This window comes from Filomicrobium sp., assembly GCF_025698805.1.
Taxonomy (GTDB): domain Bacteria; phylum Pseudomonadota; class Alphaproteobacteria; order Rhizobiales; family Hyphomicrobiaceae; genus Filomicrobium; species Filomicrobium insigne.
On record NZ_JAILWT010000004.1, the window covers coordinates 345,884 to 461,226 of the forward strand.

The 115,343-nt window shown below is 57.1% G+C and carries 106 protein-coding genes, 1 tRNA gene, 1 other RNA gene and 1 riboswitch (2 of these 109 running past the window's edge); of the genes, 40 read left to right on the top strand and 68 right to left on the bottom strand.

All coding sequences use genetic code 11. The features are described from left to right. A protein-coding gene (locus K5845_RS12610; protein WP_287959129.1) for a TadG family pilus assembly protein crosses the window boundary here: on the top strand, positions 1-31 show its final stretch. It extends 1,619 nt beyond the left edge of the window; only the last 31 of its 1,650 coding nucleotides appear in the window; its start codon lies beyond the left edge, outside the window; its stop codon occupies positions 29-31. Positions 32-127: 96 nt separating this feature from the next. On the opposite strand, the gene K5845_RS12615 is transcribed toward K5845_RS12610, so the two are convergent. The 5 genes from K5845_RS12615 to K5845_RS12635 all read right to left on the bottom strand — a co-directional run bounded on the left by K5845_RS12615 (position 128) and on the right by K5845_RS12635 (position 4,154). Continuing rightward, a tRNA-Thr gene (locus K5845_RS12615) sits at positions 128-202 on the bottom strand. Positions 203-447: 245 nt separating this feature from the next. Further along, positions 448-909, bottom strand: coding sequence for a hypothetical protein (locus K5845_RS12620; protein ID WP_287959130.1), 462 nt, complete (start codon positions 907-909; stop codon positions 448-450). After that, entirely contained in the window at positions 842-2,089 is a 1,248-nt protein-coding gene (locus K5845_RS12625; RefSeq protein WP_046478061.1) for a ParA family protein, read from the bottom strand. The genes K5845_RS12620 and K5845_RS12625 overlap by 68 nt, the downstream gene beginning before the upstream one ends. 164 nt (positions 2,090-2,253) lie before the next feature. Further along, positions 2,254-2,688, bottom strand: a complete 435-nt coding sequence (locus K5845_RS12630; protein WP_046478060.1) for a hypothetical protein — start codon at positions 2,686-2,688, stop codon at positions 2,254-2,256. Positions 2,689-2,810: 122 nt separating this feature from the next. After that, positions 2,811-4,154: an O-antigen ligase family protein gene (locus K5845_RS12635; RefSeq protein ID WP_287959131.1), complete on the bottom strand. Its 1,344-nt coding sequence runs from the start codon at positions 4,152-4,154 to the stop codon at positions 2,811-2,813. Positions 4,155-4,401: 247 nt separating this feature from the next. Here K5845_RS12635 and folE point away from each other — a divergent pair, with 247 nt between their 5' ends. After that, a complete protein-coding gene (gene folE, locus K5845_RS12640; protein ID WP_046478059.1) occupies positions 4,402-5,007 on the top strand; it encodes a GTP cyclohydrolase I FolE in 606 nt (201 codons plus the stop codon). Here folE and truA read toward each other — a convergent pair. From truA to K5845_RS12705, 13 genes are all read right to left on the bottom strand, one after another. Then, positions 4,993-5,766 (bottom strand): tRNA pseudouridine(38-40) synthase TruA, encoded by a 774-nt coding sequence (truA, locus tag K5845_RS12645; protein ID WP_046478058.1) that lies wholly within the window; start codon positions 5,764-5,766, stop codon positions 4,993-4,995. The two genes, folE and truA, sit on opposite strands and share 15 nt — an antisense overlap. A gap of 87 nt (positions 5,767-5,853) precedes the next feature. Further along, positions 5,854-6,138, bottom strand: coding sequence for a hypothetical protein (locus K5845_RS12650; protein ID WP_287959132.1), 285 nt, complete (start codon positions 6,136-6,138; stop codon positions 5,854-5,856). Positions 6,139-6,230: 92 nt separating this feature from the next. Then, the gene (fmt, locus tag K5845_RS12655; protein ID WP_502814137.1) at positions 6,231-7,157 is read right to left on the bottom strand and encodes a methionyl-tRNA formyltransferase; all 927 of its coding nucleotides are present in this window, start codon (positions 7,155-7,157) and stop codon (positions 6,231-6,233) included. A gap of 68 nt (positions 7,158-7,225) precedes the next feature. Continuing rightward, positions 7,226-7,741, bottom strand: a complete 516-nt coding sequence (def, locus tag K5845_RS12660) for a peptide deformylase (protein WP_046478056.1) — start codon at positions 7,739-7,741, stop codon at positions 7,226-7,228. 101 nt (positions 7,742-7,842) lie between these two features. After that, positions 7,843-8,565 (bottom strand): glycosyltransferase family 2 protein, encoded by a 723-nt coding sequence (locus K5845_RS12665; protein ID WP_287959133.1) that lies wholly within the window; start codon positions 8,563-8,565, stop codon positions 7,843-7,845. A gap of 133 nt (positions 8,566-8,698) precedes the next feature. Then, positions 8,699-9,652: an NAD-dependent epimerase/dehydratase family protein gene (locus tag K5845_RS12670; protein ID WP_244466797.1), complete on the bottom strand. Its 954-nt coding sequence runs from the start codon at positions 9,650-9,652 to the stop codon at positions 8,699-8,701. Positions 9,653-9,694: 42 nt separating this feature from the next. Next, entirely contained in the window at positions 9,695-11,698 is a 2,004-nt protein-coding gene (locus K5845_RS12675) for a polysaccharide biosynthesis protein (protein ID WP_287959134.1), read from the bottom strand. A gap of 230 nt (positions 11,699-11,928) precedes the next feature. Next, positions 11,929-13,527 carry an MATE family efflux transporter gene (locus K5845_RS12680; protein ID WP_287959135.1) on the bottom strand — a complete coding sequence of 533 codons (1,599 nt, stop codon included), beginning with the start codon at positions 13,525-13,527 and terminating at the stop codon, positions 11,929-11,931. After that, entirely contained in the window at positions 13,481-14,086 is a 606-nt protein-coding gene (gene recR, locus K5845_RS12685; RefSeq protein WP_287959136.1) for a recombination mediator RecR, read from the bottom strand. The genes K5845_RS12680 and recR overlap by 47 nt, the downstream gene beginning before the upstream one ends. Before the next feature lie 188 nt (positions 14,087-14,274). Next, on the bottom strand, positions 14,275-15,165 hold the full coding sequence (locus K5845_RS12690; RefSeq protein WP_046478053.1) for an MBL fold metallo-hydrolase: 891 nt from the start codon (positions 15,163-15,165) through the stop codon (positions 14,275-14,277). Positions 15,166-15,285: 120 nt separating this feature from the next. Continuing rightward, positions 15,286-15,717 carry a DUF6691 family protein gene (locus K5845_RS12695; protein WP_090226102.1) on the bottom strand — a complete coding sequence of 144 codons (432 nt, stop codon included), beginning with the start codon at positions 15,715-15,717 and terminating at the stop codon, positions 15,286-15,288. A 3-nt stretch (positions 15,718-15,720) separates the two neighbouring features. Continuing rightward, positions 15,721-16,149, bottom strand: a complete 429-nt coding sequence (locus tag K5845_RS12700) for a YeeE/YedE family protein (RefSeq protein ID WP_090226105.1) — start codon at positions 16,147-16,149, stop codon at positions 15,721-15,723. 210 nt (positions 16,150-16,359) lie between these two features. After that, entirely contained in the window at positions 16,360-17,823 is a 1,464-nt protein-coding gene (locus K5845_RS12705; protein WP_287959137.1) for an undecaprenyl-phosphate glucose phosphotransferase, read from the bottom strand. 349 nt (positions 17,824-18,172) lie between these two features. Here K5845_RS12705 and K5845_RS12710 point away from each other — a divergent pair, with 349 nt between their 5' ends. Together K5845_RS12710 and K5845_RS12715 are read left to right on the top strand one after the other, a co-directional pair. Next, positions 18,173-20,437: a GumC family protein gene (locus K5845_RS12710; RefSeq protein ID WP_287959138.1), complete on the top strand. Its 2,265-nt coding sequence runs from the start codon at positions 18,173-18,175 to the stop codon at positions 20,435-20,437. Positions 20,438-20,473: 36 nt separating this feature from the next. Further along, positions 20,474-21,616: a hypothetical protein gene (locus K5845_RS12715; protein WP_287959139.1), complete on the top strand. Its 1,143-nt coding sequence runs from the start codon at positions 20,474-20,476 to the stop codon at positions 21,614-21,616. Between the two features lie 9 nt (positions 21,617-21,625). Here K5845_RS12715 and K5845_RS12720 read toward each other — a convergent pair whose 3' ends face one another. Further along, positions 21,626-22,429: a WecB/TagA/CpsF family glycosyltransferase gene (locus tag K5845_RS12720; RefSeq protein ID WP_287959140.1), complete on the bottom strand. Its 804-nt coding sequence runs from the start codon at positions 22,427-22,429 to the stop codon at positions 21,626-21,628. Positions 22,430-22,640: 211 nt separating this feature from the next. On the opposite strand from K5845_RS12720, the gene K5845_RS12725 reads away from it, so the two are divergent. The 4 genes from K5845_RS12725 to K5845_RS12740 all read left to right on the top strand — a co-directional run bounded on the left by K5845_RS12725 (position 22,641) and on the right by K5845_RS12740 (position 27,500). Next, positions 22,641-23,921, top strand: coding sequence for a lipopolysaccharide biosynthesis protein (locus K5845_RS12725; RefSeq protein ID WP_046478048.1), 1,281 nt, complete (start codon positions 22,641-22,643; stop codon positions 23,919-23,921). Between the two features lie 344 nt (positions 23,922-24,265). Then, positions 24,266-25,327, top strand: coding sequence for a lipid II:glycine glycyltransferase FemX (locus K5845_RS12730; protein WP_287959141.1), 1,062 nt, complete (start codon positions 24,266-24,268; stop codon positions 25,325-25,327). Positions 25,328-25,344: 17 nt separating this feature from the next. Next, the gene (locus K5845_RS12735; RefSeq protein ID WP_046478046.1) at positions 25,345-26,535 is read left to right on the top strand and encodes a glycosyltransferase; all 1,191 of its coding nucleotides are present in this window, start codon (positions 25,345-25,347) and stop codon (positions 26,533-26,535) included. Continuing rightward, positions 26,532-27,500 carry a polysaccharide deacetylase family protein gene (locus K5845_RS12740; RefSeq protein ID WP_090226120.1) on the top strand — a complete coding sequence of 323 codons (969 nt, stop codon included), beginning with the start codon at positions 26,532-26,534 and terminating at the stop codon, positions 27,498-27,500. Before K5845_RS12735 ends, K5845_RS12740 begins: the two co-directional genes overlap by 4 nt. Here the strand turns inward: K5845_RS12740 and K5845_RS12745 are convergent. From K5845_RS12745 to ffs, 5 genes are all read right to left on the bottom strand, one after another. After that, a complete protein-coding gene (locus K5845_RS12745; RefSeq protein WP_046478044.1) occupies positions 27,433-28,563 on the bottom strand; it encodes a glycosyltransferase family 4 protein in 1,131 nt (376 codons plus the stop codon). The genes K5845_RS12740 and K5845_RS12745 overlap by 68 nt on opposite strands. A 141-nt stretch (positions 28,564-28,704) precedes the next feature. After that, positions 28,705-30,831, bottom strand: coding sequence for a right-handed parallel beta-helix repeat-containing protein (locus K5845_RS12750; RefSeq protein WP_287959142.1), 2,127 nt, complete (start codon positions 30,829-30,831; stop codon positions 28,705-28,707). Positions 30,832-30,887: 56 nt separating this feature from the next. Then, the gene (locus K5845_RS12755) at positions 30,888-31,208 is read right to left on the bottom strand and encodes a YbaB/EbfC family nucleoid-associated protein (RefSeq protein WP_046478043.1); all 321 of its coding nucleotides are present in this window, start codon (positions 31,206-31,208) and stop codon (positions 30,888-30,890) included. Between the two features lie 25 nt (positions 31,209-31,233). Further along, positions 31,234-33,132: a DNA polymerase III subunit gamma/tau gene (locus K5845_RS12760; protein ID WP_046478042.1), complete on the bottom strand. Its 1,899-nt coding sequence runs from the start codon at positions 33,130-33,132 to the stop codon at positions 31,234-31,236. A gap of 106 nt (positions 33,133-33,238) precedes the next feature. Then, an RNA gene (gene ffs / locus K5845_RS12765) (signal recognition particle sRNA small type) lies at positions 33,239-33,334 on the bottom strand. 238 nt (positions 33,335-33,572) lie between these two features. Between ffs and nudC the strand changes: the two genes are divergently transcribed. Next, positions 33,573-34,511 carry an NAD(+) diphosphatase gene (nudC, locus tag K5845_RS12770; RefSeq protein ID WP_046478041.1) on the top strand — a complete coding sequence of 313 codons (939 nt, stop codon included), beginning with the start codon at positions 33,573-33,575 and terminating at the stop codon, positions 34,509-34,511. 55 nt (positions 34,512-34,566) lie between these two features. Next, positions 34,567-35,193 (top strand): SCO family protein, encoded by a 627-nt coding sequence (locus K5845_RS12775; protein WP_046478040.1) that lies wholly within the window; start codon positions 34,567-34,569, stop codon positions 35,191-35,193. 143 nt (positions 35,194-35,336) lie between these two features. Here K5845_RS12775 and K5845_RS12780 read toward each other — a convergent pair whose 3' ends face one another. The 3 genes from K5845_RS12780 to K5845_RS12790 are packed head-to-tail and all read right to left on the bottom strand — an operon-like array spanning position 35,337 to position 37,886. Continuing rightward, on the bottom strand, positions 35,337-36,089 hold the full coding sequence (locus K5845_RS12780; protein WP_046478039.1) for an SDR family oxidoreductase: 753 nt from the start codon (positions 36,087-36,089) through the stop codon (positions 35,337-35,339). 39 nt (positions 36,090-36,128) lie between these two features. Beyond that, on the bottom strand, positions 36,129-37,061 hold the full coding sequence (locus tag K5845_RS12785; protein WP_287959143.1) for a prephenate dehydratase: 933 nt from the start codon (positions 37,059-37,061) through the stop codon (positions 36,129-36,131). 57 nt (positions 37,062-37,118) lie between these two features. Continuing rightward, positions 37,119-37,886 (bottom strand): 3-deoxy-manno-octulosonate cytidylyltransferase, encoded by a 768-nt coding sequence (locus K5845_RS12790; RefSeq protein ID WP_046478037.1) that lies wholly within the window; start codon positions 37,884-37,886, stop codon positions 37,119-37,121. A gap of 193 nt (positions 37,887-38,079) precedes the next feature. On the opposite strand from K5845_RS12790, the gene K5845_RS12795 reads away from it, so the two are divergent. From K5845_RS12795 to K5845_RS12825, 7 genes are all read left to right on the top strand, one after another. After that, positions 38,080-38,619, top strand: coding sequence for a c-type cytochrome (locus K5845_RS12795; RefSeq protein WP_046478036.1), 540 nt, complete (start codon positions 38,080-38,082; stop codon positions 38,617-38,619). 282 nt (positions 38,620-38,901) lie between these two features. Beyond that, the gene (locus tag K5845_RS12800) at positions 38,902-40,773 is read left to right on the top strand and encodes an extracellular solute-binding protein (protein WP_244466796.1); all 1,872 of its coding nucleotides are present in this window, start codon (positions 38,902-38,904) and stop codon (positions 40,771-40,773) included. Between the two features lie 48 nt (positions 40,774-40,821). After that, the gene (locus tag K5845_RS12805) at positions 40,822-42,678 is read left to right on the top strand and encodes an extracellular solute-binding protein (protein WP_287959144.1); all 1,857 of its coding nucleotides are present in this window, start codon (positions 40,822-40,824) and stop codon (positions 42,676-42,678) included. 35 nt (positions 42,679-42,713) lie between these two features. Beyond that, positions 42,714-43,832: a microcin C ABC transporter permease YejB gene (locus K5845_RS12810; protein WP_046478035.1), complete on the top strand. Its 1,119-nt coding sequence runs from the start codon at positions 42,714-42,716 to the stop codon at positions 43,830-43,832. 69 nt (positions 43,833-43,901) lie between these two features. After that, positions 43,902-45,041, top strand: a complete 1,140-nt coding sequence (locus K5845_RS12815) for an ABC transporter permease (RefSeq protein WP_046480177.1) — start codon at positions 43,902-43,904, stop codon at positions 45,039-45,041. Positions 45,042-45,052: 11 nt separating this feature from the next. Further along, on the top strand, positions 45,053-46,690 hold the full coding sequence (locus K5845_RS12820) for an ABC transporter ATP-binding protein (protein ID WP_287959145.1): 1,638 nt from the start codon (positions 45,053-45,055) through the stop codon (positions 46,688-46,690). Positions 46,691-46,732: 42 nt separating this feature from the next. Further along, positions 46,733-47,371 (top strand): glutathione S-transferase family protein, encoded by a 639-nt coding sequence (locus tag K5845_RS12825; RefSeq protein WP_287959146.1) that lies wholly within the window; start codon positions 46,733-46,735, stop codon positions 47,369-47,371. Between the two features lie 4 nt (positions 47,372-47,375). Here K5845_RS12825 and K5845_RS12830 read toward each other — a convergent pair whose 3' ends face one another. Beyond that, positions 47,376-48,302: a C40 family peptidase gene (locus K5845_RS12830; RefSeq protein WP_342027528.1), complete on the bottom strand. Its 927-nt coding sequence runs from the start codon at positions 48,300-48,302 to the stop codon at positions 47,376-47,378. After that, on the bottom strand, positions 48,299-49,756 hold the full coding sequence (locus tag K5845_RS12835; protein WP_287959147.1) for a leucyl aminopeptidase family protein: 1,458 nt from the start codon (positions 49,754-49,756) through the stop codon (positions 48,299-48,301). Before K5845_RS12835 ends, K5845_RS12830 begins: the two co-directional genes overlap by 4 nt. Before the next feature lie 346 nt (positions 49,757-50,102). On the opposite strand from K5845_RS12835, the gene K5845_RS12840 reads away from it, so the two are divergent. Then, positions 50,103-50,921: a tetratricopeptide repeat protein gene (locus K5845_RS12840; protein WP_052743804.1), complete on the top strand. Its 819-nt coding sequence runs from the start codon at positions 50,103-50,105 to the stop codon at positions 50,919-50,921. A gap of 123 nt (positions 50,922-51,044) precedes the next feature. Here the strand turns inward: K5845_RS12840 and K5845_RS12845 are convergent, their stop codons facing one another. The 10 genes from K5845_RS12845 to K5845_RS12890 all read right to left on the bottom strand — a co-directional run bounded on the left by K5845_RS12845 (position 51,045) and on the right by K5845_RS12890 (position 60,306). After that, the gene (locus K5845_RS12845) at positions 51,045-52,022 is read right to left on the bottom strand and encodes a type II secretion system F family protein (RefSeq protein WP_046478033.1); all 978 of its coding nucleotides are present in this window, start codon (positions 52,020-52,022) and stop codon (positions 51,045-51,047) included. 45 nt (positions 52,023-52,067) lie between these two features. Continuing rightward, positions 52,068-53,063 (bottom strand): type II secretion system F family protein, encoded by a 996-nt coding sequence (locus K5845_RS12850; RefSeq protein WP_090226144.1) that lies wholly within the window; start codon positions 53,061-53,063, stop codon positions 52,068-52,070. After that, positions 53,056-54,549, bottom strand: coding sequence for a TadA family conjugal transfer-associated ATPase (locus K5845_RS12855; protein ID WP_046478031.1), 1,494 nt, complete (start codon positions 54,547-54,549; stop codon positions 53,056-53,058). The genes K5845_RS12850 and K5845_RS12855 overlap by 8 nt, the downstream gene beginning before the upstream one ends. Before the next feature lie 40 nt (positions 54,550-54,589). Further along, positions 54,590-55,897 carry a CpaE/TadZ family protein gene (locus K5845_RS12860; protein ID WP_052743803.1) on the bottom strand — a complete coding sequence of 436 codons (1,308 nt, stop codon included), beginning with the start codon at positions 55,895-55,897 and terminating at the stop codon, positions 54,590-54,592. Between the two features lie 12 nt (positions 55,898-55,909). After that, positions 55,910-56,632, bottom strand: coding sequence for a CpaD family pilus assembly protein (locus tag K5845_RS12865; protein WP_046478030.1), 723 nt, complete (start codon positions 56,630-56,632; stop codon positions 55,910-55,912). A 22-nt stretch (positions 56,633-56,654) separates the two neighbouring features. Then, on the bottom strand, positions 56,655-58,289 hold the full coding sequence (locus tag K5845_RS12870) for a type II and III secretion system protein family protein (protein ID WP_046478029.1): 1,635 nt from the start codon (positions 58,287-58,289) through the stop codon (positions 56,655-56,657). Positions 58,290-58,329: 40 nt separating this feature from the next. Continuing rightward, positions 58,330-59,133, bottom strand: coding sequence for a Flp pilus assembly protein CpaB (gene cpaB, locus K5845_RS12875; protein WP_046478028.1), 804 nt, complete (start codon positions 59,131-59,133; stop codon positions 58,330-58,332). 155 nt (positions 59,134-59,288) lie between these two features. Then, positions 59,289-59,798: an A24 family peptidase gene (locus K5845_RS12880; RefSeq protein WP_287959148.1), complete on the bottom strand. Its 510-nt coding sequence runs from the start codon at positions 59,796-59,798 to the stop codon at positions 59,289-59,291. A 57-nt stretch (positions 59,799-59,855) separates the two neighbouring features. Further along, positions 59,856-60,026 carry a Flp family type IVb pilin gene (locus K5845_RS12885; protein ID WP_082101079.1) on the bottom strand — a complete coding sequence of 57 codons (171 nt, stop codon included), beginning with the start codon at positions 60,024-60,026 and terminating at the stop codon, positions 59,856-59,858. A gap of 106 nt (positions 60,027-60,132) precedes the next feature. Further along, entirely contained in the window at positions 60,133-60,306 is a 174-nt protein-coding gene (locus tag K5845_RS12890; RefSeq protein ID WP_076605303.1) for a Flp family type IVb pilin, read from the bottom strand. A 564-nt stretch (positions 60,307-60,870) separates the two neighbouring features. Here K5845_RS12890 and K5845_RS12895 point away from each other — a divergent pair. From K5845_RS12895 to K5845_RS12905, 3 genes are all read left to right on the top strand, one after another. Further along, entirely contained in the window at positions 60,871-61,377 is a 507-nt protein-coding gene (locus tag K5845_RS12895) for a pilus assembly protein N-terminal domain-containing protein (protein WP_046478026.1), read from the top strand. Between the two features lie 191 nt (positions 61,378-61,568). Then, positions 61,569-62,144 carry a TadE/TadG family type IV pilus assembly protein gene (locus K5845_RS12900; protein WP_287959149.1) on the top strand — a complete coding sequence of 192 codons (576 nt, stop codon included), beginning with the start codon at positions 61,569-61,571 and terminating at the stop codon, positions 62,142-62,144. Further along, entirely contained in the window at positions 62,141-62,800 is a 660-nt protein-coding gene (locus tag K5845_RS12905; protein WP_287959150.1) for a TadE/TadG family type IV pilus assembly protein, read from the top strand. The genes K5845_RS12900 and K5845_RS12905 overlap by 4 nt, the downstream gene beginning before the upstream one ends. Positions 62,801-62,817: 17 nt before the next feature. Here K5845_RS12905 and K5845_RS12910 read toward each other — a convergent pair whose 3' ends face one another. Further along, entirely contained in the window at positions 62,818-63,678 is an 861-nt protein-coding gene (locus K5845_RS12910) for a metal-dependent hydrolase (RefSeq protein WP_076605302.1), read from the bottom strand. Between the two features lie 232 nt (positions 63,679-63,910). On the opposite strand from K5845_RS12910, the gene K5845_RS12915 reads away from it, so the two are divergent. After that, on the top strand, positions 63,911-64,261 hold the full coding sequence (locus K5845_RS12915) for a hypothetical protein (protein WP_287959151.1): 351 nt from the start codon (positions 63,911-63,913) through the stop codon (positions 64,259-64,261). A 20-nt stretch (positions 64,262-64,281) separates the two neighbouring features. Here K5845_RS12915 and K5845_RS12920 read toward each other — a convergent pair whose 3' ends face one another. The 4 genes from K5845_RS12920 to rimO form a co-directional block, all read right to left on the bottom strand. Further along, entirely contained in the window at positions 64,282-65,226 is a 945-nt protein-coding gene (locus tag K5845_RS12920; RefSeq protein ID WP_090226159.1) for a dynamin family protein, read from the bottom strand. 6 nt (positions 65,227-65,232) lie between these two features. Next, positions 65,233-67,503: a dynamin family protein gene (locus K5845_RS12925; RefSeq protein ID WP_287959152.1), complete on the bottom strand. Its 2,271-nt coding sequence runs from the start codon at positions 67,501-67,503 to the stop codon at positions 65,233-65,235. A gap of 459 nt (positions 67,504-67,962) precedes the next feature. Next, positions 67,963-69,471 carry an SEL1-like repeat protein gene (locus K5845_RS12930; RefSeq protein WP_287959153.1) on the bottom strand — a complete coding sequence of 503 codons (1,509 nt, stop codon included), beginning with the start codon at positions 69,469-69,471 and terminating at the stop codon, positions 67,963-67,965. Positions 69,472-69,790: 319 nt separating this feature from the next. After that, positions 69,791-71,119 carry a 30S ribosomal protein S12 methylthiotransferase RimO gene (gene rimO, locus K5845_RS12935; protein ID WP_046480167.1) on the bottom strand — a complete coding sequence of 443 codons (1,329 nt, stop codon included), beginning with the start codon at positions 71,117-71,119 and terminating at the stop codon, positions 69,791-69,793. Between the two features lie 339 nt (positions 71,120-71,458). On the opposite strand from rimO, the gene K5845_RS12940 reads away from it, so the two are divergent. The 4 genes from K5845_RS12940 to K5845_RS12955 all read left to right on the top strand — a co-directional run bounded on the left by K5845_RS12940 (position 71,459) and on the right by K5845_RS12955 (position 73,950). Then, complete coding sequence (locus K5845_RS12940) at positions 71,459-72,067, top strand: YceI family protein (protein WP_046478022.1); 609 nt, start codon at positions 71,459-71,461, stop codon at positions 72,065-72,067. A 13-nt stretch (positions 72,068-72,080) separates the two neighbouring features. Then, on the top strand, positions 72,081-72,701 hold the full coding sequence (locus K5845_RS12945; protein ID WP_046478021.1) for a cytochrome b: 621 nt from the start codon (positions 72,081-72,083) through the stop codon (positions 72,699-72,701). Beyond that, the gene (locus K5845_RS12950) at positions 72,698-73,291 is read left to right on the top strand and encodes a YceI family protein (protein WP_046478020.1); all 594 of its coding nucleotides are present in this window, start codon (positions 72,698-72,700) and stop codon (positions 73,289-73,291) included. The genes K5845_RS12945 and K5845_RS12950 overlap by 4 nt, the downstream gene beginning before the upstream one ends. 146 nt (positions 73,292-73,437) lie before the next feature. After that, a complete protein-coding gene (locus tag K5845_RS12955; protein WP_052743799.1) occupies positions 73,438-73,950 on the top strand; it encodes a DUF992 domain-containing protein in 513 nt (170 codons plus the stop codon). A 5-nt stretch (positions 73,951-73,955) separates the two neighbouring features. On the opposite strand, the gene K5845_RS12960 is transcribed toward K5845_RS12955, so the two are convergent. The 11 genes from K5845_RS12960 to K5845_RS13010 all read right to left on the bottom strand — a co-directional run bounded on the left by K5845_RS12960 (position 73,956) and on the right by K5845_RS13010 (position 87,212). After that, positions 73,956-74,642 carry a zinc metallopeptidase gene (locus K5845_RS12960; RefSeq protein ID WP_287959154.1) on the bottom strand — a complete coding sequence of 229 codons (687 nt, stop codon included), beginning with the start codon at positions 74,640-74,642 and terminating at the stop codon, positions 73,956-73,958. A gap of 296 nt (positions 74,643-74,938) precedes the next feature. Further along, positions 74,939-75,535 (bottom strand): hypothetical protein, encoded by a 597-nt coding sequence (locus K5845_RS12965; RefSeq protein WP_046478018.1) that lies wholly within the window; start codon positions 75,533-75,535, stop codon positions 74,939-74,941. Positions 75,536-75,555: 20 nt separating this feature from the next. Beyond that, positions 75,556-77,748 carry a xanthine dehydrogenase family protein molybdopterin-binding subunit gene (locus K5845_RS12970; protein ID WP_046478017.1) on the bottom strand — a complete coding sequence of 731 codons (2,193 nt, stop codon included), beginning with the start codon at positions 77,746-77,748 and terminating at the stop codon, positions 75,556-75,558. 14 nt (positions 77,749-77,762) lie between these two features. After that, a complete protein-coding gene (locus K5845_RS12975; RefSeq protein WP_046478016.1) occupies positions 77,763-78,224 on the bottom strand; it encodes a (2Fe-2S)-binding protein in 462 nt (153 codons plus the stop codon). A 153-nt stretch (positions 78,225-78,377) separates the two neighbouring features. Continuing rightward, entirely contained in the window at positions 78,378-79,160 is a 783-nt protein-coding gene (locus tag K5845_RS12980) for an ABC transporter ATP-binding protein (protein WP_287959155.1), read from the bottom strand. Further along, positions 79,157-80,161 (bottom strand): FecCD family ABC transporter permease, encoded by a 1,005-nt coding sequence (locus K5845_RS12985; protein WP_046478014.1) that lies wholly within the window; start codon positions 80,159-80,161, stop codon positions 79,157-79,159. The genes K5845_RS12980 and K5845_RS12985 overlap by 4 nt, the downstream gene beginning before the upstream one ends. After that, a complete protein-coding gene (locus K5845_RS12990) occupies positions 80,158-81,060 on the bottom strand; it encodes an ABC transporter substrate-binding protein (RefSeq protein WP_046480165.1) in 903 nt (300 codons plus the stop codon). Before K5845_RS12990 ends, K5845_RS12985 begins: the two co-directional genes overlap by 4 nt. Positions 81,061-81,076: 16 nt before the next feature. Then, positions 81,077-82,849 (bottom strand): TonB-dependent receptor plug domain-containing protein, encoded by a 1,773-nt coding sequence (locus K5845_RS12995; protein ID WP_287959156.1) that lies wholly within the window; start codon positions 82,847-82,849, stop codon positions 81,077-81,079. Positions 82,850-83,258: 409 nt separating this feature from the next. Then, a riboswitch (cobalamin riboswitch) is annotated at positions 83,259-83,483 on the bottom strand. 177 nt (positions 83,484-83,660) lie between these two features. Beyond that, complete coding sequence (locus K5845_RS13000; protein ID WP_090226182.1) at positions 83,661-85,349, bottom strand: methyl-accepting chemotaxis protein; 1,689 nt, start codon at positions 85,347-85,349, stop codon at positions 83,661-83,663. A gap of 11 nt (positions 85,350-85,360) precedes the next feature. Beyond that, positions 85,361-85,966, bottom strand: a complete 606-nt coding sequence (locus tag K5845_RS13005) for a hypothetical protein (protein WP_076605301.1) — start codon at positions 85,964-85,966, stop codon at positions 85,361-85,363. Between the two features lie 472 nt (positions 85,967-86,438). Then, positions 86,439-87,212, bottom strand: coding sequence for a GntR family transcriptional regulator (locus tag K5845_RS13010; protein ID WP_046478012.1), 774 nt, complete (start codon positions 87,210-87,212; stop codon positions 86,439-86,441). Positions 87,213-87,281: 69 nt separating this feature from the next. On the opposite strand from K5845_RS13010, the gene K5845_RS13015 reads away from it, so the two are divergent. The 8 genes from K5845_RS13015 (at position 87,282) to K5845_RS13050 (ending at position 95,062) form a co-directional block, all read left to right on the top strand. After that, entirely contained in the window at positions 87,282-87,572 is a 291-nt protein-coding gene (locus K5845_RS13015; RefSeq protein WP_046478011.1) for a UxaA family hydrolase, read from the top strand. Between the two features lie 11 nt (positions 87,573-87,583). After that, positions 87,584-88,765, top strand: a complete 1,182-nt coding sequence (locus tag K5845_RS13020; RefSeq protein ID WP_046478010.1) for a UxaA family hydrolase — start codon at positions 87,584-87,586, stop codon at positions 88,763-88,765. A 180-nt stretch (positions 88,766-88,945) separates the two neighbouring features. After that, on the top strand, positions 88,946-89,914 hold the full coding sequence (locus K5845_RS13025) for a tripartite tricarboxylate transporter substrate binding protein (RefSeq protein WP_287959157.1): 969 nt from the start codon (positions 88,946-88,948) through the stop codon (positions 89,912-89,914). Positions 89,915-89,954: 40 nt separating this feature from the next. Then, complete coding sequence (locus K5845_RS13030) at positions 89,955-91,463, top strand: tripartite tricarboxylate transporter permease (RefSeq protein ID WP_046478008.1); 1,509 nt, start codon at positions 89,955-89,957, stop codon at positions 91,461-91,463. Continuing rightward, positions 91,453-91,929 carry a tripartite tricarboxylate transporter TctB family protein gene (locus K5845_RS13035; RefSeq protein WP_046478007.1) on the top strand — a complete coding sequence of 159 codons (477 nt, stop codon included), beginning with the start codon at positions 91,453-91,455 and terminating at the stop codon, positions 91,927-91,929. Before K5845_RS13030 ends, K5845_RS13035 begins: the two co-directional genes overlap by 11 nt. Before the next feature lie 5 nt (positions 91,930-91,934). Next, positions 91,935-93,104, top strand: a complete 1,170-nt coding sequence (locus K5845_RS13040; protein WP_090226187.1) for a mandelate racemase/muconate lactonizing enzyme family protein — start codon at positions 91,935-91,937, stop codon at positions 93,102-93,104. Positions 93,105-93,107: 3 nt separating this feature from the next. Beyond that, complete coding sequence (locus tag K5845_RS13045; RefSeq protein ID WP_287959158.1) at positions 93,108-94,052, top strand: hydroxyacid dehydrogenase; 945 nt, start codon at positions 93,108-93,110, stop codon at positions 94,050-94,052. Continuing rightward, a complete protein-coding gene (locus tag K5845_RS13050; protein ID WP_287959159.1) occupies positions 94,049-95,062 on the top strand; it encodes an Ldh family oxidoreductase in 1,014 nt (337 codons plus the stop codon). Before K5845_RS13045 ends, K5845_RS13050 begins: the two co-directional genes overlap by 4 nt. Positions 95,063-95,114: 52 nt before the next feature. Here the strand turns inward: K5845_RS13050 and K5845_RS13055 are convergent, their stop codons facing one another. Next, entirely contained in the window at positions 95,115-96,776 is a 1,662-nt protein-coding gene (locus K5845_RS13055; protein ID WP_046478003.1) for a formylmethanofuran dehydrogenase subunit A, read from the bottom strand. 18 nt (positions 96,777-96,794) lie between these two features. Then, positions 96,795-98,072 (bottom strand): formylmethanofuran dehydrogenase, encoded by a 1,278-nt coding sequence (locus K5845_RS13060; RefSeq protein WP_090226197.1) that lies wholly within the window; start codon positions 98,070-98,072, stop codon positions 96,795-96,797. A gap of 1,126 nt (positions 98,073-99,198) precedes the next feature. On the opposite strand from K5845_RS13060, the gene mdoH reads away from it, so the two are divergent. Continuing rightward, positions 99,199-100,995: a glucans biosynthesis glucosyltransferase MdoH gene (gene mdoH, locus K5845_RS13065; protein ID WP_287959160.1), complete on the top strand. Its 1,797-nt coding sequence runs from the start codon at positions 99,199-99,201 to the stop codon at positions 100,993-100,995. 106 nt (positions 100,996-101,101) lie between these two features. On the opposite strand, the gene K5845_RS13070 is transcribed toward mdoH, so the two are convergent. The 7 genes from K5845_RS13070 to K5845_RS13100 all read right to left on the bottom strand — a co-directional run bounded on the left by K5845_RS13070 (position 101,102) and on the right by K5845_RS13100 (position 105,395). Further along, a complete protein-coding gene (locus K5845_RS13070) occupies positions 101,102-101,377 on the bottom strand; it encodes a hypothetical protein (protein WP_046478001.1) in 276 nt (91 codons plus the stop codon). Further along, positions 101,374-101,754, bottom strand: a complete 381-nt coding sequence (locus K5845_RS13075; RefSeq protein WP_287959161.1) for a hypothetical protein — start codon at positions 101,752-101,754, stop codon at positions 101,374-101,376. The genes K5845_RS13070 and K5845_RS13075 overlap by 4 nt, the downstream gene beginning before the upstream one ends. Positions 101,755-101,898: 144 nt before the next feature. Beyond that, a complete protein-coding gene (locus K5845_RS13080) occupies positions 101,899-102,273 on the bottom strand; it encodes a hypothetical protein (protein WP_139165278.1) in 375 nt (124 codons plus the stop codon). Between the two features lie 108 nt (positions 102,274-102,381). Continuing rightward, positions 102,382-102,729, bottom strand: a complete 348-nt coding sequence (locus tag K5845_RS13085) for a hypothetical protein (RefSeq protein WP_046477998.1) — start codon at positions 102,727-102,729, stop codon at positions 102,382-102,384. A gap of 5 nt (positions 102,730-102,734) precedes the next feature. Continuing rightward, complete coding sequence (locus K5845_RS13090; protein ID WP_046477997.1) at positions 102,735-103,046, bottom strand: hypothetical protein; 312 nt, start codon at positions 103,044-103,046, stop codon at positions 102,735-102,737. Positions 103,047-103,140: 94 nt separating this feature from the next. Beyond that, complete coding sequence (locus K5845_RS13095) at positions 103,141-105,132, bottom strand: sodium:solute symporter family protein (RefSeq protein WP_046477996.1); 1,992 nt, start codon at positions 105,130-105,132, stop codon at positions 103,141-103,143. A gap of 11 nt (positions 105,133-105,143) precedes the next feature. Continuing rightward, entirely contained in the window at positions 105,144-105,395 is a 252-nt protein-coding gene (locus tag K5845_RS13100) for a DUF4212 domain-containing protein (protein WP_046477995.1), read from the bottom strand. Positions 105,396-105,741: 346 nt separating this feature from the next. Between K5845_RS13100 and K5845_RS13105 the strand changes: the two genes are divergently transcribed. The 5 genes from K5845_RS13105 to K5845_RS13120 all read left to right on the top strand — a co-directional run bounded on the left by K5845_RS13105 (position 105,742) and on the right by K5845_RS13120 (position 109,740). Continuing rightward, the gene (locus K5845_RS13105) at positions 105,742-107,874 is read left to right on the top strand and encodes a DUF294 nucleotidyltransferase-like domain-containing protein (protein ID WP_287959162.1); all 2,133 of its coding nucleotides are present in this window, start codon (positions 105,742-105,744) and stop codon (positions 107,872-107,874) included. 111 nt (positions 107,875-107,985) lie between these two features. Next, complete coding sequence (locus tag K5845_RS21230; RefSeq protein ID WP_353736545.1) at positions 107,986-108,309, top strand: DUF6455 family protein; 324 nt, start codon at positions 107,986-107,988, stop codon at positions 108,307-108,309. A gap of 108 nt (positions 108,310-108,417) precedes the next feature. After that, complete coding sequence (locus K5845_RS13110) at positions 108,418-108,849, top strand: host attachment protein (protein ID WP_046477992.1); 432 nt, start codon at positions 108,418-108,420, stop codon at positions 108,847-108,849. A gap of 68 nt (positions 108,850-108,917) precedes the next feature. Then, positions 108,918-109,289, top strand: a complete 372-nt coding sequence (locus K5845_RS13115) for a hypothetical protein (RefSeq protein WP_046477991.1) — start codon at positions 108,918-108,920, stop codon at positions 109,287-109,289. Positions 109,290-109,320: 31 nt separating this feature from the next. Next, positions 109,321-109,740, top strand: coding sequence for a c-type cytochrome (locus K5845_RS13120; protein ID WP_170832387.1), 420 nt, complete (start codon positions 109,321-109,323; stop codon positions 109,738-109,740). Positions 109,741-109,769: 29 nt separating this feature from the next. Here K5845_RS13120 and K5845_RS13125 read toward each other — a convergent pair whose 3' ends face one another. The 4 genes from K5845_RS13125 to K5845_RS13140 all read right to left on the bottom strand — a co-directional run. Continuing rightward, complete coding sequence (locus K5845_RS13125) at positions 109,770-111,641, bottom strand: PHA/PHB synthase family protein (RefSeq protein ID WP_244465045.1); 1,872 nt, start codon at positions 111,639-111,641, stop codon at positions 109,770-109,772. 61 nt (positions 111,642-111,702) lie between these two features. Further along, positions 111,703-112,062, bottom strand: coding sequence for a phasin family protein (locus K5845_RS13130; protein ID WP_046480159.1), 360 nt, complete (start codon positions 112,060-112,062; stop codon positions 111,703-111,705). 293 nt (positions 112,063-112,355) lie between these two features. Further along, complete coding sequence (locus tag K5845_RS13135) at positions 112,356-115,037, bottom strand: bifunctional acetate--CoA ligase family protein/GNAT family N-acetyltransferase (protein ID WP_287959163.1); 2,682 nt, start codon at positions 115,035-115,037, stop codon at positions 112,356-112,358. Positions 115,038-115,118: 81 nt separating this feature from the next. Next, positions 115,119-115,343, bottom strand: the 3' end of a protein-coding gene (locus K5845_RS13140; RefSeq protein ID WP_090226219.1) for a zinc-dependent alcohol dehydrogenase family protein. 759 nt of this gene lie beyond the right edge of the window; only the last 225 of its 984 coding nucleotides appear in the window; the start codon falls outside the window, past its right edge; it ends in the stop codon at positions 115,119-115,121.

The window sequence follows — 115,343 nt, forward strand, 5'->3', positions numbered from 1 at the left end:
ACGCTGTGATGGCGCGGCGCTCGTAGGCTGATGCACCACGTTCTGGAAACGCGTGTGAGCCCTCGCAGAGGCCGTAAAGCGCCAGGTGTGCGGGTAAAAAGTCTGCTCAAGCACATATCGCGGAAACTGGTGCTGCCGGAGAGATTTGAACTCTCGGCCTCTCCCTTACCAAGGGAGTGCTCTACCCCTGAGCTACGGCAGCGGATCGCCAATATCGAAGCTCCATACTGGAGCCGGCTGTAATCTTCAATGCCAATCTCGGCACTCCCTTACCAAGGGAGTGTCCGTGACCTCGACAACCCTGAATCGTGCGAGGGGCACACTACTGCCACAGGGCCCGAAAGACCGCAAGCATTTGCAGCGGTCTTCTTTGAAGGGCCAGTCTCAATGCCTTCTTGATGTGGGCCGCGACAGAATGATCAAGGACGCAATGAGAATACGTTATGCTCAGAATATCCCAGATGACGCTTCGCGTCGCCTCTGAGCGGCGAGGCCTGCGTCAAATCTCAACCGAATGTCCTTCAAGGCATCGGCTCTCTTCTTGTAAGCTCTCGTACCGCCTACAAATTGCCGAGCAATTGCGTCGATCTCCGGTAGCCTGACTTGTTTATCAGTCTGTAGTTCATCAAAAACTAGGTCAAAGCGGGATGGATCATTGTGGCTCTTCGCAAGCATATCTACGTAACGTGATACGACATCTTCGTCTATCTGCTTCGCAGTCCCAGCTTTCTTTGCGGGCCCATCACGCTTTTCAAGAAGTTTGACAAGCTGTGTAATCGAGAGCTCGTCCACTGGGCCGAGACCTTCGATGAGTTTTTCGATCTCAGATACCGTTGTCTTGTTAGCCTGTGCTTCTTTCAGTGTTTTGGCGAAGCTCAACAACAGTTTGCGTAGTTCTGAAACCTGCATCGCTAAGGATCTCCGGTTCAGTTTCGACGGGCATCCCGACACTTCTAAGGATGTGATCGCCGAGGTGTGAGAACATCTCATGTATTACGGCATTGTTCGGACTAGGGTTCGGCTCAAAAATCGCCAAATCGTCGCCCTCGATGTGAAGAAGGGCCACCTTATGCATGATCGGCAGGTGATCGAGAACGACGACGGGTTCGACATTGCCGTAGAAGTGATTGACCCGGCTTTTGTAATTCCAATGAAGCTCGTCCTGAAGATAGGATAAAGCCTTGCTTTCGCGATCATTATAACCGCTGCGTTGGGCAACTTTCGAAGGAAGAACGCCCAGCATCTTGAAGCCCAGGCCTAGCTTGTCGCGGAAATCTAAAAACATCTCCACGGAACGAAACACCGCTCGGCTGGATACGGTATCGAGGATGGTTGGCATCAGGACATGCGTCGCAGCACAAAGCGCGTTGGCGGTAGCTGCGCAGATGCGAGGTGGCGTATCAATGATGATGATATCGTAAGTATTTTGAATTTCGTCGCTTGCAAGATAGGCCTGCGTATTGAACCGGATATCGTCCTTCCTTGCTCCGGTCAGCCACTGATAGACCAAGCTACTGTCTATACGACTGAGATTTGCTTCAGCAGGATGAATGGCGCTTGTCTGAAATGACCGACCCAGACTGTGGGGCTTGGTTATCTCCGCTGGGGGCTTCTCACCTCTCAGTATCTCGTGTGCCGAAAAGGTCAGTTGATTGGGATCAGCATAGGGCACGATATCCGTGAGCGACCCTTGATAATCGAAGTCGATCAGGAGAACGCGATATCCGGACTTGTCGAAATATGCGGCCAGATTGGCGGCAATCATCGACTTGCCAACGCCGCCCTTGTAGTTCGCAACCGCGATTATCGGAATCGTATTCTTTAAGCGGTCGGCATATTTCTTATGCGCGTTCCGAGATGTGCCTTTGCTCCAGAACGCCTCGGGATCGACGAGCACTTGGTGGATCTTTTCACGGATCGCTTTCTTACCCCAATAGTATGCATAAAATAATGCACCACAGAGGCCGACAACGATGGTGACCGCCTTAATCCAATAAAGAACTCCGGCCCCTAAATAGACATCGAGAAATAAAGCGTCCGCGACCTTTGTAATTAGCTCCAAAAAAGTCTTGAGAACCAATTCAAACACGACCCACCCCCCCACCAAACGCATAAAACTATCAGTGGCAAGATAAATCATATGAGGTGTCGATCAAGAACCTCTTGGCAGGTATCCACCGAGGGAAGGTTCTGACTAGGGACGCTGCGGAAGCTTCTCCAATGTTTTGAGCTAGAATCTAGAGTAGAGCAGCCCTAATCCAGCGTGATTGCTAATCCGCTCAGGTCTGCGTTCACCAGCAATCCAACCTGCCGTCCGGTCAGTTCCAGCACAGCGCCTTTCTGGTTGGTCAACACAATCGCGCGCGCGCCATGTCCGACCGCAAGGCCCGCTCCTGCGGCGCCGTAGACACCAGCAATGTCTGACGGGCGATCAATGTTTCTTACCCTGCCGCGCAGTACCGTCTTTGAGCCGCCGAACACTAGCCCGTAGTCCAGACCGCCGACCGACAGCGCGTAGCGCCTCCCGTGAAAATTGAGAGTGCCACTCCCGCCGGAGCCGCCGATAATCCATCCTGCCTTGTAGATCGTCAGTCTAACGGTTCCGCTGTCTGCGTAGCTTGCTGAGGGCAAGCTCACAAAGGCAATTATCGCGATGAGCAGTGTGCGCATGGCCCACAAGATCTTCATTGGGGACTCCTCCTCGTGTTCCAGAAATGGCGCGTGACGCGGAACGAATCGCATGTGTTTTTTCTAGTCTTGGAATGAGGAGGCAAGATGTTCTGTGCTCACTGAGCAGAACATGTCTTTGGTCACAACCGAGTAGAACCTCCCGGAGTTGTCTCTATATCTGGACCACAGACTATACGGTGGGCGATGGCGAACATAACGACAGAAAAGGCGAACATCGCCATAAACCAAACCTGCCACATACCGTAGCTCGCCAACCCCATGACCGATGCGCTCGCAAACATCGCGAATGCAGGCGCGCGTACCCTACGGTCGATTGAACGAACCGCACCCAAAACCGCCACACCGGCAACCGCCAACAGCGCAGCGCCGACAGCCCCCAATTCAAACCAAGTCTGCAGAAATACATTGTGGGCATGGCGCGATAACGTGCGCTCGATCTTTTCCCCTTCGGCATTGTTCGTCGTCGCGCGCATGCGCGGGCCGAGAATGTAGGTCATGTTGGTGCCGATGCCGATCAGCGGATCGTGTTGCAGCACCTGCTCAGCGGTGTGGTTCCATATGATGATGCGGTGTTGAGCCGAACGCTGCAGCCAAGATGCGTTGTGAAGATCGGCCTTGTGCGCGAGCATCGCAGCCGGCAGGACGAGCAGACAGCAAGCCACCCACCCTACAGCCATCAAACGGTACGTCCATGTGTGAGATATGCGTGCAAACGCGTAGCCAAACAGGCCGATCACCACCGCCAACTTCGATGTCTCATGCGTCGACAGGAAGATCACGACAATTGCCAGAACAAGAAGGCCCAGGCTTATAGGCGTGCGCAGGCTGCGTGGCGCGGTGGCAAACGCCGTGACCGCCGCCGGCCACATAAGCAGTGAAATGGGCGCGGTGTTGCGGGTTAGATCGACCGGCGAAATCGCGATAATGCGGCCGTCCTCCCACTTGAAATGACGGAGAGGTTTGATCGACTCCGGCCCCAAGCCGATCGTATTGTAGACCCACATCTTTATGGACTGGTCACTTAAGAGTTCGATCAAGAAATATGTTAGCCCGATCGACAACCCCATCCAGACCCCGTCCGCAAGGTGAAGCGCGTTCATTGTGCCTTCGCGCCGGATCAGCCGATACATGACAAGCGTTGCCAGCAGTATGAAGAGAGTGAGGCCGGACTTTGCCAATACGAGAGTGGGGGACTCAGCCCAAAACGCAGTGGCAGCGGCCCATAGCGCAAACGCACTCAAAGCACCGGTCAGGACGTCGCAACGTGGCAAGCCATAACGCAAATGCCCAGACAAAGCGGCAGACGTGAGCAATGCGATAAAAACGATGCCGAGCAGAAAAGGAAGCGTGCGGGCACTGACGAGTGAAACGATGACGGCGACGAGAATGACAGTCCCCAAAGCCGCACTGGGTAAGCGGTTCGCAAAGGGGCCGCGGACGGCATCGCTTTCGCTTGAATGCATGTGCTTTCACCCTCAGTTGTTGCCCGTATGCGAGCGCCCCGCGTCATTAAGCACGTGACTGGCTCTGCGACAACGGGCTCTATACGTGACTTGCCGCGGCGCGCCGATCCGCTATTATCTGGCCTCCAAATATCGCTATGTGCACTTTATTTCGGTCACCTATGCGAGCCGTGCTGCTGAGCGCGGTGAAGTTTTTATTGGTGTGGCAAAGACGCCCGCTCATTAGTCAACGAAAGCCCCTTCGCAATTGAAAAAGAATGCCTCAGATTCACAGCCGCTACCGGCGGCTGAGCGCCCTGATCGTCGTGAAGCTGAAGACGCTATCCGTACGATTCTGCGTTGGACGGGAGAAAATCCGGAACGCGATGGCCTCATAGAAACGCCATCGCGCGTTGTGCGTGCGTTCGAGGAGTATTTCCGGGGGTACGCAGAAGACCCGGAGGCCATCCTCCAAAAGACCTTCGAGGAAATTGAAGGCTACGACGAGATGATCGCTCTGCGCGGCATCCGTTTTGAAAGCCATTGTGAGCACCACATGGCGCCGATTATCGGTCATGCCTGGGTTGGTTACATTCCCAACGGTCGCGTCGTCGGAATTTCAAAACTCGCACGGATTGTCGACGTCTATGCGAAGCGCCTCCAGATCCAGGAGAAAATGACGGCGCAGATCGCCAATGCGATCCAGACCGTTCTGGAACCGCAAGGTGTGGGTGTTGTCATCAAGGCCGAGCATCATTGCATGACAACGCGCGGCATCCACAAGCCCGGCACGGACCTCGTCACAAGCCGAATGCTCGGTGTATTCCGCGACGACCCCAAGACCCGGCAGGAATTTCTTTCAATGGTCGACTGAGCCGGGCATTGCCTCCGGCTTATCGTAGTCCACGCCCACGAGGTAGAGCCCCGTGGGCGGCGCTACCGGTCCGCATGCCGCGCGGCGGCGTGCGGCCAACGCTTCGGCGACATCGGCGCGCGTCCAGCGGCCGGCTCCGACAAGCTTCAGCGTGCCCACGAGCGAGCGCACCTGATTGTGCAGGAATGAACGCGCAGACGCCGTTATGTGCACTTCCTCCCCCACACGCGAAACGCACAGCCGATCCAACGTTTTAACAGGTGACGCTGCCTGGCAGGCGGAGGCGCGAAAGGTCGTGAAATCGTGGTGGCCAACGAGGCACTGGGCAGCGTTATGCATAGCTTCCGCATCCAACCCGACGGGTAACCACCAAACCCGGTTGCGGTCGAGTGCCGGTGGAGCCCGACGGTCCAATATTCGGTAGAGATAGTGACGCGCGGTGGCGCTAAACCGTGCATCAAATTCAGGACCGACCTCTACACATTCCAAGACTGCGATTGGATTTGGCCGAAGCAAGTGATTGAGCGCTTCGCGGATGCGGTAAGGATCTTGTTCACGCGCAAGGTCAAAGTGCGCAACTTGCCCCAGAGCATGCACGCCGGAATCCGTGCGGCCAGCCCCACGGATGCTGACGGTTTCGCCGCAGAAGGATGCTATTGCGGTTTGCAGGCTCGACTGCACAGTCTTGCCCACGGCCTGCGTCTGCCAGCCGACAAACGGCGTGCCGTCGTATTCTATCGTAATGCGGTATCGGGGCATTCAGGTCGGGCCGTATAACGGGAAGGGGCGCAATCCCTATCGCGTCGACCGCGGTTGCTCAACCCTCGTCATAAAAGACGCGTGTTCTTAGTAGTCGCTGCTACGGCGGGGATCGTTGTAAAAGCCGGGATAGTCGTACACATTCGTTTCCCCGACACCGAGCGCGAGCGGCGTTCTCCCACCCGGGTTGATGATGACGTGCCGATCAGGCGGCAGCGGCCGGAATACGCGAACGCCAGCTTCCTTGGTAACGACGGCACCATAGTAAGCACGCGGTTCGATGCGGGTCGTATGAGATTGCTGCGCCGACGCTACGGGTGCGATCAACGCAGATGCAGCCACGAGCGCGGCAATCGCAAATTTACTCGACACATCAATTCTCCCTAGCAACGCGCCTGTTATTGCTCACTAAACTACAAGCGGCATGCATTTGCCAGAGCTTCGCGGGGCATGCTTAATACACGTTACGGGAGGCGCGTGCCGGGCGGCAGACTGAAGCCGCGCAAGAACTCCGATGCGGAGCAAGGGCGCTTACCCGCCCGCTGAACCTCCAGCATCTCCACCGCGCCGTCACCGCAGCCAATCGTGAGGCCTGGACCAAGTACCTCGCCCGGAGCGCCGTTCTGGCTGACCAAGCGCGAACGCAACGCTTTCACACGTTCGCGCCGGCCTTCGCGCTCGACCTCGAACCAAGCTCCCGGAAAGGGGGATAGCCCTCTGATCTGATTGTGTATCTCAATCGCAGAACGGGCGAAATCGAGCCGCGATTCAGCCTTGTCGATCTTTGCCGCGTAGGTAATTCCGTCGTTGGACTGAGGCGCCTCGCTCAACTCCCCACGCTCGAGCGCCGCCAGTGCGCGGACCATCAGATCCGCGCCGCGTTCAGCAAGCACGTCGTGCAGTTCGCCCGCTGTCATTTCATCGCCGATCGTCACCGGTGCGCTCATGCATACTGGTCCGGTATCGAGACCTTCCTCCATGTGCATGATGGCGACGGCGGTTTCTCTGTCGCCAGCCATAATGGCCCGCTGAATCGGCGCTGCTCCGCGCCAGCGCGGTAACGCGGAGGCGTGCAGGTTGAAACAGCCGTGGCATGGGGCAGACAGAATTGCACCCGGCAGCAGAAGGCCATAAGCGACGACGATGGCGGCATCTGCTTTGAAGTCCTGGAACGTGCTTAACGCTGCGTCATCACGCAGGCTTAGCGGCGTCAGGACCGGAATGTCCCGGCCTGCGGCAAAGGCGTGTACCGGCGATGGCCGCTCATGCATCCCGCGACCAGCAGGTCTCGGAGGCTGCGAATAAGCAGCCACAACATCGTGCCCTGCCGTCAGAATTTCCGACAACGTTGGCACGGCAAAATCGGGCGTGCCCATAAAGATGATGCGCACCTTGCTGTCCCCACTTCGATGTCTGTTCGATTGCCCACGAACTCGCCTTGCGACGGCGGTCCGAGCGCTTACGAGGTCGTCACGCTACGCTGCTGCTTGCGGAAACGGCGAACGATTATGTCCCTCTTCAGCCGCGACAGGTAGTCGATGATCAATTTGCCATCAAGATGATCGAGTTCATGCTGGATCGCCGTCGCCAGCAATCCCTCAGCTTCAAGCTCCTGCTCTCTTCCATCCCGATCGATGTACTGGAGCGTCAGGGAACCCGGTCGTTCGATCTCCACATGCACATCCGGGATTGATAGGCAGCCTTCCTCATGTACGTTTGGAGTGTCGCCGAAATGGACAATCTTAGGGTTGATCAGGCAAAGCGGCGCGGGTGCGTCTTCGTCTCCGACATCAACCACCACAAGCCGCTTGGGCACGGCGACCTGGATAGCGGCCAAACCGATTCCGGGGGCGGCGTACATAGTTTCCAGCATATCGTCGGCGAGGCGACGCGTAGCATCATCGACCTGCGTAATAGGTTCAGAGACCACGCGCAGTATCGGATCCGGAATTTTTATAATTTCCAACTTTGCCATAGTAATTTGAAATACGCATTCGCCGATGCTTGGTCAATCGGCACACTGAGGGGACAATGTCGCGGTCCGTTATCTTGAGATGTATAGGGCGCGACACGTGGCTATTGCAATGGGCGCTCGGGGCATGGCTGGCGAGGGCGTGCCAAAGCCTCACGGCCTATCAAACTCAGGATTTTGACACCCGCTCTCACTGATCCCACAAGCGTTCCGGAGATCTTCGATATCCCGATGCGGCGGCGATATCGGACTGGCGCTTCTAGCGTGCGCAAACCTAGCTGTGCCGCTTTAACCTGCATTTCGACGGTCCAACCGTAGTCGCGATCCGCCATGGCCAGTCTCTCCAAGACCGAACGCTTAATCGCGCGAAATGGTCCAATATCGGTAAATCGTGCCCCCCAGATTAGTCTGATCAACCACGTCGCCAGCCAATTACCGAAAATTTGCTGAGGCGTCAGGGCTCCTAGCTCCCTACGCCCGAGCGTACGCGACCCGATGACGAGTTCTCCTTCACCCGCGATTATTGGATCAACCAAGCTCGGCATATCTTCAGGGTGATCGGAATAGTCACCGTCGAGGAAAACGATGATGTCACACGGAGGCAAGGCACCAATCCCGGCAAGACAAGCCGCACCGTAGCCAGGTTGCGGTTCTCTTATGACGCGGGCTCCGGCAGCACGGGCAACATAGGCCGTTCGATCTCGTGATCCGTTGTCCGAGACGACAATGGCGTCGACCCAGCTGGGAATAGCGGTAATGACTTTACTAACGGCCGCTTCTTCGTTGAGCGCCGGAATAACAACGCCGACAGCGTAGCCGTTACGCATTCGCATCTCCCAGCGCAGGTCCGCACAAACGCGGCTATTACTTTCGAGGCGCACTCGTGCGCGGTCGCATCGTACACGAGCCATAGACATGTAGGGTCCCGAAACGCTGCGTACACCCCATAGTGTGCTCTTTTCATTCTGCGTTTAGGCAGCTGGCTAATGCCTTTGCTGTATCGTGGCAGGGATGCCAGCCGATGCCCTGCAATTGGGCTGCATCGACGACAAGGTCCGCGTTGAGCCGCTGCCATTGGCCTGTACGCCCAGCCAGCCGGGCCAGACTCGCGAGGATTCCCGCTGGGATCGGGACCAATCCGGGGCTGCGGCTGAGGCCGCTACGCAAAGCCGCCAGGATCTCAGGCACGGTGGCCGGTTCTTCGTCCGCGACCAGGAAAACTCGCCGGCTGGCCTGCGGACTGGTCAGCACATGCCGGACTGCGGTCATGAGGCTATCTATGTGGAGGAGCGAGCGGCGTCCGGCGACGGTCTTCAACGGCAACGGGATCGGAAGGCGGGCGAGCCGGACGAGCGCGGCCATATTGCCTTTCACGCCTGGGCCATAGACGACCACTGGCCTGAGTGCCACCCAATCCGTCCGGCTATCGGCCAGCTCTTCAGCAAGTGCTTGTTCTGCGGCGAGCTTGGAGCGGCCGTACGCATCTGTTGGATGAGGAGGCGATCTTTCCGTCAGGACACCTTCCGCGGAAGGGCCGGATTGCGCGCGCACAGAGGACATGAGCACGACCCGGTTCAGGTCTGCCTCGCGGGCAGCAATCGCGAGGGCGCGCGTGGCCTCACAATTCACAGCCATATACTGGCTTTCGGGAATTGTACTGGTCGCATGGGCGATGCCTGCGAGATGGACCACGTGGGTCACGCCGCCCAACAGGGCGTGCCAATCGTGCGGCTCCGACATGTCGGGCAACGAAACGATGTCCAAGTCTGGACGGGCCGAGATCTGAGATACGTCACGCGCAGCGGCGCGGACTTCGAAGCCATTAGCCAGAAGGCTTTCGGTCAGAAAGCGTCCAATGAAACCTGTAGCTCCGGTAATCAGAATACGCGGCGGCATGGTGTTGTCGAAATCCAAGAGCTTATCGACGACGCTATAGACGGCTCATTTGAGCCCGCCTCAATGCAGCATACGAGACAAAGGCGGCCAGGCCTTCTCCTCGCCGTCCTGATCGGCTTCAGGGGGAAGCACGGGCCCGGGCTGATATCCTTCTACCGTGCGCATCAACACTGCGCGGATGGCATCGAGATCCCGCGTCTTCATGGCTTCCTTCAAACCATCCAGCTCATGCCAGAGCTCGTTCGATGGCAACCAGGGCTCTCCGGAACGCATAATGCGAGGATGTTCCGTCCCGGTCGTATTGGCGCCGAGCAAGAGTTCTTCGTAGAGTTTCTCGCCCGGGCGCAGGCCAGTGTAGACGATCTCGATATCGCCACCAGGGTTTTCGCTACTCCTCGGATCGAGACCCGCGAGGCGGATCATAAGGCGTGCAAGGTCGTCGATCTTGACGGGGTCTCCCATATCCAGAACGAAGACTTCCCCGCCCGTCGCCATGGACCCTGCCTGGATGACCAGTTCGGCCGCTTCTCTGATCGACATGAAATAGCGGATGACATCGGGGTGGGTCACCGTCAGCGGTCCGCCCTGCTTGATCTGTTGCCGGAACCTGCGAACGACCGATCCAGAACTGTCGAGCACATTTCCGAAGCGAACCATCGTAAAGACGGTGTTGACGTCCTCGTCCATGGCATGCGCCTGCAGGACAAGCTCAGCAAGGCGCTTGGTAGCTCCCATAACATTCGTCGGACGAACCGCCTTATCGGTCGAGATCAGCACGAAGCGTTCAACGCCCAAATCCCGTGCGGCATCAGCCATAACGGCGCATCCGAACGTGTTGTTGCTGATCCCAGCAACAATATTTTGTTCCACGATAGGCACGTGCTTATAGGCCCCTGCATGGTAGATTGTCTGGATATCGTAGCTTGATATCGTGTGGCGAACGAGCCGTTCATCGAGCACGGAGCCCAGCACCGCGACCAGTTCTGTATCCTCGTATTGACCCGGGTTAGCTGCGATCGTCTCTCGAATTTCGAGCTCAATCTCGTAGAGGGCCGGCTCCGAAATATCCATGAGCACCAAGCGCTCCGGCGACTGCTCGAGAATTTGCCGGACCAATTCCGACCCGACCGACCCACCAGCCCCCGTTACCAGAATTGATTTGTCGCGAATGACGCGCGTCAACAATTGAGCATCCGGTGGTACGGGTTCACGGCCTAAGAGATCTTCGACCTCCAGAGGGCGGACATCCGTAATGCCGACTTTGCCAGACGCTATCTCATCGATCGCAGGCACGATCTTGACCACAACGGGGTAGTTTTCCAGCTTCTGGACAATCTGTCGGCGCATGCCGCGCTGCGATTCAGGAATTGCCAACAGCACTTCCTTGATGTCGCGGCGTTCAATGAAGAAGCCCACCTTCTCCGGCCGATAGACTTTGAGCCCACCGACGTACTGACCCCACATGGACGGCTCGTCGTCGATGAAACCGACGGGCTCGCGGTCGTAAACCCTGCGGCGCAGCGCAGACAGCAGCTCGACGCCCATTTGGCCCGCGCCATAGATGAGCACGAGCTTGCGATCCATATCGATTGGCAATTTTGGAATTGTAATGCCAATGCTTTGCAGGAACAGACCCGCAATCTGGCGGCTCGCACTTACCGCAAGCGCTCCCAACACGCCATAAACCAGGATAACCGTGCGTGGGATGCCGTGCTGTCCGAGCATAAATACAGCCATTGCCCAAATCAGCATCGACAGGGCTGCACACAAGAAAATGCGCAGCATGCCACGATAGCCGATGAAGCGCGTCACAAGCCTGTAAAGCCCGAAGGACCCAAAGGTGCCTATCGTGATGGCTGGCCCCAAGAAGAACAACGCCGCTGTCAGCCAATCATCGGGAACGTAAAATGTCTGGTAGCGGACCGACATCGCGGTCCAGAGGACGGCGGTCAACAGCAGGAAGTCGCTCAAGACAAGAACCACCCGCTTTGCAGAGCGTGGCAGTTCAATGAGCCACTTGCGCACGTGAGCCGTGCGCGCGTCCTCGTTACCCTTGTCCGCCAATTTCTCCCCTCTCCACCCCGTCGCGCCCCTCGCGCGGTCGTATCCAGCTATCCATTACAGGCATGATTCAGCCCTTTAGATGCCCGTTATAAATACATGGAAAGCCCGGTGCACATGTATTCAAATTCCGTAACGGAATTCCCCTGTCAGTAACGAAACCACACTCCGATATCCACACTTTGATATCATCGCAAGGGCAGGACACGAGCCGACAGCGTTGCCGGAAGGCATCATTCATCCATTCGGCGCCGAATTCTGTGGCGAATCCACCAACTTCGAGGCGCGCGGGCGAGTTTAAAGGTCCCCGATACCGGCGCTTGCGTAATGTGATCGATGAGCCGGTAAGACAAGATTACCCCGATGCAGCCGAACACGATCCCCCCACCCAAGTTGCCAGCCAGCACCCCGTAGGCCCCAGCGATCTCGCCACCGATCCAGACCAATGGAATGGTCCCGATCGTGGCACGGCCCCAATTTAGCGCCGTCGAAACTTGGGGCCGCCCGAGCGTATTGTGTATGGCGTTGGACACAAACAAGGTGCCGAGGAAGAAGAAGAGCGGCGCCAGATAGTAGCAAAATATCAAAATGAGTTCGGCGGCCTGCCCCTCGGCTTTGAATGCCTGCACGATGAATGGCGCCAGGATCGCGAGCACAATCCAGGAAAATGTCGTGAAGGCCGCCGCGACGCATAATGCCAACGTCAAGGTCTGGCGCATCCGGTCTGGTTTTTTCGCTCCGAAATTTTGTCCGATGATGGGCCCTACGTTGCCGGACAACGCGAAGATTGCGCCGAATGCGACTGGCATGATGCGCCCAATAATGGCCCAGCCCGCGACTGCGCCATCCCCAAACCCCGACATCGCGGCCGTCACGTAGGCGTTGGCGAAGGGCGTTGCGATATTTGTGGCGAGGGCTGGGACGGCGATCATGGCCAAGGGACGTGCATCCGATACCATTGCGCGCCAGCGTGGCCGGCTCATCAAGCGGTGAACGCGGATCACCCCGTAAAGGCCAATACAGAGCATCACGAGGCGCGCAATAACGCTGGCGATGGCCGCTCCCTCGATTCCGAGACCGAAGCCGAAGATCAAAACAGGGTCAAGGATGACGTTGGCCACCGCACCGTAGAGCGTCACATTCATCGAACGCCGCGCATCGCCGACTGACCTGAGGACGGCCGTCGATGCCATCGCGACGGCCAGCGGCGGCAATGCGGGCACGAGGATTTCCAGGTATCTTGTTGCCAGCTCGTGAGTTCGGCCGGTCGCCCCCAGAAGCGTCAGTAAGGTGGGGATCAAAAACCAGATGATAACGGCAAGGATGGTCGCGACAATAAAGGTCCAACAGTGGGCACTCGCCGCAACACGACGCGCACGCACGTAGCGTCCTGCGCCTATCGCGGGCGACACGAGTGACATCGTTGCAATGAGCAAGCCGAGACCGATAGAGATCGTGAGCGCTACGATTGAGCTGCCATAGCCGATCGCAGCCACGATGGCCTGATCGTTGAGCAGGCTGAGAAAATAAATGTTTGCGAGGTCGCCGACGAAAATTGCGACAAGCCCAAATGCTCCAGCGCCTGTCATGACTAGGATGTGGCGCAAGAGGGAGCCGCTAACGAACTTGGGTGGCTCCACCGCGACACGGCGGGGCGGCACCCGCGGATGACGGGCCACCTCAGGCGTTATGGACTCCATTCCCTCGAACCGTTTCTTTATTTTAAGCCCGGCGGCAGGGTTGGCTACCAAGCGGCTAGCCCTGCTCGTCAGGCGACGAATTTCGTTAGATGCGGCGACGAGATTTAATAGCGGCGGCCAGCGTGCCGTCATCGAGATAGTCGAGTTCGCCGCCGATCGGGACACCCTTCTGAATTTCAGAGACGGCGACATTGGTTGGCGCCAATCTTTCTTTTATGTAGTGCATGGTGGATTGGCCCTCCACTGTAGCGTTGAGGGCAAGGATCACCTCTTTCACTTCGCCCGACGAGGCCCGTTCCAGCAAGCGAGGAATATTCAGATTGTCGGGACCGACACCATCCAAGGGCGACAGATGCCCGCCCAAAACATGATAAACGCCGTTAATTGCCGCGGCCCGTTCCAGCGCCCACAGATCTCCGACCTCTTCGACGACGACTACGACTGATCGATCACGACGTTCGTCACGGCACAGGCTGCATGGGGAAACCGTGTCGACGTTTCCACACTCGGAGCAATGGGTGATGCGGTCAACAGCGGCGCTGAGCGCATCGGCGAGCGGCATGAGCAAATCTTCACGTCGCTTGAGCAGAGATAGCGCCGCCTTACGCGCCGATCGCGGACCTAACCCAGGCAATCGGCTCAGAAGCTGGATCATGCGTTCGATTTCCGGGCCGGCTATCGTCTTGCTCATGCCGACATATGTCCTTCTTCATCCCCGACTCTCTCTAGCAAACGCGGGACACTGGCACGCCAGCGGCGCGCTGTCACGGAGGTTGGCAATCGCCGGAGTTCTCAGGCCGTGTCCCTATAATTTTATGCCCACCACGCCGAGACGCGGTGGGCATTGATCCTAGTCTTTCTTAAAGATCGCTTCCGCGATCAAAGACCATTTAGCGGCACCTTCAGGAAGCGCTTCCCTGTCTCATCGGCCTCGGGGAGATTGCCGCCGCGCATATTGACCTGGATAGATGGGATAATGAGCTTCGGCATCGAGAGGGTCGCGTCCCGCTCGGTCCGCATCTTTATGAACTCGTCCTCCGTCACGCCATCGCGCACATGGACGTTGTCTCGGCGTTCGGCTGCGACTGTCGTTTCCCAGCGGATTTCCCGGCCGTTCGGCCCGTAATCATGGCACATGAACAGGCGCATTTCCGGCGGGAGCGCCAGAACCTTCTTAATCGAACGATAGAGTTCGCGTGCGTCGCCACCGGGGAAGTCAGCGCGCGCGGTGCCTCCATCCGGCATGAAGAGCGTGTCGCCCACGAAAGCAGCATCGCCGATGACATGCGTCATACATGCCGGGGTATGGCCAGGGGTATGCATGGCGAACGCCGTCATGGATCCGATTTTGTAAGTGTCACCATCAGTGAACAACCTGTCGAATTGGCTGCCGTCACGCTGGAACTCGGTGCCCTCGTTAAAGACCTTCCCGAAAACGTCCTGCACGACGGTGATCTTCTCACCGATCCCGATTTTGCCGCCGAGTTCCTGCTGCAGATAAGGTGCCGCCGACAGGTGATCGGCATGGACATGCGTTTCGATTAGCCACTCAACCTTGAGGTTGTGCTCCTTCACGTAAGCAATAATCTCATCGGCGGACTGATGCGACAAGCGCCCCGCCGCGTAGTCGATGTCCATCACTGAATCTATGATGGCGCAAGCATTGGAGGTGGGGTCCTTCACGACATAGCTGATCGTGTTGGTGGCTTCATCAAAGAAGCCCTTCACCTCCGGTCGGACCGACAAATCAACTGGATAATCCTTAGACATCTGTTGGCCTTCCCTTTCAGTTTTATTGTTTCGACACCGATTGGCGGTCTGATTTTTCAAAATCTGTCGCAGGAATAGAATATATTCCCTCTAGTCCACGCGCAAACGTGGTTCAGGCCTTTACGCCGGTTGCGATGTGGTGCGTAAACGGCTCAACAGCCGGGCAAGCCCCATTCCGCCTACGAGCGCCGCGACAAAGACGAATGGTTCGATGCGTCCCAGGCCCAGGGCAGGAACTACACCACCTGGGCAGTAGCCGATCAGTCCCCATCCGAGCCCGTAGATTGCCGATCCAAGGAGCAGTTGGGCGTCAACATCTTTCCGGGTTGGGACGAGGAACCGAGGCTCCACCAGGGGAGTTCCGCGCGCGAACACGAGCCGGTAGCCAATAGCCGTAGTGATCAGCGCAGCCGCCATAACGAGTGCCAAGCTGGGATCCCAAGTCCCTGCGACGTCGAAGAAGTTCAAAACCTTGGCTGGATTGATCATCCCCGAAACCGTGATTCCCAGGCCGAAAATTACACCGGCGAACAGAGCAGCGATGATTGGCATGGCTTAGGCTCCCACAACATGCCGGGTGACGAAAACCGTGACGAGAGCTACGGCCATGAACGTTGCCGTGGCGACGATCGAACGCGGTGAGACCCGTGCGATCCCGCAGACGCCATGGCCGCTCGCACAACCGGCGCCGAAGGTAACGCCCACGCCAACGATGAGTCCCGCCACCACGGTCTTGAGCAGATCTGACGACAGCGTGACGTCCGGGAGATGTCCCATGAAAACCGCATAAAGCGACGGCGCGACAATCATCCCGATCAGAAAGGCGGCGCGCCACGACCAGTCCGAAAACGATTGAGGAAACGCCGCTCCCGACACGATGCCGGAAATGCCGGCGATACGTCCGAGAAACCACATGAGCATCGTTGCGCCTAGGCCAATTAGGGTTCCGCCTATCAAGGCCGAAACGGGCGTAAATTCCGTCATTACTATCAAAGCCCCTTTATCATCTGACAGCCTTCAATCGTCTGTCAGCATAACCGCTCGGCCCGGTGATCGGTTCGACATCAGCAACGCCAAGCGCTATTTATATTCGTTTCTTTGAATGTATTTTCAAGGGGCCGCGAGATAGATCTCGTGCCTATCCCAAGAAAGTTATGGGATTGCCGCACTTTAAGGGCCGGACGGGGCGCTGCCCTAGAATGCGTTCCGGTAAGCCCGCGGGGATATAACGGTCCGAACGAGAATGTACACGTCAAACGCGATCGACCAATTCTCGATATAGTAGAGGTCATGAACGACACGATTTTTCATGTCGTTCTCCGTCTCCGTCAGCCCCCTGAACCCATTCACCTGAGCCCATCCGGTGATGCCGGGTTTAACATTTAGGCGCTGCCCGTACCGTTGAATGCGCTCTTCAAAATGGCGGTCGTGAGCCACAGCATGGGGACGTGGCCCGACCAGAGACATGTCGCCGAGCAGCACATTGATCAGCTGGGGCAGCTCATCCAGGTTCAACTTGCGCAGATACCGTCCGATCCGAGTGACGCGGCTGTCGTTGCGTTGCGCCTGGACGACGGTGTCGCCGTCATCCAACGCTGTCATGGTACGGAATTTCCAGATCAGGAATTCCTTGTGATTGTAGCCGCGACGATGCTGCCGAAAAAAAACGGGGCCGGGTGAATCCCGCTTTATCGCGAGCGCGATGATCGCGAAAACTGGGAGCAACAGGATCAATGCCAATCCCGCCACCACGACATCGAAGCTTCGCTTGAGTAACGCCTGATAGGGCTGAAGCGGAGGATTGGACAAAGCAAAGGTTGCCGCCCGGCCGTAGTGCATCGAGCGTGACCGAAGAAGACGCGCCATCGGTGCCGGCGCTGCAAGCTGCACGGCAACAGGAAGTTCGATAAACCGCTCGGAAATGCGATCGACAAGTTCGATACGCGTCCAATCGACCAAGATAATCACATCCTCTATGGCACGCTCACGCGCGGTACGGATAGCTTGCGTCAGCGTCGCGGCAAGATCCTGATCTCCGGATATGCAGTTGTCGATATTCACACATGACGCAATGGAGACGCTGGTCCCGCTGCCGATAATCTGGCGCATAAAGGCTCGTATCGGCTCGTTTTCGCCAATCAACATCAAACGCCTGCGCCCAACGCGTCCCTGGCGGATAGCCTGACGCACTGCGTACGACGTGAAGCTCGTCACCATCGGCAAAACCATTAATCCCGTTAAGTAGAACAGGATCAACCAGCCGCGGGAATAGATCGTCGTTGTTTTCGTGAGAAAACAAAGCACAACGAGCGAAATGAAAGCGTAGTTCCAGGTGAGAAAAACATCCTTCGGACGGCGAGCACCTTCAATTAATGCGTGTAGCCGGTAATCTCCGCGAAAGATGAATGGCAGCGTGACGATAAGCGCTATGAAGAGCCCGACGGCGGTTGCGTCCAGCTGTCTGCCCCACGTCCCGTAAACCGTGCTGTGATAGATGAGGTCGGTTGTGATCGACGTCGCGAGGATCGCGAGGATCTCAACCGCGCAGGCTAGCGTACCGACAGCCAGCCCGGAGAGGCCGCTGCGTGGCTCTGCACAATCGTCTGTATCAGGAGTGCTTTCAAAGCCTTCCTGGTTCACAGAAGCGTGAATGTTCATCTGTAATTCCCGCTACGCTAACACTGCGGTGCAACACCTGAACGACCAACACGCAAACATCGCGCCAACTCCCCGCGTGCTGATTTTCAGCAGCGGTTCGCGATTGTCTTGTCAAGTTCGAGGGCCACACACACAGTGCTGAATAACACGTTACGGAATTTTATCAATTGCGACATTCCGTTTTTCTATTTTCACTTTAGAAACTTACGTTAATTTGCTCATATTTTGTGCTGTCATTGAAATGACGTCTCCACTTGGAGTTGAACAGCCTCATGTGTTCCAGAATTCCGTGCATTTGCTGGCACGGTGATTGCTTCATCAGATCTGACAATCGCGTAGCAGAACAACTGTGAGCGGCTGGGCCGTTGCCAAGTGCCGCCATCATTGGGATGGCAGCAGCGGCACTCTTGGTGAGCAAATGCGTCAGAATGAGACACGGATCTGGGATGTCGTCGTCCGCGACCCTCAAGCGGGACATAGACCGTCGAATGTAAACGCTGCGGGACCGGCAGAGTCTTTTATGAAGCTCGACCCACGCGAGTTCGTCGGTCTTGCAAAACGGCATTGGCGCATGATTGGGATGACGACGATCGGCACAGCCGTCGTCGTCACCGCCATAGCGTTGGCTCTTCCTAAATATTATGAAGCCTCGACGCGGATGCTCATCGACCCGCGGGGCCTCGACGTCATTGATAAAGGTGTTACGCCTGGTCCGGCTACGGTAGAACAGGGGTCTGCGCTCGTTGAGAGCGAGGTTCATTTTCTCAGTTCTGACAGTGTCTTATCCAAAGTCATTGCCAAGCACAATTTGGTTGACGACCCTGAATTCAATGGGACGGATGGGGGGCCATTGTCCTTCATCACCGATAGCATCGCCACCGTTCGTGCTGGCGTCGAATCTGCTCTCGGTATGGAGGCTCGCAATCCACCTGCGGAACTGATTACGCTGCAGAGCCTGCGTGAATCGATCTTCGCCATGCGGGAACCAACCAGCTACACCGTCGATATCGGCATCGCGACCAAGAGCCCGCAAAAGTCGGCCGATATCGCCAATTGGATCACCGAGGAATACCTCACGACTCGTCTTAGCACGCGGGCGAGCGCGACGGCACGGGCTGGGCAATCCCTCGTCGGGCGGCTCGATGAATTGCGCAATGATGTGGAAGTTGCCGAAAGCAAAGTCGAAGACTTCAAACGCGCGTACGACATTTTCACCGCTTCCGGTCAGCTCGTTACCGAACAGCAGCTCAGTGAGCTCAATACACAATTAGGAAACGCGCGTGCGGAAACGCTGCGCGCCCGATCCCGGCTTGAGCAAATCCGCTCTCTCGCATCTGCGGGCCTCGGACCGGACGCAACATTAGAAGCTCTAAGCTCAGAGAATATCCGGCGACTGAGAGAGCAGTATGCGACGGTCCGTCAACGCCAAGCCGCGCTCGGCAGCCAACTGCTTCCGTCGCACCCGGCCATGCGGCAAGTCAGTCAAGAGGTGGCTATCGCCAAGCGGCAGCTTGATGACGAATTAAAACGTATCGAGCAGACGGCGCAGCTTGACCTTGATCGCGCCATGGGCAACGAGCGCAAGCTGGAAATCAAGTTGGCTGAGGCCAAAAAGATCTCGTCAGAAACTAATGATCGTCTCGTAAAGTTGCGCGAGTTGGAACGGGAAGCCGAGGCACGTCGCTCAGTCTACTCCGCATTCCTCTTGCGCTCGCGTGAGCTGTCTGAACAGCAGCGCGTCGACTCGTCCATGGTGACGGTCATCTCTCCAGCCGTGCCGCCGCGCCGCCACAAGGGGCTACCGCTTGCACTGGTCGGCATAGCTGGTCTTCTCACCGGCCTTGGGTTGGGCGTCGGTGCCGCGCTGTGGCGCGATATTGCGGATAAGAAGCTGCGCAGCGACACGCAGCTCGCAACCTTATCGGACGGCTGGACCGTTGCGCCATTACCCAACGCAGCCGGAGTGTTTCCGCAGGATGGTCAAACGGCTTCAACCAATGACGATGACGGAGGCCCGGATGCGGCTTCGCGCTTGCGCGATTTTGCGAGCGAGATCCGATTTGCCATCGGGCCACATCGTGGTGCTGCTGTACTCGTTACGTCCGCAGATGCGGATAAAGACGCCGGTCTTACGAAATCCGCGTTCGCGGCTAATCTGGCTGTCGCTGCCGCAGAGGATGGCGATCGCGTCCTGCTCATCGACGCCAACCCTGATACTGCCTTGCTCAGCCGAAGGCTTCAGCTCGCCGATCGGAACGGGCTCATCGAGGTAGCCGAGGGCGATCTGGCGCTTGGAAAGGCTATCAACGCGAACGCTATCGGCTCGGTCAGTGTGTTGGCTCTGGGCAAACGACCACAAGGCCTGGGCGTTGCATTGGACCCGGAAGCAATTCGTAAGGTCATTGTGGCCGCGGAAGACGACTTCGATCTCATCGTTCTGGACGGCGGCATCCTGATGCGCGAGCGGTCCTTGCGGGGCCTCGTTTCACTGGCTTCGCAGATCGTTGTCGTCGCCCGGGAAGGTCAGTCCGACAAACCCCAACTTCGGAGCGCATTTCAGGCCTTGCATAAGTGGCATGTTGAAAAAGGGCGAGCCGTGATCGTGGCAGCCTAAGTCCGCGTCGAAACTTTGGATCCAAGAACACCTTCGATGGCCAGCGTCTATCCCACCTCAGTTCACCGCAGCGAGCCGGTTCTCACCGGCTTGCTGATCGGCGTCTACCTGATCGGATATATTGGGATCTCGACTGTCGATCAGCTCACTTCGCTGCGGTACGTGATGTACCTCGTTCCCGCGATTCTGCTCGTCTCACCGCTCGTTTCTCACAACACGAGATTGCAACCTAACATCCTCGCGCTGCTGCTCTTCTATTTGGCGCTTGGCGGCACCGGTTGGATGGTGTCACCCGGGCTGTCGGATTTCTTCCTGCGGGATTACATCATCATCAGCGGTGTGCTTGTTTGCTACGCGATTGTTCCCTACGTGCGGGAACAGCATATCCGCTTCATCTTCTATGTCTCGCTGGTGCTTTTTGCGTTTCGCTACGCCACCATCGACCACGGCGGGTTCAGCCTGCACTTTCTACGGTCGGCCTCCCTGTCTCAATCGTTCGACAGCAATGAAGGGCTGATTGGCGCGATCTACGTCATCTTCTTTTTCGCCATCGGCGCGCGGATTGAGACCGTGCTGGCTTTTGCCATGTGCCTTCTCGGGGGAAAGCGCATTGGACTTGCGGCAATGCTCGTTGGCGTTCTCACGATCTGGTTCTTACTGAGAGCACCGAGTTTGAACCGACCAAAGGCACGGTTCGTCATCTTATTGCTTGCATTTGCAGGATTGAATGTGTTGTCCGTTTATCTGGTTTGGATTGTGGAGACAGTATTTCGAGCCGCGCACATTACGGTGCCCATCGAAGAGTTCATGGCCGGCCGCTACAAGATTTCTTCTGCGATCTATCATGAGATGTCTGCCCGTCCGATCCTGATGTCTCTGTTCGGCTCAGGCGCGGGTAGTGCCGATACGATCACGGTTCAGGTCACGGCAGGCGGTGTGCCGCTCACCCACAATGACTGGCTCAAAATCCTGGTCGACTACGGATCGATCGGCTCGATCGTGCTGACCATTGGCTTGGCTGCAATCTTCGCCACGTCAGCATTAGCCGCTGGATTAGGACTCGCCACCGCTGTGCTGATGATGACCGATAACGTCATGATCTATCTGTTCTATCAGATACCAGTCGCACTTATGATTGCGTTCGCGCTCTCTTGGCGGCCATCGCGCGCTTGCGGGTAAGATTGAGCATCAAGTGCGGGCGCTGCCGCTGATCCACTCGCGGAGACTGGCAAATACGAAACGGGGAGCCTGAAGGAGATATCGCCGCCACAACCGACGCGGTTCACTGGCCAGGCGATGCGCCCACTCCAGTCCGGAATTTTGCATCCAGACGGGCGCGCGCTTTACACGATCCGTATGAAAGTCGAAGGCGGCACCAACGCCAACGAGGGTCTTGCCTGGAAGGTCTGGCCGATGCTTCAGCATCCAGGCTTCCTGCTTGGGGCATCCCAAACCGATCCAGACGATATCAGGGGCGGCATCATTGATACGTTGCAGGGCAGCTTGCGTTTCGCCGTCCGTCAAAGGCCGGAAGGGTGGGCATTCTGTTCCGACCACTTTCAGTCCTGGGTAACGCGTTCTCAGCTTTTCGGCGAGCGCCTCCGCGACACCTTCCGCGCCGCCGTAAAAATAGTGCGTCCAACCGGTGGTTAAGGAACGCTCGCAGACAGCGAGCATAAGATCAGGACCGCACACGCGCTGCGCTTTCGCTGCTCCATAGAGACGTGAGGCCCAGACAACCGGCATGCCATCGGGAACGACCATATCGGCAGCATTGAGCGCCTCCATATGCGAGGCGGTTTCCTGGGCCCTCGTGATGCTATGCACATCACTGGCGCACACGTAGCGGCTTTCCCTTCCAGCGATCCACCTGCCGATGGTATCCACCGCCTCCGACATCGTCGTTACGGCCACCGGCACACCTAGAATTAATTTGTGCGGCAAAGACTTAGCGGCCACAGCTTGGGGCAGAGGCATGCGTTTGGACAGCATTCTGAGTTTCACTTACATGTTTCAAGGGTGGCATCGGGATGCGCTCGACCTCGCTCCCCTGAGGTCGGCTCCAAGAAACCAAATCTGAAACGATTTGTATCGAATGGTTCGGATCTTGCTTAAGAAGACCTGACGGGGGCCAGCCAGTCTGATCGCTGTCTATTTCGACACACTTCATGGCTCCGGATTCATCTGGGCCAGATGCAGGGACATGCACCGATTGTTCGCACGTGTACGCAGCATTAACCTGTTTGATCTGATCCGCCGTAGCGAGCGGATGATCAAGGCTGTCGGCTATTCGGTGGGCGCGCAAGCGCTGTCTTCTGCGGGCAACCTCGTCGTGTCGGTGCTGTTGTTGCGGTTTCTGCCCATTGCCGAATTTGGCACGTGGGGACTGCTTTATGTGATCGGCGCTTCCAGCGCAGCGTTCACCTCGTCGATCACGGGCCTTGTGTTCCATCTGTGCGTACCGCGTTTCGCCCGCATCAAGCGCGTATACGAATGCGCTTACAATGGTCTCAACCTCATCACCGTTACCGTGGTCTCGCTGTTGTTCAGCGCGGCGACGTTCGGTTTCGTGCCAGTCAAAGAAACGATTGGCTTTTTCGCCATCCCAATTTTCGTCTTTGCACTCACCACGGTCGAGAACATCAAGCTGCAGGCGACCGCGAACAATCAGCACCAAGCCATGTTTTTCATCGAGGTTGCACGGCAGATTGTCCTCGTCGGCGCCGTCGCCTACCTCGGTTGGAGCGGACATATCGACGTCTATCTGCTTCTTCTCGTCCACGGGGTAACAGGCTTAGCTGCAAGTGGCGCACTCATGGTGTTGCTGCGATGGCGCGCGACTTTCAACCGCCTGGCTTGGGTGTGGCATACTCACTTCTTCTATGCACGGCATCTGCTGCCGTCGGTACTCATCTCCTTTTTTCATATCGACGCCGTGCAGCTTCTCGTCGCGCAAAGGTTTGGCTTGAACGCGACGGGGCACCTGCGCGCGGCAGAGCTGCCTTTCAGCACACTCAATCCCGTCAAACAGTCTCTGAATTACTTTTTGCCGCGCGCAATCTATCAACTCGAAAACGACTCCGGCATCGACCGCAGCAAACTAGTGCCGCTGTTGGCCGTTGGCGCTCTGTTGGGCACCGTTGCCGTTGCCACGACCCTTTGGCTTATCGCTCAGCCGCTCTATCCATGGCTTACCAACAAAGAATATCCGGCAGACCTCGGTTTCATGTTTGCACTGGCACACGTGGCGATGATCATTCATTCGCTGACCAGCCACTACCTCAATACGGTACGCAAATCGCGTGCGATCATGCTTCAGTCGGTCTTTGGAGGCATCGCCGCGATGAGCACCTACTTTGGGACCCAATCCTTCTTGGGTGAAATGTCAGCGCCCTTGGCTATCTTCGCAGCCTATCTCGTTATGGCGATACACGGCATCTACGAAATCCAGCGCCACGTCGCGGAACCCGTATTCCAAGCCTAGCAGCCGGACATCTGGGTGGCCGCCACTCTAGTGCCTTTGCGATTTTTCGATCTCAACTTCGTGGCGGAACACCCGTGATCGTTCGCCGTGTTCCAAATCGGGGCAGCAAGTAGTCGTTAGCTCTTAGCCAAGCTGCCCCGACGTTTACGGCGCTGGACGAATTTCTCCAGATCCCCCGAAACTACGGGTATTTGTGAGGCCACTGATTGTTCTAGGTACGCAGATCCTTAGGTCGCAAGTTAAGGCCCGGTTCTTGCTGTGCCATAGCCGCATGCGAACGCCTTTACTCTGTGGGTGTCTCGCCAAGGCTAACGCGCTAAATGGCGGAAATTTTGGGGACCCTAATGCTTAATAGACTTCGCGGGGCTGAAGATCTTCTTTCTGAGCCTGCGGTGGAAGCCGAAGTCGACGGATATCGCGCCGAGCGCGTGCTCGATGAGTACGTTTGGGAAGATTTGCTCGCCCGGCATCCGCTGCGCAGCGCCTACACTTCGTGGGGGTGGGGTGAATATAAGCGCGGCTCGGGATGGAGCGTCGAGAGGTTTCGAGTTGTCGATGCGGCCGGCGTAACGCGCGCGCTGTATCAGACACAAACCCAGAAACGCTGCGGAATTCGACGGGTGCTTATTCAGGGCGGACCGTTGTTCTTCGATTGCGAGACCTACAGCAAGATCTCCAAGATCGTGGAGGTCATGCTCAAGCAGATCGATGTGCGATGGAACGTGGTCGTTGGCATCAATTTCTACGGCTTTCGCACAGATGAAACGGTCATGGGGATCCTCGCTTCAGGGTTTGCGCCGATCCTCAACCGGAGGAACTTCACACTAGTGATGGATCTGTCCAAGGGGTTGGATGACGTGCGCGCTCAGCTCAATCAGACTGCACGGCGATACGTCAAACTTGGGCTGAAGAACCCAAAGCTCAGTTGCGATATCGTGCGCGGCACGCGCGAGCGGCGCGCCGCCATAGACCGGCTTGCCGCCATGTATGACGATCTCGCCACTCGAAAGAACTTCGAGAAGGGTTTCAATACGAGCGCGTTTCGCAAGATCGTCGGGGATGACGATCGATACGTTATCGCCGAGGCACATGTCGATGGCGAAGTGGCTTCCCTTTACATTGCACATCAGGCTGCGAAACGCATGATCGGTCTGGTCGCCGCCTCCAACGAACTCGCGCGTGCGAACGAGGCAAGCTATCTCGCGATCTGGACGCTTTTCGAATACGCTTGTTCGGAGGGGCTAACCTCCTTCGACCTGTCGGGCATCGATCCCTTCGGCAACTACGGGACATTCCAGTTTAAACGGCGAATTTCCCGCAAACTCGAGCAATCCGATCCGCTTTGGCTCTACTGCAAAAATCCGGTTTTGCGTAACGCGGTCACGTTAGCGCTGACCAGATCCTGAGAGTATCGGACGCAAGCATGCGGGTGTTGATTGCCCATAACCAATACCAGCAACTCGGCGGCGAAGACATCGTCGCCGAGAACGAGTGCGCTATGCTGCGCAGGGCAGGTCATAGCGTTCAACTGGAGACGATCTCCAACGACTCTATTTCCGGGACGATGGCGAAGCTCGCGGCTGCGCGCCGCGTCAGCTATAATCCTGCCGGCCGCGAATGGATGGCGGAGAGGATTGCCACGTTTCAGCCTGACATCGTTCAGGTCCACAACGTCTTTCCCTTGCTGACACCCGCCGTATACGATGCGTGCGCGGAGGCTGGGGTGCCTGTCGTACAGACGCTCCATAATTTTCGCGTCAGTTGCGCCGGCGGATTCTTTCTTCGCGATAATAAAGTCTGCGAGAAATGTCTGGGCGGCTCACCCTATTGGGCCGTACGACATCGGTGCTATCGCGGTTCACTCCTCGGATCGCTGGCCGTCGCGCATATGATCGACAGCCACCAGCGCGCAGGGACGTGGTCGAAGAAAGTCGACCTCTATTTTGCGCTGAGCGACTTCGCCAAGAGCCGGTTCATCGCCGCGGGGCTTCCCGCAGAGCGTATTGTCGTAAAACCCAATTTCGCCATTGATCCAGGACCGGCGTCTCACGGCTCGCGGAATGGTGCGCTATTCGTCGGGCGGCTAAGCGAGGAAAAGGGTGTCCGCGATCTGGTCGCTGCTTGGGTCGGTATTGATGTTCCTCTTAGGATTTGCGGCGACGGGCCGCTGCGCGAAGAGCTGGAAACGCAGGCGAGGGGAAACATCACATTTGTCGGGCGGATCGGGTCCGATGAGGTGCGGCGGGAAATGGCACGGGCACAGTTCCTCATCATCCCGTCCATCTATTACGAGAACTTTCCGATGGTTATCGCGGAAGCCTACGCGTCTGGTCTTCCGGTTCTAGCCTCACGCATCGGCAGTCTGGCTGAGATTGTTCGACACGGCGAAACGGGTCACCTGTTTGCGCCAGGTGATCCCATCGACATGCAGACCGAGGTGCTTGCCGCGCTCTCTGCTCCTGACACCTTAGCTGGAATGGGTCAGCGGGCGCGCGAGATCTTTGAACGAGAGTATAGCGAGGCGGCGGTTTGTGATCTCATGACCTCAACTTACGCACGGCTTGTCACTGCTGCTCAGAATAAAAAGTGTAGAATTGCGGGAGTTGCTTCATGAAATCCGCGCGACGACCTGCACTGACGTGCGTGTGCTATCACGATATCGCCGCCCGGGAGAGCGCTGCGACAGCCGGACTTGGGATCACAACGACTCCCACCACCTTTGCCGAGCACCTCGATTATTTCACCTCTCGTTACAACGTCGTTGGGCTTGATGCCGTCCTTGCAGGCGAACTTCCTGAACGGCCCTTATTGATTACGTTCGACGACGCTTACCGGTCGGTACTGACCAATGCCGCGCCTATGCTTGCCGAACGGAGGCTGCCGGCTGTCATGTTCGCCAATGCTAGGCCGATTCGCGATGCGTTCGTGCCACCCGAGAACATGTTGGCGTTAAGTGCCGCACAGTGGGGGATCGACGACTTGAGCCGTCTCGTTTCGAACGGGCGCTTCGAAGCTGAAACGCTCTTAGACTTGATCGGTGGCTATGCCTCCCGGCTCGCCCCTACCGAGTTGCAGGACATGAGTGCGGTGATCCTTGCAAAGCTGGGCCAGACTCAAGCGCAGCTTCATCGCGACCTCGGTCTTTTTCTTGAGCCTGACGACCTCAAACGCCTTGCGGACTTTGGCATAGAGATCGGAAACCACACGCGCTCACACGTGCGATGCAGAGCCCTCGACGCCCGTGAGCTCAACTCGGAAATTGTCAGCGCAAAAGACGAGCTGGAAGAGATGTCCGGCCGAACGGTTCGTGGTTTTTCGTTTCCGTGGGGGCACGAAGACGACGCCACCCCAGAAGCGCTCGCCGCGATCCGTTCGAGCGATCACCGAGGCATTTTCCTCGTACATGCGCGGCACAATAGCGAGCGACCCGCGAAAGACATCTGGTATCGCGTGGTCATGACCAACGAAAGTGTTCAACAACTGCCCTGGGTCCTGTCGATTAAACCAAGGCTCAGGTCGCTTGTTCAACGTTGGCGGCGAGGCCGGGAAGACGGCGCGCGAATGAAACAGCGCGCGTAAATTCCGCGAGAGACTTCTCCAAGCTGAACCAGCGCACAGCATCTTCGCGATCGCGCGAGAACCGCGCCCATCGTTCCGGCGATGAGAGGATATCGGTAGCTGCACATGCCCACGCTTCGATATCGAGCGGGCGAACGAGACCGACACCGAATGGCTCAATCAGTTCTTGAGATGAGACGGCGTGCGGCGAGCCGATAACGGGCGTTCCGCAAAGGACGGCTTCATTGGCGACCAAGCCCCACGTGTCGCCACGCGATGGAAACATCAAAAGTTTTGCGGACGCGTATGCGGCGGGCAACGCATCGGCTTGAAGATATCCATCAAATTGGGCTGTGACACCGGATCGGGTCAATCGTGATTGTAGCTCATCGCGGAGCGGGCCATCCCCGACAATCCGAACTTTGGGAGTCAGGCCCTTCCGGCGGCAGCAATCGATTACGTCTGCAAAAAAAAGCGCTCCCTTGATGTGCTCGTTAAGCGCGCCGGCAAACAGAATATCGAAGGGGCGCTCTTCATAGCTCAATTTTTCCACCGGACTGTCCCAAGCCACGACGATAGGGACGACGACAGCGCGCTCACGCGACAAGCCCCAACGCGCGAGCAGATCTACGCTGGCTTGGCTCGCACAAACACCGAATGATGCCGATGGCACCAGAAGACGCCGCATGAGGCCATGCACCCGAGAAGTCTCGCCGGGATCTGTTGCGAGTGCGCCATCGGTGGCGACGCCGTAGGGTATCCCAGTCGCACGAGCATATCCGGCGGCGAGCGCCATCGTTGGAGAGAAGCCACCCCACAGGATGCTGATGTCAGGCTTCAAACGCCGCAGCGCCGTGATCACAGACGGATTGAAGTACGCATGGCTCGTGTAGCTGGCGTGACGGCGCCATCCCGACAAAACCTCGAGCTTGTAGTGTTTCGCTTCCGGAATCTGCCAGGCGCGCTGCGGTTCGATCGCGGCGCACGCTAGGACCGTTACCTCTTCGCCTGAGGCTTCCGCATATGCCTCGTAGAGCCGATGGGTGTAAGGCGCAACTGAGCCTGTGACGATAGCAAGGGACATGGGTCCGGACGGTTCGCGTTTGAGAAAAAGGTGCTTCCTGGCAGTGCGAGGCGTGCCCAGCAGCTCACTATCCCAGGGTGATCACCGGCACACAACACTCCGCCTGTCGTCATGCTTTACAGGAAACGGGTTGTAGATCCGTTAGCGGGTTGAACCCTCATCCGCATTAATTTGCGGCAAGATGATTCCGCGATCCATCCGGTCGTAGGGAAGGCCCTGCAGTTGTGCGGCGCTCAATATATCCTCTCCGAGAATGGTTGGGATATCGCGTGCAGTCTTGAGAGCATCCAGGCGTGATTTTGCAGGGGATGACACGCCTATTTCAGACGGCGTCAACGGTTGTTGGAGGGCCTGCCCGGACTCTTCGACCTCGGGATAAATCCGGTATGGAACGCCTGAGACAAAGAGATTGCCTTCAGCGGTATTGCGCTTTGGGCGAGCGGGATCATCGCTGAGAATATCCGCCAGATGCGGATAGCGCTTCATCCAGCGTGCCGAGCTGATGGGCATCGCGGCTAGCCGTTGCCGCAACTCACGGTCCGTATTCCAGACCAGCTCGCCATTCCACGTCATGCCGCGTCCATCGATGTGCACGCCCGGCTCTGAGTTGATCATCACATTCTTGCGCGCAACGTTGTCGCGGCCACCGCCGATGAACACGGGCTGCTCGACGCGCAGGAATACGTTGCCTTCCACAGTGGTGCCGCTGGTGAAGTCGTCGAGATAAACGCCCTTGACCTCGAAGCCCTCCCCCTGACCACGGAGATCATGCAGGAAGTTATTGCGTATGATGGTGCCCCGCCCAGTCCAATCACGTCCCGTATCTATCGCACCGGCATCGGAGGTATCCGTGAGGACTGAGGTGATCTCGTTGAGTTCGATCAGGTGGTCGTTGCCGGAAAATGAGATGGCTGTGTGCGGTGCATCACAAAGGTAATTGCCGCGCGCGGTATTGCCGACGCCATCAAGCCGAATGCCTGGCCGGTACATGCGCCCCAATCGGGAAAAATCCCGAATACGACAATCGCGCACATAAAGGTTCGCAGGTGTAAGGCTCGGCCTGTCGCCGCCGCTCAGGACCACACCGCCTTCGCCAGTGCGCGCGATGTTGCAGCTCTCGATGCCGCTCTCTCTTGCGTTGTTGATGCTTGCCGCAACGCCACCCGTATCGCGGATGGTGACGTCTCGAATTGCGATGTTGGCGCCGCCTTCAATTTTGATCGCGCTTCCACGCACGCGCTCTAACGCGAGATTTTCAATCTGGATGTTTCGCGCACCGAGTATTTCAAACAGGTGCGGTGCGAGAGATATCTCAAGCGGGGGTCCTCCTTCGGGGCGCGGCCAGACTACGAGCGTTCCCGTGTCCCGATCGCGGTACCACTCTCCAGGCATGTCGAGTTCGGATAACGCGTGCGAGATGAAAATTCGAAAATCGGAGCCAAATCCGAATTGCGGAGGAGCCGCGAGTTCGAGGGCAGCGTCCGCGGGTGCTGCCCGGACAATCGGGATCGTCTGATAATTCCAGTTCCAGCGGAAGTTGCCATTGGCCCAGAGGTCCGGCTCGTCCGCCCAGGCTGAATAATTGGCGCCCTTCAATGCGAACTTTGTGCCCGATCCGTCGACAGACAGGCTGGTTGCCGGAGCAAATCCTTCATTGGGCCACCGTGCCGGGATCAGCGGACCTGCCGCGTCGAAAACCTCGAAGGGGATCAGATCCGGCAGCCGATCATGGACACGCGGGACATCGACGCGGGTGGCGCTGCGGACGAACTCCGGGAGCCGATAGGCTTGGACGGCGGCCCGGGCTTTGTCCGTCAACTTCGTGAGATGACTGGACGGCAGGCTCGTCAGCTCGAGGACAACGCTGCCGCGCAGGGTCGCGGTGCCGGAGCTTGTTCCGCGTATGATCAATGGGGCCGCATCGGTGCCTCCGTCATCGGACGTAAGTTCGATTGGCTCCTTGAGCCGATGAACACCGGCGCTCAACTCGATAACGATGGAGACGGGCTCGGCAGATTGCCGCCGCAGCGTTCTCGCAAGCTTTAATGCCGATCCGAGCGTTCGGGCGGTCGGACGATGTCCGGATGAGGTGGCGGGAAGGTCAACGGCTTCCGAAAGGTCTGCCGGGACGAGGATTACAATTGCCTCGGTTTTCGCCTCACCGCCTACAAGGCTTTGTGCGAAGCTCGGATTGCTTTGGCCCACAGCAGATATCGCAAACAGGAGGGCCATCAGTATCGCGATGCGCCAAAGCGGATTTCGGCGCATCGAACGATCTAAAATTGAGACTTCGCTCGGTGACACGGTGTGCGAAGCCGTAGAGCCTAGAAAAGCTTCAAGCCTGGAGGCAACGGCAGGCCTCCAGTTACAGAGGCCATCTTCTCCTGCACTGTCGCTTCGACTTTCGATCTCGCGTCCTGGAAGGCTGCCACGATCAGATCTTCAAGGATGTCGGTCTCATCGGGCTTAGCGAGACTTGGATCAATCTTGATCCGCTGCATGTCGCCTTTGCCGTTCAAAACAACTTCCACCATGCCCGCACCGGACCGACCCTCGATCTCCATTTCGGAAAGTTCGGCCTGGACTTCCTGCATCCGGGTTTGCATCTCCCGAACTTTGCCCATCATGCCCATTAGATCTTTCATTTGAGGTTCCTTAAGTTACGTGGGGTCAACCGGTGCGCGTGCCCGTGTCGTCGTCTTCATCCGTCGCACCGTCAATTGGCCGGACTGCGGCGATCTCCGCATCGGGGAAGGCCCGCAATGCCGCTGCTACGGTCGGGTGTGCTTTAAGTCTTTCGAGTTCCGCAGCTTGCCGTTCTCGCCGCACCACGGCAACGGGTGGAGCGCCCGGCGATTTTGAAAGCGCTACCATCCAGTGATGACTGGTCCACTGGTTGAGCCGCTCGCGTAATTCGTTGGCGATTGTTGGTGGCGCACCCTGGAGCAGATGTAACTCGATGCTGTGCGTGGCTCTGTCGAATTTCACGAGACTGACGTGCTCTTCCAGGAAAACCTTGAGCTTCAGATCACGATGTTGACCTATGATATCAAGAGCTTCCTCGAACGAGCCGGGATCGGGACGCAATCCGCCGCTAACGGGCATCAGGTCCGAGGCATTTGCCGGATCATCGGTATCGAACTCGTCGGAAAAACCTTCGGCAGACTCCAGCCAGCTCTCATCGAGCCCGCCTCCTGCGAAACCTGGGTCCTCGCCCACGGACCCTTGGTCAGTGTCGCCGGTCGCGGCCGAGGGGATCGCGGGTGCTCTATCGCCATAATCTGATTGGCTCCGCGGCGCGGCTGTATCGGCTGTTGCGGGCGCCGGTGCTGCACGGCGTGCCGGCACGCTCTCTCCGCCCAGCGCCTTGATAACCTCCTCAGGCCCAGGCAGATCCGCGGTGTAAGCCATTCGGATCAGCACCATTTCGGCGGCGGCAATCGGGCTTGGCGCGCGTCCGACTTCTTCGATGCCCTTGAGAAGCATTTGCCAAGCGCGAGACAAAAGCGGCACTGAAAGTCGCTCGGCCACGCTGCCGGCACGCCGTTGTTCTTCCGCCGAAAGGGCATCGCGCGCGGCTTCTGCGCCCACCGCTTTAATCCGCGTCGCCAGATGCACAGCCTCGGAGAGATCGGTGAGCACCTGAACGGGCTCGGCCCCATCGCGGTGCAAGGCCGATAATGCGTTGATCGCATCTCCAGCGCGCCCGGCGAATAACAGATCAAGAAGGTCGAAGATCCGACCACGGTCCGCCAAGCCCAACATGGCACGGACGTCGGCCGCCTTCACCTCACCGTTGGTGAACGCTATCGCCTGGTCGAGAATCGACAGGCCATCGCGAACCGATCCCCCTGCAGCCCGAGCGATAAGCATAAGCGCCTCATCTTCGGCGCTCGCCCCCTCTTCCTTGGTGATCTTTTTGAAGTGCTGACTGAGTTGGGGCACGTCGACGCGGCGCAGATCGAACCGCTGACAACGAGAGAGCACTGTAACCGGTACTTTGCGGATTTCGGTCGTCGCGAAGATGAACTTCACATGCTCCGGGGGTTCTTCAAGCGTCTTCAACAACGCGTTGAAGGCAGCCTTCGAAAGCATGTGGACTTCGTCGATGATGTAGACTTTGTAGCGCGCGACCAGTGGCCGGTAACGGGCGCTTTCAATGATCTCGCGTACGTTGTCGATGCCGGTATTCGACGCCGCATCCATTTCAATGACGTCGGCATGCCGGCTTTCCATAATCTCCCGACAGTGGCGGCCGAACGCCGCAGGGTCGGTCGGTAACCGGACCGTTGGCTTGCTGACGCCGTCAACTTCGAAGTTGAGCGCCCGGGCGATGATGCGCGCCGTCGTGGTCTTACCAACCCCGCGGACACCGGTCAGCATATAGCCTTGCGCGATCCGGCCCTGCTCAAAAGCATTGCTCAGGGTCGCGACCATGGCATCCTGCCCAATCAGGTCGTCAAACGTCTGCGGACGGTACTTACGGGCCAACACCACGTAGGGTTTGGTCGTCGTTTCCGATGCTGGAGTGCCGTCGCTTGCCATAATGCCGGTTTTCTTTTGCGTCATCGCGCGGGAGTTTAGCCGCTGAATGATCGCGATGCACGTACCGGCGTCACGTCGCCAAAAGTCACACGTGCCCTGGCGCTTGTGGAGAACGCGACCGCAAAGGGAGATTTAAGGCTGGCGGACGACCCGCGTCCTAATCGTTAGGGCTGCTTCGTTCCCGACCTGACCCGGTTGGCGAGGGATGCGTCCGCCGCCAGCCCATCTGCTATATGACGGGTTGGGCTTCTGTATGCAAGGGTGCATCGTCCCACAAATCCAGATAAAGTGTCAGTCTACTGTGCGCCGAGCCGATTGTCTCGCGAGGGAAGCTTCGCTCTCCGTTGCAATATTGGCAACTCCCCGTTATCTCGACGATATAAGGATCGGCAAAGAATGCCAAACGGCCAACCGCGGCCGGGCTCGGCGCTCATGACGCCGTGGCCATTAGGAGGGAGACCCGGATGACCCCAACACTCGGACCTGCAACCGGACTCGACCGGGCGAGCGACAGACGCTCAGACCGCGAGTACATTGACGGGCTGCTGGGCGCCGATAATGTCCGTTTCCTCGTCATGGCCAATGGCAAGCCCGTGGTTGTGTCGGATGCGGAGCGTACAAAGGCCTCGATCCGGTGGTTTTCTGGAAAGCAAATCGCCGATATGGGGCTGGCCGTGCATGAGGCCATTTTCATGGGCACCGATCCAAAAAGCGGCGCCGGGCACTTTGCCGTTGCGACAACTGAGCACTACGCACGCAATGCTCCCGTGGCAAAGGAGCTTCTCACTCCGATCGTGGATCTACGCTCTCTCGCCGCGCAAGGCACCATGAAGCCAGAGGAGTTGTCGCTGGTTTCGCAAGCCATCTCACTTGCGAACTGGCACGATAACAACCGCTGCTGCGGACGTTGCGGCGGCTCGATGTCGAACAAGGACGGCGGCTGGAAACGGCGGTGCTGGGCCTGCAAACACGAAGTGTTTCCGCGCATGGATCCGGTGGTGATCATGGCGGTCAACGATGGCGAACGCATCGTGCTCGCTCATGAAGAGCGCTTTCCAGACAAGATGTTCTCCACCATCGCCGGCTACGTCGAACCGGGTGACGACATTGAGTACGCCGTACGGCGTGAAACCTTGGAAGAAGTCGGCTTGGACGTTACCGACGTCGAACTGGTCAGCGCGCAGCCCTGGCCTTTTCCGCATTCGCTCATGCTGGGTTGCATGGCGCGTGCACCATCCATCGACCTCAAGGTCAATACGCGTGAAGTTGCCGAAGCACGCTGGTTTACGCGGTCCGAGGCAGCGCAAATGTTGGCGGGTAAGCACCCCGACGGATTGTGGCTGCCAGGCTCGCAAACGATGGCACACCTGCTTATCTCACGGTTTGTAAACGCGACCGCATAAAGACCGCGCCGCGCTTAGACCAACCTATTTTCACCGAACGGAGATCAACAGATCGATGGCGGGCAAGTCGTCTCTTCAGAAACTCAGACTCGTGCTTTGGGGCGCCGTCGCTCTTGCGGCAATTGTAGGCGGTGCGATACTCTTAGGAGAGGCGCAGCAGGCAGTGCGTCAAGGCGCTGAGCTGCCGGGGGCCAAGCGACTTGGCGGCGACTTCACATTGACTCGGGCGAACGGAGAAACCTTCTCAAGCTCCGAGTTGAAAGGCCACCCCTATATTCTGTTTTTCGGCTTCACCCACTGCCCCGATATTTGTCCGACGACTTTGCTTGAAATTACCAAGCATCTTGAATCAATCGGATCTGCCACAAAGGATCTCAAGGTGCTGTTCGTTTCGGTTGATCCTGAGCGCGACACACCAGAGCTGATGGCCCAGTACATGTCTTCGTTCGACCCACGGATCATCGGGTTGACCGGCACGCCCGAGCAGATCGCCAAGGTCGGAAAGCTTTATCGCGCCTTTTACGAAAAGGTACCGCAAGAGGGCGGTGACTACACGATGAACCACACGGCGACGGTCTTCCTGTTCGATGCCAATGGCGCGCTACAATCGACGCTGAGCTGGCAGGAAGACGGAGCGACGCGCGAGGCGAAGATCAAGCGCCTTGTCGGGGACAAGGCGTAAAGACATTTGCGCCCGCGGCGTAGGGTACGATCGATTTCCTAATGAGAACCCGCTGGTGCTCGATGAACGTTGGATCCCGGGGACAAGCCCCGGGATGACAGCCGCGTGTGCTGTGTCGGTACGGTTCTCTCAAACGAGCGCGTTCAGACGCAGCGGCCGCCATCGACTTCCATGGCAACTCCGGTGATGAATTCAGAGGCTGGCTCGGCGAGGAAGACCGCAGCATTGGCGATGTCTGAAGGCTTAGACATCCGGCCTAACGGGATCGTTGAAACAAATTTCGCGCGGTTCTCGGGTGTGTCCGGCACCCCCATAAACTGTTCCAGCATGCCCGTTTCGCCCATCACCGGATTGATGGCGTTCACGCGTATGTTTTTTGGGGCAAGCTCGGCCGCTAGCGACTTGGTCAGGGTAATCGCTGCACCTTTCGAACCATTGTACCAAGTGAGACCGGGCCTCGGCCGTACGCCGGCGGTTGACGCAGTGTTGATAATGACACCGCCTCCACGCCGCTCCATGTGTGGAACACTGGCTAGTGTCGAGAGGTAGATCGCTTTGACGTTGACGGCGTAGACGCGATCGAAGTCGTCTTCCGTCACATTTAGCGCGGGCTGATTTCGATGCGTAAAACCGGCGTTATTGACCATGATGTCGAGGCCACCAAAAGCGTCGACAGCGGCAGCAACCATGGCTTCGACATCTGCGCGTTGGGTGACATCCGTTCGCGTTGCGAGCGCTGATGATCCGATCGCGCGTGCAACGCTTTCAGCACCTTCTCCGTTAAGGTCAGAGACTACAACCTTACAGCCTTCCTCGGCGTAGCGTTCAGCTATAGCCCGTCCGAAGCCAGAGGCGGCTCCGGTGACGACAGCTATCTTCCCTTCAAGACGTGGCATCGCGTTTTTTCCTCCCCATCCGGATACGTCCTGCCGATGTTACCCCGGCTGATGTAGCGTCACCGGACCGTTTTGTTGTACTGCCACCTCGGCGCGATATGGGCTCGCTTTGTAGGTGCCCAGCAACTTTACCTCGCTTGAAAAGAACGACAGCTCCTCAAGCGCGAGCTGCACCATGCGATCCGCTGGATGGCCCTCAATGTCCGCGTAAAACATTGTCGCGTTGAAAGAACCTTCAAGCTGATAGCTCTCGAGCTTCGTCATATTGACGCCATTGGTGGCAAAGCCGCCCAGCGCTTTATAAAGGGCGGCCGGCACGTTGCGGACCCGGAAGATGAATGTCGTAACCACAGGGCTGTCTTCCGGTTCGGCATCATCGGGATCACGCGAGAGGATGACGAACCGCGTCGTGTTGTGAACCTCGTCCTCGATGTCGCTCTTCAGGATTTCGAGACCGTAGATTTCAGCAGCCAGCGTCGTGGCTATAGCTGCAAGCCCCTTCTCGGAAGACTCGGATACGATACGCGCTGACCCGGCGGTGTCCGCCTCCGGAACCGGGCGGAGCCCCAAGTTTTTCAATGTCTTGCGACACTGACCCAGCGCATGCGTGTGACTCAGAACCTTCTCGATGTCCGACAGCTTGGCGCCCGGCTTTGCCATCAACTGATGACGCACACGCAGAAAGTGCTCACCGACGATATAGAGATCCGCACCAGGTAAAAGGTGATGGATGTCGGCAACGCGTCCAGCGACCGAGTTCTCGATCGGAATCATCGCGTAAGCCGCGTCACCGTTCTTGACGCAGACCAAGGCCTCTTCAAACGTCGGGCAGGCCACGGCCTGGAAGTTTGGGAAGACTTCGCTGCAAGCAAGGTGCGAATTGGCCCCTGGCTCACCTTGGAATGCAACGCGTGCCGAGGCTGGTTTATCCTCGTTTTGCGCGGAGTGCGCAGGCTTTTCAGTTGGGGCCATGTTCAAACGTAGCTGGAAGTAGGAATAAAGACAGACTGGAGCGGGCGGCGCGAAACATTAAGACCCACGCGCCGCGATATCGGCCGCACGATTGTTCAAAAGCTGGCGTGCACGTTCCAAGTCGGCGGGAGTATCGACACCGAGCGGAACCGTGTCAACGATCGCGACATCTATGCGCATGCCATCTTCGAGGGCTCGCAATTGTTCCAAGCGTTCGCGCTGCTCTAACGGCGAAGGCCGCAGAGCCACAAAACGTTCTAGCGCCGAACGGCGATAAGCGTAGATACCGATATGATGATAGAAAGGACCCTCCCCATAGGGAGCCACCGCTCGGGTAAAATATAGTGCTCGCAGCAAGTTAGGTGATCCGACCGGCGTTGCGACCACCTTAACGACGTTGGGGTTGTCGCGTTCGGCCTCCTCGCTGATCTCGGCAGCCAGGGTCACGATGTGCGGCCCCTTGCTGCGCAACGGCGCTATACATGCGTCAACGAGGTGCGGCTCCAACGTTGGCAGATCGCCCTGCAAATTAACGATGTACTCGGCTTCGCTGTCCGGATCGACCTTGTTGATTGCCTCATACACCCGATCAGAACCTGATGCGTGATCAGCGCGCGTCATGACCGCTTCGCCGCCGACTGAGCGAATTGCGTCGCGTATCTCTTCGCTGTCGGTGGCAACAACAACGCGCCCAAGGCCCGCGGCATGAGCCCGCCGCCAGACGTGGACGATCATGGGTTCGCCAGCGATGTCAGCCATCGGTTTGCCTGGCAACCGCGAGGCCTGCATGCGAGCCGGAATTACGATCAACGTGCTGGTGGACATAGGGCCTTTCACGGGTCACAAGGAGCAATGGTGACAAATAGTCTCGGAGACAACGCTGTTATAGGTAGGCAAGCCGTGTTGCAAGCACAGGCGGAATTCCTATAGTGACGGCCGAATCCAAAGGCTGGCTGGCGCGCCCGTCGGTCGGTCCTGACGCCGGGGCAAGGGCCTTCTACAGCAGGGTTGTTTATCGATGGACTCATTTGAGCTGAGCAAGATCGCGGGGGCCGTACTGACGGCGCTATTACTGATTTTTGGTGGCAAGACACTGATTGAGTTGAGCCAAGGACACGGCGGTGACCACGGCGAGCACGCCATTGTGGGCTATACTTTGCCCGCTCCTGCGCCTGAAGAAGCTGGTGGCGGAGCGGCTGAACCAGCTGCTCCAGCGTTCGATTTTGCCAAAGTCGCGGCAGATGCTCCCGCTGGCGATGTTGCGGACGGCGAAGCGACCTTCAAGAAATGCATGTCCTGCCACTCCGCCGAAAAGGGTGGCCCCAATAAGGTTGGTCCGGACCTCTGGGGCATCGTCGGACGGCCGAAAGCGAGCCACGAAGGCTTCACTTATTCGGCTGCTTTGAAGGAAAAGGGCGGGGATTGGACGCTGGAAGATCTCGCGCATTTCCTGCACAAGCCTAAAAGTTTTGTTTCGGGAACCAAGATGGTGTTTCCGGGTGTTTCGGATGAAAAAACCCTCACCAACCTTCTGGCTTACCTGAATAGCCTGAAGTAACGATCCCAATGACGTTCGGCATCCGCCGATTGTACGTCATACGGTCTATTAATGCGGCCTCGCTGCTTTGCCAGCGGGGCCGTTCTGTTATGATTATTTTGAGACCAAAGTGCTTCTTTGAGCCTTAAACATCTGGCCAAATGTGGCGAACCTTAAGAAGACTTAACTCGCCCTCGGCGCTCTCCACCGTTACAGCAGGTGTAGATCTGTATGGACAGCCTACGGAGATACTGAGTCTCGGGGCGCATGTCGCCGAATCAAACACATGGAGCCGAAGCGCATATGACGGCCATGACCTGGATTTCGAAGTCGATTGCGATCTCAGCAGCCTTCATGGCCCTGATCTCAGGCCCTCTCTCGCTCGACGTGTCCGCTCAGGATGCTCATCACCACGCGCTGTCCCTGGTTGGCGAACCAAAATTCGGGCCAGACTTCAAGCACTTCGACTGGGCGAATCCCGATGCCCCTAAAGGTGGGACGGTGCGCCGTGCTTCCCTAGGATCCTTCGACACCCTTAATCCTTTCAGCATCAAGGGAGAGACTGCGGATGGCGTTGCCGGGCTGGTCTACGACACGCTGATGGCGACAAGCCTTGATGAGCCATCAACCGAATACGGTTTGGTCGCTGAATGGGTCTCATACCCGGAAGATTATTCTTCCGCCACATTCAAGCTGCGTGAGGGCGCGCGTTTTCATGACGGCCAGCCTATCACACCAGAGGACGTGATTTTCAGTCTGGAGGCCTTAAAAGCGGCCAATCCATTGTTCGCGCTCTACTACAAAAACGTCACGAGTGCGGAGAAGACCGGAGATCACGAGGTCACCTTCCGCTTCGATATGAAAGGCAACCGCGAGTTGCCCCAGATCCTTGGGCAGCTTTACGTGCTTCCCAAGCACTTCTGGGAAGGCAAGCAAGCGAACGGACAGCCCCGCGACATTACCAAGTCTACGCTCGAAGCTCCCTTGGGCTCCGGCCCCTATCGAATCAAATCGGTCGATGCCGGTCGTCAGGTCGCGTTCGAACGGGTCGACGACTATTGGGCCAAGGATCTGCCCGTAGCGCGCGGCCTCAATAACTTTAACGAGATCCGCTACATCTACTTCCGGGATCGCGTACCGGCCTTCGAAGCCTTTAAGGCAGGGCAGATAGATCTTTGGACGGAGTCCAGTGCCAACGCCTGGGCCACTCAGTACAACGTCGACGCTGTCAAGAACGGGCAGATCAAGAAAGAGGCTCTGCCGCACAAACGCGTCGCACCGATGCAAGCGTTCGCATTCAACCTGCGCAGAGCGCAGTTCCAAGACCCACGTGTCCGCCAAGCGTTCAATCTCGCGTTCAACTTTGAAGCGATGAACAAGTCGCTGTTCTACGAGATGTATGTTCGCGTTAGCAGCTACTTCGATAATTCGGAGCTGAAAGCGACCGGACTACCGACGGGGCGTGAGCTGGAAATTCTTGAAAAGGTTCGAGACAAGGTTCCTCCGGAAGTATTCACGCAAGAATGGAAAATGCCATCGTCACCAGACGCTACGGCCCATCGGAACCACTTGCGTGCTGCCTCTAAGCTGCTGAAGGAGGCCGGGTGGCAAACGAACGGCGGAGTTCTTACCAACGCCAAAGGCGATAAGCTCTCCGTTGAGTTCCTCATCGTCAGCCCTGACTTTGAGCGGGTGCTGCTGCCCTATATCGACGATCTGAAAAAGTTGGGTATCGATGCCCGAGTTCGTCTCGTTGACTCAACGCAGTACACGCGACGGCTTGAGGAGTTTGATTTTGACGTTGTTGTCGCGTCCTTCCCGCAGTCGCACTCTCCGGGCAATGAGCAACGTGAATATTGGGGCTCAGCTGCGGCCGATAAGAACGGTAGCCGCAATATCATTGGGATCAAGAATCCGGCCCTTGATGAGCTAATCGAGGATTTGGTTCAGGCCAAAGACCGTGAAGAGGTTGTCGCCGCGACGCGCGCGATTGATCGTGTTTTGCTGTGGAACTACTACGTTGTGCCGCAGTGGCATTACCCCTTCGACCGCGTTGCTTTCTGGGACATATTCGGACGGCCTGAGGTGCTTCCCTCCCAGTTCCCGGCTGCGACCACAAATTGGTGGGTCGATGCCGACAAGGCGAAGGCTCTGGCCTCGCAACGCGGCATGTGAAGATCGTTATCTCCAAACCAGGACACGGGCACAGGAAGAGGTGAACGGATGAGGGCAAACTGGAGGCGACCTGGGCGGCACAGCACGTGGGTAAGCTTCGCCATTCTGATCGCGGTGATTGGGACCGCGGTTGCGGAACCGGCCCGCGCCAGCGGTCCGACCCATGGACTATCCGCCTTCGACCAGCTCAAGTATCCGCCTGATTTCAAACACTTCGACTACGTCAATCCCGACGCTCCGAAGGGGGGGCGCCTTGCCATGATCGGCACGGCCGCGCGCGTCACCTTTGACAGCTTCAATGGATACATTTTGAAGGGCGATCCGGCGCAAGGGCTCGAATACCTGTTCGATAGCTTGATGGCGCGTGCCCTTGATGAACCCGACGCCGTTTATGGACTGGTGGCGAAATCCGCCGAGGTCGCCGACGATAATCTCTCGGTGGTTTTCCATCTTCGCGAAGAAGCAAAGTTCACCGATGGCTCCCCTGTCCGGGCCGAAGACGTTGTGTACTCCTTCGAAGCGCTGACCAAGCTAGGGCATCCCAGCTACCGCATCAGCCTGCGCGACGTTACGAAGGCAGAGGCTCTCGATCCGCTGACGGTCAAGTACACGTTCCAAGGCGAACTCACGCGCGATCTGCCCATGACAGTCGCGGCGCTGCCAATCTTTTCAAAGGCATACTACGAGACACAACCCTTCGACCAAACGACGCTCAAACCGCCGCTTGGCTCGGGCCCCTACAAGATCGGTCCGTTCAAGGCCGGTACATTCGTCACGTACATACGGCGCGAGGACTATTGGGCCAAAGATCTGCCCGTCAATCGCGGGCAGTACAATTTCGGTGAACTGCGCTACGAGTATTATCGCGACCGGCAAGCGGAGCTTGAATCTCTTCTCAACGGCTCTTTCGATTTACGCGAAGAGTTTACGAGCGTTAGCTGGGCAACGGCTTATGATGTTCCCGCCGTGCGAGAGGGCAAGATCATACGCATGTCGCCGGAAGACAGCCGGCCTTCCGGCACGCAGGGCTTCTTCTTCAATACGCGACGGAGCAAATTTTCCGACCCGCGAACCAGACATGCAATAGCACTGGCCTTCGATTTCGAGTGGGCCAACAACAACCTATTTTACAATCTTTACAAACGCACCACGAGTTACTTCGAGAACTCGGACATGAAGGCGTCTGGACCGCCAGGCCCCGCGGAGCTCGAGCTCCTTGAACCCTACCGAGCCCAGCTTCCGCCCGAGGTGTTCCAGGAGGCTTACGTCCCACCCCTCAGTGACGGATCGGGTAAGGACCGCAAGCTTTTGCGGCAGGCCGCGGCATTGCTCGATGAAGCCGGATGGAAGCTCCAGGGTGGTGTCCGCCGTAATGCCAAGGGTGAACCGCTGGAAATTGAATTCCTGACATTCTCGGAAGCGTTTTTGCGGATCATCGGCCCTTATGCCGAAAATCTGAAACTGCTGGGGATCAACACCTCCACGCGCTTAGTGGACGGCTCGCAATATCAGCGGCGTATCGAGGACTACGATTTCGATATAACGACACAACGTCTTGTCTTGCGGCTCACGCCGGGCGTCGAAATCAAGAACTACTGGGGCTCCCAAGCCGCTGAAACCAAAGGAACGCCCAATCTCGCGGGCATAGCCAATCCGGTTGTCGATGCGATGATCGACAGAGCGCTCACCGCCAAGTCGCGGGCAGATTTGGTTGCGGCGACGCGAGCCATGGACCGGGTCATGCGCGCCAATCATTATTGGGTCCCGCACTGGTACAAGGCCGAACACAACCTAGCCTTCTGGGACAAATACTCGTGGCCCAAAATCAAACCGAAATACGATCGAGGCGTTATCGCAACGTGGTGGTATGACGCCGAGAAAGCTGCCAAGCTGCAGCGCAAATAACTCCAACCCTCATTCGAAGGACAGCATCACAGACGATGGGCGCATATCTTCTCAAACGCATCGCTCTGATCCTGCCGACGATGTTCGGGATCATGTTCATTAGCTTTGTCATCATCCAGTTCGCTCCTGGCGGGCCAGTCGAACGGGTGATTGCGCAATTGACTGGAACGGATGTGTCGATGACCTCGCGCATCTCGGGAACCGGCGGAGATGGGTTGGGTGGCGCCAGCAGCACCCAGACGGGGCACGGTTCCTCGGAAAGCGTTTCATCGAAATATCGCGGTGCGCAGGGGTTAGATCCCGAATTCGTCAAGAGCCTTGAGAAGCAGTTCGGCTTCGACAAGCCCGCGCATGAACGCTTTCTGATGATGATGTGGAACTATCTGAGGTTTGATTTCGGGAACAGCTATTTCCGCGATGTACCTGTGCTGGATCTGATTGCTGAAAAGCTACCGGTATCGATCTCGCTTGGCATCTGGATGACGCTGCTGACGTATCTGATTTCCATTCCTCTCGGCATCCGTAAGGCTGTGAAAGACGGCGAACCCTTTGACATCTGGACCTCCGGCGTTCTCGTCATCGGCTACGCCGTGCCGGGCTTTTTGGTTGCCGTTCTCCTGCTTGTTCTTTTTGCCGGTTCCTCATTCTTCCAGTGGTTCCCTTCGCGGGGGCTGTTCTCGGAAAATTGGGCTCAGCTTTCGCTGTGGGGTAAAATTCTAGACTATTTCTGGCACCTGACGCTGCCAATCATCGCGATGGCGATTGGCGCCTTCACGACGATGACGTTCCTGACCAAGAACTCGTTCCTCGATGAAATCCGAAAGCAATACGTGCTGACCGCGCGCTCGAAGGGCCTCAGCGAACATCAGGTGCTGTACCGGCATATCTTCCGCAACGCGATGCTCTTGATCATCGCTGGCTTTCCCGGCGCGTTCATTCACGCGTTCTTCTCGGGCAGCCTGCTGATCGAAACGATTTTTTCCTTGGATGGCCTCGGCCTTTTAGCTTTCGAGTCCATCGACAAACGCGACTACCCAGTGGTGTTCGCGACACTCTACATCTTCGCTTTGCTTGGATTGGTGGTGAACATCATCTCTGACTTCGTTTACACCATGGTCGACCCCCGCATCGATTTCGAAAGCCGGGAGGTATAGGCCGTGGATGCACTCAACGAAGAAGAACGCGACGTCGCAGCGGCGACACCAACGGGCGGCTCATTCGCCTTGTTCGCGCCGATCTCGCGACGGCTGAAGCCAACGCCAGTCAACATCCGTCGTTGGCAGAACTTCAAAGCCAACAAACGCGGGTATTGGAGCCTCTGGCTCTTCCTGGTCCTGTTTTTCATTTCGCTCTTCGCAGAGTTCATCGCCAACGACCGACCGATCCTCGTCAGCTACAAAGGCGAGTTGCTGGCTCCGATCTTTATCGACTATCCGGAAGAGAAGTTCGGGGGCTTCTTGGCGATCACCGACTATCGAGACCCCGTAATCATCGAAGAGATCGAAGCTCACGGCTGGATGCTGTGGCCGCCGATCCGCTATTCCTACAACACCATCAATCGGGACTATCCGCGCCGTCAGGGCCCAGACGGCCTCTGCCTCGGATACCCAGCACCTCCGCCTTGGGCGTCGCGCGCACCCTTGTGTGAGACGACGCCGGAGCAGCTCGCGCGCTTCAATAATATTTGGAATACAAACTGGCTGGGGCTCGACAACCAAGGGCGAGACGTGTTGGCGCGCGTCATATACGGCTTCCGGGTTTCAGTGCTCTTCGGGCTTATCCTCACCATCCTATCGTCCGCGATTGGCGTGGGGGCCGGCGCGGCACAAGGCTATTTCGGTGGCCGAGTCGACCTCATTTTTCAACGCATGCTGGAGATCTGGTCGTCGATCCCATCGTTGTTCGTTCTGTTGATCATCTCGTCGGTTCTAGTGCCCGGGTTCTGGACGCTTCTTGGTACATTGCTGTTGTTCCAGTGGGTGTCACTGGTGGGGGTGGTGCGTGCCGAGTTTCTGCGGGCCCGAAACTACGAATACATCACAGCCGCGCGTGCGCTTGGGCTCTCGAACGTCAGCATCATGTGGAAACACATGCTGCCCAACGCGATGGTCGCAACGCTCACGTTCCTTCCGTTCCAACTTTCCGGATCAATATCGGCGCTGACCGCGCTGGACTTCCTGGGCTTGGGACTACCACCGGGTTCTGCCTCGCTCGGGGAGCTTCTCTTGCAGGGCAAGAAGCATTTGGAAGCTCCCTGGCTGGGACTTACGGGCTTCTTTGCGCTGGCCATCATGCTGTCGCTGCTCATCTTCATCGGTGAAGCCGTGCGCGATGCCTTAGATCCTAGAAAAACCTTCAGGTAGTGGCCAACGACATGAACCACGTCGAAACCCTTGTTCAGGTCCGCCACCTCTCCGTTGCCTTCAAGTCCGGAGAGGAGACGAAGGTCGCCGTCGACCGCGTCTCCTTCAAGATTGGTAAGGGCGAGGCCGTGGCGCTCGTTGGAGAATCCGGCTCCGGTAAAACGGTGTCGGCACTGTCTATTCTTCGCCTCCTGCCTTACCCGGCGGCATCGCATCCGACGGGCGAGATCTTCTTTCGCGGCAAGAACCTGCTGGCTGCCTCCGAAGATGAAATGCATGGCATTCGTGGTGCCCGTATTTCCATCATCTTCCAAGAGCCGATGACTTCGCTCAATCCGCTGCACACGATCGAAAAGCAGGTGGGCGAAGTCCTCAAGATTCACCGTGGAATGGATGACAAAGCGGTGCGTGCCCGCGTGCTAGAGCTACTGCACAAGGTCGGGATCAACGAACCGGAAAAACGGCTCAACGCTTATCCGCATCAGCTCTCGGGTGGCCAACGTCAACGCGTTATGATCGCGATGGCGTTAGCTAACGAGCCAGACCTCCTGATCGCGGACGAACCAACGACCGCCCTCGACGTTACGATTCAAGCCCAGATCCTCGAACTCCTGAAGAGCCTATCGCGGGAAATGGGTATGGCCCTGCTTCTCATCACCCACGACCTTGGGATCGTGAGGAAGATGGCCCAGCGCGTCTACGTTATGAAGTCTGGCAAGATCGTAGAAGAGGGCCCTACCGAAGCTCTGTTCAATGATCCGCAACACGCTTACACGCAGCAACTGCTCGCCGCCGAACCCAAAGGTGAACCCGCCCCATCGGACGAGCGTGCTCCGGTGGTGATAGAGACGGACAACCTCAAGGTCTGGTTTCCGATTAAGTCGGGTTTGCTCCGGCGCACCGTTGACCACGTCAAGGCTGTCAATGGGCTGTCTCTGAAACTGCGCGAAGGCCAGACGTTGGGTGTCGTCGGGGAGTCAGGGTCCGGCAAGACGACCTTGGGATTGGCGTTGCTGCGGCTCATCTCATCTGAAGGCCCGATAGCGTATATTGGCAAACGGATTGACGGGCTGAACTCTCGCCAGATGCGCCCCCTTCGTAAAGACATGCAGATTGTTTTCCAGGACCCCTACGGCTCATTATCACCGCGCCTCTCGGTGAGCCAAATCATCGAAGAAGGGCTGCTCATTCAACAGCCGAGTTTGAATTACGACCAGCGGCGCGAGCGTATCGGGCAAGCCCTGGAAGAGGTCGGCCTCGATGAAAACAGCCAGGACCGCTACCCACACGAGTTTTCAGGCGGGCAGCGTCAGCGCATCGCGATTGCGCGGGCCATGGTGCTCGAACCGAAGTTCGTCATGCTCGATGAACCAACGAGCGCGTTGGACATGAGCGTGCAGGCACAGATTGTTGATCTGCTTCGAGATCTTCAGAAGCGGCGCAATCTCGCGTATCTCTTCATATCCCACGACCTTCGGGTCGTTCGGGCTTTGTGCAGTTACATCATAGTCATGCGCAACGGGAAAGTGGTGGAAGAGGGGCCGTCCGAGCGGGTCTTCAAAGAACCAAAGGAAGCTTACACCCGTGCGCTTCTCGCTGCAGCGCTCAATCTTGAAGTCGTTCACGAAGAAGCCTTGAGCGACAATTAAGCTTGCTCCGCAGTTTTCGTAGATGAGCCGCCGGATATAACGATGGATGGGAATAGCAGTGATTTAATCCATTACCATGCCCCGCGAACCCGATCTGGGGCGATCCGTTGGCTGTTCGCAGAACTGGACGTCCCGCACGACCTCAAGCTGATGAATCTGGCCAAAGGAGACCATAAGACGCCAGAGTTCCTGGGCATCAATCCGATGGGCAAGGTGCCCACCGTGGTTCACAAGGGGGTTGTTATTACCGAGGCCCCAGCAATCTGTGCTTATCTCGCTGATGCGTTTCCGGCTGCCGGCTTAGCACCTGCTACGGATGATCCGGCACGGGGCCGCTATTTTAGAGCCCTGTTCTTCTATTCGGGTTGTGTCGAACCGGCCGCTGGTGATCGCGCGTTGAAGCGTGAGCCGGGACCTTCTAGCCAAGTCGGCTATGGCACATTTGAATCGATGATCGAGGGACTGAAAGACATTATCGGTTCAGGTCCCTACATCTTGGGCGAGCGTTTTACGGCTGCCGACGTCATGCTTGGCGCGGGTGTTGGATACCTAAGCGACTTCGGGCTGCTTCCTAAGGATCCCGTTTTCAGCAGCTACGTTGCGCGCGTTCGTGCACGGCCGACGTATGCCCGCACCACGGCGGAAGAAGAAACGTTGTTGGCAAAGCTCGCGGCTGAGTGAGCGTTTAGGCCGTGACAGACGTCAGGCGTTTGATGGCAGTAATCTTCGAACCGCCTCTGGCTATCCGTTCCACGGCTTCAGGCAATGTTTCGACGGTGACCGCCATGTGATGCGCATTGGCATGCAGCAGCATGATGCCGTCCACCAAGATGCCGACATGGCCTGCCCAGAAAATCAGGTCGCCGCGCAGAAGACCATCAAGATCCTCCGGGACCAAAACGTTGGCACCCAGTTCCGCCTGCTGCATGTCGCTGTCGCGCGGAGCGGATATTCCTGCCGCTTCAAGGGACAATTGAACCAGTCCCGAACAATCAATTCCCAATCGCGTTCGGCCGCCCCAAAGATAAGGCGTGCCAATAAAGCGCTCGGCGACTTCGACGAAATCGCGTGAAAATGCACCTTCTTCGGCAACGTGCCGCGAAACTACGTAGCCGCCCGTTTTCAGCTTGCAGAACTGTTCGTCCATGTCGGCAATGGCGAAACCGCTATTCAGGCTGAGATGGGTCAACGGCGGTGATTTGATGTCTGGTTCGGGATAGATGAACGTGCCAAGCGCACGGACCTTGTGCGTAGGCCATTCGACGTTCTCGGACAAAGCATCGGCGCGCACATAGCCCACATAACGATCGCGCACGAGTTGCACCCACGCCCAACCATCCGCAACGTCATAGACGACAACCACTTCGCCAAACAGCGCTTCTGTGTCGACCGGCGCGTTCGGCTGCGGATGGCGCCGCACCATTACGCTGGTGTGGCGGACCTGGGCCCAGTCGCCATCGACGTAGCGCGGGGCTTGGACCAGATTGCGTATGTTGTTCGCCGCAAGATCCTCGCGATAAGCATTGCGGCGAGGATCGAGCATGTTCTCACCGGATGCAGGCACCTGAGGTTCCGGCTTCACAACCAAATCGGTGGTGGTCGTCGTGCTCACGAGATCGTCTCCCGTCTAAGAGCTTCAAACACAGCACGTGCAGATTGCGGCTCGCCGCCTTTCGGTCCCAATGGTCGCGCGGAGGGCCGCCAACCATACAGATCGATATGGGCATAGCGACGGGCCCGGGAAACGAAGCGATTCAGAAACAGAGCCGCCGTGATTGCTCCGGCAAAGGACCCATCTGAGACGTTATTCATATCGGCAACTTCGCTTTCGAGGTTGCGTTCGTAACCCGGCCAGAACGGCATGCGCCAAACAGGATCACCCAAAGCTTGCCCTTGAGCCAACACGGATTGGGCAAATCGGTCATCATTGCAGAAGAATGCCGGCAAATCTGGCCCTAATGCGACACGCGCCGCGCCGGTCAAAGTCGCAAGAGAAACAGTGAGGTCCGGCGACTCTTCGTCAGCGAGACTCAAGGCATCGGCCAGGACGAGTCGCCCCTCGGCGTCCGTATTTCCGATTTCGACGGTGCGACCTGAACGGCTTGTGAGTACGTCGCTAGGGCGGAAGGCATTGCCTGCAACAGAGTTTTCGGCGGCCGGAATAAGGATGCGTAGGCGAATATTGAGTCCTGCCGACATGATCATATGGCCGATGGACAAGGCAGTCGCTGCGCCTCCCATGTCCTTCTTCATCAACAGCATACCAGCTGCCGGTTTGAGGTCGAGGCCGCCAGTATCGAAGCAGATGCCCTTGCCGACCAGGCAGATCAACGGTGTGTCGGAGCCAGCGGTGGGCGGTTGCCAGCGCAGATCGATCAACCGTGGCGCTCGCGTACTTGCGCGACCAACGGCGTGGATCATCGGCAGGTTTGCGGAAAGAAGGTCATCTCCAACGGTCGTTGAAATTTCAGCTTTGTGGCGCGTGGCCAGAGCGCGTGCGGCTGCTTCCAGTTCGTCCGGGCCTAAATCGCTGGGTGGCGTATTGATCAAATCCCGCCCCAACCAAACCGCTTCGACGATCGCGCGCACCTTTTTAGCGTCCGCGCCGACCGGAATTTGCAGACGCGGTGCGGGATCAAACTCACCACCACGATAGCGCCGGTAGCGATACGCCCCCAGACCCCAGGCGATGGCCGCTAGTTCATCCGCCTCGCCGGTGCCCGCTAGCGCGTAGTCACCTGGCGGCAAACTCGCCGCAAGCTGCCCCACGAGAAGATCCGCGGGGCCACACGGCTCTCCCGGTTTGCCGCCTGCTTTTCCTGTGCCAAGTACGACGCCCGCAAGTGATCCGTTGTCCGCCGGAAGCAACGCTTGGCGCCGCACGGTGCCCTTAAAGCGCTGCGCTTCGAGCCATCGGACATGAGCCGCATTGGACGCCACTTTATCGGGTAACGCATCATCGGAAGTCAGCCAAATCGGCGTTCCTGGCGTGAGTTCGGCACCTTCCGCCGAAAAAACCCTGTCAACGTCAGGGATTTGCCACCGGCCAAGTTCGTTTGCGCTCATAATCGTGCTCCAGCCTTAACTCGTAGCCTCGGTATTCCGGCTTCTCTGTTTGAGCCTTTACCGCTGACCACTGCGGTTTGTTTCGTACGCGCAGTCTTAGCACGACTCGCAATGGCAGCGGGGCATGTGGACGCGGCCATGCTCGCCCCGAGTACAATTAAGCCTTTGTTGACCGGCGTCTCAGATCCTGACGAACAAGCACAGTGATTCGCATCTGCGTGATGTTCATCAAAGGATCAAGTACATGGTGCACCCCTGGGGGCTGATCATACCTCGCCCAACCGGCTCAATTCTGTGCGCCGTTGCGGCCGGACTTTTAGTGAGCGGATGCGCTCAGAACGGTGCAATGCCAGGGGCCGATTTACTGGGTGAGGCAACGGCCTTTACACGCCCTGCGCCCAAACCTGCGCAAGATGGGGTCGTCACTGAGAAGGAACTTGCGGAAGCTACGGGCTATTGGGGCGAGCGTTACGCCAAAGCTCCCACCGATCTGGAAGTCTCGTTAAATTATGCCAAGAACTTGAAGGCGATGGGCCGCAAGCAGCAAGCCCTCGCCGTGCTGCAACAATCAGGCATGTTCCACGCCGATAGCCGGGAACTCGCCGGTGAATATGGCCGGCTCGCGCTCGATCTTGGCCAGATGAACGTCGCCGAAAAATTGCTGGCCTTCGCCGATGATCCGGCAAAACCTGATTGGCGCGTTATTTCTGCCCGGGGTACGGTGCTGGCCAAACAGGGTAAGTATGCAGAATCAATACCCTATTTCGATCGCGCTCTGACGCTCAAGCAGAATCACCCTTCACTGCTTAACAACCTTGCGCTTGCCCACGCTATGACAGGCGATGCGAATAAGGCCGAGGGGCTGTTGCGCCAAGCCGCCGATGCCGGTGCTAGCGAAGCCAAGATCCGGCAAAATCTCGCATTGGTCCTGGGCCTTCAGGGCAAATATCAAGAATCCACACAGATCGCTTCCCGCGACATGCCAGCGGATACCGCAGCAGCCGACACGGCGTATTTACGCAAGCTTACGCAGCTAGCGCCTGTAGCCCCTTCCAAAGGTGGCGATGTGCAGGTTGCCAAGGTGCAATTCAAGGGAAGCGCTCTGCCCAACGATGCGCTATCAGGCTGGAACTCGCAGGTCGTCGCGGCGGACGCGCGCCAATAGAAGTTTCTACGCTGAGCGTATTGCGCTTCAGAAACCGTATTTAACAATCCAAGCCGAAAGGTACCCGATGATTAGTAACGGGTGCCTTTCGGTTTTCCTGTTTTTGCCTAGCGAAGGCCGAACCTACTTCATTTCCATCAGCGTGATGCCCGCAGGGCCGAGAATGACGAGGAACAGAACCGGCAGGAAGAATACGATCATCGGCACCGTGAGTTTAGGTGGCAGAGACGCGGCCTTCTTCTCAGCGTCGGACATGCGCATATCGCGGTTTTCCTTCGCCATCACACGAAGCGCCTGCCCAACCGGTGTACCATAACGTTCAGCTTGGATGAGTGCGGTGCAGACGGCCTTCACACCGGGCAGCCCCGTGCGCTTACCGAGATTTTCGAAGGCCTGCCGACGTTCACCGAGATAGGACAATTCCGCGGTCGTGAGCGACAATTCCTCCGCCAACTCGAGCGACGTGGCTGAAACCTCGTTAGAAACCTTCCCGAAGGCAGCTTCAATCGACATACCGGATTGAACGCAGATCAAAAGCATGTCGAGAGCATCGGGAAAGGCAAGCTTGATCGCCTGCTGACGCTTCTGAATCATGTTCTGAACGAAGAGGTTGGGCACGTAATAGCCGATGAATCCGATGGTCAGAGCAATGAAGAACTTGACCATTGGCGGATATGACAGCTTCATCACAATGAAGATGTAAAACAGCGCGACCAGGAACAAAATGATCGGCATCGCGACGCGGAAGAACATGTAGGTCACCAGTGGTGCCTGTCCTCGTAGGCCCGCCATCTTCAATCTGGCGCGTAGCTCTTCGCTATCGAAATGCTTGCGTAAGTTGAGCTGGTCAACAATCTGTTGCATGTAAGTTTTCGGGGCCTGCCGACGCATTGCGCCGCCCTGGCGGTCCTTGCCCAGGTCGGCAATGCGCTGCGCGCGCATTTTATCCCGTTCAACTGCCATCACCTTCATGCGCTGCGACGTGCGATCGCGTGACAAGATCGGCAATGTGAGTGTCAGGACCGTTGCAAAGGCTGAGATGGCCGCAAGCGCAGTCACGATAAACTGCGGGCGCGCTACGACATCAATGAAATCCATCATGGCGAAATCAAAGTCCTTTGTCGTTCGTAGTCCGCAGGGAAAACTCTAGTATTTGAAGTTGATCATCTTGCGCATGACGAGCACGCCGCACGACATCCAGAGCAGGCCGATGATGATGAAGAAATTGCCTATCCTGGTGGTGAAAAGCGGTTGAATGTATTCGGGCGATGCGAGGTAGGTCATGATCATGACACCGGGCGGCAGACACGCAAGAACCGCAGCCGATGTCGTTGCCTCTGCCGATAGCGCCTTGACCTTCATTTTCATGCGAATGCGATCTCGCAGAACGCCCGAAAGGTTCCCTAGCGCTTCGGACAAGTTTCCGCCCGCCTGTTGCTGAATGCCGATAACGATCGTCAAGAACCGAACTTCAGGAAGAGGCATGCGCTCCGCCAAACGCTCCAGGGCGTCAATTAGCGTGACACCGATACGTTGCTGCTCGACGACTTCACGAAACTCACCTGCGATTGGTTCGGGGCTCTCGCGCGCGATGATCTGAAGGCACTCGTTGAGTGGCAGACCGGACTTCATACCGCGTACAACCACATCAAGGGAGTTGGCCAATTCCGTAAGGAACTTCTGCTGACGCCGGCTTGTCATTTTGGAGACAAACCAGCGCGGGATGCCGAACAATCCGACAAACCCTGCAACTAAGGCAACGATCTGCATCAATAGGGTCATGCGGAATGACAAGATCACCGCAAGCGCACAAACCAAGCCAACGACGGCGCTTGTGATCCAATACGTCTGCGGGGTTATGTCGAGACCGGCCCGCTGCAAGCGCAGGCGGAGAGAGATCTTCTCTTTTTTCTTCTGGCGTTCGTCTAACTCCTTGAGCGTTTCGGCCACCTGTTTACGCCGGTTGGCCGCCTGCTCAGCTGCGTTGCGCACCCCAATCCTGTTGACATGGCCTTCCGCAACGGTCGCGAAACGTTTTTCCGTCTTACGGTCGCCGGCAAACATCGGATAGAGAAAGACGAACATCAACGCGGCGACGGCCACGCCACCGATCAGAGGAATTGCGAGATCCGGACTAGGCATGAGCGTCTCCCATAGGAGCCCCATGCTCATCCTTGACCTCGGAATTGGCTAGAGCTTCTGCGAGGCGATGATGCTCTCCGTAGTATTCCGCGCGCTCCCAGAAGCGCGGGCGGGAAATACCCGTCGATCTGTGACGACCTGTGATTTTGCCGTTGGCGTCTTCACCCAGCACATCGTAGACGATGAGGTTTTGTAGTGTGACAACCTCGCCTTCCATGCCGAGTACCTCGGTAATATGGGTCACCTTGCGCGAACCATCGCGTTGGCGTGAGGCTTGGATGATGATATCGATCGAACCGGTGATCATCTCACGGATCGTATGAATCGGCAGCGCAAAGCCACCCATCATGATCATGGACTCCAGTCGGGAAATCGCCTCGCGCGGCGAGTTGGAGTGGAGGGTTCCCATAGAACCGTCGTGGCCGGTGTTCATCGCCTGCAGCAAATCGAACGCTTCGGGGCCGCGCACCTCGCCGACGATGATGCGCTCGGGGCGCATGCGCAGGCAGTTTTTCACGAGATCGCGCATGGTGATTTCACCCTCGCCCTCAAGGTTGGGCGGGCGCGTTTCGAGACGTACCGTGTGTGGCTGCTGGAGCTGAAGCTCTGCTGAATCTTCGCACGTAATGATGCGTTCGTCGTGATCGATGGAACCGGTTAGACAATTCAGCAACGTCGTTTTACCGGAGCCCGTGCCGCCTGAAATGAGGATGTTGCAGCGAACCCGGCCGATGATTTCCAAAATGGTTTTCGCGTCAGGAGAGATCGAACCGTATTGAACAAGCTGCTCAAGCCGCAAACGATCCTTCTTGAATTTACGAATGGTGAGTGCCGGGCCATCGATCGCCAGCGGTGGCACAATAACGTTGACGCGTGAGCCATCCGGCAGACGCGCGTCGCAGATCGGACTCGACTCATCGACGCGACGTCCGACCTGGCTGACGATGCGTTGACAGATGTTCATCAACTGCAAATTGTCCGCGAAGCGAACGTTGGTCATCTTCACCTTGCCGGCGACTTCGATATACGTCGTCGACGCGCCATTGACCATGATGTCGGCGATATCATCGCGCGCCAGGAGCGGTTCCAATGGGCCGTAACCCAGCACGTCGTTGCAGATGTCTTCGAGCAATTCCTCCTGCTCGGCGATCGACATCACGACGTTTTTGATCTGGATGATCTCGGCAACGATATCGCGGATTTCTTCTCGTGCTGCGGCTCCATCAAGCTTGGCGAGCTGGGTCAAGTCGATGGTATCGATCAGCGCGTTGAAGACCGTGGTCTTGACATCGTAGTACTCGTCGGAATGCCGGCGCTGCTTCGTTTCCATATCGACGGCTGGTGCGGCGGGCTTTGGCGCAGGTGCCACCTTTGCAGTTTGGGAAGGCGCCGCCTGGCGCGCTGGTGCATGCGGCACGGGCGACGCCGGTTGCGGCGCGATCTTGCGCTGCGTACTTGGCGTATCATGGTTCCGCTTGCCGAACATAACCGGTCGTTCTCCTTGGGATTCACGTGGCACTCAGGTCTCAGCGACCGAGCTTGAGCTTTTCCAACAGTGGGGCGAAAGGCGATTTGCGCTCGTGACGCACTTCCTGCCGGTGGGCGAGCCGCATGGCCAAATCGCGAAAGTTCTGCACGGACTTTGCCTTTGCGTTCATTTCCTCGATCATCTGACCGTTGTTCGCTGCTTGACCGAAAGTCTCGGTATCGAACTCGATTTCAGCCGTCGCGACGAGCTCCAAGGCCTGTTCGAAGTCACGCGTAGAAATCTCAGGACGCTTTGGCATCTTCGTCATATTGAGGACAAGCTGCGGCGGGCTGTCGTGACGGCGTTCGGCACGGAGCAGTTCAACGATGTTTTTAGCGTTGCGTAGATTGGCAAGGTCGGGCGAAGCGGTGATGACGACCTCGTCGGCCTGCAACAACAGACGTTTGCTCCAATCCGTCCAAGTGTGCGGTATGTCGATGGCGACGTAAGGAACGTTTTGGCGAACAACGTCGACGACCTGATCGCAGGCCTCCGCGTTCAGATTAAAATCGCGATCAAGAACCGCTGGTGCTGAGAAAATCGAAAGATGCTCGGAGCATTTCGTCAGCAGGCGATCGAGCAAAACCTCATCGAGACGTTCCGGCGTCACCAACGCATCGGCCACACCTTGCATAGGGTCCTGGTTGAAATCCAGGCCGGTGGTGCCGAACGGCAAATCCATGTCTGTGATGATGACGCTCGACTGCAGCGCTTCAGACAATGCCCACGCTGTGTTATGGCAAACGGTCGAAGATCCGACGCCGCCTTTGGCCCCAATGAACGCGTAGACGTGGCCGACGGGATCGGAGTCAGGATCATTGTAGAGATTAGAGATGCTCTCCATCACCTGTAGCGCCCCTATGGGGGCTAGCAGGTACTCGCTGACCCCGCGTTTGAGGAGTTCGCGGTACAGTATGACGTCGTTAAGCTGACCAACGATGATGACTTTTGTTCCGGCGTCACAACTATCGGCAAGATGATCGAGTTCGGCCAATAGCTGGGCGCCCTCCGCGCCCGACTCTATGATGATCAGGTTCGGGGTCGGGTTTTCCTCGAAGTGCGCAATGGCGGCGGGAATACCACCCATGTTGATCGATACGTGCGCCTTCGACAGGCGACGATCTTCTGCTGCGGTCTGGAGCGTCTCGGCAACCAACGCGCTCTCGCAGAATGCCTGGATCGAAATGCGTGGAATGGGACGCGCGCGATCCGCGAGCAGATCACGAGCGCGGTCCGCTGCATCCAACACTTCGTCGATATCCAGAGAAACGTGCGGTTGTTGCAGAGAATGGGCCTGGTTCGACATAAACGTTACGCCTCAGTTGTCACCCGTGGTGGAGATTTTTTCGTCTTCCGACTTCTTCGCGGCTGTCGTGTCGCCCTTGACGTATTTGGCCCACGTTGTATCGCGGCGTTCGGAAGAACGCGGTGTCATATTCCGCGGCCCCAGAAGGTCGGCTGGGTTAGCGACCTGGACAGCGAAATTGCGTTGGGTGGCGCAGCCAAAGTTTGGATACGGCAGGTTGGCGGGTTCGCGAGCCAGGTTCGTCGTCCAATCTCCGCATTCCGGTGCGTGTGCGACATACTGAAGATATGACAAGCGGATCGGCGGATCGCCCCTGCCCTCAACGTGGATCGCCTCGACCGAAATATCGCTGTCGGGGATCCCTTCCCGCGTAAGAATGTAGCGAATTTCCTGAACCGCATTCATAACGGCCACCTCGTTGGGTGCTCCACTCGGAGCATTTATGACGAGGCGGCTGTTACCGGCATCCGTAGCGCGAAAATGCGCATAGAAGTTCAGGACGCGCGCCCGCTGTGTTGGCGACAGGCCAGACGAGCCGCGTGGAACGCGGATGCTCATGCTCGTTGGTTCCTGCGACACCATAATTGGATGACGTTGTGCGGAATCGATCATTGCCCACCCGGCGATACGCGTGCCGGGATCGCTCGGCCGGCACCCGGCGAGCGCCAGCGTCGCCATCGCTGCGACCAACGCCACGCCGGCACCGCGGGGCATCGTGTATTTGAAAGACGTCATTGTCGTTCTCCTCGCGTGCCCACTATTCAACGATGAACCCGTAATCGCCCTTCAGTCCGCCATACGGGATCTCGGGGCCGCGGCCGTAGATACGGTTTACATGTCCAAGGAAGTTGGCCCGACGATCCGTCGCGTCGCCTAGGCCGTCCAGCGGACGCGCCAAGTCCTTCCGTGCGGTCGGACGTACCATGTAGGGCGTAACGATGACGACGAGCTCGGTTTCTTCCTTGATGAAATCGCGGCTGCGGAACAGCGTGCCGAGGACCGGCACATCCTTGAGACCGGGAAAACCATCAATATTCTGACGGGTACTCTCCGATAACAGGCCGGCCAGTGCCAACGACCCACCCGACGGCAACTCCACCGTCGAATTCGCTTGGCGCTTCTGTAAGGCTGGGATCTGAAGCCCAGAGATTACCACAGCCCCTTGGTTGCTCAGCTCCGAAACTTCGGTTTCAATCTTGAGGCTGATGCGGCCTTCCGACAGAACCGTTGGAGTAAAGGAGACACCAACACCAAATTCCTTGAAGACGACGCTGGTCTGGCCCTGGCTATCAACGACCGGGATCGGAAATTCGCCGCCCGCCAGAAACTTCGCTGGCTCGCCGGAGATCGCGGTCAGGTTCGGCTCCGCCAATGTGCGGACCAGCCCGTTGCGTTCGAGAGCCCGCAAAGCGTGTGTGATGCGGTTACCACCAGCCGACCAGCCACCTGATACACCATTGTTGGTGTAAGCACCGTTGATGGGACCGTTGGTAGCGTAATTACACAGCGCACCGACACCGCACGCCACATCCGGCTTACTTGGGTCCCCTTCAGTTGAGAACCCGGGGATTGGCAACCCACCAAGACCCGCTGCCACCGTCAACGGCAGCATATTTTCAGTGAGGATGTTGGTCGAAAAATTTCCGGAGTTGATCGCAGCACCGATGTTGATACCGAACTGCTTCAGCATCGAGCGCTGCACTTCCGCCACAACGACGCGCAGCATCACTTGTTCTTCGCCCTCGACCTGGAGAAGGTTGATTACACCACTCTTTTCGTCGTTCTTCTGCACAAACGTCTGCGTCGTGCCCTCTACCTTCGACATCGTCGTCGTGTCGAACTGAGCCGTTACGAACTGCCTGGCGATATCGGCGGCACGTGATGCATCGGTGGGAGCCCGGACGTGCCCCGTGAGAATTACCGTCTGATTGATCATTTCCACTTTGATCGCCGAACCTGGGATCAAGCGGTTGAGCATGTCTTCAAGGCCAGCGGTTTCGCGCTCGACGAAGAGTTCCAGCGTGGCGAATTGCTCGCCGTTTGCATCAAAGAAAAATGCGTTGGACTCACCAATACGCCGTGCCAGCAAGAAGACGCGGTTGCTTGAAAGGACAACGGCGTCGACGGCCTGGGGGTTGGACACGAGTACGTCGCGAACGTCCCGGGGAAATTCAACGAGCACCGACTTGCCGAGACCAAGCCGAATATTGCGTCTTACAGGCCCCACGTCGGCATCAGAAATACTAATGACGGAGCTGTGCGCAAAACCTCCGTTCGCGTAGTCACCATTCGCTTGCACATCACCGATGGCTCCAACGACGAAGCAGGCGGCAACAAGTGCCACCAACACCGTCAGAGCTGAGCTCAAATTTTCTTTCAGCGTTACTTGCATATTCTCTCAAGGCCTTTTCACGAGCTCCCCGGTGGGGTGACTAGTTGACGCCATACGCACGTGACTTCACTCCGTAACGCAGCACTTGAACTGAGTTGGAACGGTCGCGATTGAGGGCATTGCCCGTCAAATTTTGACCTTCCGAATTTAGATCCGCGATTGATCGCAAGGAGAGCGTGATTTCGCCCATCGAGTTGGCGAGAGCCAAAAGCTCGGCTTGCCTGGGCGTTAGCTCCAGAGTCGCAGTCGTATTGTTGCTTGCTTCCGCCGTCTTCTTGCCGGGGACCTGCTCAAGCTGCTGGCCGATTGCCAGGACGCGGACATTGCGGAAGAGGGTGTCACTGACGTGCTCATCCGTGTTGGTACGCCCACGAACGCGCCGGATGAGGATCACGTCGACATGATCGTTAGGCAGAATCAGTCCGCCCACCGCCGTCTTCTGCTGAATGCTGGTGGAGACCGCGCGCATGCCCGCTGGCAGGATCGCTGCCAACACACCGCCCTCGCCGACTTTGATCAATTTCTTCGCGGTGATCGGCTCACCGGCAATGATCGGCATGCGGGCGACGGATCCGGAGAATTCGCTCTTCGCCTGTTTGTTGCTAATTGTGATGAGGCCTTCACGAACTCCGTCGGCGGGCCAGGCTTGCCACTCGAAGCTCTGCTCGTTCACGATGTCGCCGAGACGAATATCATTGCGCGCGACGAGCACCTGGGTGGTGTTGATCGCGACTTCCTTGGTCCTGGTCTCCGGCTCACGATTGACGATTCCGCGCATCATCATAAAGGCGGTAAGGCCGGCAACACCCGCAATCGCAATACCAATAATCTGAGCCTTCTTCATTGCGCAGTGGATCCTCTCGGCCGACGAGCTTGAGCTCGATTCAAGGCCGACTTTGCGCCACAAACGTCAATGGAGGATTAAGCGTCGCTCTATTTCGAAGCGATCGGCATCAGCTCACCGGCCAGGGCTATGTGTCTGTAAACGCCGGGTTAACGTCAGGCGAGGATCAATGCATATAGCTTGGTCGCGGGGAAGGCGATAAGCGTCGCCGCAGAGATGGCTATGCCGTAAGGGATGCCGCAATCGCGCTGGCGCAAGCGTGTTGCCCATACAGGAACAAGCGGAGGGAAAAGCATTTCCGGGATGCGGCGATAGAGCAGTATCGCAACGGCAAGTACGCCACCAAGGATTGTAATGTAAGCGAAGTATGGCACTATTTGACCGATGCCCAACCACAGCGCCCCGGCTGCCATCAGCTTTGCGTCGCCCCCGCCAAAGGTGCCCGTGGCGAACAGTATGATGCCCAGAACGAGGACGGCGAAGCCAGCCGCCAGATGCATCAATGTCTCTTCCAGACTCAAGCCCGCAATCGGAGCGATAACCAGAAAGAGGGCAAACAGGACCAATGAAATATGGTTTGGGATGGTCATCGTGAACAGGTCGCTCAACGCTGCCAGAATCATGGCCGCGGGGAAAGCCAGCAACAGCAAGTACGCGATGGACACTCCGAAAACTCCGTGTAACTCCACGCTCACCGAGCACCGGAGAACTCTATTGAAGGGTCAGCCCGGGAATGCCGCGATGACCGTTCCATACATGTCTATGAGAAGCTGACGGAGCGGCGACATAGCACCGGCAACTCCGACTGCAATAATCCCGGCAATCAAACCATATTCGATGGCCGTAGCGCCTTCGGTCGATCTGCAGAACTGCTTTAGGCACTTCAATATCATGCTGTGTCCTATTCATCGATCTGTAGATCACCGAGCCACCCGCCGCGGGGCGGATGGCTCCCATTCAACCGACGGCAGATTCGTTCTGAGAGGCTGTCGTAAATAATCAGCCTGCGGTTTTCAGCGCGTCAGAGATACGTCCGAAAATTCCGGTCAGTTCGCCTTGCAGAATATTCAGGGCACCAATGATGCCGACGCTAACGAGGGCTGCGATCAAACCGTATTCAATGGCCGTGGCGCCGGACTCGTCGTTCGCGAAGCGCGAAACAAAATTCTTCATGACTACTCTCCCAACTGTACAGATGCTCATTTCTCTATTTTGTGCCCGAACGAGGCGATGCCTGTTGCGTTCGAACTTCTGGGACATTAACCGGCGCGCTCTTAATCCCAAGTTAAAATCACAGCATATCAAATATATGAACGCCTGTTAAATAATAACGCATCCAGTATTCAGATTAACCAACGCTGTAATTTCATTAAAACCAACCTCAGTACAAAATCATATTCACAACCATTACATGAAAATTCTAGTTTTTTTTCGCAATTTCATCCATAATTTTTCGTTAAGCGAGGAAATAAGTAAGATCAACCACGATGGAGTTTCATGAAGCTTCAAATTAAATACATATTTCGCTCAATGGCAGCGATGTTTGCCTGATGCAATTCCAGACCGCCGCGTCGTCATGCCATCGAAAAGATCGGTCTATTCCGATCGTTCGCCGATGATCTCGATGTTCCCTCACGTCGTCATCTACGAGATGCGGTCCAACCTGAGACGCCCATTTGCTAATCCTTCACTTTTTGCGGCTCTAATCCGCGCTAGCACCGCGGAGGTTTAAAGATCATGTCACTGCCAGCATCGCCGGTTGAGAGAACGCTTCTTTTTATGGGGGCGGTGGTCGCGTTTTGCCTGGCGGCACTGATCAGCGTTCCGCATGCGGGGGCCGGTAGCGATTTGATCGTTCGCTATGATCAATCGCAACTCCTGCGGTTGCCTAGGCCTGTGAGTGAGGTGATCATTGGAAATCCGTCGATCGCAGACGTGGCCGTCCAGGGGCCGGATCTGCTTGTCGTGACCGGCAAGACCTTCGGTGTGACCAACGTCATCGCGCTGGATCAGCAACGCAACGTCATTCAAGATCAGCGTATCATCGTCCAGCGCGATGAAGCCCGAGTCGTCAATTTACATAAGGGCAGCCAACGGCAATCGTTTACGTGCTCGCCCAATTGCACACCGACGATCACCATCGGCGACGACAGCGACTACTTCGAAACGATTTCAAAACATGCGAAGGATAAGATGAAATTCTCCGAGCAAAGTCTCGGGGCGAGCGCCGACAGCTTGCAGTAAGAACGCGGAGCATTGCGTTTCTTGGGGACGCTGAGCTTGAGCTTTACGCCAGAGCTGGCTTGAGCCACCGGCCGTGCTCTTACTTTTTTAACCAAGCGTCGTCACTGCTCGATTTTTCAAGATTTATTTCATTCTTCGCATCCACATTCAGCACCTTGAGGGGAACCTTCTAACCGAGCGAGCCCAATGTGATGCGTGGCGACAATCGTCTGCATAGGCTGTTTCGACGCCCTGCGGCGGGGCTCCAGCGATGGGGCACTGACGTCCGGGGCGCAACTGCCATTGAATTCGCGATTATTGCGGTACCGTTCTTCTTGTTCATTTTTGGCATCATCGGTACGAGCCTACACTTCTTCACCGTAAGCACGCTCGAGCAAGCCGTTGAAAGCGCCTCTCGAAAGATTCGCACCGGACAAGCTCAGACAGACGGCGTCACCCTTGCCGAATTCAAAGAGATGATTACTGAGCAAGGCACGGGCCTGATAAAGTCGGGACATCTCAATCTTCACATCCAGAAATCATCCGATTGGACGGACCTTGTTCCTGTTGCGTGTCTCGACGGGCGTGGACGTCTGACGCCGCCAACCGGCAGCCCTAGTGACAGTGTCCAGGACTACGCGAGTGGGGCCGGTGAAGTCATTCTCGTTACGGCTTGCTACGAGTGGGATCTAGCGCAGCCCCTCGCGTTCTTGGGATTCGGCAACATGGCGAATGGGTCGTCGTTGATCCGTACCGCGACGACGTTCAGAACGGAGCCCTACCAATGATGCCTGGCTTTGAACGGTTTGTTTCACTGCTTGGAGGCCGCAGCGCTGCCGGGGCACCTATACGCGCTATCACGGCGCTATTCCGTAAGGCCGGCTTAAGCACCAGCGGCGGCGCGGCGGTCGAATTCGCTGTCATCGCGCCACTCTTGCTCGTGTTGCTCATGGTTGTGGTGGAAGGCAGTCGCGCAATTGAACTCGACCGGCGTTTCAACCTCGTTACGTCGATGACGGGTGACCTTGTATCGCGCGAACAGGACATGGGCTCAGACCCGGCCGCAACTGTGAAAGGAATCATGAACGTCATCGATCATGTGATGGGCGTCGGACAAGGCGATACGTTGGAAGTTGAGATTATCCCGGTCATGGGCTTTGGCACCGACGGGACCGATACACGCACTTATGCTCCGGCCTATAAACGTGAAAAAGACGGGTCCATCACAGTCTCGAAGCCTAAGTGCACACCCTACGAACTACCGCCAGGCATCGTTACTGAGGACAGCACCGCCATCGTCGTCAAGTCATCCTACCGATATATTCCGATGGCCGTTACCAAAACGGCTTTTCCGCCCATGACGTGGGAGCAAACGGCGACACACAGCCCGCGGCACGGTTGCGTCGATTTCCAAGGAAATAACTGCGCGGTAAGCTGCCAATAAGTGGCTGCGGCCGGATCTCACTCCGTTTCCGCGTTCGGCGCCTGACGGGATGGCGTGTCCGCTCCCGCGGGCATCACAGAGCCTGTAACGAGCGAATCTTTCGTAGATGGCAGTGCGTCAGAAGTACCTTCGTATCCGGCGCTTGTCAGCAGCAATGGCCCTTTGATCAGGCCGAACCATTTGTCGTGCGGCAGCATGCGTTCATGCAGTCCTGACCACATATCACGCGACGTAATGTGCTCAACGAAAGCCGACGTGGAAGGGGTTAGAAAGGCAATCATTAGCGTTGCAACAGCCAATGCAGTCGACTGCGCTGGATATCGCTTATCGACGATTTTCAATGCCGTACCGAACGAGTTCTTCAATCGATTCCCCATGAAATCGACCGAAAACATCTCATCCAGAACGAGGTGAACAATATACCCGGCCAGCATAAAGCCCGCGCCAAGCCAAGCCACTCCTTCGTGAAACCCTAACATGTAACGATAGAGAATAGCGGTCACGAAGCCCCAAAACACACCCGCCAGTATCGAGTGCCAAACGCCTCTGTGGATTGCAAAGTAGTGGAAGACGTTATGCACCCCATAGCGCACGAAAATCAGTGCGCCGAGCCAGAGTATCCAGAGTTCTGCAATTGAGTAGCGCGTCGCGCCAATAAACAACACACAGAAAGAAGCGAAAATCGCGATCCCCGAAAACAATATCCGGCTCGCTCGTGAATCTTTCAGGTCAATGTCGGGAAGCACGGACCCTGCGACCCCGGCAAGGGTGACGGCGATCAGGCTCGAATGGTCGATGACATTTGCGGCGAGCGTCAGGGTGGCAAGCGCACCCGATGCCACGGTGCCGACGGCGATATGGGTGGCATAGTTCGCCATGGGTCTCATCCTCGCGTAAAAATGCCAGCTTCTGCAATCCGTGCCGAGCGACGTCGCTCGCGCCAAACGCGCTTTGCGCCACTTCTCACTTTCGAGCAGATTCGCTTCGTTTTGGGGAGAGTGCGGACTGTTCTGTGCGTGATGGGGGCTGGATAACTCAATATGGCTGGCCCAATCGCCAAGGTAGCCCTAGATTCGCGTTGGAATAAGCTATCTGCGGAAGATAAGCCTCATGATGCTTCGCCTTGTCTCGCCTCTTGCCATCGTAGCCCTGGTAGGCATCCTGTCAGATGCGGCGCACGCCGATGCCCCTTATGTCGGCAAATGGGCCGCGGCAGACCTTTCCTGTAAGGACGAATCTATAGAACTTGAAGATCGTGCTCTGCACGGGATGGAGAACATGTGCCGGTTCGTCAAAATCGATAGGAATGATGCGCGCCGCTACTCGGTTGACGCTACCTGCCAGGGCGAGGGACACCGAGAAGAACACCGTCGCTTTGTGATCGATGTGATAGATGCCAATGCGATCGTCATGACTTACGCAAACGGTCGGCCGATCCTGTACAGACGTTGTCCACGGTAGAACGCGCGCTACGCTTTAATCTATGCGACGCGGCGGTGAAGAGCCGTGTAATTGGCCAGTCGGCTCAAGAGAGCGTGTGCGAGTTCACATTCGCGATTGGCTTGCTGATTTGCTGAGTTCGCATCGATTTCCGGAAGCGTCTTCAGTGACATACGGGCGACGCGCCGTAGAAGTTGCTCTCCAACTCTCGCCCGGCGGTTCGAGAACCGAGAGATCAAGAAATCGAGACGTGCCTGCAGGGCCGCGATCTGTGGTGAAGCGTGCCCCGCGACTTGGAGAGGTGGGAGGACGTCTTCGGCAGCACTGACGAGCACGACCGTTGAAAACAGGTCGGCGGTCGCTTCGTTCAGGCGCTCAAGAACACGATCACATTCTTCGGCGGATAATGCGTCCGCATGCGTTGCGACGAGAACGCTAGAGCGACGGAAACGCGCCGGAAATTCCATGACCTTTCGACGTTCGGTTTCGGTCCAAGCGCGTGTCGCATTGGTGCACCAGATGAGAATGTCTGACTCATCAGCAAGGGCCGTCAGATCGCCCTTTGAAGGTGTGTCAATCAGGTCGAAGGATTTGAGCCTTGGTTCGGGCAATCCGACTTCGATCGCCTTCACATTGAAGTCTTCTAGATCGAGGACCGGATCGAGTGGATCGATCACGCGCCGATCGTCTGCTGTCAGCATGGCTACGCTAACAGAGGTTGCGTAATGCAAGCGCACGGGAATGGCCGTATTAGCTATGACGGCGGCAGGCAGTACAGAAGAGGCTATCAACCGGTTGGCAACAGACGTCTTGCCCGAATTGACCTCTCCCATAACGACCACACACGGAACACGGCGCAACGCGTCGGCCAACCGTTCCAATGCCAGGCGCGTGAAACTCAGGTCCGCTACATCACATACCGGCAACGACAATTGGCGGCGGGCTGCCTCAATCGATTGAATCGTGAGTTCAAGCCTTGCGGTCATGATTACTTACTCGCCGGTTCGGGAAGACGTGGCTGAGGCCGACCGCGCCAAGGAGGTCGCGATCTGCTCGAGTTGCCTATTCAGGGTTTCACAGTGTGCCAAGCGGCTGCGTAGTCGTGCGATCTCGGAAGATTGGTGCGTCACGGTCTCTGTGTCGGCCGTGCCATCCACTGTCTTGGAGAGACTCTCGTGTGTGCGGCTTAGCTCCTGACGGCGCCGATGCAAAGCTTCGATGATGCTGTTGCAGACGCCGAAGGACCATCGCGTCATCATCGAGCTGAATGCCAGCAACTCGGTTTCGGCGCCGCTGACGAGTTCTTCGACAACGGCTTCGAATTCCGAACGGATGAGAGCTTCAACCTCAGCACCACGCTCTTCGGGCGTCGGGCGTTTTGAGAAAAAGGCGGCCCACCAGGAAACTTCGAGATCAACGGCGACGAACGTTGACAGTGAGGTCAACGTTGGCGTCGGCATCGTCAACTGGCTCCAGTCCGGCTCGCGGGGGGCACGCTCCCGTGGCGCAATCATGGACATGAGTTGACGCAGTTCTGGGGTTACGCGTGACTGCAAGTCAGAAATTCGCCGAGCGGACTTCTGAAACCCTTCGGTGAAAATTTCCGCCAAGCTCCGACGCAGCTCGATCGATTCACATTGCCACTCGCGCGGAGCACGCCCCCGGTAAAGCGTATCGATGAGTACATCGCGCTCTTCTGCGGCGTGCACGTCGACTTCGGCGAACAGACGGGAGCGCAGGTCACCGATCTCCTCAGCGACGATCTCGCCCATCTGATCTTCAATCGAACGCCCGGAGCGTTCGATGATTTCAGCGATTTCCTCAAGCTGATGCTGCTCCGCATCGATCTGGCGCATCTGCGTACCAGCACGCTCTGCCGTCGTAATCGCTGCGGAGTGCAGCCGCTCAAGATGCGTCAGCTCGCTAAGCGCGGAATTTTCGCTAGCACGTGCCAGCTCCACATAACACTGAGCTACTTGGCGCAGAACATGTGCGCAGTGGCTCGCGCCCATCATGTCGTTGATGGCGGAATAAATTGCCGGCATTCCTGAACAGACGAACTGCGCGTTCAGCAGATCGGTGCGCTGTGTTCCGTCCGCCGGAGCAGGCTTGAGCAGCTCCTCTCGCCGGATGAGACCGCGTTCGAGGAAATAGGAGAGCGACCGATGTTCAAAAGCGCGTTCGGTCGTCGGCATGTCAGCCCGAAGCGCCGCTGTCGCCCAAAGCGCGCTGCCCGAAATGATAGGAATGTCGGAATCGGGGAATTCGCGTTCAATCCGCTTCCTCACAAACGCTGTGACATCAGCCAGATCAGCTGAAATCTCGGACAGATCATCGATGCGATTGATGAAGATGAGAATGCGCTCTTTATGCAGTCCGCGCAAAATCCGCAGCAACGCAACATCGGCTTCCGATAGCGGCTGTCGGGCCGTAAGCACGACGATGTAAAGGTCAGCGGCCTCTAGGCTGCGGCGCGTTATTTCATCGCGCAGCAGGAAGGGGTCGTTGGTGCCTGGCGTGTCGACCAACATCGCAGGAAATTCGAACGGACCGCCGTCGCAATGGATATCGGCAGAACACGTGATGTCAGAATATTTGCCGGGGAACAGGCCGCTATCATTGTCGACAGGCCCACGCGGCATATCGCCGGAACAAACATAGCCACGCATCAGACCAGCGTCGAACTCGGAGAAGCTGTGCGACTGACCGAGGAGGTTCGTGAATTCGTTACCAAGACGCTGGGCGGCGCGCTGTTTGAGCGCGACCACATGCTGACGCAGAAGATCAGGTTCGAATCCCGGAACAAGCCGTTCGGTCAATTCACGGAGAAGACCGCCGCCGTCCGCTATACGCTGCCACTCCTCTTCGGTGAAGAAGTTGAACTTGGCTGCGGGGTCACCATCCTGACGCCGGCGGAAATGTAAATTCGTAACCGCAGTCGTCCAAGGATTGACGTCTGTCGGCAGAAGCGCAGGTATCTGCGCGAATGCGTTCACAAAGGTGCTCTTGCCAGACTTGATCTGTCCGACCACTGCGATGCGGCAAACCTGCTTCTCGAGCAGCTTGGATGCTTCACTGACAAGCGTTTGACCCGCCGGTTCCACGATCGACTGCAAACGCTCCCCTGCTTCGAGAAGCTCGCGTCTCAGGCTTTCAAGGCGTTTACCGATGCCACCGTGGCGTCGCGGGTCATACATTGGAGCGTCGCTTTTCGCGTCGCCAGGAGCGGTCGCCAACTCAATCACGTGCGCGCTGTCCCCCATCGTCGATACTCCCCGCAATACTAGGTTGCCTCCCCCACTCGACGACGGCGAAGGATAGCTTTAATTGCGGCAGAAATGCATCTTGTCAAAGCGAATCATTAATCCGCGTTGCGCTGATTCGACTGCCATCAACACGAGCGGCGAACCTATGTCGGCAATCCAAATTCGCTAATAAAATTAACCGGTCCGGTTAACGGCAGAGAGAGTCCGCTCTTTTTGCATCACGGGCTCGGACCAACCGGTCGAACCCCACAGTGAGCAACGCTGGCTGCCCATCAATCTATTCTTTTTCGCTAAAGCTCTTATGCCGCAATGTCATCACGCGGAGCATTAATAGATTGCATGCGCGATACGTTGGAAAGTGCGTCGACGGCTTGCTCGCTGGATGGGTTTGGGGGCGGCGTAGAAGGCGCGCTCCTACGCCGCTCAATGGAGCTCTCACGCGCGCCTCCTCAAGCGTCAAGGCGTGGTGCTGAGCGCGTTTAGGTGTTCTTGAGCCGTGTTCACTCCCAATTCCACGGCGCGTTCATACCAGCGCTTTGCTTCGGCGGTGTTGGGATTGGGAGCATCGGAAGAAAAGTGTCCGGCGTATTTTGGATCGTAGCTTGCACCCAGCAGCATTGCCGCAGATCCCGAACCATGACCTGCCGCTCGTTCCAACAATAGCCGCGCGCCTTGCAGACTTCCGTTGTCCAAGAAAACTTCAGCCTTGTCGATCAGATCTTGTGCGTCAGCCGCAGCGAAACTTCCAGCGCCATCATCAGATCCTTCGAGGCCCACTGCGCGGCGTGCCTCTCCCGGTAATTCTACGGTCAAAATGCTACGCGTTAGGGTGTCGCCAAGCGGACCGCGCAGTTCGACATTTAGCTTCATCCGTCTTGCAAAACCGGGGGGCACAGTCAGCTTCAGGCCCGAAAGATAGCGTGCGGGAATCTGCCAAGTATCAAACAACAGCTCGATGCCATGTGAGAATTTGGTTCCGCGCTTCAATCCTGAAACGACAAGATAATAGCCCGTCAATTGGCTGGGATCCGCACCGACGGTGACCGGAAAATCGAGGGGCACACCCGGTTCAGCCTTCACGCTTGCCGGCGTTTCGAATTTCAAGCTTTCAGGAGAGATCGGTGCCGATGGGGCAGTTGGCTGAGATGCTCTTGGCGCGGGCGCCGACTGCAACGGCTGTGGTTCCTGCAAATTGGCAACCGGCGGTGTCTGTTCAGTTGCTTCCGGGCTGGGTGCCTGCACCTCAGGTTCGCTCTCTGTCTTGGTTTCGGGAGCAGAAGCAGCACTTTCAGGAATTGCTTCGTTTGCTGGGGCCGGGGCGGATGGCGTCAGGACGTATTCCGGAGACTTGGACGGCTCGCCCTCCGGCGCGATGCGGGCATCGCCGCTGAACCGGGCAACGTTTTGGCTCGTCGTTCCGTCATCCTGTGGAAGCTTGGATGGCGTCGTTGTGGCCTCTGGCGGCGTCGTTTGCTCAAGGGCCGCTGATGGCGCGGACGTGGGGCCCGCGCTGTCTCCACCATCCGTGTTGGATGCCGCCATATCTGTAGACTTACTGTCGAATGGCAAGCGGTCGAGGCCACCCATAAGCCACATCGTGACAGCTACGGTGGCCAAGGTTGAGACAATCGCGGCTGTGATCGCGGCTGCAACGACAGGGGCTCCAACCCTCTGACGATCCGCTGGTGCAGGTTCGCTTGGTGTTGGAACAGGTCTGGGGAATTCCGGAGCGACTGCAATTGAAGAGGCCGTCGCTCTTTGGACTATCTGGGCGGGATCTGAGACGGCCTCTCCATCCGAAAGGCCTGCTCGCCGTCTGCCAGCAGGCAATGACGAAAGATCGCGCACGCGCGAGGACGCATTTGTTCGTGTCTGCGCCCGCTCAGCCTTTTCCGCCTCGATCCGTTCAAGACGACGCAGCATGCGCTTGAGATCATCTGTACTGGACTTATCCGGCTTGTTCATACGTGCCGCCCCTCACCGTATCGGCCACGTGCGGCACAGGCCAACGCCATCCCGCGCGATCTACACTGCTAAGCATACACTCAAGGGTTGGCAAGCTCGTTCCCCCGATAATACGCTGCCAGGCAAACCGGCCGCGTGGCCTCTTCCAACCATGGCAAGATCTCGTCAATCCGTAGCGTTCGACGCAAATCGGACTGCGCTTAGCCCAGTATTGGGCGTGTCTCGCGCATTATTGTGGCTGAGGTTAAAAAAATACTCTCGACGCGTAGCGAAGAGGTCAAAAGCACTCTTGGCTCTTTACCGGATAGCGGGGCCGCAGTCAGGGGGTACGTTCCGCCCACAAATCGTACTCGTCGGCATGAGCAACACGCGCGGTTACGATATCGCCGGCAGCTACATCCGTATCACCGTTGAGAAAAACACTTCCGTCGATTTCTGGCGCATCCCACTTCGATCGGCCCAGCGCGCCTTCCTCGTCCACTTCATCGATCAGGACTTCGATCTCTTTGCCGACCTTCTTTGCCAAAAGTTTTCGGGATACTTCCTGCTGGACCGCCATAAAGCGGTGCCAACGTTCTTCCTTGACTTCATCCGGCACAGCACCAGGCAGATCATTGGCGATGGCTCCGGCGACAGGCTCATACCGGAAGCATCCTGCACGCGCGAGGCGTGCTTCACGGACCCAATCGAGCAGGAGCGAAAAATCTTCTTCCGTTTCACCGGGGAAGCCGACAATGAACGTCGAGCGTAGTGCTAGATCTGGGCACATATCTCGCCAGCGCGCGATACGCTCGAGCGTTTTCTCTTGATGTGCAGGACGGCGCATGGCCTTGAGCACCGATGGGGAGGCATGCTGGAAAGGGATGTCGAGATACGGAAGAATCAAGCCGTCCGCCATCATCGGGATTACCTCGTCGACATGCGGATAGGGATAGACGTAGTGCAGCCGGACCCAGGCTCCCAATTTTCCCAGTTCAGCGCAAAGATCATAAAAACGCGCCTTGACAGGCCTGCCTCTCAAATTGCTTTCAGCATACTTGATGTCCAGACCATAGGCTGAGGTGTCCTGGCTGATTACCAGGATCTCCTTAACCCCAGCGGCAACGAGACGCTCGGCTTCGGTCAGCACATGTGATGCGGGTCTACTCTTTAGATCGCCTCGAATGCCGGGAATGATGCAGAACGTACAGCGGTTGTTGCAGCCCTCGGAAATCTTCAAATAAGCATAGTGGCGCGGCGTCAGGCGCAATCCCTCAGGCGGCACAAGATCCAGGTAGGGATCATGCAGTGGCGGCACCGCCTCGTGCACAGCAGAAACGACAGCTTCGTATTGGTGAGGGCCGGTGATTGCGAGGACATCGGGGTACTCTGAGCGAATGCGATCCGCATCGTTCCCAAGGCAGCCTGTTACGATGACGCGGCCATTTTCATTTAAGGCTTCACCGATGGCCTCGAGGCTTTCAGCCTTAGCTGAGTCAAGGAACCCGCAGGTGTTGACCACCACTGCATCGGCCCCTTCATAATTTGGCGCGATGGCATATCCCTCAGACCGCAGTTTCGTGATGATACGCTCTGAGTCGACGAGAGCCTTCGGGCAGCCCAACGACACAAAACCAACCTTCGGTGGGTTTGCGAGCTTTTCAGGCATCGCGACAGTTTTAGCGGCAGGCGCCTCGTTCGTTGTCATAAAAATGTACCTTGGATCAACTTGTCTGGCGCGGCAGGCTGGTGCTTGCCTCACCGCTCATGTTCTTGCGGAATCCTGAGCTCGCGGCTGGACATGGCTGTAACGCAAATGCCCCGCCGATACAGCGTGACACCTCGGCACTCGGCCGAGGGGCTCGCCCGAGCCCGCGGTTGACGTTTTGCCGCTCCTTTTCCGCCTCAACAATGCGTGATTGTGGCCGATCTGGACGTTGCCCGCCGCAATTCTAAATCATGTTCACTACGTCCGATTTATCGAACTAATCCCCCTTCTGGAGGTCAGATGATCAAGTCCGCGCTCACCGCAGCAGCTCTCTCGCTTGCCGTCGTGGCTCTTATTGCGCCGGCGCACGCTCAAGTTCCAGCAGCAACGTACAAGCTCGACCCCACCCACGCCAGTGTCACGTGGAAGGTCAAACATATGGGGCTTTCAAACTATACGGCGCGGTTTACGAAAATTGACGCCACCCTTGAGTACAACCCCGACGACAAATCGAAGTCGAAAATCAGCGTGAGCATCGACCCAAAATCGATCAAGACCGACTATCCTTTCCCAGACAAGAAGGATTTCGACACCGAATTGTCGATGAGCGCGGATTGGTTCAACGCCGGCGAGTACGATTCAATCACTTTCAACTCCACCGGCGTCGAGATGACCAGCGATACAACTGCAAAGGTGACCGGCGATCTCACAATGCTCGGCATAACGAAGCCGGTCGTTCTGGATGTCTTGCTCAACGCCGCCATCGAACATCCCATGACGAAAAAGCCCGCGATCGGCTTTTCCGCGACTGGCATGGTCAAGCGTTCCGATTTCGGCATGCTCAAGTACATCCCTCTGGTCGGGGACGAGGTTCAGTTGCTGATCGAAACCGAGTTCCAGACTGAATAAAGCGAGGAACGCGATGGGTGCCGGTATGCGCGATCCCGGGCGGCAGCGATATAGTGCAGCGGCCATAGCCTTACATTGGGCGATTGCCGCTGCGATTTCGCTCCTATTGATCAGCGGTCTGTGGATGACGGACGCTATCGAGGTGCCGGATACTCGGGCCGACGCTTTTGCTGTTTATCAATGGCACAAGTCGCTCGGCCTGACTGTTCTGGTGCTTAGTTTCGCTCGTCTCGCATGGCGTTTGATAAATCCGCCCCCGGGACTTCCCGCTGAAATGGGACGGCTTGAACGGCTCGCAGCGCATACGACCCATGTCGTGTTTTACGTTCTTATGATCGGCATGCCGCTGCTCGGATGGGCCATGGTGTCGGCGAGTGTCTTTGGCCTCCCAACCATCGTGTTTGGCTTATTCGAATGGCCGCATATGCCGATGTTTGCCGAGCTTGAAAACAAGGCGCCGGTGGAAACAGCTCTTAAAAGAGCGCACAGCATCGGTGGCTATCTCATGATAGCGCTTCTCGTCCTGCACGTGTTGGCGGCTTTGAAACACCACTTTGTGGACCGCGATCACGTGCTGACGCGAATGCTGCCCTTTTTGCCGGCACGCCGCGTTCCAAACGAGGAAACTCAATGAACATTTTCAAACGCACAGCACGCGCGCTTGCGGCGTGCGTCGTTGCTGTCGCCGCAGCGCAATTTCCGGCAGCGCCCTCTTTCGCTGCACAAAACTGGGACGTCATCGACGATCAAAGCACCATCGGTTTTGCAGGCACGCACGCCGGGCGTCCGTTTACCGGAACGTTCCAATCATGGGAGGCTGATATCTCCTTTGACCCTTCAGACCTCGCATCCTCGCGGGCCGAGGTCACCGTGGATCTGGCTTCTGCTATCACTGGAGACGCCACTTACGACAAAACCTTGCCGACGACGGACTGGTTTAATGTCTCCCAGATAGCGCAGGCGAAATTCGTGACCACCGATATTTCGCAAGCGGCGGATGGACGCTCGTTCAACGCAGAAGGCTTGCTCTCCATCCGGGGCGTCGACGTCCCGGTCACCTTGACTTTCAACTTTATCGATCAAGGACAGGACGCCCGCCTTGAGGGCACTGCGTCACTGAAACGGCTCGATTTCGGGATCGGCAAGGGATCGGACGCCGATGGGGCCTGGGTGTCGCTCGATATCCCGGTTACGGTCAGCGTTATGCTGAAGCGCGCCGACTAATCTCTCGCTCTGTCTTTTCGCACCGGCACAAGGATTAGAGCTGCTGCCGTCAACCAGCCTTAGTTAGGCCGCAAATGACGAAGAGCACCACAGTGGGTTTGCGCCAACCGGCGCGACCGCTCGATAGCCCAACCGGGGAGGACAGCATGCCTGCCACGTCGACGATTTACCGTATCGCCCATGACCTGAGGAACCTGACGGCATGTGGGGTGGCAGCGCTCATTTGCAGTGCCATCGCAATCCCTGTTTCGGCGCAGCCCGCAAAGGTCGAGGTAGGAGTGCTGAATTGTCATGTCTCCGGCGGATCTGGTTTCATCTTCGGATCGACGAAACGTCTCGACTGCAGATTCCAACGTCCCGGCGCCGACGAACGTTACATCGGCAAGATCTCAAAATACGGGATTGATATCGGATCGACCACGCAGAGCACTATTGCCTGGGCCGTACTCGCCCCAACCAGCAAGGTCAATCGGGGCGCACTGTCAGGAAATTATGGTGGCGTCTCGGGAGAAGCGACCGTGGGTGTCGGCGTCGGTGCCAATGCGCTCATCGGTGGTTCGTCTCAGTCGATCGTGCTGCAACCGCTCAGCGTGCAAGCCCAACAAGGGCTCAACATCGCAGCGGGTATAGCCGCACTTGAATTGAGGCCAGCGCAGTAACTGCGTCAGAACCTCAGGACGCGGAACCATCGCATCACATCAAGGACACTCATGGCTGCCGCTGCGACATAGGTGAAGGCGGCGGCCCTTAGGATTTTACGCGCGGAGCCTAAATCTTCCTCGCGAACGTAACGTCCGGCTTTCAGGAGCGGCAACGCGCGAGAGAAACTAGCGTCGAACTCCACCGGCAGCGTTACGGCGTGCATGAGAATTGTGCTTCCGAGGATGAGCACGCCCGCCACCATCTGCATCAGCAAAAGAAACGGCGCCTTTGTCAGAATCATAACAACAGGCGCGGCCAGCATAACGATGGAGCCGATCCGTTCGACGGCTTGCGCCTGACGGGCCATCCGTGTGCGCGCAGCTAACGGGGCATATCCGGTGGCATCCTGCATCGCGTGGCCAACCTCATGAGCGGCGATGACCACAGCTGAAAGCGAGCGTCCGTTCAGATGCTGGGCCACAAGTCTTACAGTTTTCGTGGCGGGATCGTAGTGGTCGCCATGGTTCGTCGGCTCCACCTTAACATGCGTGAGATTCATCCCATCGAGCAGATGGCGTGCAAATTCACCTCCTGTGCCGGGAAAATCGGACCGCTCATCGGAATGGGCTTCGATCACCCTTTGCACCCACAGCTGCGGCAGATAGGCAAGCGCGAAAACACCAGCGATAAGTACGAGAGCGATTACCAAGAGAGCCGTCCCCTTTGTCTGTTCAAGCGGGCCTGACCAACGGCGGGTTTCAGGCAGCTGATCTCCAGAACTTTACATTGCCGACAAGCAGCCGAAACGGCCCCTGCCTCACAGTGTATCGGGATGGCTCGAAGCGAACCAGCATGACAGGGAATGGGGATATTAAGCTATGTCAGACCAGGAGAACACGGCGTAGCCTCATCCATGGAGTTGGACGTGACGCCGGACTAAATGGCAAAACTCGTCGAAATCGCTGTCAGAGCAAGGATCAGTTGAACACATCCATCGCCGCCCCGTTAGGAAGAAGGGCACTCAGCTCCAGCCTCGATCCAGAGTGCGACCAGTTCGCCGAACTGTTTTTGTGTGCCCGGAACCGGAGCGCGGTCACCTCCAGGGTGCCAACCCCAGCCGACGAGGCTGTCTTCCGCCATATGCTTGTGGAGGGCCTTTAGATCCTTCCCGCCGTTCTGTTCCGGATCTTTGATTTGATGGCAGATCTCACCCAGCGTCTTGCCTTCCCAGGCCATGCTCTTGGGCGCGAGATGCCACGCCGGATCACCCGGCACACCCGCAGGTTCGACATTTCGCGACATGTGGCAGACCGTGCAGTACATGCCTGTAACGCCAAAGTTAGCTTCGCCGCGTTGTACGGGCGGTTCGTGCACTTTCATGGCTTCGCCTTGGAGAGGACTGTCGCCAACCGGATGGCAATTCACGCAACGAGGATGCTGCAGGACCTTGCCCATTTCCTCAAATATCGCCACGGCCCGTTCCTTAGCATTGGGAATGGCCTCGAATGTGGCTTTGTCTTTGAGCTCAGCGGCGCTTGCGCCGGCGGCCAGTATTGCTGTCGCGAATAATCCGCAAAGCGTCGGAACAGTAAACGGACGCATGTCAGACATTCTCCTGTCGCTTATGACTGCACATGGCGGGTAAACGGCAAATGTCTCACAGGTGTGCCGGTGAGTTTTCGCCACGCGTTAGCGACAGCCGGAGAAATGGGCGGCGTTCCCGGCTCACCCACCCCTGTCGGAGCTTCATCTGACTTGATGATGGTGACCTCGACGTCCGGCATCTCGTTGATGCGCAGAGAGCGATAGGTGTCGAAGTTGGTCTGAACGACACGCCCTTTGTCCAAGGTGATCTCGGCGTAGAGTGTATGCCCCAGACCGTACCCGATGCCCCCTTCCATCTGCGCACGGATCACATTGGGATTGACGGCAACACCGCAATCAACGGCGCACCAAACTTTGTGGACACGCGGAAGCTTGTCCTTTCCGACCGAGACTTCGGCGACCTGAGCGACATATGTGTTGAAAGACTTGTGCAAGGCAACGCCGCGTGCCCGGCCTTCAGGGACCGCGGCTCCCCACCCGGCCAGTTCGGCAACAGCCCGCAGCACGCCAGCATGACGGGGATTTTTCTCCCCAATAAGCTCCAGACGGCCTTCGACGGGATCTTTATTGGCCATCGCCAAGAGTTCATCGAGGAATGTCTCGACGACGTAGGCATTGTGTGTGTGACCAACGGAGCGCCACCAAAGCGGCGGGATAGCGAGTTTAGTCTGGTGCGTACTGATGCGAAGATTGCCGATTTGATATGGTATATCTTCGGAACCTTCGGCGACTGTTGGATCGATGCCATCCTTCATCTGCGCGGCGAACGGCGTGCCTTCGATGATCGATTGGCCGACGATCACTTGGTCCCAAAGTGCGATGTTCCCGGCTTGGTCGACCGCGCCCTTCAATCGGTGAACGTAGAGCGGACGGTAGTATCCGGCGTGGAGATCATCCTCGCGTGTAAAGACGAGTTTTATAGGCTTTTTTCTGCCCAGCGCCTTCGCCGCTTCCGCCGCTTCCGAAGCCACATCCGCATTCGGTGTTGCGCGGCGACCAAAACTTCCACCCGCCATCATCGTGTTCAGCTTCAGTTCCTCTGGGCGACAACCGAGGATCTGAGCCGCTACCGCCTGATCGACGGTTTGCATCTGAGTGCCGGCCCACGCCTCACCACCCGACGCATCCGCCTCGATTAAAAAATCGAGGGGTTCCATTGGAGCTTGTGAGAGGAAGGGAAAGACGTACTCCGCTTGAAGCGTCTTAGCATTTTCAGGTAACGCCTTTTCCGCATCACCTTCTTTTCTCACGACGCGCCCGACCGTCGCGGCCTTCTTCTTATAGTCGGCAACGATCTCATCGGTAGATCGAGTCTCGGCCCCCGTCTCGTCCCACTCGATCTTCAACACATCTCGCGCGGTTTTTGCGGGCCAAAAGCCTTTTGCATAAACTGCGACGCCTTGCGGGATCTTCTTGACGTCAACGACGCCCTTGATCTTGCGGGCATCCGTATCGTCCACCGACTTCACCTTGGCGCCGAACAGCGGTGGCCGCGCAATGACGACCGTCAGCATATCAGGGCGCGTGGCGTCCATCGTGAATACCGCTTTACCCGTTGCTTTGTCCTGTGTGTCGAGCTTCGGCCGATCCGTGCCAATGAGTTTGAAGTCAGAGGGCGATTTCAGGCTAGGTTCAGCCGGGGGCGACCGTTTGGACGCGGCGTCCGCGAAGTCTCCGAACTTTCCTGTCTTGTTTGATACCTTGTGGGAGATGATGCCGGCTTCGATGGTGATCTCTTCCGCAGGGACCTGCCAGGTTTCAGCGGCGGCCGCGACAAGCATCGCGCGGGCGGCGGCGCCGGCCTTGCGCATTTGCTCGTAGGAATTGGCCATGGCGGTCGAACCGCCCGTGCCTTGAATGCCAAAAGCGAGATTTTTGTAAAGTGCCGTATTCGCAGGAGCCAGCTCTCCGCGCATTTGCGACCAGTCGGCATCCATCTCTTCAGCAACCAATGTCGTCAATCCCGTCAGGGGACCTTGGCCGAATTCTATATGTTTGACGAGAACGGTCACGGTGCTATCGGGTGCGACGCGCACGAACGCATTTGGTGCGAATGCAGTATCTGTAGCGCCTCCTTTGATGACGGCAGCAGCCCCCGATTGGGCGCGCGCACGCATCGGCAGGACCATTGCTAAAACCAAACCGGCGCCAGTTGCGGCGGCCCCACGCAAAACTGTTCGGCGATCGGCTTCGATCACGGATTTCAACATATTCTACGCCCTCCTCAGCCTTTGAGTTCAGCCGCAGCGTTCTTGATCGCCTGGCGAATGCGTACGTATGTGGCGCATCGGCAGATGTTTCCCGTCATGGCGCCGTCTATGTCTTCATCAGTGGGATCGGAAATGTCTCGAAGCAAGGCGACTGCGGACATGATCTGTCCGGATTGACAGTATCCGCACTGAGGGACGTCGATTTCCACCCAGGCCTTCTGAATGGCGCTTGCTTCCGGGCCTTCGACACCTTCAATCGTGGTTATATCGCTGCCGTTGATCAGTTCGACGGGCGTGACGCACGAACGCTGCGGCATACCATCAACGAATACGGTGCACGCTCCGCATTGAGCCACGCCACAGCCGAATTTGGTGCCCGTCAGTCCGAGTTCGTCGCGCAGGACCCACAATAACGGCGTATTAGGGTCGACATCGACCTCCCGCGGTTCTCCATTGACGTTGAATGTGATGGCCATGGGTCCCCTCCTTTGAGGTGGAGTTTAACTTTTGCGGAAATTGCGCCAATCCAGAGGATTGATGTGACCCTGAGCAAAAATAACCCTGACGACAACCATACAACGGAGCGAACGGTTCCATTCAGCAAGGATAGGTTTTCAGATGGTAACGGCTTAGGACGTCCTGGGAGTCAGTCGGATAGGGGCTACGATCAAACCTTGCGCGTCTTCCATTAGCATAGCCTCAACCCCATAGACGCGAGATAAATTTTCTGTGGTCACAACCTTAGACGCCGGCCCGTCCGCGACGATCTTGCCCTGTGAAATGAGGATGATGCGTTGGCACCAGCGCGCCGCCAGAGGGAGTTCATGGAGGGACGCGATGACAGTCCGTCCACTCTTCGCAATCGCCGCAAACGTCTCTACCAAGGCAATCTGATGTGCGGGATCAAGACCTGCTGCCGGCTCGTCAGCGATGATGATCGGTGTCTCTTGAGCCAACACGCGTGCCATGAGCACACGTGCCATCTCGCCGCCTGACAGCTCTGTGGCGCGGCGATGGGCAAGTGCCGTAATATCCATGCGCTCCATGGCGTCAGCAACAATTGCACCGTCGGCCATCGTCATTTTCGCGAAGGGCCGGCAATGGGGAAGGCGGCCCAGAGCAACGATCTCCGTGACTGACACCGGCCAGGCAATATCACGGATCTGCGGGAGATAGGCGAGACTGCGCGCGCGGCCTTCTGCGCCTAGATCGGCGAGCGGCTTGCCGTCTAGCGTGATCCTCCCCTCATAAGGAATCTCTTGCGTGATCGTGCGCAGAAGTGTCGATTTACCCGCACCGTTAGGGCCGAGCAGGCCAACGAATTCACCACCCTCCATGTTGAGCGAAACGCGATCAAGCACTTTGCGGTCACCGAGCGTGACGGTGACATTGTCTAGGGAGAGACGGCTCATAATAGGGTCCGCCGTGTCTTGATGATCAACCAAAGGAAGAACGGTGCGCCGACAAGTGCGGTCAATACGCCAAGCTTGAGATCGCTATCAGGAGCTATGAGGCGGACGGCGATGTCTGCGGTGAGCAGCAAGGCCGCGCCAGACAACGCGCTAGTCAAGAGCAAACGGCTTGGCCGGGAACCGACCAACGGCCGCATGAGATGGGGGACCACAAGGCCAACAAAACCGATCGCGCCGGAAACAGAAGTGGCAGCGCCCACGCTAATAGCCGTACCGAACACCACCAACGCTTGAACGCGATCAAGACGTATCCCGAGACTTTTCGCTGTCGCTTCGCCAAGGGTCAGAGCATCGAGGGACCGACCTAGGATGGCGATCATGCCCCAGCCGACAAGCATGAACGGTCCGGCAAGCCACACGTGGCTCATCGAGCGATCCGCCAGGGAGCCAAGCATCCAATATACAATCTCAAGTGCCGCGAACGGATTCGGTGACAAATTGAGTGCGAGCGCCGTCATCGCACCAGCAAAACTTGTGACCGCTACACCTGCGAGGATTAAGCTTGCGGCGTCGCTCCTTCCTCCTGCCAACAAGCGCACAACCAAGACGGCCACGATGGCGGCTGATAGCGCAAGCACCGGCAAAGAGAGCGGCAGAACAATTACAAGACCGGTGTAGATCGCCAAGACGGCACCGAGGGAGGCGGACGCACTGATACCTAACAGACCCGGCTCTGCGAGCGGGTTCCGCAGATAGCCCTGAAGCGCGGCTCCCGTCAGCCCCAGACTCGCACCAACCATCACCCCCAATATGGCGCGTGGGAGGCGAATCTCGCGCATGACAAGTGTCACTGCGTCGGTAGAGCTTCCCGAAACCAGCGCTACGAGGCTATCGGTAAAGCCAATGGCGGCTGGGCCGGTCAACAACGATACTCCGAACAGGAGGATTACGAGTGCAGAGAGTATCGCGATGAGGGCTGGGTAGGGCATCGGCACGGTCATTGCCTCGTCGCACTCCGATCATGAATCGTGGTGACGGCGGCACGGGCAGCGGAAAGATCACGGATCAGATCAATCAAATGCGGTGTGGCGCAGATCCATCTGTTGGTGGCGGACATCGCTTTGGCCGAGGTCGCTTCGAGAGCACGCAGAGCCGGGTGGGCAAATACCTGCTGCGCGAGAGCTGGCGCTCCTTCCCAAGTGGTATCGGTCACGACCAAATCAGGTGCAGCCATGACGAGCTTCTCCAAGGGCAACTTAGCGGTGCCGCTTAAGCCGAATTGGACGGCTATGTTATCCAGGCCCGCGGCTTTCAGGACCTCATTGGCTAGCGTACCCACGCCAGATGTATAGCTATTGGCGTGGAACAGCGCCGCCGTTCGGCGGGGTCCCGGACGCTTTCGAAGCTGGGCGAGATCGGCATCAAACCGGGCGAGCAACTCGCGCGCTCGTTCGGGACGATGCAAAGCATCGCCCATTCGTTTGATATTGGCACGCATGTCGGAAAACGAATTTTCGAAGGGAAACTCGACAACTGGGAAACCCAGCCGCTCCAGCATCGCCACTGTGGTTCGTGTCGTCATGGCACCAACGAGTATGAGATCGGGCCGCATCAAGAAGACTTCTTCAGCCAGGCCATGGTTAGGCTTGTAGGCGCGCGCCTGCTTGGCCATCATCGACATGCTGGGATCGGAGGCCAAATTCGATACTGAGTAGAGCTGTCCCGGCGCCGCGATCATCATCGCGAGCTGGTCTGTACAGAGGTTCATGGAAATGACCCGACGAGGTGCAGTCGGGTCACGGTTATCGCTCTCAGCGGACGCTATTCCCGGGAGCGGGAAGGAAAGAGCTAGCAGCACACCGAGCGCCGCGTACCATGCGCTTAGCTGACGCAAGCGCATGGTTGCCCCCAAGCGTTCAGTCCGGCCAAAGGTCCATGCGCAAGCCGCCATAAATCGCCAGATCGGATGTGCCGTAGCCATAGGCGGTCTGATAGTCCTCGTCGAGCAGGTTTTCGCCGCGGATGTACGCTTCCATGCCAGGCCGGAATTCGTAAGACACCTTTGCATTCAGCAGCAGGTAATCATCGAGTGGCACGATGCCCAATCCGAAGATCTCATCCACGTTCTCCGTCACGTATTTCGCTGTGACATTGAGCTTAAGCTTATCCAGCGGCTGCGCATCGATGCCGAATGCAAAATTGTGACGTGGCACACGCGGTAGCGGAAGTCCATTCTCCCGCTCCGTCTCCGTAAACGTATAGGCCGCACTGATGGCCACGCGATCTGTCAGGAAGGCGCTCGCCGCAATCTCCACGCCGTTGCGATAAGTAACGCCCGGCACGTTCATATATCCGGTCGTATAAGCAATCAGGTTCTCGGTATCGAGTTCAAAATAGGTCACGCCCAGAGTGGCACGGCCATCGAAAAAGCCCTGCTCGATGCCCGCATCCCAGCTCACGCTTTCTTCCGGGTTTAGATCGGGATTAGCGCCAAATGGACCGTAGAGTTCATTAAGGCTGGGCGTGCGGAAGCCCGTTGAGTGGCTGGCACGAATTTTGGTGTCGGTCTCTGTGAAGAGATAAGCGGCCGTGAGCCGATGTGTATTGAAGTTGCCGAATTCGCTATGGTCATCAATGCGGCCGCCAAACGTGAGCGTCAAGTTGTCGATGGGTTCGACCATCAGCTGGGCGAAGGTGCCGAAGATGTTGGCCTCGTCGCGCTTTCCAGGAGCGTTAAAAGACTCCGCTCCGGTTTCCTCCCAGTCGGCGCCAGCAAGAAGCGAAAGAGACTCGTTAAAGCTGATGACGCCGTTGTACTCGGCCTTAACGCGATCACCATTGTACCAAGTCACCGGGGCAAACACCGAGCTGCTCACATCATCGCGTTCGATCTTCATACCTTGCAGCGCGAAGGTATTTTTGAAGCGTCCTTCGAACAGCTCGATGTTGGTGCCGACCCGACCGGCGAACTGAGACGTCTTACCTTCCTCGATGGGGCTGTCGACCGGACCAGAGGCATCGTATTCGCCTTCTGCGTTAAAGGCGCGCGTTGCGAAGAAGACTGTGATGCCGTCAGCGACTTTCATTTCACCGCGGCCGGAAAATGTCAGATTATTGTAGCCGTCGTCCTCCGGCGCATTGTCCGCTGCGGAAAAGCCCTCGGTATCAATTCCCAAAAGGCTGAACGAGATATCTCCGCGATCTGTCGCATAGCCCGCGGTGGTCGCGCCGCGCCAAGTGTTGTAGGCGCCGTATTCAGCCGCAACCGATTGAGAATACCCCAGCTTCGTCGCGCGCCGCGTATCTATGGACACGACACCAGCTACGGCATCGCCACCGTAAAGCGTGCTTTGCGAACCTTTCAGGATTTCAATGCGTGCAAAATCGTCCACCAGAAGGTGCTCGAATCTTGCTGACGTCTGCGGTGCGGAGGGGTCGCTAATATCCATGCCGTCGATCAGAATTTTTACATAGTTCTGATTGGCGCCGCGCATCGTTATACCGGTGGTGGATCCCGCCGGACCATTGCGGGTGAAATTCACGCCGGGAACCGTCTCCAGGTAGTCCTGCAGAAACGGTCGCGACTGCTTTTCAAGATCCTCCTGCGTGATAAGAGAAACCGACGAACCAACAGCGGCTGCATCAGTCGGTGTACGGTTCGCCGAAAAAATGACGATTCCGGGCAGCATGATTTCGCCTTCTTGGGCGAGAGCCGCTTCACTGGCTAACGCTGGCAAAACGACTATCGCCGTAAGCGCCAACCAACTAGAACACTTGAGCGTATTGGCGCTTGTTGTTCCGCCTTTAAAACTCTTTCTCATCAACATCGTGACCACTCCGTTTCCCGCATTGGATCGGTGCGAAAAGCGGCAGAGCCAAATCAATGAAATCGCGATCGAAAGTGGACTACGTCATCGGTATCCGGCTCTCGGCCGGCAACAAATATCTCGTCGTGCGTCGGTGCAATCAAAGCTCACGCCGCATTGTCGAGATTCACGCTAGTCGGACTTGCTCCGCAGAACCATTGCTCAACCCGTGCTTCTCTTCACATGGGTCGCCACAACGGACATCCGCTCCCAAGCGCGCCCCGCGCGAGGAATGGGCGACACGCCACTGGCAGGTCTCCTGGCTTGCAGCTCAGACGCATCAGGTCCTTCCTTCCCAGTTCTCCAAACACAGTGGAGAGCCCAGTGGATTGAGGATGACGCTCGCCGCTTACAGTTGCGGGGGCAGCCGCGGCTTATCGCAAATGTTTGCGAGACCGCGTTCCCTTTTCATTCAGTGGGCTTCGGCCCGCTGAACACCAATAGCGCAGGCAACAAATCAGTTGGCTGTAGGAGAGTCAATCTGCGCGAGGCCGCAACATGTGGAGTCTCGCTTCGAGACTGGCGGAAAGGGCACACGTCTGGCGTGTGGCTGGAATGTTCCCCAACGAAAAGAGGACCCGGGCCTATGGCCGGGTCCTCCCGATAGCTTCTGCCTTTTATCTCTTCGAGGGAGCTACGCTGCCGAACGGACCGTATCGAGGAAACTCGAGACTTCCGTCTTCAGATGCACCGCCTGGCGCGACAGTTCGGTCGACGAACTCAAGACCTGCGATGCAGCTGACGAAGAATCATTGGCAGCCTGATTGACACCGATAATGCTGGAGGAAACTTCTCGCGTTCCTTCCGCAGCCTGCATGACGTTGCGGGAGATTTCCGACGTCGCTGCAGCCTGCTCCTCGACCGCAGCAGCAATCGACGCCGCGATTTCGCTCAATTCGCCAATCGCATTTGTCGAGGCACTGATGGCCACCGTGGAGCCCTCCGTTGCCGTTTGGATGTTTTGGATCTGCGTGGAGATATCCGAAGTTGCCTTCGCGGTCTGTTCGGCGAGAGCCTTCACTTCCTGAGCGACGACGGCGAAGCCCTTGCCGGCCTCTCCCGCACGTGCTGCTTCGATCGTGGCGTTGAGTGCGAGCAGGTTCGTCTGCTGCGCAATTTCCTGGATCAGTGTCACGACGGAACCGATTTCATGGGCCGCTTGCGACAATGTCGTAATGCGTTCCACTGTATTGTCGATCTCCTTGGCAGCGTGGCTTGCCTTGCGAGACGACGCATCAGCCTGACGACCGATTTCCTGGACAGCGCCTGCCATCTCTTCCGTGACGCTAGCGACACTTCTGACGTTTACCGAGGCCTGCTCAGAGGCTGCGGCAACGGACGACGATTGAGCGCTTGTCTCTTCCGCAGCCGCCGCCATCGTACTTGCCGCCGATTGCAACTGAGAGGATGCACTGGCGACGAACTCGATGATGGAACCAACCTTGGTTTCAAACTCATCGGCAAGATGCATCATCGCCTTACGGTTCTCGACCTGCAGCTTCTCGCGCTCCGCAGCGGCTTCACGCTCATGTTCCTGAGACCGGATGATGCCGTCCTTAAAGACCTTGAGCGAGGCAGCCATGCGGCCGATTTCGTCGCGATCCGTTATACCCTTCGGCTCAGCAGTCATATCATGCTTTGCCAAACGTTCGGTCACGCTCGCTAGAGCTTTCAAACGCCTGGAGACGCCCAAGTAAACGAGTACGCCGGAGAGAATGGTGCCTAACAAAATGACTGACGCTGCTACAGCGACCGCCAAGTTCAGGCGTTCTGCTGCGGTCGCAGCCCCCTTCGATGCGCCTCTTAGCATCACGGAGAGCGCCATTTCAGCTTCGTTCAAGGCAGACGAAATCTCATCCAAGCTAGCCATCGTGTGGGCCTGAAGTTCGATGGTATGCGCCATATCAACAGTCATTGGATCTCGCATGGCTTCGATCTGCGGATTCGCCGCATCCGTTACCCACGTGCTCCACGCATCGCCAAACCTGTCCAAGGACGCACCAACACCCGCAAAGAACGTCGATGTCAAACGGCGAACACTTTCAAGATCCGCAGAAACTCTTTTGACGTCCTGCTCGAAGTTTTTCACCTTTTCGCGGTTCCCCGTAATGAGGAAGTGACGCAGCTCCGCTATCAGCCTGTTAGAGCGATCTCGCAGGTCCGTCATTTTAGACTGTGCCGCGATCACGTCGAACGTTACTTGCGACGCGCTATCGACATCGTCGGTCTGAACCTTCACGACCGCAAACGACCCGAGAGCTACGAGCGATAGCGCCGCGAAAGCGCCAATCATTTTGTTTGTTACTGAGATATTGTTGAGCATGGCATTGCCTATCAGAACGCTGGGGTACGGCGCCGTGAAAGCTCCGTCAGATTGATTTCCACGGTGATCGCGCCAAACGCGTCACCACTGTCTTTGTCGGCAAGCGTCATGCTGACCTGAGATGTCCAGATCTTCAGACCGTCGTCGAACTCCGGCTTGTCAATAAAGATTTCTGTCGGCCCAATGGCGAAGGTTTTTTGAAACTTCGCCTCATCGCCCTGCCAGTAGTCGGTCGTAATGGAGCTTTGGCCTACATTGAGTCCATTCACATCCATTATGAAGATCTCTTTATAAAGACCAACGGATGCAGCTTGGCGTTTCAAGAGATAATTCGAAAGCGGACTCGCGATCGTTGCCGAAATCAGCGGCTTATCATCAGCCTGCGCTTCCTCGCGCCACGTTTTATCGAGCTCGTCAATCTCATCCTGCGTCAAGACACCATGGCGCTGATTTTGGGCCTCGACAGCCAGCTTGACGATGGGCTGACTTGACCAACCCTTGATCTCTTCGATCACATCCGGCGTAATCAGGCTTTCAACACGCCCCGGAAACTCCTGAGCCAATGACGAAGATGCAGCCAAGCACATGAGTGGAATAAATGCGAAATTTCTCATCATCACTCTCCCCCAATCCTTCCCTTTCCTGATCACTACAGGAATCACGATAAAAAATGACTTAATATGCATATTGAAAATAGGTAGTTACGCTTTTCTGCTCTCATTGTGGCTTAGGCAACCGAAATACTCCCTACATCCTCAACGTTCGGCCATAAGGAAAACCATTACCGGCTAAACTCCCGTAATCGCGGGCTTTTGCATCCGATTCAATTGAGGCTCGAGGTGTACGGTGCACAGCCCCACTTCAAAACGAGAGCTATTTCTCGCCGACGTATTTAATTTTGAAAATGTCGATATCTTTTTGGTGCCTATCGTTGACACCCAAGCAGAAGTCCGGGTGATATCTACCGCCAAACATCTCTAACCACGGACAATATCAAACCATATAAGTTGCACAGACTCCCGCATGCGGACGCTTGTATGGCCTCCCGCACAATTTCGAAAAAATACCAATTTAGGCGCTTGCGACGTCTTACCTAAGGCGCACCAAATAATGCGCGCCCGAAAGCAAACAAATGCTCACGCGCCACTCGATCGGAGCCTCATTCAAAGCGTACATAGTACGATCGAGCCGGATCAAAGGAAGGCCCGGCGCAATTTCTAACGCCTTCGCTTCTCGCTCCCCCGCAGCGACGGCCGTAATCCGCTCTTCACCGTGAGAAACTGTTAAACCGTATTCTTTTTGGAAGTGATCATAGAGCGTGTTGGGAATGGTCTTTTCCTTGACGAGCCCAGGAAAAAACTGGCGTGGCAACACGATCGTTTCGTAGATCATAGGCTTACCGGCGTGGGTACGCACGCGTGAGACCCGGATGACCTCTGCGCCCACATCGAGCTTTAGCCGTTCCCGCTCTTCTTTGTTGGCACGCGCAATACTCATGCGTGTGTTTTGCGAGTCCGGCTCGATATGCCCCCCCCCATCCTCAAACAGGTTGAAGAAGCGGAAGAGCATCTTGTCCGGCGTGTGTTCCGCCACGAAGGTTCCGCGGCCCTGACGGCGCTCTACGAGATTATCGACGGCCAAGGCATTGAGCGCCTTACGCACGGTCCCCTGGCTGACACCTATCTCTCGCGCCAGTTCGAACTCGCTCGGAATGAGCTGACCTGGCCGCCATACTCCCGTTCGAATGCGATCAACAAAGATCGCCTCTACCTGAGCGTAAAGAGGCTGTGCCGCGAGCGCCGTCGTTAGTTCGGCGCCCGATGGGGAAGCTTCTTTCGAATTCGGCTTGCGGGTTGCGCTCATGTCTTATGTCTTATACAAGAGGTCGATGTGTGTGCAATTTATTTCACATAGCGAAACAGAGGACGGACAGTGGCAGAAGTTCCCCATTTCCTGGTTCACAGCCCAAAGGACAACGTTGGCGTCGTTGTCATCGAAGGGCTCAAAGCCGGCACGGACATGCTCGGCGTAATCACTGAGACGAATACGACTCTCAATCTTACCGCGCTTCATGACATTCCGATCGGTCACAAGGTCGCCCTGAACGATCTCGCAGCTGGCAGCACCGTCATCAAGTACGGCGAGGACATCGGAAAAATGGTCGGAGACGCCAGCTGTGGCGGTCACGTTCATGTTCACAACCTAAAGACCAAGCGCTGGTGAGGACCAAGGGAATGGCGTCGCAATATTCGAATCTTTCGTTCAAAGGCTATCGGCGTGACAACGGCCGCGTCGGCGTCCGTAATCACGTGGTGATTCTGCCGGTTGACGATATCTCAAATGCCGCCTGCGAAGCTGTCGGCAATAACGTCAAGGGCACGCTCGCCCTGCCGCATTCTTACGGACGGCTTCAGTTTGGCGAAGATCTGGAGCTTCATTTCCGCACTCTGATCGGCACAGGCTCCAACCCCAACGTAGCGGCCTGTGTCGTTATTGGTATCGAGCCTGGCTGGACCAAGCGGATCGTCGACGGAATCGCGAAGACAGGGAAACCCGTAGCGGGCTTCTCCATCGAGCAGAATGGTGATTTCAAGACGATCATGGACGCGTCGCGCCAAGCTAAGGAGTTTGTCCACTATGCGACAGAACTCCAACGTGAGGAGTGCGGTATTTCCGAGCTTTGGGTGTCGACGAAGTGTGGTGAAAGCGACACCACAACCGGGCTTGGCTCTTGCCCGACCGTCGGCAACATGTACGACAAACTTCTGCCAGAAGGGATCTACGGTGTCTTCGGCGAAACGTCGGAAATCACAGGTGCCGAACATATCTGCAAAGCCCGTGCAATCAATCCGGAGGTTGGCGAGCGCTGGTACAAAATGTGGAAGGCTTACCTGGATGACGTCATCGAAGCGAACAAGGTCGATGACCTGTCTGAAAGCCAGCCGACAAAGGGAAACATAGAAGGCGGCCTGAGCACGATTGAAGAGAAGGCACTCGGCAACCTTGAGAAGATCGGACGCACGAGCCGCTACATCGACATACTGAAGCCTGCTGAAGCTCCAGCTTCCGGCCCCGGCCTCTACTATATGGACACATCCTCAGCGGCGGCGGAATGCGTCACACTGATGGCGGCTGGTGGGTATGCGGTACATACGTTCCCAACGGGTCAGGGCAATGTGGTCGGCAATCCAATTGTTCCGGTCATAAAGATTTCGGCCAACCCAAGAACCGTACGGACGATGAGCGAACATATCGATGTAGACGTCTCGGGAATTCTTCGTCGTGACATGACGCTTGATGATGCAGGTGATGCGCTAATCGAAATGATCGTGCGCACGGCGAACGGGCGCAATACGGCGGCAGAAGCGCTCGGCCACCGTGAATTTGTCATGACAAAACTGTACAGAAGCGCATAGTTCACGAGCACTTTTGAGGAAACGCGGGAGAAATAAGAGCCGATACGGCCGGTTCTCCTGTCCAATAAGACTTCACCAGGTTCTGGGAAGCGAAAAAGCTCAGCAGTAATTCTTATTTGGGCTCGGCGATATCGCTTCCTAGCTTCTCCAGGTGAATAGCCAAGGGAGGACGAACTCAAAATGTTGTCTGGATCCAAATCTCTTTTCAAGACAATCGCTGCGGCGACACTGGCTCTCAGCTTCGGCACGATAGCTAGCCAAGCTGACGACTTTCCTTCTAAACCCATCAACTACATCATTCCGTTCGGACCCGGCGGTGAATCCGATATCACCGCACGGCATCAGCAGCCGTTCTTCAAGAAGATGTTCGGCCAGGACCTGGTTATTTCCTATAAACCCGGCGGCGGTGGTGCAACGGCATGGGCGCAGCTCAATTCGATGCCGAATGACGGCTATACGATCATGGGCATCAACCTTCCGCATATCATCATCAAGCCGATGCAGAAGGATGTTGGCTTCAAGACAGAAGACCTCGCCGGCTTCTATATGTTCCACTACACGCCGGATGCCATCGTCGTCACAAATGATAGCCCGTTCAAGTCGCTCGACGACCTCATCAAGTTCGCCAAGGAAAAGCCGGGTGAGCTGACCTTCTCCGGATCGGGCAAGGGCACGGCCAATCACTTGGCACAGGTGACATTTGATAAGCTTGCCGGTGTCAAAACAACCTACGTACCGTTTAAGGGGACGGGTGCAGCGGTTCAGGCCCTTCTTGGCAATCAGGTTGTGGCAAGTTGGGGCTACACATCCGTGGGTGCCAAACATGCCGACAAGGCCCGCATGCTTGCCGTCGCCATGGAAGAGCGCCACCCCGCTTTCCCTGACGTTCCTACTTTTAAGGAACTCGGGTTCGACATCGTCTCCGGTGCCTATCGCGGAATCGCAGTACCCAAATCTACCCCACCAGAAATCCAAAAGAAGCTTTCGGATATGATTGGCAAAATCAATGCCGATCCGGAATTCCGCAAGCGCATGGAAGCTGACGGGTTCTCGCTCGTTGATGTCGGCGTCGATGGCATGGAAGCGTTTCTCGCAGAAAAGGCCAAAGGATATGCTGAAGCTGCGAAGGAAGCCGACGTTATCAAATAGCTTTTGCGTCTAGTCCAATAGCAGGCTTGAGGGGGTACTCATGGCCGCGATAGAGCACTTGCTAGCGGCGTTGAGCCCCTTCAATGTCCTGTTGGCCTTGGGAGGCGTAATAGCCGGCACAATTGTCGGCTCCCTACCAGGGCTGACCGCGACGATGGCCGTGGCGGTTCTCGTTCCCATCACATTCTCGATGGAGCCCGCTTCGGCACTTATCTTGATGGGTGCGATTTACACGGGTGCCATCTATGGCGGCGCGTATGCCGCGATACTTCTCAACACACCTGGAACACCTTCCGCCATCGCCACGACTTTCGATGGCTACCCGATGGCCAAGCGGGGCGACGGCGATCTCGCTATGACGATTGCGTGTCTCGCTTCGGTTGTCGGCGGCCTGGTCGGCGCCCTGTTCCTAATGGTGCTAGCCCCGCCGCTCGCCGGTGTGGCTTTGGCCTTTGGTCCGGTGGAATACTTCTGGCTCGCTGTCTTCGGTCTGTCGCTGATTGCTTCCCTTTCCGAGGGGAACCTGCTCAAGGCGCTTATGGGTGGTTGCCTGGGGCTTTTGCTTTCAACGGTGGGAGTCGCTGAAGTCAGCGCGGATATCCGGCTGACCTTCGGTTCCCAGGTGCTTATTGGCGGCATCGAGACTGTTTCGGCACTGATCGGGCTGTATTGTATCCCGGTTTTGATTGACCTGGTCGCAACGCCAGCGCGTCATCTTAAGGTGACTCAAGAAAGCAAGGGTTTGCGTTTGCGCGAAGGCCTCGCGCTTTCCTGGAAACACAAATTCAACTTGATGCGCTCATCGATTGTCGGGACGTTCGTCGGCATCCTGCCAGGAGCTGGCGGTTCGATCGCAGGTCTTGTTGCCTATTCGGAAGCGATGCGCTCGTCGAGAAATCCCGAGAAATTCGGCAAAGGTGCACCTGAGGGCATCCAGGCTTCCGAATCCGCAAATAATGCCACTGTCGGCGGAGGTTTCATTCCGACATTGGTTCTCGGCATTCCCGGAACGCCACCTGACGCGGTTATCCTCGGTGCATTGCTGGTTCAAGGTGTGAAAGTCGGGCCCAACCTTTTCACGAGCCAAGGCTCGATCGTCTACACGTTTATATGGGGCTTGTTTCTCGCGACGATTCTCATGCTGCCGGTCGGCTTGCTGATCGGTCGCTACGCTTATCGAACGATCATTACCATTCCGAAGGCTCTGTTGGTTCCGACGGTCGCCTTCATGACGTTGATCGGGTCTTATTCCATACGGAACTCGACCTCCGACGTGGCAATCATGGTTATTCTCGGCTGCATCGGGTGGGTTCTCGGCCGGTTCGGGTTTTCCGCTTCACCGATCGTTCTCGGCCTAATCCTTGGGTCTATTGCCGAGCAAGGCTTCGTCCAAGCCTGGACCATCGGGGCGGCCACGCACAACCTTGGCGGCATATTCTTTGGCCGGCCAATTTCGATAGCAATAATCCTCTTTATCGTCCTCTCGCTGTTCGGACCTTCTCTGGTTCGATTCATTCGCGGCAAGAAGGAGCGCCCAAATGACGGCTGAGTCGCAGGCCCGAGATACCGCAACGCCCTTTATGGCTGCCGCCTTTGCCGGTCTTGCCACCCTAGTCCTGTGGGACACGACCAGCTACACCGATGCCGATTCCTTCGTTTTCCCACGGACGATTGCCATCGTGCTTATGGCGCTTTCGATCGTCCTCGCGCTGCAGTGGCTTTTCGGGTTTGGTAAAACGAATGGACAAGCCGCCTCCGGCGCCTCAACATTCCGGCGGATCGTGCTTGCCGCGGCAATGTTGGGCGGAGCACTGGCGATGCCCTATCTCGGCTTTCTGCTCGCTGGCCTCATCGCATTTGCGGTGATCCTCGTTACTGCGATGTACGATCCCTGGACGCCCTATCGCCTGGTCGTCTATCCCGTCGCCGGCGCGGTGATCGTTGGAGGTTTCTACCTTCTCTTTTCGCGCGCACTTCAAGTTCCCCTCCCCACTGGACTCTGGACAGGCTTCTAGACGCAATGAAAATCACGAATATCCGAACGGGCATCGGACCGATCGCGTCCGACATACGCAACGCGTACATTTCCTTCTCGACCATGACCATCAATCTGGTCGCGGTCGAAACAGATGTCGTTCGCGATGGCGCGCCCGTCATTGGCTACGGGTTCTCGTCGAATGGCCGCTATGCGCAAACCGGCATCATCAAGGAGCGCTTCATCCCGCGCATCCTGGAGGCGGACCCGGCGACCTATGCGGATGAAGCAAACGGAACAATTGATCCGCAAGCTGTCTGGCGTACTTTCATGTCAAACGAGAAGCCGGGGGGCCATGGAGATCGGGCTCACGCCGCCGGCGCGCTCGACATGGCCGTGTGGGACGCTGCCGCGAAGATTGCCGGCAAGCCCCTCTGGCGCCTTCTGTCCGAACGGTACAACGGAGGACAGTTTGATGAGCGTGTACTCGTCTATCCGGGTGGTGGCTACTATTACCCTGGGAAAGAACTCGACGGCCTCAAGGCCGAGATGCACGGCTACCAGGAGCAAGGTTACAAGCACGTCAAGATGAAGATCGGCGGGGCCGATTTAGCTCTCGATGTGAAGCGGATCGAAGCTGTGCTTGAGGTCGTCGGCGACGGAAGCCATCTGGCTGTCGACGCCAACGGCCGGTTTGATCTCGAAACCTCCCTCGCCTACGGACGGGCAATGGAGCCCTATGGCTTGTTCTGGTATGAGGAAGCTGGCGACCCGTTGGATTACCGGCTCAATGCCGTTTTGTGCGAACACTACGCGGGCCCAATCGCCACGGGTGAAAACCTGTTCTCACATCAGGATGCGCGCAATCTTCTGCGGTACGGCGGCATGCGTCCGGATCGCGACTGGATCCAAGTCGATCCGGCGTTATCTTACGGCCTGAGCGAATATCTCCGTTTCCTCGACGTCGTAAAAGCGCATGGATGGTCGCCGCGGCGTCTCATCCCGCACGGCGGGCACCAGCTCGCGCTGAATATGGCTGCCGGACTGCAGATGGGCGGCTCGGAGAGCTACCCGGGCGTGTTCCAGCCCTATGGTGGCTTTGCCGACAAACTTCCCATCGTCGACGGCTATGCCACCCTTCCTGAAGATCCCGGCCTGGGCATCGAATTGAAACCAAAGATGTACAGCGAGATCCGCCGCCTGTTGGACTATTAAGCCATGCCAGATATCGTTATCTCCGAATTCATCGACGCCGCTCCCGTGGCAGCGTTGCGAGAAAAGTACGACGTGCTGTCCGACGAGACATTGTGGGACAAGCCTGCAGAACTTAAGGCTGCCCTAACCGACGCCGTAGCCATTATCGTGCGCAACCGCACCCAGGTGACCGCAGAGGTCATTGAGGCGGCACCCCGGCTGCGCGCGGTCGGACGCCTTGGCGTCGGGCTCGACAACATCGACCTTGCCGCCTGCCGTGCCCGCAATATCGCCGTGCTTCCCGCAACCGGTGGTAATGCCGTTTCGGTGGCGGAGTATGTGCTCTGTGCCTCCATGTTACTTTTGCGAGGGACCGCATTTTTTGGCTCGCAGCGGCTCGCAAACGGTGAGTGGCCGCGCGCAGAAATGAGCCAGGGCCAGGAAATTTCCGGTAAGGTTCTCGGCCTGATCGGCTTCGGGTCCATCGGCCAGTCAACCGGCGAGCTTGCGCGCAATGCTGGATTTGTCACGCTGGCTTATGATGACTTCGTGCCAGCGGACAGTCCCGCCTGGGCGCAAACGGAACACGTCTCGTTGGACGACCTGCTGGCGCGATCCGATGTCGTCAGTCTGCACTGCCCTTTAACGGATGACACGCGCGGCCTCATCGGAGAGCGTGAAATCAATTCCATGAAGCCCGGTGCTATTCTGATCAATACCGCGCGGGGTGGGATTGTCAGCGAAGCCGCCGTTGCTGCAGCCTTGCGGAGCGGGCATTTGGCCGGCGCGGCGCTGGATGTGTTCGAGACTGAGCCGATAGACAAGGATTCTGCTGCTGCATTCAAAGGACTTGCGAACGTCATTCTAACGCCGCATATCGCCGGCGTGACACGCGAGGCTAATATTCGCATCAGCGCTGTGACGGTCGAAAACGTTCTTAAAGTCCTGAACAACAACGAGACACCATGACAACCACCCGAGTTCCAGTCGAGGAGCTGCGCGCGCTTGCCGAGCGTTGCCTCATCGCGGCCAATACCAGCGAATGGAATGCCCAATCCGTTGCCAAAGCCTTGGTGCAAGCGGACATCGACGGGCAGAAGGGACACGGCGTCGTACGCGTCGCGACTTACAGCGCCCAGTCGCGGACCGGTAAGGTCGATGGTCACGCGAAGCCGAAGATGACGCGAACGCGCCCCGGCAGTCTCATGATCGACGTCGCGAACGGCTTTGCGTTTCGCGCTTTCGAGTTGGCGACCGAGGAACTGCCCAAACTCGCGCATGAGACCGGGATCGCGGCGGCCGGCTTCGTACGCTCACATCATGCCGGTGCGCTCGGGCAAGCGGTGGAACGGCTCGCTGATGCCGGCATGATGGCGATGATGTTCGCCAATACCCCGCACGCGATGACAGCCTGGGGCGGCAAGCGCGGCGTTTTCGGAACCAACCCCATTGCCTTCGCGGCTCCGCGCGCCAATGGTGCGCCCATCATTATCGATCTGGCTCTCTCGCAAATTGTGCGCGGCAAAATCCTCTCTGCAGCTCAACGCGGCGAGCCTATTCCTGAGGGCTGGGCCAACGATGCCGAAGGCCGCCCGACGACGGACGCCAAAGCCGCGCTTAAGGGGACTGTTCTGCCGATCGGAGGTCCGAAGGGTGCGGCTCTCGCGCTGATGGTAGAAATCCTCGCGGGCTCATTGACCGGCGCCAATCAAGCCTTCGAAGCGACCTCCCTCTTTGACGGCGAGGGCCATCCTCCCGGAATCGGGCAATTCCTCATCGCAATTGATCCGGGAGCTTTTGGAGGTCCGGCGGCTGCTCAGAAAATCGAGCTTCTTGCGAGCACGATCGAAGCCGATACAGGGACCCGCCTGCCGGGTGCAAGCCGTCGCGAGACGCGTGAAGCCGCCGCTCGCGACGGTGTCAGCATTGAAGACGGTCTTCTCGCTTCACTGAACGAAATGGCGCAACAGACCGCCTAAGACGGCGGTCTGGACTATCGTAACGACCGAACGTGTAAGCGGCGACGCGTTGCTAAACGCGCGCGCCCGTCGGCTGGATGATGATGCTGCCATGATCGCCGCCAATGATCTCTTCGTCTGACAGCTTGAAGTTCTCCATCGCCACAGTGCCGTAGCGTGAGAAGTAGTCCTTCAACGACCGCTCAATCCCCGGATCATAGTCAGGCCGCGCGACATGCGTTGCGCCTTGCGTGACGTGGACGACTTTGCCGTTGCGAACAATCAATTCGCCGTTCTTGAACACGAAGAGTGGTGTCGCGAACATGGCTTCGCGATCTGGGTTATCCTCATAGACGGTGATGTCCGCACATGCACCAACGCCAAGATGGCCGCGATCCCGCAAGCCCAGACTCCGTGCAGGCCCAGCGCGGGTCATGATCGCAATCTCGTAAAGCGTATACTCACGATCCAGCGTACTCAACGTGCTGGACGCGGCCGCATCCGGATTGATCTTCTGCATCATGTCGTTGCGGAAGCCCTTGTCCATCAACAGCCTGATAAGATGCGGGTAACACGTGAACGGTGCGCCATTCGGGTGATCTGTGGTCAAGAAGATGCGCCAGGGATCGTCGATCAAGAGGAAGGTCTCAAGGCCAATCGCCCATTGCAGAGCGTTGACGAAGCTCTTGTCGCGATAACGCATGGGAACGACACCGCAACCGGCATCGCACTCGATGTCCATGACGACCCACTTGTTGGGATGCGCGCTCTTTGTATTGCCGTACTGGCGCATGCTGTCGCCGGAGGCCGTACACGTCTGGCCGAACAAGACCTGACCGACGTCGATCGAGACGTTCTTGTGTTGGTTGACCATTTCGGCAACGCGTGCCGCACCTGAGGAAAACTTCCTGTCCCCTTCCGTGCCGTAGCTATGGAACTGGATATGGGTCAGGTGGACGGGCAGGTCTTCCATTGCCCGGATGGTGTTGAGGGTCGTTTCGACGTTACCAGGAACGCCCAAGTTGCAGCCATGGACATGGAGGGGGTGAGCGACGCCCAGTTCCTTCAATCCGCGCGCAAGCGTGACGAGGATATCGCGTGGCGTGACGCCATAGTATGAGTTCTGTTCGTCCAGGTCTAACTTACGCTGGTTGAACTTGAACGCGCTGATCCCGCCCGGATTGACGACCTTGACAGCGATTGCCTGCGACGCGTGCATCGTCCAAGCGATGTAATCCTTGATGGCTGCGAAATCCTGCCGTCCCGCGAGCTGGCGTAAGAAAAAGTCATCGCTGCCCAGCATTGCGAACGCGCCTTTGTCGACCATCGGCGTGTCGCCCATTTCCATGTGGGCCTGGCGCGCGTTGGCAGGCAGCATGGCGGGCTCAAAGCAGGCGGTGTAGCCCATTTCTGCGTACCGGTAGCCGGTCGTGAGCGTGGACGGAACCGCGTGCCCCCCGCCAGCTCGTGTAATGTCGGTGTGCGCAACCTCATGACCACGATGGTCGTCGGGCAGCATCATCCGGCCGATGGTCATCTTGCCACCACCGATGTGCGTGTGGGGATCAATGGCGCCAGCCATTACGACCCTTCCACGAAGCCCGTATTCCTGATCGACGCGCGCATCTGCCGGCGGCGAAACAATCCGACCATCTTGGATATAGATGTCGCGAACTTCTCCGTCGATGCCATTAGCCGGATCGTAGACCTTCGCGTTAGCGAGCTTTATCAGCATTATTAAGCGTCCCGGAGATTAGAGTGTTGCACGCACGGCCTGTAGTACGTCAGCGACGCGCGGGAGTTCGGAGCGATGCAAATTCTGCAGCGGAAGCGAAACGACGCTGTCGACGCGGATCAAGCGCCCAACGTGATCTACACCCGGCGTACCTACCGGAATAAACACTTCGGGCTGGCGTTTCACTTGCAGTCCCGGCGTACCGAGCACTACCGTAGGGATATTAGTTTCAGGCGGGGCTAGCTGAGTGGATATGGAGGCGACCCAGACAAGCAAATCCCCCTCTCCATCGGTCACCATACGATCTACCGAATAGATCGCCGGATCGTAGTCCGGCTTCCCGGTTGCATAGCTTACGCGGAGCGGGAAGCCGCTTTGCCAGCTGCACAGCGAACTGGCCGTGGTCAGGCCCTCGTTGCCGCCGAGCGTCAAACCGCCTGAACGCGTTGTCGTGTTCAAGTCTTTGACGATTTCGCTGATCGTATGCACGGCGAGGTGGCCGTTGGCGAAATCAAACGCCGCAGGAGACCAGACCAATACACTATAATGTGCGTCTCGCAGGAGTGCGGCCAACGATTCAAGATCGCTTATCGCGATCCCCGCCACGTCTTGCCCTGAAACCGGGAAATCTCGCAGGCGGGCCCGCAAGACGGACAGAACATCTCCAATCTGGTCGCTCGGGCAGGGCAGTGTGATGACATCGCCGATGCGCGGCCCGACTGCGCCCGACGTATCGAGTCCCTCACCAATGAAAACTATCGTCCGTTTTTCGGGCGTGGTGTCGAACATCGACTCCGGCGGGCAAACGATCCGCTCAAAGAACCGCGGATGCATTTTCTGCACATCGGTCCCGACGATCACGATCACATCGGCCCGGTTGCGGACTTCCGTGAGCGTAGACATGATCCAGCCGGCTGATTGGAGCACGCTCAGATTGCGTTCCAGAGCTGCGCTGAGTGCATGGTCAACGGTACCCCCACTGCGATCCGCCAGCGCCATGATGGCACGCATGCCGTCCACGTCGGTCGCTGACCCACTGTAGAGCGGCTGCTTCGCGGCCCGCACCAGCTCCGACACCTTTTGGATAGCTTCGCTCAGCTCTACGTCGCGGCCGGAGATTTGTGGTTTTGCTCCGGAGACAGACCGGGCAAAACCACTGCTGGATTTCGGGCAGCCATTCTTTATGACCTTCAAGCTACCCGCATCCGAGCGAGCAACTTCCAGGTCATCGCACAGCATGCCGCAAAACGGGCAAGGCACATTGGTGAAACTCTGGGACGCAGCGTGTTCGCTCATCCATTACCTCTATCTGAGCTGGATTTCGCCGTGGCGGTCGGTCGATTAATCTTAAACCACGGGTTGCCGATTTGAGCAATCTCAGTGGATTTTCCGCATGATTTCAATCAGTTGACTGATGGAACGTAGGTTTCGCCTCTTGAATTCACTCGAACTGAGTAGATCAGCATGCGGAACTTTTTAAGGCTTTGGCGACAACCGCCGACTGTTAAGTAGTGGCCAGACCTTACTTAGCCCTTGCAGAAAGCCAAGTATGGATCTTGCTGCTTGGCCGGCGGCACTTTTAAACTGGCGAAGCATAATCTTCGTTTTGTTGTGTCGCCGTTTGTAGAAGCTAATCTGGGCCGGCGTAGTCCCTTGGCGAATACACGTTTCGACCGCCGCAATTTTTGCACAATCTCCGCAAAACGGCGATAGTTTGACATCTAAAACGATAACTAGTCACACCCCAGAAAATATAAATAAAAAACTGTCTCGCGGTCTTTTGAGATTACCCTCAAACTCGCGTCTTCTTCTTTTAATACAATAAATGAGCAGATACTTTTGCAGCGCCTGTTTCGTGTTTCGAATGGCCAGGACGGCTTGAACTCAAAAGCGTGTTTGCCGGTGCATCTCTTTCCGCCGGCGATCCCAGCAACCTTTCTATAACGGCCAAGTTGTGCAAGCTACAAGTCTCCCGCCAACACACTGTTGTTACATAATTTTTAACGAATTCTCTTCGCCACTTCCTGTCTCGCGGAAGGCCGGCGTAAACTTAGAAAGAGCGCAGGAACAGATAAGCTGACACAAAACGTATGTATCAAATGTCGCAGTGCGGAATAGTGCACATTGCTGATATTGAGCGTTTTGAAAAATTACTCGCCCGGCGATCAAAAAGGGCCTGCTACAAGCGCGCATTTTCTTTTTAGCGGTGGTGCAAATATGTCGCTGAGCGCAAAGAGCCTTTTTCTGTCATCTTTCCGTCCAAAGCGGTGGCAAAAGTTACCACCGTGATTTGCCGTCAGACTTGCCGGGCACACCGTAAACGGTCTTAGGCGCAGGCTTTTAGAGTTTCGCAATCAACTTGGCGCTGAGGCGCTTTCTGCGGCAATCATTCGTCCCGAAACACCAGCTAATCAGAGCGACAATGCAATATACTTCGGAAGACGTGCAGGTTCTGCGCGAGCGTCTCTCTGCGCGAGATACGCGATCCAACCCTCGTTGGTGGACTGTGCCGGCTCGGCGCCTCTCCATGGTCGGGCTGAACATTGCGACACTGGCTGCGTTGTTTGCCGGCGTAGCAACAGTGCTAGGCGGCGACGGCTGGACACTGGTCGATGTCCTGATCATGGCATGTGTGGTGCTCAGCGCGCCTTGGACCGTACTTGCATCATGGAATGCGATTATCGGATTGTTTCTAACTCTAGCCTACCGGGATCCGGCGAAGATTGTCGCTCCCTTCTGGTCTGACGCCTCACCTCGAGCTCCTATCAAGTCACGCTGCGCACTGCTCATGACTGTTCGCAACGAAGACCCTGATCGGGCTTTCGCTCGGCTGGAGGCCATACGGGCAAGCCTCGAACAGACGGGGCAGAGCGCGGCTTTCGATCTGTTTGTACTGTCCGATACGGACATCCCGGCGATTGCCGAGCGCGAAGAGCAGCTTTTTGCCGACAAGCGCCGCCAGTTTGCCGGGCTTGGAAATGCCTACTATCGCAGACGGAGCGCCCGCACGGGTTTCAAGGCTGGGAATGTCTGGGAATTCGTTGAGACGCGCGGTAGCAACTATGACCTTATGATCCCGCTCGACGCCGACAGTCTGATGTCCGGCTCCACAATCGTGCGCATGGTCACCACGATGGAACGGCATCCTGAAATCGGCATCCTGCAAAGTCTTGTTGTTGGTGCTCCCACTGAAAGCGGATTTGCTCGGATCTTCCAGTTCGGGATGCGGCAGGGCATGCGCGCTTTCACGCTGGGAAGTGCGTGGTGGCAGCAAGATTGCGGGCCGTTCTGGGGCCACAACGCCGTTATTCGGGTCGAAGCGTTCGCCCGTCATTGCGACCTGCCGGTATTGCCAGGTCGCGCTCCGTTGGGCGGTCATCTGCTCTCTCATGACCAAGTCGAAGCGGTTCTTATGCGCCGCGGGGGTTATGAAGTGCGTGTTATTCCAGAAGAGACGGAAAGCTGGGAAGAGAACCCAGTCACAATCCTTGACTATATGCAGCGCGACCAACGCTGGTGTAATGGAAACATGCAGTACTGGCGGCTTCTCGGAATGCCGGGGCTGGCCACTGTCAGCCGCTTTCAGATAGCGCAAGCGATCGCGATGTATATCGCGCCAGTAGCCTGGATGCTGATGATGACGCTGGCGGCGGTCAAGGCCGCGACGGAAACCATGGAGACGTTCGATCCCACACTCGCGGTTGGTCTCTACGTCTCGATGTTCATTCTAAGCCTCATGCCCAAAATCGTAGGCGCCATCCAGATCGCACTGGAGCCGAACGGCGTGGCGCGGCTTGGCGGGCCTATGAGATTCGCCGCAGGGCTTCTCGTCGAGTTCCTTTTCTCTCTCTTGATGGCTCCGGTGGTTGCCTTCCGCGTTTCCATTTTCATGGTCGGATTGTTGTTTGGCGCGCGCATCTCATGGGGCGGGCAGACCCGGGATGCTTACCGGCTCAGCTGGGCAGAAGCCGCACGGGCTATGTGGCCGCAGACGTTGTTCGGCGCAGTGTTGACTGCTGTGTTCGCGCACTATGCTCCGCAGGCTTTGCCTTGGGCTGCACCAGTTCTCTGCGGCCTCCTTCTGGCGATACCATTTGCCGTCCTGACGTCCTCTCCGCAATTTGGGACCTGGATGCGACGTCACGGCATCGCACGTACGCCTGAAGAGGCACAGACAACGACGACCTATGTTAGCGGATACGCACCGCTCGCAGGCTAAAGCACTCGCACAAACATCGCGGCGGCAAGCGTGGTAACAACGCGCTTGCCGCCATTTTTTTATTACCTTAGCCGAGGCAATAAGCTCCCGACGGGAGGCGGTCTTCTTACTCTTTCATGCTGGTGCGCGGCAGGATCACCGTGAGACCCCACCCGCTCAGAGCGGCAACGCCCAACCAGATGAACAGAGATGCGGCCTGTAGCGTGCCAAGCAGCCATATGCCCGGCAGCAAAGCTACAGCTGATACCAAATAACGGACAACCGTCGCCGCAGCTCTGGGCCTATGACGCGTCCGTCGTCGTTTCGAGTCCGTCAGCGCGAGGACGATAAGCCCTGCGATGGTGATCATGCCTGCGACCGCAACAATAGATTGGATGTTCACTCGGCCGGCCCCTCGCTCAGAGTACCCACTTGTTGTCCAGCCGGTTTAACCTGCCTGCGTGCGCTCTTTGACCATGCGAACCACAGTCCGCACAGGCCTGCGATCATCAGGCATAGATCGATTGCGATCACGTCCACCTTGCCTGCCGCCAGGGCTTCATTCCAACCTTGCCCGGAAAGGGTCATTCGCACGATGGGTAGGGCGAAGAGTGCGGGACCCATGAGCCAGGCAAACAGACTATCGAGACGGCCAGGGTTAGAGATCAGGATCCCCGCTAAAATGACCACGGCGGAGACAATGACGAACGCGAGCGGCGTCCATGACACCGGATCACCAGCAGGATAGGTCGCCAAAAATGCGTAGGCTGAGCCTAACATGGCGAGCGGCAGGCCATATGCCGTTACAATGATTGCTCTGCACCTGCGACCCCGCAAACATTACTTTTTGCGTCAACATACAGTCACAAAATACGGACGACAATACTCGCTAGGATGCGGCTGCCGGTCTGTCCGGTGATATTTTTAGCGGAGGGTCAGAATGCGCCATAGTAAGGAGGCGACAAGCATGCCAGCCGCCAGCCAAGCGGCATAATGCGCGAAGCAATAAAACGCCTGTCGCCGAGCCGCTGATATTATCTGCTGAGCAATCGCCGCATGCGGACGCTCGTTAGGCTCCAGCATGAGCCAGAGTTCGGTGTTCTTGTAAGGTCTCTTGTCAGCGTACAGAGCCTTCAGCGCCAATGTCAGACATGCGATTAGGCTAAGGAAGCCACCCGCCGACAATGCAAGGTCCATCTGGTCCGACAGGCCGACAACCGTCGTCGCGAGACCCAGGAATCCAAAACCGCACGCCCGCCCCACGGAGACGCCGGCGAGATAATGAATACGCTTCAACATCTTGCTTGTCCTGAACCGACGCCAGAACAGGTAGGCTGCATTCTTGGCCAAGCTATAAGTATGTGATTTTCATTCTGAATGTACAAGCTACCCCAGCTTGCGCAGAAATCAGCCCCCAGCCGCAGCCATGAAGGCAGGTGCCGTGAGGAGGGCCGTCCCCGCTAACCAGATGCCCAGCGAAATGGACGTGCTCGACTTCTCTCCTCGAATCCGCTCGTAGATCGCAGCGGGTACGCCGGCAGTAATCAGCGTACATGCAGAGATGAAGACCGACGTCAAATAGAGAAAAGCCAACGGAGACGCCAAGAATGTCCCCGCGACGAACGGCCTAAGCAAAATTGCCACCAGATCGAACCAAGGGGAGAAATGCATCCCGTTGACGAGTGACAATGCCGCGGTGGCCACAAGAAGGACGTCCTTGCGGAGAAGCTCTTCGCGGTCTTGCAGATCGTTCATATCCGTTAGGCCCCCACCGACGCACTCATGCCCGCCGCCACGGCGGTTAGAAACCAGAACATGCGCCCGGCCATCAACCAGACAATAGCGAAGACCAGAACGAGTCCATTGGGAACGATCGCCGGCGTAATGTAGCGCACAAGCTTAAGGACCGGGTCCGTGACGCGGCGGAATACGTGAAGAACGACGGCCTTGCTATTGGAACCGAAGATGAGATCCAGAATATACCGACCGATCAAAGTGTAGATGAGGGCGGACATCACGAGATTGGGTACGTGAAACCACCAGTTCTGCAGGAAACTATCGGCCGGGGTCATGGCAGGTCCTACTATGGCGCGGAAGGGAGGCTCGGCGAACAGAAGACGGCGAGGTGCGAGACCCCGCCGTCTTCGTTAATCAAGTTGTTGCCCATCAATGAGGCAAGTTCAACGCGTCCTTATCACGGATGATGGCTTCGCCGGATGCCTGACGTGTGGCGTCGACCATATCCTGGATTCGCTGGCTGGGAGCCGGCGTGAACAAGGAGACGATCCAGATGGTCAGGAAGCCAATCGGCAGACCGAACAGAGCACAGGAAATGTTCCTCACACCCCACCAGTTGGCGATCGACTGCGCATGCTTATCAAAGGCGGCGCACTGTGCCGCATCTGAAGCACACGCGGCCTGAAGCTGCGCGAACTTTGCGATTTGATCAGGCGTCGCATTCGACAGGAAGCTCCACATCTCATAGAAGCCCGGAGCGAAGTAGCGCGTTCCGACGAGGTAGTAGAGACAGATCCCGAAACCAAAGATCATGCCAAGTACCGCTCCCGTAGTCGTGGCGCGTTTCCACCAGATTCCGAGCACGAGGGCTGGGAATATGCCGGCCGCCGCGAGCGAGAACGCCCACGCCACCATCGACAAGATGTCCGCCGGTTTCGTCGATGCCGTGTATGCCGCGAACACCGCCACGATGACCAGCAGTATGCGAGCGACCAAAAGTCGGCGGAACGTCGGCGCATTCCGATCAATCATCTTGTAGTAGATGTCGTGTGAAAGCGCGTTGGCGATGGCAAGAAGCAGACCGTCAGCTGTCGACAGCGCGGCGGCGAGACCACCGGCTGCTACGAGACCTGCGATCACATAAGGCATCCCCGCGATCTCAGGAGTCGACAGAACGATCACGTCAGGGTTGATCGTGAGATCCTGAAGCCGCAACACGCCGGGATGACCAGCGATATTACTGCAAGCGGCCTTAACCGCTTCGAGGTTCACGGCGTCCACGCCGCAGACCTTGATGAGCCCGATCGCTCCGTAGTTGAACAACCACTCACGGATACTATCCAGATCGCGGCCCACAACGTCGGAATAGACCTCAAGCTTCGCGAATGCCGCATAGGCCGGCGCCGTGAAGTACAGGAGGAAAATAAAGAACAGCGACCAAGCCACCGACTTGCGAGCCTCACGCACGGATGGTGTCGTGAAGTAGCGCATGAGGATATGCGGCAAGGATGCCGTACCGACCATCAAGCAGAAGATCAGAGCGAAGAAGTTGAGAGGATCATACGTCACAAAGGGTTTGATGTGCGGCTTCAGCGTTGCCGCGTCCGCCAGACCGCTCGAGACCATCGATTGCTCAAGTGCCGTGATATCCTGCAGGGCTTGTCCATAGGTCAGCTGAGGAATCGGGATGCCGTATTTCTGGGTCGAGAGAACAACCACGGGCAACAGGTAGGCAACGATCAAAACGATGTACTGTGCCACCTGCGTCCAGGTCACGGCCTTCATGCCGCCCAACATCGAGCAGAGCAAGATGCCCAACAGACCGACGTAAACCGCAACGGTGAAGTCCATCCCCAAGAAGCGGGATGCGATGATACCGGTCGCGTAGATCTGCGCTGTTACATAAGTAAACGAACAGCACACCAGCACGATAACGGCGAGAAACCGTGCGAAGTTGCCGCCAAAACGCTCGGCGAAGAAGTCCGGTACAGTGAAAGCGCCGAACTTGCGCAGGAATGGTGCAATCAGAATCGCGACGAGAACGTAGCCACCTGTCCATCCCAGCACGAAAGCCAAGCCATCGTAACCGAGCAAGAAGAGCGTTCCGGCCATACCGACGAATGAAGCCCCCGACATCCAGTCGGCGCCTGTCGCCATACCATTGTAGAACGCAGGAACGCGCCGGCCGGCAACATAGTATTCGCCGACTTCAGCCGTACGTGAGATAATGCCGATGATAGCATAGACGGCGATCGTCAAGAACACGAAGCCGTACCCGATGAACTTATTCGGGACTCCCATCTGTTCAAGGATTGCGAGAACTACAACGAACGCAAAAAAGCCGCCCGTATAAAGTGTATATATTCGGCCTAGGTTGGAGATAAAGTCTCCACCGCCTTTGTTTGAATCGACTTGTGCCATCGACACCTCCCCTATTCCTCAGCGAAGCCTTCTTCGCGGTCGATGTTGTCCTGCAATTTCGCAAACGCGAAGAGCATGATGACGAACGCGATCAACGACCCTTGCGCGGCCATGTAGAAGCCGAGCGGGAAGCCGAGGATGACGATGGTGTTAAGTTGAATAACGAACATGTGGATGATGAAGCTGAAGAACAGCCACAACACGAACATCGTCCACATGAGCCTACTGGTTCTGCGCCAGTGTCTTGCTCCGTCCTGTTGCATGGTCGTTTCTCCCTTTATCGCGCGATCGCGCGGGATACAGGACGGATGTAAGCAGCCCGCAGCGCTATCGGCTCAGGCAAACCGCCCCAAATTGGGAGATTAATCTTCAGTAAACGCCACGCATAGAGAACTTAAGTCGTATTTCTATGCATAATTGAATAATTACCACACTTAAATAGTGTGCACCGCAATAATACCCGCATCAACTACTTCAATTACTCTATAGTAAATCTTCAGCGTCATCTAATACCATTTGCGGCAAGGTAATTTTGCAGCAAAAACGTCCAGTTCGTAATAATTTTCGGCCGTCTCAGTATTCCTCTCATCAGGAGATAATATTGCTCCCATGACCGAAACCAGTTATTGCACGCCGCTTGTCGGCTTGGACGCGGTCGTTCTTGACATTGAAGCAACAGGTCTTGATTCAACCACCGCGCGAATTGTGCAAATAGGTGCGATTAAAGTTCACGGCGGCGTGATCGACAAGTATCGATGCTTCAATCGGCTTGTCAATCCGGACATCCCGATCCCCCCGTCTTCGACGACCATTCACGGTATCGCAGATGCCGACGTCGCCACCGCTGCTCCGTTTAAAGACGTGTGGCCTGAATTACGCGATTTTATCGGGACTTCCATACTTGTCGGGCATGCTACTGCATATGATCTTGCCGTGTTGCAGCGCGAGTGCCAGCTCGCCGGAATCGAATGGCGGCCACGACACGCCCTAGACATCCGGACACTTGCGCAAATCGCTGCCCCTACTCTCGCCGGACATAGTCTCGACAGCTTATGTGCATGGCTGGATATCAAGATCGAGGGACGGCACACGGCGCTCGGCGATGCCACCGCCACAGCGAGAGCATTCTTAGCGCTACTTCCGCTGCTCCGCGCGAAAAATGTGCGGACCCTTGCCGAAGCAGAAGCCGCGACACGCCACGCCATTGAACGTGATGCTCAAGCTGCGGGCGGGCTCATGGCGACGTTTGAAGATGCTCCGACCGGAAAGGCCACCGACGAGCCTGATGACAAGGTTCAAGGTCCACTGATGCGGACCGACACTTATCCCTATCGTCACTGCGTCTACGAAGTCATGGGCATGCCACCGGTGCGCGTTTCTCCAAACGACACCATGCACGAGGTTTCCCGCACGCTCATTAATCGCAAAGTGAGCTCAGCTTTCGTAGAAATTGGCGATGGCCGGCATGGGATCGTGACGGAACGCGATATCATGCGCGCGATCGCTTCCCGCGGAGCCGACGCTCTTGCTCGACCGGTCGCTGACATTATGAATACACCGCTGCAGTCAATCTCCGACCAAGCCTTTCTCTATCGCGCGATCGCGCGCATGCAGCGGTTCGGCTTCCGTCACCTCGGCGTACATAATGCCAATGGCGAGATCATTGGCGCTTTGACCATGCGCGATCTGCTGCGATACCGCGCCTCCTCCGCTATTGCACTTGGCGATGAAATCGACGTCGCGAATACCGTTGGCGAACTCAGTCAGGCCTGGGCCAAGTTACCTGTCATTGCGAAAGAGTTGATCGCCGAAGACGTTCGTGCCTTCACGATCGCAAATGTCATCAGTTCTGAATTGCGGGTTTTGACGCGACGCGCCTCGCAACTTGCTGAAGCACGAATGAAGGACGCTGGGCATGGTGCGCCGCCAGTTCCCTATGCCGTTCTGGTTTTAGGATCGGCAGGGCGTGGGGAAAGCCTCCTCGCGGCAGATCAAGACAACGCCATCATCTTCAACAGCGGCGAGCCTGGCGGACCTGAAGACAGATGGTTCGAAAAACTTGGAAGGCATTTATCCGATATTCTTGATGAGGTCGGCGTTCCTTACTGCAAAGGGGGCGTGATGGCACGCAATGCCGCCTGGCGCATGAGTTTCGCTGACTGGAAAGGCATGATCGAAAGCTGGGTGCGCCGGCAGCGCCCGAAAGACCTGCTTAACGTCGACATCTTCTTTGACGGCATCCCAGTTTTTGGTGATGTCGCTCTCGGTGAAGCTATATGGGAGCACGCATATGCGTGCGGATCTCAATCCACCCCCTTCATCAAATTGCTGACCGAGGCTGCTCGGATACCAGGTGGTCAGGCTTTTACGCTTTTTGGTGGCTTCAGGCGTGATGAGAAGGGTCGCGTTGATCTTAAGAAGGTCGGCTTATTTCCGATCATCACAGCCGCACGCGTTCTTTCGATCAAGTATGACGCGCGTGCGAGGAGCACCCCTGAGCGTTTTCGCAAAATTGCGGCCAAGGGCGCGGCTTCGCCTGATGCGATCGAACGTCTACTCGTCGCACACGAAACGATCATCAGATCTATTCTTGAACAGCAGATCACCGACATTGCGGATGGCGTACCGCCGGGGAACAAGGTCGCAACGGCGCGTCTGGACCGTGCGCAACGTGCTGCACTCAAAGCAGCGGTCGCTGACGTATACATAGCGACAGACCTCGTCGGTGAAGGACGCATCTAATCTGTCGCACCAAGATGAGTGCGGCATCTCGTGCATGTTTGCGTCAAGTCAACGCCGCACGAAATCGCTCTATGCCATTTCGCAGGATGAACTCAAGTTGTGGAGGATATCATGGATTGGCCGAGGTTCCGCCACGTCGAGCGGCAAGCCCGCCGTTTGAGCGATATGATCGAGAAACTCGATGTCGACACATTAAGCCTTATTCGCCTGCGTCAGGGCAATGCGTATGCGGAGGCTCGTACAAAATGTTTGCATTGCACCAACGCAGCCGAGTGTTTGGAATGGCTTGAGAATTGGCCTCACGGCGGTGAGCCCGCCGCGTTCTGCCCTATCATTTCGCTGCTGGAAAGCTGCCGTCGGTCTTCGAAGACTGCCTCGAACGCCCCCTGTGAGACGGACCATCGCCGGCTCAGTTTGCATTTAAATAATAGGTAGAGAGAGAAGGCTTGGGTCTGGTTTGACCCAAGTCAAGGACGAGCACGCAGCATTCCGCATAGCCTCGTAGTCCGCAAGATTAACGATAAGATCTGGGTGCGGAACGTCATGAAGCGGATTAAGCGATGGATTTTAGTTGCGGGTAACGCAAGGGCCCGCATTGTTGAACGGCTCGGGACGGGGCGGAACACGCGTATTCTTGAGCCATACCGATTTGACGAAGATGTTCCACTTTGCCGGGAACTTCCTTGCGAATGCGCAGATGATCCGAATTACGATGCTGTTCCTTTGTGCCGGCGACCCTGCTCTCCGGAAACGAAGTTTGCTTGTAAGCTCGCCGACCTCCTGCAGGAGCGCTCCACGAGGGGAGACTTTGACAGGCTTTTGATTGTTGCGCCGCCTTCTATGATCGCAGATCTGCATGCCTCGTTCGACGATGGGATGCGTGTCAAGGTTATCGCTGAAGTGGCCGCAGATCTCACGCAAGCAGCCAACGTAGAGATCGTCCACCGTCTCGAAACAGAAAACCTTCTCTGCTAGTCTCGATCATCTGTTTGGAGACGCCTGCCATGCCCCGCGCGTCATAAATATTATTGTGAGGTACGCCAATGGCGCTGAAGCATGTTCGCTTGGAACTCGCCAGAGACCCAGATTTTCCCAACGGCAGTCGAGACCGTGGCTACGAGTTTGTCGCTCCGCTCGATGATAATGGACATCTCGATGCCAAAGAGTGGCGGCAGAATCGGGATCGGTGTCGCGTCAAACGCATCTGGCCCCACGAACCTTCTCCAATTGGCCATCTGGTCCATAAGCCAGGTGGTGTCTGGGCGTTCGACTACGACACAACGCGCAGTGACGATGACGAGGCAGGCTTCAAACTCGACAAACACAAGCTCGTGCCAGGAGAATATATATCGTTCCGAGAGAGCGACGGAGAAATGCGGACATTCTACGTCGTCGCTGTTTCAGATCTCGATTAATCCCTTCACATAGGCCTGATTCATGATTTCCATGACCGACGCTCATCGCGCAACTTGGATTTTGGTCGGCGTCATGCTTGCATCAGCTTGCGCTAAAATGGCTTTTGCAGCAGATGCTCCGCAAAGCCCTCCCGATATGACGCGTGGCAAAGCAATCGCAGAACGTTGGTGTGTGAGTTGCCACGTAATAGCAAGCGATAGCAACGCAACCGTCCCGGCCGGCGTGCCAACATTTCGCGCCATCGCCAATCGTAAGGGACAAACCGCCGACAATATCCGGCACGTCTTGATGATGCCTCACGTTCCTATGCCGGACATGCAGCTTACACGTGGCGAGATGGATGATCTGATCGCTTATATTGACTCTTTGCGTGATGCTAAGTCGGGACCGGCACTGCTCCCCAAGCCTCAAAAGGGTGATCAGAAGCCGGCCATTCCTCACAATACGTAAGGACGCTGGCTTCCCTACGGATCGCGATCTCAGCGTTCCAGAACATAAGTTCCAGGCGCTGGATACATAGGCTTATAAGGCACTCGACCGAGTGGCGGCGGCGTGGTGGGTTTTCCCGAGATATCGCTGAGCCAAGCCGTCCATTCCGGCCACCAGGACCCGGGCTTTCGCGGGGCGCTGGCGGCCCAAGCATCCGGGTCTGGGCTTGGCGTTGCACGTGGGTGGCGGAGCACCTGATACGAACGACGCGGATGACCAATTTCTGAAACGATACCGGCATTGTGCCCGCCTGAGGTCAAGACGAAATCGACCTCGACATCGAGAAGATGAACGAGCTTAAACACCGAATGCCAGGGCGCCACGTGATCAGTCGTTGTGCCGACTGCGAACACCGGGACCTCAATGCATTCGAGTTGGATGGGACGCCCATCGACGCGAAAACGACCCTGCGCGAGATCATTGCCCAAGAAAAGCTTTCGTAGATAATCCGACTGCATCCGATAAGGCATGCGGGTCGCATCGGCGTTCCATGCCATAAGGTCCGTCATGTCCGGCCGATCACCCATAAGGTACTCGTGAACCATGCGGGACCAGATGAGGTCTTGCGACCTCAACATCTGGAATGCCCCGGCCATGTAGCGCTGATCGAGGTACCCCGACTGCCACATCATGTCCTCGATAAACGAAACCTGCCCTTCATCTATGAAAAGGCCAAGTTCCCCCGGCTCCTCAAAATCCACTTCCGCCGCGAAGAAGGACAAGCTGGCGAGACGAGCATCTCCATCACGCGCCATGGCTGACGCAGCAATCGACAACAGGGTGCCGCCCAAGCAATAGCCGACGGCATGCACCTTTTCTCTGCCGGTTACTGTTTCGACCACATCGAGAGCTGCCATAACTCCCAACCTGCGATAATCGTCCATCGACATATCACGTAGCTCGGGCCCTGGATTGCGCCAGGAAATACAGAAGACCGTGAACCCTTGCGCAACAAGATAGCGAATGAGCGAATTGTGAGGCGACAAATCGAGTATGTAATACTTCATGATCCAGGCCGGGATGATAAGGATCGGCTCCGGCCGGACTTTTTCGGTCTTCGGCTTATATTGGATGAGCTCGATAAGCTCATTCCTGAAAATGACTTCACCCGGCGTAACGGCTACGCGTTTCCCAACTTCAAAGTCTTCGGCACCCGCTGGACGCTGGCCGCTGACGGATCGGCCGATATCCTCTGTCGCATGGCCTAAGCCACGCATAAAATTAGCGCCGTGCTCTTTGACGGTCTGCTCGATAATTTCGGGGTTCGTCGCAACGAAGTTCGCAGGCGACATCATGTCGAGAAACTGCCGGCTATAGAATTCGACGAGTCGTTCGTGCCGAGCCGTCACACCATGTACGCTTGTGGTGGCATCATGCCACCAGTCCTGTCCTAACAAGAAGGACTGATGGAGCATATTGAACGGGAAGACCTGCCATCCGCGATGTTGGAAGCGCCGGTCCTGAGGTGGTGGGCAAACGCACGGCGTCGCGCCTTGACCCTGACATGTGCATTCCCACGCATAATGAAAAAGCTTCGACCAGTTTTCGACTGCTCGGACCTGAAGCTCGTATTGCTTGCCAGGCAACGTGGCCAAGTGCAAAGCCCAGTCCCACCAAGCGCCTGCCAAGCTTATAGGAGATAGGCCAAACGTCAGTGGGGCCCACGCCGCATGAAACTGCCGATCGGCTAGTCGAAAGACACTTTCCTGCTCTTGCGCTGTGCGGCTCTCAACGACGCTCTCGGATGCTGGATACGCGACAAGCCCACCTTGCCGTCGATCCTTTGCGCTCATGTCTTTAGGCAGCTGCGCATCAACTGACAGGTCCGCAACGTCACTTTCCCGTGGAACGGGCGCCCCCATTAGTCCTCCTCTGCGCACTCACCTTGCGCAAATTGGCAACCACGCCTGCCACCATATGATTTCAGGCCGCCTTCGGCGAAGACAACTCGTCGGCGAGTGCTTCGGCTTCCCTTTGGATCCGATCGGCTGTCTCGGACGCAAACTTCGAACCTATATTCGCCATCTTCCCGGCTTCGCTCGAATAATCGTTCAGGGCGTTCTGGAAGAAATCGGTGTAGATATGAACGGCGTCATCGATTTCCTTGCTAGCATTCAAATCTTCGAGCAGCTTCACATCCTGCTCATAACGATGCTTGAGGAACGCCAAAGCCTCAATCTGGTAGCTCATCATGGATTTGAACGCATGCCCCTGGAGTCGGCCAAGTGCCAGAAAAGCCTGCTGACCGAATAAGGCTGTTTGCGGCTGAGTAAAAACGTTCATTCTATTCATCATTGCTCTCTGCGGCTTCGTTCCATCTGGTCTGTCTAACACTATGTGGTCCTCCAGGTTCCCGATCTCAATCTTGGATCGGCCTCCGCCTTTCGACAATCTCGCTGTCATAAGCCTCTCTCCTCACAGGTGCATTGCACTTGCTATTCAAGAGCAACTGTTCCGTGCGACCTGGAAGCTCCCAACTCAATGTTAGAGTAGTCACCGCGGCTAACAGTTCACGTTGATCTTGATCAACGGAGAACTGCGACGCGCTGGCGCTGCCGTACACTAAAGTATTCCGCCTACTTCAGCTGGAGAGACACGATCGAGAGACCCGGATCGCCCGTATCGAGATGCGCCTGAAATCCCATCTCGTGGCACAACTTCAGCATCTTCGTATTGTCTCTCAGAACGAACCCGTCGATCCGCGAAATGCCGTCAGCCTTTGCAAAGCGGATGAGCTCTTCCAGAAGAGCGTATCCCAACCCTCGTCCTTGTTGATCCGTTCGCACAACGAGGCCGAACTCAGACATCTCCTTGTCCGGGTCCGAAGACAGACGGCCTATGCCCGCCAATTCGCCAGATGCTACGTCTATCGCGACGAAGGCAATGTCCCGCTCGTAGTCGAGTTGTGTAAGCCGCAACAGCATCTCGTTTGGAAAGTGCTTGCGCGGCGCAAGGAGCCGCAAACGTAAATCTTCTGCCGATACCTTCTCCAGGAAAGTCGGATAAAGGGCGACGTCCGCGGGCTTGATGGGACGAACATGATACCGCGTGCCGTGGAGGATCAGATCTTTCTCCCAACCTGAGGGATAAGGACGGACGGCAAGATCAGGATTGGGAGTGGGGCAATCGATATTTTCTGGATTGATCTCGATCCTCGCATCGAGAGCTACGACGCCATCGCTATCGGCAATCAGCGGGTTTATGTCCAATGAGACTATGCAGGCAAAGTCAACGATCATGCGTGAAAGCGCATTCAACGCACGGCTGATCGCCTCGCGGTTGGCTGCCGGGCGGTCGCGGTAGCCAGCCAGAAGGCGGCCGATCCGCGTACGATCTATGAGATCGCCAGCAAGGACGTCATCCAATGGAGGCAGGCCGGTCGCGGTGTCGGCGACGACCTCGACGGCTGTCCCACCGGCGCCGAACAAGATGACTGGTCCGAAGACCGGATCACGGCTCATCCCGAGCAGCAGTTCCTGCGCATTTTTACGGACAACCATGGGCTGCAAGGTGAAGCCGTCGATGGTGGCGTCGGGCCTCTCTTTTGCAACTCTCTTCACCATTTTCTCTGCAGCAGCGCGCGCAGCTGCAGCTGTATCGATGTTGAGCGCAACGCCTCCGATATCGGATTTGTGGGAAATTTGCCTCGATAGTAGCTTGACGACGATCTTGTCCGACGTTTCCAGCAGCTTCAATGCCAGCTTTTCGACGTCATCAACCGAAGGCGCCTCGACCATATCCGGTACTGGAATTTCGTAGGCTGCCAGAGCTGCTTTGGCTTCAGGCTCGGTAAGTATGCTGCGACCTTCATTGGCAACTTTCTGGAAGATCTCGAAGACGCGCTCTCGATTGACGTGCACGTCCTCGCTGCCGTGGGTCGGCACACGCATCAGCGCCTTCTGCGCTCGTGACCAGTCGCTCAAATATGAGACTGCGACAGCCGCATCGTCCGGCGTCTCGAAACTCGCCAGTCCGCTATCTTGCAGAATATGCCGCGCCGGGATGGCGGACTTACCGCCTAGCCAACACGTCAGAACCGGCTTCCCGGCAATCGTGCCGCTGCTAGCGAGTGCCCCTACCGCTTTCGCAGCATCACTCGCTGACGCCAGTCCTGTCGGACAGTTTAAAACCAACAGGGCGTCCATGTTGGCGTCCGCAGCCACGGCAGCAACAGCTTCCTTGTAACGGCCGGGGGGTGCATCACCGATAATGTCAACCGGGTTGGCGCGGGACCAGTTGGACGGCAACGCCCGATCTAGCCTTGCGATGGTCTCGGGCGAAAGTTCAGGAAGCTCTCCCTTGCAGTCGACCAGACGATCTACAGCAAGCACGCCTGCGCCGCCGCCATTCGTTACGATGCCGACCCGAGAGCGCTTCAACTGCTTGAACCGCGCTAATACCTCTGCCGCGTCAAAGAGCTCGCCTAAATCGTGCACGCGAAGAATGCCGGCCCGATTCAAGGCTGCGTCAACCGCGGCATCCCCGCCTGCCAATGCCCCCGTGTGCGTTGCGGCCGCCTTGGCCGCCTGTTCATGCCGACCCGACTTAATCGCGATGACAGGCTTTATGCGGGCTGCAGCACGGGCAGCAGACATAAACTTGCACGGGTTGGGTATTGTCTCAAGGTACATAAGGATGGCGCGTGTTTTCCCATCCCCCGCAAGCATGTCTAGGTAATCGCCAACATCGACATCCGCCATGTCACCAAGAGAAACGATGTGTGAAAAGCCGACATTCTCGTCAGCCGCCCAATCGATAAGGGAGGTCGCGATTGCCCCGGATTGAGAGAGAAGTGCCAGTCCGCCAGGGCGCGGAAACATGTGCGCGAAGCTAGCATTCAGCTTAGCCTCTGGGACGATCAACCCCACCGTGTTCGGCCCGATAATGCGGAAAAGGAACGGCTTGGCAGCATCGAGCATCGCCTGTCGCAAACCGTTCTCGCGCGTAAGGCCCGCCGTTATCACAACGGCTGCGCGGGTACCTTTCTCACCAAGCTCGTGGATGAGACTGGGAATAGTTCCAGGCGGCGTGGCGATGACTGCAAAATCGGGAATGCTAGAAATGTCGCTCACCCGTGCATAGCAACGACGCCCTGCGACTTCATCATACTTCGGATTGACCGGCCATATTTCTCCGGCGAACCCCGCTTCAATAATATTTCGCATCAAGATGTGGCCGAGCGAGCCTTCGCGACTGGAGGCCCCCAGGACGGCAATCGACTTAGGGCGAACCGCATGTTCGAGGTTACGGATTGTCATTGAGCTTCACCTCGCCATCGTGACAACATGCTCTTTTGGAAAGAGCTTTGTTGGATCGGTGGTACCCATATCGGCCGAACATTACGGCACCAGTACCGCTGCTCCATTAAGTCGACCGGAGCGCAAATCCGCCAACGCGTCGTTGGCCGCGTCCAGGGGATAAACCGTGGTATGCGTCTTCACCCCAGCCTTGCGGGCTACAGGGAAGAACTCCCGCGCATCCTGACGCGTTAGGTTTGCCACCGATACAAGCTCGCGCTCGCCCCAGATCAAGCGGTAGCGCATTTGCGGAATGTCGCTCATATG

What these genes read in the sequence shown, in the direction of transcription:
- K5845_RS21230 (WP_353736545.1), top strand. Translation starts at nt 107,986, where the DNA reads ATGGATTGGCCGAGGTTCCGCCACGTCGAGCGGCAAGCCCGCCGTTTG.
- K5845_RS13060 (WP_090226197.1), bottom strand. Translation starts at nt 98,072, where the DNA reads ATGAGCGAACACGCTGCGTCCCAGAGTTTCACCAATGTGCCTTGCCCG.
- K5845_RS13105 (WP_287959162.1), top strand. Translation starts at nt 105,742, where the DNA reads ATGACCGAAACCAGTTATTGCACGCCGCTTGTCGGCTTGGACGCGGTC.
- K5845_RS12620 (WP_287959130.1), bottom strand. Translation starts at nt 909, where the DNA reads ATGCAGGTTTCAGAACTACGCAAACTGTTGTTGAGCTTCGCCAAAACA.
- K5845_RS12920 (WP_090226159.1), bottom strand. Translation starts at nt 65,226, where the DNA reads ATGACCGCAAGGCTTGAACTCACGATTCAATCGATTGAGGCAGCCCGC.
- K5845_RS12950 (WP_046478020.1), top strand. Translation starts at nt 72,698, where the DNA reads ATGAACATTTTCAAACGCACAGCACGCGCGCTTGCGGCGTGCGTCGTT.
- K5845_RS13085 (WP_046477998.1), bottom strand. Translation starts at nt 102,729, where the DNA reads ATGAACGATCTGCAAGACCGCGAAGAGCTTCTCCGCAAGGACGTCCTT.
- K5845_RS12955 (WP_052743799.1), top strand. Translation starts at nt 73,438, where the DNA reads ATGCCTGCCACGTCGACGATTTACCGTATCGCCCATGACCTGAGGAAC.
- K5845_RS12930 (WP_287959153.1), bottom strand. Translation starts at nt 69,471, where the DNA reads ATGAACAAGCCGGATAAGTCCAGTACAGATGATCTCAAGCGCATGCTG.
- K5845_RS12940 (WP_046478022.1), top strand. Translation starts at nt 71,459, where the DNA reads ATGATCAAGTCCGCGCTCACCGCAGCAGCTCTCTCGCTTGCCGTCGTG.
- K5845_RS13090 (WP_046477997.1), bottom strand. Translation starts at nt 103,046, where the DNA reads ATGACCCCGGCCGATAGTTTCCTGCAGAACTGGTGGTTTCACGTACCC.
- K5845_RS13005 (WP_076605301.1), bottom strand. Translation starts at nt 85,966, where the DNA reads ATGATGAGAAATTTCGCATTTATTCCACTCATGTGCTTGGCTGCATCT.
- K5845_RS12980 (WP_287959155.1), bottom strand. Translation starts at nt 79,160, where the DNA reads ATGAGCCGTCTCTCCCTAGACAATGTCACCGTCACGCTCGGTGACCGC.
- K5845_RS13130 (WP_046480159.1), bottom strand. Translation starts at nt 112,062, where the DNA reads ATGAACGTTTTTACTCAGCCGCAAACAGCCTTATTCGGTCAGCAGGCT.
- rimO (WP_046480167.1), bottom strand. Translation starts at nt 71,119, where the DNA reads ATGCCTGAAAAGCTCGCAAACCCACCGAAGGTTGGTTTTGTGTCGTTG.
- K5845_RS13045 (WP_287959158.1), top strand. Translation starts at nt 93,108, where the DNA reads ATGCCAGATATCGTTATCTCCGAATTCATCGACGCCGCTCCCGTGGCA.
- K5845_RS12865 (WP_046478030.1), bottom strand. Translation starts at nt 56,632, where the DNA reads ATGACGTCTTTCAAATACACGATGCCCCGCGGTGCCGGCGTGGCGTTG.
- K5845_RS12885 (WP_082101079.1), bottom strand. Translation starts at nt 60,026, where the DNA reads ATGATATTGAAGTGCCTAAAGCAGTTCTGCAGATCGACCGAAGGCGCT.
- K5845_RS12730 (WP_287959141.1), top strand. Translation starts at nt 24,266, where the DNA reads ATGCTTAATAGACTTCGCGGGGCTGAAGATCTTCTTTCTGAGCCTGCG.
- K5845_RS12745 (WP_046478044.1), bottom strand. Translation starts at nt 28,563, where the DNA reads ATGTCCCTTGCTATCGTCACAGGCTCAGTTGCGCCTTACACCCATCGG.
- K5845_RS13020 (WP_046478010.1), top strand. Translation starts at nt 87,584, where the DNA reads ATGGCGTCGCAATATTCGAATCTTTCGTTCAAAGGCTATCGGCGTGAC.
- K5845_RS12630 (WP_046478060.1), bottom strand. Translation starts at nt 2,688, where the DNA reads ATGAAGATCTTGTGGGCCATGCGCACACTGCTCATCGCGATAATTGCC.
- K5845_RS12635 (WP_287959131.1), bottom strand. Translation starts at nt 4,154, where the DNA reads ATGCATTCAAGCGAAAGCGATGCCGTCCGCGGCCCCTTTGCGAACCGC.
- K5845_RS12825 (WP_287959146.1), top strand. Translation starts at nt 46,733, where the DNA reads ATGGATGGGAATAGCAGTGATTTAATCCATTACCATGCCCCGCGAACC.
- K5845_RS12860 (WP_052743803.1), bottom strand. Translation starts at nt 55,897, where the DNA reads ATGTCGAACCAGGCCCATTCTCTGCAACAACCGCACGTTTCTCTGGAT.
- K5845_RS12790 (WP_046478037.1), bottom strand. Translation starts at nt 37,886, where the DNA reads ATGTCCACCAGCACGTTGATCGTAATTCCGGCTCGCATGCAGGCCTCG.
- K5845_RS12800 (WP_244466796.1), top strand. Translation starts at nt 38,902, where the DNA reads ATGACGGCCATGACCTGGATTTCGAAGTCGATTGCGATCTCAGCAGCC.
- K5845_RS12945 (WP_046478021.1), top strand. Translation starts at nt 72,081, where the DNA reads ATGGGTGCCGGTATGCGCGATCCCGGGCGGCAGCGATATAGTGCAGCG.
- K5845_RS12870 (WP_046478029.1), bottom strand. Translation starts at nt 58,289, where the DNA reads ATGCAAGTAACGCTGAAAGAAAATTTGAGCTCAGCTCTGACGGTGTTG.
- K5845_RS12915 (WP_287959151.1), top strand. Translation starts at nt 63,911, where the DNA reads ATGATGCTTCGCCTTGTCTCGCCTCTTGCCATCGTAGCCCTGGTAGGC.
- K5845_RS12910 (WP_076605302.1), bottom strand. Translation starts at nt 63,678, where the DNA reads ATGGCGAACTATGCCACCCATATCGCCGTCGGCACCGTGGCATCGGGT.
- K5845_RS12760 (WP_046478042.1), bottom strand. Translation starts at nt 33,132, where the DNA reads ATGACGCAAAAGAAAACCGGCATTATGGCAAGCGACGGCACTCCAGCA.
- def (WP_046478056.1), bottom strand. Translation starts at nt 7,741, where the DNA reads ATGGCAAAGTTGGAAATTATAAAAATTCCGGATCCGATACTGCGCGTG.
- K5845_RS12970 (WP_046478017.1), bottom strand. Translation starts at nt 77,748, where the DNA reads ATGTTGAAATCCGTGATCGAAGCCGATCGCCGAACAGTTTTGCGTGGG.
- K5845_RS12905 (WP_287959150.1), top strand. Translation starts at nt 62,141, where the DNA reads ATGATGCCTGGCTTTGAACGGTTTGTTTCACTGCTTGGAGGCCGCAGC.
- mdoH (WP_287959160.1), top strand. Translation starts at nt 99,199, where the DNA reads ATGCAATATACTTCGGAAGACGTGCAGGTTCTGCGCGAGCGTCTCTCT.
- K5845_RS12840 (WP_052743804.1), top strand. Translation starts at nt 50,103, where the DNA reads ATGCCAGGGGCCGATTTACTGGGTGAGGCAACGGCCTTTACACGCCCT.
- K5845_RS12925 (WP_287959152.1), bottom strand. Translation starts at nt 67,503, where the DNA reads ATGGGGGACAGCGCGCACGTGATTGAGTTGGCGACCGCTCCTGGCGAC.
- K5845_RS12665 (WP_287959133.1), bottom strand. Translation starts at nt 8,565, where the DNA reads ATGCGTAACGGCTACGCTGTCGGCGTTGTTATTCCGGCGCTCAACGAA.
- cpaB (WP_046478028.1), bottom strand. Translation starts at nt 59,133, where the DNA reads ATGAAGAAGGCTCAGATTATTGGTATTGCGATTGCGGGTGTTGCCGGC.
- K5845_RS12780 (WP_046478039.1), bottom strand. Translation starts at nt 36,089, where the DNA reads ATGCCACGTCTTGAAGGGAAGATAGCTGTCGTCACCGGAGCCGCCTCT.
- K5845_RS13000 (WP_090226182.1), bottom strand. Translation starts at nt 85,349, where the DNA reads ATGCTCAACAATATCTCAGTAACAAACAAAATGATTGGCGCTTTCGCG.
- K5845_RS13030 (WP_046478008.1), top strand. Translation starts at nt 89,955, where the DNA reads ATGGCCGCGATAGAGCACTTGCTAGCGGCGTTGAGCCCCTTCAATGTC.
- K5845_RS12990 (WP_046480165.1), bottom strand. Translation starts at nt 81,060, where the DNA reads ATGCGCTTGCGTCAGCTAAGCGCATGGTACGCGGCGCTCGGTGTGCTG.
- K5845_RS13010 (WP_046478012.1), bottom strand. Translation starts at nt 87,212, where the DNA reads ATGAGCGCAACCCGCAAGCCGAATTCGAAAGAAGCTTCCCCATCGGGC.
- K5845_RS12985 (WP_046478014.1), bottom strand. Translation starts at nt 80,161, where the DNA reads ATGACCGTGCCGATGCCCTACCCAGCCCTCATCGCGATACTCTCTGCA.
- K5845_RS13095 (WP_046477996.1), bottom strand. Translation starts at nt 105,132, where the DNA reads ATGGCACAAGTCGATTCAAACAAAGGCGGTGGAGACTTTATCTCCAAC.
- K5845_RS13135 (WP_287959163.1), bottom strand. Translation starts at nt 115,037, where the DNA reads ATGACAATCCGTAACCTCGAACATGCGGTTCGCCCTAAGTCGATTGCC.
- K5845_RS12720 (WP_287959140.1), bottom strand. Translation starts at nt 22,429, where the DNA reads ATGCTGTCCAAACGCATGCCTCTGCCCCAAGCTGTGGCCGCTAAGTCT.
- K5845_RS12810 (WP_046478035.1), top strand. Translation starts at nt 42,714, where the DNA reads ATGGGCGCATATCTTCTCAAACGCATCGCTCTGATCCTGCCGACGATG.
- K5845_RS13035 (WP_046478007.1), top strand. Translation starts at nt 91,453, where the DNA reads ATGACGGCTGAGTCGCAGGCCCGAGATACCGCAACGCCCTTTATGGCT.
- K5845_RS12700 (WP_090226105.1), bottom strand. Translation starts at nt 16,149, where the DNA reads ATGACGGAATTTACGCCCGTTTCGGCCTTGATAGGCGGAACCCTAATT.
- K5845_RS12705 (WP_287959137.1), bottom strand. Translation starts at nt 17,823, where the DNA reads ATGAACATTCACGCTTCTGTGAACCAGGAAGGCTTTGAAAGCACTCCT.
- K5845_RS12725 (WP_046478048.1), top strand. Translation starts at nt 22,641, where the DNA reads ATGCACCGATTGTTCGCACGTGTACGCAGCATTAACCTGTTTGATCTG.
- K5845_RS12890 (WP_076605303.1), bottom strand. Translation starts at nt 60,306, where the DNA reads ATGAAGAATTTTGTTTCGCGCTTCGCGAACGACGAGTCCGGCGCCACG.
- K5845_RS12975 (WP_046478016.1), bottom strand. Translation starts at nt 78,224, where the DNA reads ATGGCCATCACATTCAACGTCAATGGAGAACCGCGGGAGGTCGATGTC.
- K5845_RS12750 (WP_287959142.1), bottom strand. Translation starts at nt 30,831, where the DNA reads ATGCGCCGAAATCCGCTTTGGCGCATCGCGATACTGATGGCCCTCCTG.
- K5845_RS13110 (WP_046477992.1), top strand. Translation starts at nt 108,418, where the DNA reads ATGAAGCGGATTAAGCGATGGATTTTAGTTGCGGGTAACGCAAGGGCC.
- truA (WP_046478058.1), bottom strand. Translation starts at nt 5,766, where the DNA reads ATGCCCCGATACCGCATTACGATAGAATACGACGGCACGCCGTTTGTC.
- K5845_RS12715 (WP_287959139.1), top strand. Translation starts at nt 20,474, where the DNA reads ATGGCCAGCGTCTATCCCACCTCAGTTCACCGCAGCGAGCCGGTTCTC.
- K5845_RS13100 (WP_046477995.1), bottom strand. Translation starts at nt 105,395, where the DNA reads ATGCAACAGGACGGAGCAAGACACTGGCGCAGAACCAGTAGGCTCATG.
- K5845_RS13025 (WP_287959157.1), top strand. Translation starts at nt 88,946, where the DNA reads ATGTTGTCTGGATCCAAATCTCTTTTCAAGACAATCGCTGCGGCGACA.
- K5845_RS13050 (WP_287959159.1), top strand. Translation starts at nt 94,049, where the DNA reads ATGACAACCACCCGAGTTCCAGTCGAGGAGCTGCGCGCGCTTGCCGAG.
- K5845_RS13125 (WP_244465045.1), bottom strand. Translation starts at nt 111,641, where the DNA reads ATGGGGGCGCCCGTTCCACGGGAAAGTGACGTTGCGGACCTGTCAGTT.
- K5845_RS13055 (WP_046478003.1), bottom strand. Translation starts at nt 96,776, where the DNA reads ATGCTGATAAAGCTCGCTAACGCGAAGGTCTACGATCCGGCTAATGGC.
- K5845_RS12740 (WP_090226120.1), top strand. Translation starts at nt 26,532, where the DNA reads ATGAAATCCGCGCGACGACCTGCACTGACGTGCGTGTGCTATCACGAT.
- K5845_RS13075 (WP_287959161.1), bottom strand. Translation starts at nt 101,754, where the DNA reads ATGTTAGGCTCAGCCTACGCATTTTTGGCGACCTATCCTGCTGGTGAT.
- K5845_RS12795 (WP_046478036.1), top strand. Translation starts at nt 38,080, where the DNA reads ATGGACTCATTTGAGCTGAGCAAGATCGCGGGGGCCGTACTGACGGCG.
- K5845_RS12855 (WP_046478031.1), bottom strand. Translation starts at nt 54,549, where the DNA reads ATGTTCGGCAAGCGGAACCATGATACGCCAAGTACGCAGCGCAAGATC.
- K5845_RS13115 (WP_046477991.1), top strand. Translation starts at nt 108,918, where the DNA reads ATGGCGCTGAAGCATGTTCGCTTGGAACTCGCCAGAGACCCAGATTTT.
- K5845_RS12755 (WP_046478043.1), bottom strand. Translation starts at nt 31,208, where the DNA reads ATGAAAGATCTAATGGGCATGATGGGCAAAGTTCGGGAGATGCAAACC.
- K5845_RS12785 (WP_287959143.1), bottom strand. Translation starts at nt 37,061, where the DNA reads ATGGCCCCAACTGAAAAGCCTGCGCACTCCGCGCAAAACGAGGATAAA.
- K5845_RS12995 (WP_287959156.1), bottom strand. Translation starts at nt 82,849, where the DNA reads ATGCTGCCCGGAATCGTCATTTTTTCGGCGAACCGTACACCGACTGAT.
- K5845_RS13120 (WP_170832387.1), top strand. Translation starts at nt 109,321, where the DNA reads ATGACCGACGCTCATCGCGCAACTTGGATTTTGGTCGGCGTCATGCTT.
- K5845_RS12695 (WP_090226102.1), bottom strand. Translation starts at nt 15,717, where the DNA reads ATGCCAATCATCGCTGCTCTGTTCGCCGGTGTAATTTTCGGCCTGGGA.
- K5845_RS12680 (WP_287959135.1), bottom strand. Translation starts at nt 13,527, where the DNA reads ATGACGGCACGCTGGCCGCCGCTATTAAATCTCGTCGCCGCATCTAAC.
- nudC (WP_046478041.1), top strand. Translation starts at nt 33,573, where the DNA reads ATGACCCCAACACTCGGACCTGCAACCGGACTCGACCGGGCGAGCGAC.
- K5845_RS12965 (WP_046478018.1), bottom strand. Translation starts at nt 75,535, where the DNA reads ATGCGTCCGTTTACTGTTCCGACGCTTTGCGGATTATTCGCGACAGCA.
- K5845_RS12820 (WP_287959145.1), top strand. Translation starts at nt 45,053, where the DNA reads ATGAACCACGTCGAAACCCTTGTTCAGGTCCGCCACCTCTCCGTTGCC.
- K5845_RS13080 (WP_139165278.1), bottom strand. Translation starts at nt 102,273, where the DNA reads ATGTTGAAGCGTATTCATTATCTCGCCGGCGTCTCCGTGGGGCGGGCG.
- K5845_RS12850 (WP_090226144.1), bottom strand. Translation starts at nt 53,063, where the DNA reads ATGCCTAGTCCGGATCTCGCAATTCCTCTGATCGGTGGCGTGGCCGTC.
- K5845_RS12895 (WP_046478026.1), top strand. Translation starts at nt 60,871, where the DNA reads ATGTCACTGCCAGCATCGCCGGTTGAGAGAACGCTTCTTTTTATGGGG.
- K5845_RS12690 (WP_046478053.1), bottom strand. Translation starts at nt 15,165, where the DNA reads ATGTCTAAGGATTATCCAGTTGATTTGTCGGTCCGACCGGAGGTGAAG.
- K5845_RS12735 (WP_046478046.1), top strand. Translation starts at nt 25,345, where the DNA reads ATGCGGGTGTTGATTGCCCATAACCAATACCAGCAACTCGGCGGCGAA.
- K5845_RS12835 (WP_287959147.1), bottom strand. Translation starts at nt 49,756, where the DNA reads ATGAGCGCAAACGAACTTGGCCGGTGGCAAATCCCTGACGTTGACAGG.
- recR (WP_287959136.1), bottom strand. Translation starts at nt 14,086, where the DNA reads ATGAGCAAGACGATAGCCGGCCCGGAAATCGAACGCATGATCCAGCTT.
- K5845_RS12845 (WP_046478033.1), bottom strand. Translation starts at nt 52,022, where the DNA reads ATGATGGATTTCATTGATGTCGTAGCGCGCCCGCAGTTTATCGTGACT.
- K5845_RS12900 (WP_287959149.1), top strand. Translation starts at nt 61,569, where the DNA reads ATGCGTGGCGACAATCGTCTGCATAGGCTGTTTCGACGCCCTGCGGCG.
- K5845_RS12775 (WP_046478040.1), top strand. Translation starts at nt 34,567, where the DNA reads ATGGCGGGCAAGTCGTCTCTTCAGAAACTCAGACTCGTGCTTTGGGGC.
- K5845_RS12805 (WP_287959144.1), top strand. Translation starts at nt 40,822, where the DNA reads ATGAGGGCAAACTGGAGGCGACCTGGGCGGCACAGCACGTGGGTAAGC.
- K5845_RS13040 (WP_090226187.1), top strand. Translation starts at nt 91,935, where the DNA reads ATGAAAATCACGAATATCCGAACGGGCATCGGACCGATCGCGTCCGAC.